The 91,522-nt window shown below is 45.4% G+C and carries 41 protein-coding genes and 17 pseudogenes (1 of these 58 running past the window's edge); 47 read left to right on the top strand and 11 right to left on the bottom strand.

Going from position 1 to position 91,522, the window contains the following annotated elements:
- Positions 1-28: 28 nt before the first annotated feature.
- The 6 genes and pseudogenes from JCM10512_RS08665 to JCM10512_RS08640 all read right to left on the bottom strand — a co-directional run.
- Positions 29-1,006, bottom strand: a pseudogene (locus tag JCM10512_RS08665) (RagB/SusD family nutrient uptake outer membrane protein); the annotation flags it as partial.
- Between the two features lie 22 nt (positions 1,007-1,028).
- Positions 1,029-4,225 (bottom strand): annotated as a pseudogene (locus tag JCM10512_RS08660) (SusC/RagA family TonB-linked outer membrane protein).
- A gap of 543 nt (positions 4,226-4,768) precedes the next feature.
- Positions 4,769-5,224, bottom strand: a complete 456-nt coding sequence (locus JCM10512_RS08655; RefSeq protein WP_081741262.1) for a cupin domain-containing protein — start codon at positions 5,222-5,224, stop codon at positions 4,769-4,771.
- Between the two features lie 30 nt (positions 5,225-5,254).
- Entirely contained in the window at positions 5,255-6,376 is a 1,122-nt protein-coding gene (locus tag JCM10512_RS08650) for an aldose epimerase family protein (protein WP_044162238.1), read from the bottom strand.
- A gap of 12 nt (positions 6,377-6,388) precedes the next feature.
- Positions 6,389-10,424 (bottom strand): annotated as a pseudogene (locus tag JCM10512_RS08645) (two-component regulator propeller domain-containing protein).
- Between the two features lie 37 nt (positions 10,425-10,461).
- Positions 10,462-12,358 (bottom strand): annotated as a pseudogene (locus tag JCM10512_RS08640) (ulvan lysase-like protein).
- 240 nt (positions 12,359-12,598) lie between these two features.
- Here JCM10512_RS08640 and JCM10512_RS08635 point away from each other — a divergent pair.
- The 13 genes and pseudogenes from JCM10512_RS08635 to JCM10512_RS08575 all read left to right on the top strand — a co-directional run bounded on the left by JCM10512_RS08635 (position 12,599) and on the right by JCM10512_RS08575 (position 37,037).
- Entirely contained in the window at positions 12,599-14,560 is a 1,962-nt protein-coding gene (locus JCM10512_RS08635) for a sulfatase family protein (protein ID WP_044162235.1), read from the top strand.
- A gap of 60 nt (positions 14,561-14,620) precedes the next feature.
- A pseudogene (locus JCM10512_RS08630) lies at positions 14,621-16,023 on the top strand (sulfatase family protein).
- Positions 16,024-16,216: 193 nt separating this feature from the next.
- Entirely contained in the window at positions 16,217-18,283 is a 2,067-nt protein-coding gene (locus JCM10512_RS08625) for an acetate--CoA ligase family protein (RefSeq protein ID WP_044162233.1), read from the top strand.
- Positions 18,284-18,589: 306 nt separating this feature from the next.
- Entirely contained in the window at positions 18,590-20,626 is a 2,037-nt protein-coding gene (locus JCM10512_RS08620) for a hypothetical protein (RefSeq protein WP_044162231.1), read from the top strand.
- A gap of 94 nt (positions 20,627-20,720) precedes the next feature.
- Positions 20,721-21,613, top strand: a pseudogene (locus JCM10512_RS08615) (glycoside hydrolase family 43 protein).
- 255 nt (positions 21,614-21,868) lie between these two features.
- Positions 21,869-25,901, top strand: a pseudogene (locus tag JCM10512_RS08610) (two-component regulator propeller domain-containing protein).
- A gap of 325 nt (positions 25,902-26,226) precedes the next feature.
- Positions 26,227-26,412 carry a hypothetical protein gene (locus tag JCM10512_RS08605; protein WP_148298328.1) on the top strand — a complete coding sequence of 62 codons (186 nt, stop codon included), beginning with the start codon at positions 26,227-26,229 and terminating at the stop codon, positions 26,410-26,412.
- Between the two features lie 108 nt (positions 26,413-26,520).
- Positions 26,521-29,624 (top strand): annotated as a pseudogene (locus JCM10512_RS08600) (SusC/RagA family TonB-linked outer membrane protein).
- A gap of 17 nt (positions 29,625-29,641) precedes the next feature.
- On the top strand, positions 29,642-31,534 hold the full coding sequence (locus JCM10512_RS08595; RefSeq protein WP_044162228.1) for a RagB/SusD family nutrient uptake outer membrane protein: 1,893 nt from the start codon (positions 29,642-29,644) through the stop codon (positions 31,532-31,534).
- 15 nt (positions 31,535-31,549) lie between these two features.
- The gene (locus JCM10512_RS08590) at positions 31,550-32,689 is read left to right on the top strand and encodes a SusE domain-containing protein (RefSeq protein WP_044162224.1); all 1,140 of its coding nucleotides are present in this window, start codon (positions 31,550-31,552) and stop codon (positions 32,687-32,689) included.
- Positions 32,690-32,722: 33 nt separating this feature from the next.
- On the top strand, positions 32,723-33,220 hold the full coding sequence (locus JCM10512_RS08585; protein WP_044162223.1) for a hypothetical protein: 498 nt from the start codon (positions 32,723-32,725) through the stop codon (positions 33,218-33,220).
- 17 nt (positions 33,221-33,237) lie between these two features.
- Positions 33,238-34,301 (top strand): annotated as a pseudogene (locus JCM10512_RS08580) (family 43 glycosylhydrolase).
- Between the two features lie 139 nt (positions 34,302-34,440).
- Positions 34,441-37,037, top strand: a pseudogene (locus JCM10512_RS08575) (glycoside hydrolase family 31 protein).
- Between the two features lie 593 nt (positions 37,038-37,630).
- Here the strand turns inward: JCM10512_RS08575 and JCM10512_RS08570 are convergent.
- A complete protein-coding gene (locus tag JCM10512_RS08570) occupies positions 37,631-37,816 on the bottom strand; it encodes a hypothetical protein (protein ID WP_044162222.1) in 186 nt (61 codons plus the stop codon).
- Between the two features lie 187 nt (positions 37,817-38,003).
- On the opposite strand from JCM10512_RS08570, the gene JCM10512_RS08565 reads away from it, so the two are divergent.
- The 10 genes and pseudogenes from JCM10512_RS08565 to JCM10512_RS23645 all read left to right on the top strand — a co-directional run bounded on the left by JCM10512_RS08565 (position 38,004) and on the right by JCM10512_RS23645 (position 54,187).
- Positions 38,004-38,813, top strand: a complete 810-nt coding sequence (locus JCM10512_RS08565) for an SGNH/GDSL hydrolase family protein (protein ID WP_081741261.1) — start codon at positions 38,004-38,006, stop codon at positions 38,811-38,813.
- A gap of 102 nt (positions 38,814-38,915) precedes the next feature.
- Positions 38,916-42,888, top strand: a pseudogene (locus JCM10512_RS08560) (hybrid sensor histidine kinase/response regulator transcription factor).
- Between the two features lie 167 nt (positions 42,889-43,055).
- Positions 43,056-44,875: pseudogene (locus JCM10512_RS08555) on the top strand (glycoside hydrolase family 2 protein).
- A gap of 82 nt (positions 44,876-44,957) precedes the next feature.
- The gene (locus tag JCM10512_RS23655) at positions 44,958-45,350 is read left to right on the top strand and encodes an IPT/TIG domain-containing protein (protein WP_244437041.1); all 393 of its coding nucleotides are present in this window, start codon (positions 44,958-44,960) and stop codon (positions 45,348-45,350) included.
- Complete coding sequence (locus JCM10512_RS08550) at positions 45,326-46,315, top strand: NHL repeat-containing protein (RefSeq protein WP_244437039.1); 990 nt, start codon at positions 45,326-45,328, stop codon at positions 46,313-46,315. The genes JCM10512_RS23655 and JCM10512_RS08550 overlap by 25 nt, the downstream gene beginning before the upstream one ends.
- Positions 46,316-46,351: 36 nt before the next feature.
- Positions 46,352-47,338, top strand: a complete 987-nt coding sequence (locus JCM10512_RS08545) for a glycoside hydrolase family 43 protein (RefSeq protein WP_044162220.1) — start codon at positions 46,352-46,354, stop codon at positions 47,336-47,338.
- 68 nt (positions 47,339-47,406) lie between these two features.
- The gene (locus JCM10512_RS08540; RefSeq protein WP_148298327.1) at positions 47,407-50,463 is read left to right on the top strand and encodes a SusC/RagA family TonB-linked outer membrane protein; all 3,057 of its coding nucleotides are present in this window, start codon (positions 47,407-47,409) and stop codon (positions 50,461-50,463) included.
- Positions 50,464-50,471: 8 nt separating this feature from the next.
- Positions 50,472-52,346: a RagB/SusD family nutrient uptake outer membrane protein gene (locus JCM10512_RS08535; RefSeq protein WP_044162250.1), complete on the top strand. Its 1,875-nt coding sequence runs from the start codon at positions 50,472-50,474 to the stop codon at positions 52,344-52,346.
- Positions 52,347-52,466: 120 nt separating this feature from the next.
- A complete protein-coding gene (locus JCM10512_RS23650) occupies positions 52,467-53,195 on the top strand; it encodes a sialidase family protein (RefSeq protein ID WP_244437037.1) in 729 nt (242 codons plus the stop codon).
- Positions 53,186-54,187, top strand: coding sequence for a DOMON domain-containing protein (locus tag JCM10512_RS23645; protein ID WP_244437035.1), 1,002 nt, complete (start codon positions 53,186-53,188; stop codon positions 54,185-54,187). Before JCM10512_RS23650 ends, JCM10512_RS23645 begins: the two co-directional genes overlap by 10 nt.
- A gap of 418 nt (positions 54,188-54,605) precedes the next feature.
- Here the strand turns inward: JCM10512_RS23645 and JCM10512_RS08525 are convergent.
- The 4 genes and pseudogenes from JCM10512_RS08525 to xerD form a co-directional block, all read right to left on the bottom strand.
- Positions 54,606-56,142, bottom strand: a pseudogene (locus JCM10512_RS08525) (YifB family Mg chelatase-like AAA ATPase).
- Positions 56,143-56,154: 12 nt separating this feature from the next.
- Complete coding sequence (locus tag JCM10512_RS08520) at positions 56,155-57,219, bottom strand: TlpA disulfide reductase family protein (protein WP_044162208.1); 1,065 nt, start codon at positions 57,217-57,219, stop codon at positions 56,155-56,157.
- A gap of 110 nt (positions 57,220-57,329) precedes the next feature.
- Positions 57,330-59,024: a tetratricopeptide repeat protein gene (locus JCM10512_RS08515; protein WP_044162206.1), complete on the bottom strand. Its 1,695-nt coding sequence runs from the start codon at positions 59,022-59,024 to the stop codon at positions 57,330-57,332.
- 136 nt (positions 59,025-59,160) lie between these two features.
- Entirely contained in the window at positions 59,161-60,120 is a 960-nt protein-coding gene (xerD, locus tag JCM10512_RS08510) for a site-specific tyrosine recombinase XerD (RefSeq protein WP_044162194.1), read from the bottom strand.
- 73 nt (positions 60,121-60,193) lie between these two features.
- Here xerD and aroQ point away from each other — a divergent pair, with 73 nt between their 5' ends.
- The 24 genes and pseudogenes from aroQ to JCM10512_RS08405 form a co-directional block, all read left to right on the top strand.
- Positions 60,194-60,625, top strand: coding sequence for a type II 3-dehydroquinate dehydratase (gene aroQ, locus JCM10512_RS08505; protein WP_044162193.1), 432 nt, complete (start codon positions 60,194-60,196; stop codon positions 60,623-60,625).
- A gap of 111 nt (positions 60,626-60,736) precedes the next feature.
- On the top strand, positions 60,737-62,191 hold the full coding sequence (pyk, locus tag JCM10512_RS08500; RefSeq protein WP_044162191.1) for a pyruvate kinase: 1,455 nt from the start codon (positions 60,737-60,739) through the stop codon (positions 62,189-62,191).
- A 12-nt stretch (positions 62,192-62,203) separates the two neighbouring features.
- Positions 62,204-62,840: pseudogene (locus JCM10512_RS08495) on the top strand (O-methyltransferase).
- Between the two features lie 21 nt (positions 62,841-62,861).
- Positions 62,862-63,194: a 30S ribosome-binding factor RbfA gene (gene rbfA, locus JCM10512_RS08490; RefSeq protein WP_044162189.1), complete on the top strand. Its 333-nt coding sequence runs from the start codon at positions 62,862-62,864 to the stop codon at positions 63,192-63,194.
- The gene (locus JCM10512_RS08485) at positions 63,191-64,417 is read left to right on the top strand and encodes an FtsX-like permease family protein (RefSeq protein ID WP_044162185.1); all 1,227 of its coding nucleotides are present in this window, start codon (positions 63,191-63,193) and stop codon (positions 64,415-64,417) included. Before rbfA ends, JCM10512_RS08485 begins: the two co-directional genes overlap by 4 nt.
- A gap of 585 nt (positions 64,418-65,002) precedes the next feature.
- Positions 65,003-65,545 (top strand): RNA polymerase sigma factor, encoded by a 543-nt coding sequence (locus tag JCM10512_RS08480; protein WP_044162183.1) that lies wholly within the window; start codon positions 65,003-65,005, stop codon positions 65,543-65,545.
- A 129-nt stretch (positions 65,546-65,674) separates the two neighbouring features.
- Positions 65,675-66,178, top strand: coding sequence for a FecR family protein (locus JCM10512_RS23640; protein WP_244437033.1), 504 nt, complete (start codon positions 65,675-65,677; stop codon positions 66,176-66,178).
- Positions 66,175-66,600, top strand: a complete 426-nt coding sequence (locus JCM10512_RS23635; protein ID WP_244437031.1) for a FecR family protein — start codon at positions 66,175-66,177, stop codon at positions 66,598-66,600. The genes JCM10512_RS23640 and JCM10512_RS23635 overlap by 4 nt, the downstream gene beginning before the upstream one ends.
- Positions 66,601-66,745: 145 nt before the next feature.
- Positions 66,746-68,302, top strand: coding sequence for a DUF4832 domain-containing protein (locus JCM10512_RS08470; protein WP_044162181.1), 1,557 nt, complete (start codon positions 66,746-66,748; stop codon positions 68,300-68,302).
- A gap of 57 nt (positions 68,303-68,359) precedes the next feature.
- Complete coding sequence (locus tag JCM10512_RS08465; protein WP_044162179.1) at positions 68,360-71,749, top strand: SusC/RagA family TonB-linked outer membrane protein; 3,390 nt, start codon at positions 68,360-68,362, stop codon at positions 71,747-71,749.
- Between the two features lie 17 nt (positions 71,750-71,766).
- On the top strand, positions 71,767-72,390 hold the full coding sequence (locus tag JCM10512_RS23630) for a RagB/SusD family nutrient uptake outer membrane protein (RefSeq protein ID WP_244437030.1): 624 nt from the start codon (positions 71,767-71,769) through the stop codon (positions 72,388-72,390).
- A 2-nt stretch (positions 72,391-72,392) separates the two neighbouring features.
- On the top strand, positions 72,393-73,487 hold the full coding sequence (locus JCM10512_RS23625; protein ID WP_244437028.1) for a RagB/SusD family nutrient uptake outer membrane protein: 1,095 nt from the start codon (positions 72,393-72,395) through the stop codon (positions 73,485-73,487).
- 20 nt (positions 73,488-73,507) lie between these two features.
- Positions 73,508-75,150: pseudogene (locus JCM10512_RS08455) on the top strand (SusE domain-containing protein).
- A gap of 89 nt (positions 75,151-75,239) precedes the next feature.
- The gene (locus JCM10512_RS08450; protein ID WP_044162178.1) at positions 75,240-76,841 is read left to right on the top strand and encodes a DUF4832 domain-containing protein; all 1,602 of its coding nucleotides are present in this window, start codon (positions 75,240-75,242) and stop codon (positions 76,839-76,841) included.
- 21 nt (positions 76,842-76,862) lie between these two features.
- A pseudogene (locus JCM10512_RS08445) lies at positions 76,863-78,727 on the top strand (FAD-dependent oxidoreductase).
- 7 nt (positions 78,728-78,734) lie between these two features.
- Positions 78,735-80,807: an alpha-galactosidase gene (locus JCM10512_RS08440; RefSeq protein WP_044162176.1), complete on the top strand. Its 2,073-nt coding sequence runs from the start codon at positions 78,735-78,737 to the stop codon at positions 80,805-80,807.
- A 224-nt stretch (positions 80,808-81,031) separates the two neighbouring features.
- Positions 81,032-82,365: pseudogene (locus JCM10512_RS08435) on the top strand (acetylxylan esterase).
- Between the two features lie 180 nt (positions 82,366-82,545).
- On the top strand, positions 82,546-83,088 hold the full coding sequence (locus JCM10512_RS08430; RefSeq protein ID WP_044162173.1) for an RNA polymerase sigma factor: 543 nt from the start codon (positions 82,546-82,548) through the stop codon (positions 83,086-83,088).
- A gap of 128 nt (positions 83,089-83,216) precedes the next feature.
- Positions 83,217-83,492, top strand: a complete 276-nt coding sequence (locus tag JCM10512_RS23620; RefSeq protein ID WP_244437025.1) for a hypothetical protein — start codon at positions 83,217-83,219, stop codon at positions 83,490-83,492.
- 50 nt (positions 83,493-83,542) lie between these two features.
- Complete coding sequence (locus JCM10512_RS08425) at positions 83,543-84,334, top strand: FecR family protein (protein WP_244437023.1); 792 nt, start codon at positions 83,543-83,545, stop codon at positions 84,332-84,334.
- Positions 84,335-84,486: 152 nt separating this feature from the next.
- On the top strand, positions 84,487-87,873 hold the full coding sequence (locus JCM10512_RS08420) for a TonB-dependent receptor (RefSeq protein WP_044162171.1): 3,387 nt from the start codon (positions 84,487-84,489) through the stop codon (positions 87,871-87,873).
- A 12-nt stretch (positions 87,874-87,885) separates the two neighbouring features.
- A complete protein-coding gene (locus JCM10512_RS08415) occupies positions 87,886-89,820 on the top strand; it encodes a RagB/SusD family nutrient uptake outer membrane protein (RefSeq protein ID WP_044162168.1) in 1,935 nt (644 codons plus the stop codon).
- A gap of 24 nt (positions 89,821-89,844) precedes the next feature.
- Positions 89,845-91,065, top strand: a complete 1,221-nt coding sequence (locus JCM10512_RS08410; protein WP_044162167.1) for a SusE domain-containing protein — start codon at positions 89,845-89,847, stop codon at positions 91,063-91,065.
- 117 nt (positions 91,066-91,182) lie between these two features.
- Positions 91,183-91,522 carry the 5' end (the start) of a hypothetical protein gene (locus JCM10512_RS08405; RefSeq protein WP_044162248.1) on the top strand. Its footprint extends 1,253 nt past the window's final position, so only the first 340 of its 1,593 coding nucleotides appear in the window; the start codon lies at positions 91,183-91,185; its stop codon lies off the right edge, out of view.

Below are 91,522 nucleotides of genomic sequence, written 5' to 3'. Positions count from 1 at the left end.
ATGCTTATGCGTCATTATACATAAGCACCATTGCGTCTGCACCCGCATTTTTACCCGGCGCTTCTACTGCCGGTCCGTTATAAGTGGCCCAGGTTCCGGAATTATCCTTGTAGCCGGCTCCTGTCGGATTGAAAGCTATTTCCCAGAGACTCTCTTTCGAATTCAGAGTCCCGGCCGAATAACCCATAAATAATTGTTTGAAACTACCTTCATAGAAATCATGATAGCCTTTGTTCCGGAAAGCAGTCCATTCGGTAATCACCGCATTAAAGTACTCCTTTCTTTTAGCATCATCCGGACGAGTCAAGTTACCGTCTTGTTGCAAACTGTAACCGGCACGTTGCAGATAAACACGCATAAGTAAAGCATGAGCAGCGCTCTGTGAAGGCACTTCCGGTGAAAGTGAGGCATTCCCTTTCTGCAGATTTTCTTTGGCAAAGTTCAAGTCAGCAATAATATACTCATAGATCTCCTCCCGGTTTACACGACCGGTGAACGATTCTTCATATCCTGCGGTATACGTTGTCTTGAACGGTGCGTCTCCCCAATATTTAATCAAGTCCAAAGCGAGGAAAGCACGCAGGAAACGTGCCTGAGCCACCAACTCTTTTAAAGAAGTATTCTCTTCGAAACCATCCATCTGCTCAATACCGTCAATGGCAAAATTGGCGCGGTCAATGCCCAGATACTTGTATTCCCATGCAGACGCAATCCAGGTGTTGGTGGGTCGTACCATATAGTGAGCGATGTCACGACGTGTATTATCTGTGCCTGTACCCTGTATATAATAGGTATCATCCGAAGCAGGCATAGCCATTTCGAACTGTCCATAGTGTTTGTCTATTGCCAGACAGTCATAAATGCCTATTACAGACATTTTAGCCTGGTCGAGAGTTTGAAAATAGGTATCCTTCTCGTAGTAAGAAGTTGGCTTCTCAGTTAGTTCGCAAGAGGTGACTCCTGCTGTAATCAGTGCGCTTAGCGCAATCACTTTATATTTTTTCATTATATTTTCCTTTTAAGGTTCATTAGAAAGCTAGATTAATACCGAAAACAAACGAGCGGCTTCTAGGATAGGCACCAAAGTCGACACCCGGTGTTAAGCCATTACCCATTGTGGAAACTTCGGGGTCGAAGCCGGAATACTTGGTCCAAGTCAGCAAGTTAGAACCTGTAGCGTAGAGGCGTAATTTACTCAATCCCACTTTGCTAATGATCTTGTGAGGGAACGTATAGCCTAAGGTAATATTGCTCAGTTTCAAGTAAGAACCGTCTTCTACAGCCCAAGAGTGAATGTAAGTATCACCTACTTCGTTGTCATAAATAGCAGCTACACGCTTGCCCTTGTTGATATCGATCATCTCCTGAGGGTCTGTAATCAACTCGCCCGACTTATTAACCAATACCCAACGATTCTTAGAATTAGCCACCGCCAATACATTCTTGTTCTGCAAGGCTGTTTTTGTATTAGTCAGCTTGGTCGCATTGAATACGTCATTACCAATGCTGTAAGTGAGGAAGATGCTTAAATCTAAATCTTTGTACGTAAAGGTATTGTTGATACCTCCATAGATCTTCGGATAGGCATTACCGATGACCGTTTTGTCAGCCTCTGTTATCTTGTTGTCTTCACTGCCATCTATATTCTTAAACTTCCACATACCCGGTTTGACATTATTCTTATTGTCCGCATACGGAACACCGTCTTTCAGCGTGTAAGTCTGAGTTGCTGCATCATAATCGAAGTCGGATACCTGATACAAACCATCTGTTACATAACCGTACATTTGCCCCAGGGGTTGATTCACACCGATGATGTGCGTGTTCTGGTTATAGCCAAAGCTTGCTTCCCACAACTGTACATCTTCTCCGGTCAGCTTCTTGACCGAGTTTTTGTTATGAGACAAGGTCACGGCTGTATTCCACGTAAAACTTTTAGTTAGGATATTGGTCGAGTTGATCGTCAGGTCAATTCCTTTGTTCTCAGTCTCACCGGCGTTGATAACCATACTGTTATAGCCCGATGAACTAGGTAGCTTGGCATTCAGCAATAAGTTACTGCTACGGTTTATGTAGAATTCAGGAGAAATAGTCAAACGTTGATTGAAGAAGCCGAAGTCGAGGCCAAAGTTAAATGTCTTATTAGCTTCCCATTTCAGGTCGGGGTTCGGAATCTGTTTGGAGACATATCCCGACTGAGTAGAATCTCCATTCGGATAAGTTACCGAGTTCAATACTGCCAAGCTGAGGTAACTATCGATGCGGTTGTTACCAGCCATACCATAACCCAAACGGATTTTCAAGTCGGAGAAGATATTCAGGTTTTTAATAAAGTCTTCTTCTGCCAATCGCCAAGCCGCCGAGAATGCGGGGAAGTACCCCCATTTGTTGTTCTTACCGAACTTCGAAGAACCGTCGGCACGAACCGAAGCCGTGAATAAGTATTTATCTTTGAAACCGTAGTTGAAACGGCTAAAGAACGAGAGTAGTTTATCATCGTAATTCTCAGCCGATGAAACAGCCGTCGGAAGACCCAATGAAAGATCACCCAGCCGATATCGTCATTGGGGAAGTTAGCGGCCGCCGCTTTGAAATTACGGCTCCAGCGATTTACATACTCCTGACCTATCATGGCAGTCACATCGTGCCCTTTCTTTGCCCAGTTGTAGTTCAATACGTTTGAAGTCTGAAAGCTCCCATTCTCTAAGTTCTGGATGCTACCGTTTATGCTGGATCGTTTGGCCGTTATTGACTTATCACCGTAGAAAACATCATTACGACGTGTCTGATAGCGCATCCCTGTTGTGTTGCGGAATGAGAAGCCTTTCAATAGTTTCAGCGTAAAGCCGCCGTTAGCCTGAAACGTGCGATATTCGCGGTCGTTAATCTCTTCGGCAGCAGATAGCAAAGGGTTTTGCATAACGTTACCCGAATCATCCAAGAAGATAGGGTCTTCGTCTCCCAACAACAAATCATCAGTTCCGTTGATGCCTATGGTCGGGCGGTACTGTAAAATGTGCTGCATCTTATTGAAGCGGTCACCTCCATCCGAAGTACCCATACCCAGAATCTTGATCTGGTCGTAGCTGATGCGGGCGTTAATGCTCAAACGATCACTCAATTTATGATTCATGTTGAAGGCGATATTGTGCTTTTTATTGCCGCTATATACCATAGCACCATCCTCATCATAATACGAATAGGCCAGGTTGTAGTTCAATTTGTCCGTACCGCCGGAAACACCCACGCGATAGTTTTGTGTCAATGCCGTACGTCCCAACGTCTCATCTTGCCAGTTCAGGCCTTTGCGATTGGCATAGTTCGCTTCAAGATCGCTGTACTTTCCATAAAGCTTCTCGAAGTTCTCGACATCTTTGTTCCAGTCTTCCGGAGTAGTGGCATCATACACGCGACGTTCGTAGTCCAACATCGCAAACTCGTAGGTAGAGAGTACATCTAACTTCTTGGCAATTTTCTTGAAACCGACATAGCTATCGAAAGTAACAATCGTTTTACCGGCTTTACCGCCTCGCTTTGTCGTAATAACCACAACCCCATTGGCTCCACGGGCGCCATAAATAGCGGTAGCAGAGGCATCCTTCAAGATGTCGATCGTTTCTATTTCGGCGGGATCGAGGGTCGACATGCCGTCTTCACTTGGAAAGCCGTCGATGATGTACAACGGCTCGTTGCTTTGCGTAATCGAGATGCCACCCCGAACACGAATCGAGATAGAAGCACCCGGTGCGCCTTCACTCTGCATAACCTGCACGCCAGCCATGCGGCCAGCCAATGCTTGCGTAATATCACTTGTTGGTACTTTGGAAAGTTCCTTGCTGTTCACAGAGGCTACCGAACCGGTTAAGTCTTTACGTTTCACAGTTGCGTAACCGATGGCAACCACCTCGTCCAACATCACCGAATTGGCTTGAAGTGTTACATTAATAACACTTTTCTTGTTGACTTTCACTTCTTGTGAGTTCATTCCCACGTAGGAAAAGACCAATACATCTTTAGATGCATCTCTCACCTTTAAGGTATAGTTACCATGGATATCCGTAACGGTTCCAACGCCGGCAATGCCTTTGATAGTCACGCTACCTCCAATAACTTCATATCCTTCACTATCGATCACCGTACCGGTAACTGTCTGGCTTTGTGCGTATGCCGACATACTAACAAAAGTGAGGACAAACATTAAAATCACTTCTTTTAATTTGTTCATAATAAATAAATCTAAGGTTTAACTTTCGGATCTTCTAAAGGCAAACATACGACAAGCGCTAAAAAAAACGTAAGAGTATTGTTTCTGATCCTTACACTTTTACACTTTTTCTAGGCTAATATTGTCCACTGCACAATGATTTTGTGCAAAATATACCTTGTGGCTACTTTACGAGAGGTATTTGGAATATAATCGCCGGTCTATGTACCTAGTGGATTCTTCTTCCATTTCATTGGTGAGGAACTACCGGTTTCAGGACGATACTAGCTCTTGTGAAGCCGATGTACCTTGCTTTCCAATTGTTCAACGGTGTTGTTTCAACAGTGTCTCCTATTATTTCAACAGTTCCATGCCTTTGTCACGACTGTGCCACCGCACTGTCACAGTTGTGTCACCGTGCTGTCACAGTTGTGCCACCGTACTGTCACAGTTGTGCCACTGCGGTGGCACAGCCTGGCACTTTACTTGCGTTCCGGAAAGGATGCCGTGTAACTGTCAGAAATATTACTTCAATTGGCTTTCAACCAAGTGGCAAAGAGTCGCCTACTTTAGGAAATCGGCACGCATCGGTGCAAAGCAGTCAATCAAGATACCGGGTTCCAAGCAAACACAGCCGTGGAGAATGTCCGGTTCCATATAGATACCGTCTCCGGCCTCCACGATTTTCTTCTCATCTCCCACCGTAAATTCAAACTTGCCACTTACCACGTAAGTCGTTTGGGTGTGGTAGTGGGTGTGGGGAGTTCCTATAGCCCCTTTCTTAAACTTAATCTTAACCATCATCACCTGTCCGTCGTAACCCATGATTTGCCGGACTACACCTTCGCCCGCAGGTTCCCACACTTTCTCCTTTTCATAAATGAAAGTGGCACTTCTTGTCTTCTTAACGGGGCTATCCGGAGCTTCGGCTCTCTCTATTTGTGTGGCATTCAAACCTGCAATCGCAAAAAGAGAGACTCCCATCACACACACACATTTCTTCCATGCATTCATCTTCATAATCAATAAGTTTTAGTGGATATAAATATATTATTCTGATATAGTTTCAAATTGATAGATCGTCACCTGTCGATAAGTTTCTCCCGGCAACAAAGTCGTAGTAGGAAAATGCGGTTTATTCGGCGAATCGGGGAAATGTTGCATTTCGAGACAGAACCCGTAATACGGTCCATAGGTGCTCGCGTTATGCCCCACAAGATAATCCATCTTTGAGTTCGGGATATAAAACTGCATACCCGGTTCGGTCGTATAGGCTCTTAATACCCTACCGGATAGAGGCTCAACTACAACGGCCGCTAATTCGCAAGAGTCCAACTGTTTGTTCAGTTTGTAATTGATGTCATATCCCTTCCCCATTTTCTGTATCCGATCCTCTGCCGGTCGCGGAGAAGTATAGTCATATTCGGTTCCTGTTACCGACATCAGCTCTCCGGTGGGGATGCCTGTAGAATCTACCGGAGTTATGGAATCTGCCTTAATCATATACATATGGTTCAACACCGGCCCTTTGCATCCGGTCAGGTTGAAATAGCTATGATTGGTCAGGTTTATCACAGTCGGCCGATCCGTTGTAGCTGTGTATTCCAGTATAATCTCATTGCGATTCGTTAGTTTGTAGGCTATTGAAAGATCCAGATTTCCGGGAAACCCTCCTTCCAAATGCCGGCTTCTATACTTGAAAACGACCACAGTCGTATCCTTCACCGTATAGAATGTATCGGTCTCAAAGATCTGCCGGTTGAATCCTTTGATCCCTCCGTGAATGGAATGCCCTTTGTTATTCTTCTCCAACTGATAGGTCTGGCCGTTCAGGCTGAATTCGGCATTTTTAATTCTATTGGCATATCGTCCGACTGTGGCACCTAGCTTGGGGTGTTTCCCTAAATAGGCCTCCAGACTATCAAAACCTAAGACAACGTGTTCAAAGTTCCCCTGTTTGTCGGGAACGAATACATCTGTTAGCGAGGCGGCATAATTCGTCACTTGGATAGACATGCCATGCTCATTGACCAATTCAAAAAGTTCCAGCGACTTGCCTTCATGCAGGATGCTACTGTCTCTGGATGCGGCAAGTTGACGCAAAGTGTTTTGCTCACACGCAACCGATATACATAAGATCACAAGCAGAAATATAGTAATAGGTGTTCTCATAAATAACAAATATCATTTCTTTCCATACTCTGTCGGCAGGCAACCGATATACTTTTTAAAACGTGCCGCGAAATAAGAAGGCGTATTATACCCTACCATGAAGCAGATTTCAGAAACGGTATGTTTTCCTTCTTTCAATAATTGGCAAGCACGGTTGAACCGTATCTTATGGATAAAATCAATTGCCGACTTTCCCGTGATCGCCTTTAGTTTCAGGTGGAGATTCGAACGGCTCATATTCATCTCGCGCGCAAACTGTTCTGTGGAGAACTCTACATTGTCCATGTTCTTTTCAACCACCGAGATCGCTTTTCGCAGCAGTTCTTCATCCAGGGTATTATTTGTGATCTTCTCCGGTTCTACCTCCATCATGTGGGAGTAGCGCTCAAATATACGGTAACGTGTACGTAGCATATTCAATATTTTGGCTTTCAGCACTTCCATCGAGAATGGCTTGGCTATGTAGTCGTCGGCACCTACCTGCAACCCTTCCAGCTGATACTTAACATCCGCTTTAGCAGACAGCATAAAGACCAGGATATGACAGGTTCGCAAATTTTGCTTTACCAGCTTACACAGTTTCACACCATCGATAACAGGCATCATCACATCGGTAATTATCAAATCCACTTCCTGCTCTTTTAAGATGTTCAAGGCCTTTTGCCCGTTTTCCGCCTCCAGTAGATTGAATAGATTAGATAAACCATTAACCAAGTATCGCCTCAGTTCCTTATTGTCTTCTACGATCAGGATGGTACCACGTTTACCGCTCTTATCATCTATCGGTTCTTCTTCCTCCATCTGCTCGTCATCACCGATATACGTATCATGGGCATTGGTGGAATAAACACGTTGTCCTCCCGCATCTCCGCTTTCGCCAAGAAGCTCTTCCTGTGTGTATAAGGATTCATCTTGCGGTAGGTAAATAGAGAAAGTAGACCCTTTATTCACTTCACTTTGCAGGACAATCCGTCCATGATGTAACTCGACCAATCGCTGAACCAAAGAGAGGCCTATGCCGCTTCCTTCGCGACCATTTTCGACTTGGTAGAAACGTTCGAAGATCTTCTTCTGCTTCTCCGGGGGAATACCAATGCCGGTATCTGCGACCTGTAGTACAAGGTTATTGTCTTCTTTATATAGTTTCACGGTAATGCTTTCACCCACCTCGGTGTACTTGAAGGTATTTGAGAGCAAGTTGTTCACAATCAAATCCAAGTAGTTTTCATCGAAAAGCACCGTTTGGTCTTGTAGCTCGGTGTAGAAATCGTAGTCTATATCTTTTCTTTTAGCCAGATTCTCATAATTCATGAAGCAATTCAACACTCGTTTATAGGCATTGGAATAGACTGCTCTGAGTTCGAAGATGCCTAATTCGGCACGCCTGAAATCCATCAGTTGGTTAACCAGATGCAGCAAACGGCTGGTATTTCGCTGGATATACAGCAATTGTTCGTGCTCCCAATGTCCGCTAATACGGTTGAGCAGTTCCTGCAAAGGTGCGATGATTAAAGTCAGCGGGGTACGCAGCTCATGTGAGATATTGACATAAAAACGAATTCTCATTTGGTTGATCTCTTCATGCTTCTCTTTATCCAGTCGCTCCATACGTATTTCGGCTTGCATACTTTTGCGTAGCCAGAAGAATCGTACAATGCCGAATACCACGGAGGCAAATGAGAAGATGAATAAGGAGAGTGCCCACCAGGTACGGTACCAAACAGGCAAAATGCGAATATGGAGCATCGTGGGTTCTTCATTCCACTTGCCGTCATTGTTCGCTGCTTTTATGCAGAAGGTATAGTCTCCTGCGGGCAGATTGGAATACGTCACCGGACTGATGTCGTTTTGCTTATACCACACATCATTATATCCTTCTAATTTATACGCAAAAGTATTGTGCTTGCCTGCGATGTAATTGGATACGACGAAAGAGAGGGCAAAAGAGTTTTGGGATGAAGACAGCGTTATATGATCTACATAGGCAATACTTTCTTTCAAGATACCGGTTTCATCTTCGGGCAATACTTCTTTATTATAAACAAACAGTTTGTTGATCACGACTTGGGGAGTATAGGGATTGTCGATCAAGGTCTCAGGGCGGAAGGTCGTGATACCGTTGACTCCTCCGAACAGCATATAGCCATTATCTTTCTGGCAATATGAACCGGCATTAAACTGATTGCTTTGTAGTCCGTCCATAATCGTAAAGTTGCGGAACTTCCCACTTCCCGGATTCAGACAACTCAGTCCCTGATTGGTACTTATCCACAAACGCCCGTATACATCTTCCAGAATTCCATAAATAACATTGCTCGGTAGGTCGTTTGCGGTCGTATATTGCAGCACTTTCGGGTCACCTTCTTTTAAGGCAAAAAGTCCGTTACGTGTTCCAATCCACATATAGCCGGAAGTAGATTCATAGAAGCAGTTCACAAATGCCTGTTTCAGCATCGGCACTATATGGAAGTCCGTATTGGTGAGCAAAGAAGTTCCAACCTGGCTGAAGACTGAGATTCCCATTTCTCCCCCGGCCCATATGCGTTTCTTGGAATCACGAAACAATAAACGATTGTGTTGTTGTACCTTATGGCCATCCTTGTCTTTGTCGATAATCCTGAAAACTCGTTTGTCTGTATCGAAATGCAATAAATACTCCAATGATGTCACCCAGAGTCCTCCGTGCTCATCCGAAATAATGGAATATATATTGTTGCTCGGCAGGTTGCTGTTCTTGCGATTATAGTACTCTACATAACCGGACTTCCGATGTAAAACCATCATCCTTCGGCGTGTGATCCCACGTATACTTTGTTGTGGGCTTCATCTACATATACGGTTTTAATATCTGTAACGGGTACATCCAGGTTGCCCGAATTGAATAGGTAATTTTGGTATGACTGTGATTCGTTATCGTAGTAATTCAGTCCCCCGCCACTGGTACCAATCCATAAATTATGTTTCTTATCCTCTACGATACAGCTGACAACGTTATAACTCAGCGAATTCAAAAAGGGAACATGCTTGATGCGTTGGAACCGGTTGCACAGCGGATGATAATAATTCAAACCTCCCCAATAGGTTCCCAACCACATCCCGCCTTGCGAATCCTTGAAAATGCTTCGGACTGAATTCTGTGAGAGACTTCCTTCCTGTATCTCCGAACTTTTTATCGACGAAAAGCTATCTGTCTCTTCCTGATAAACATTCAATCCTCCATAGGTCCCCACCCACAAACGGTTCTCGGTATCCAACGCCAAAGAACGTACATAGTTTGAGTTTAGCCCCGATTGGCCATTCGCATACCGATAGTTCTTCAACTCTTTAGATTTCGAATGATATAAATACAACCCCTCGCCCTCAGTTGCCAACCATATTTTATTAGACATCTGCACAGAATGGCATGTATTCTCACACCGGCAGGCATATGTACCAGTTTCTTTAAAGTACGGCTTGATAGCGTGTAAATATACAATCCGTCATCAACCCCGATATACACAGAATCACCTTGGCGTATCAAAGTGGTAGGCTGCAAGATGTGCAGAGAAGATGGTAATGTATCATTTAGAAAACGTTCCTCCTTGGCGTCAAAGAGCAAAATCCCTTTTGCGGTACCTAGCATCAACCAGTCTTTCTTAATTGAGACAATACTGGTTACCGCTGCATTCACCCCGTTCTTTTTATAATAATAATTGGAGAAAGCATCTTTGCGACGGTTGTAAAGAGACAAGCCCTCGCGGCTGCCTACCCATATCCGGTCGTCATCATCCACGGTAATACAACGGGAAATATCACTGCCAATGCTACTGGAGTTCGTATACTGATGGCGATATACGGTGAAGTTATAACCATCATACTTGTTCACACCGTCATACGTTGCAAACCATAAATTACCCTCTTTATCTTGGTTAATCGCAAAAATCGTACTGTGTGACAATCCTTCTTCCAAGCCGATATGGGAGAAATGAATATCTTCAATAATACTCGCATTCAGCGCACTGGGAAATAATCCTCCTAAAAGAACTAACAAAAGAAATCGTGTTTTCATAGTCGTAATCTATTATGAGGCAAATAAAGAAAGTATGTTATCGAAAGAAAAGATTGACTTTAATGTTCTTATCTGCATCGTTGGGAATAATCCGTAAAGGTACAAAGGAAAAACCGGGAACAGGATTAAAGATTCGTCCGTCGGCATCCGTGGGGGCAACTTCTATGCGTCCGGATTCACATTGGAGACCCAGTACTCCTCTCTCCTTTTTTATAAAGACTGCTTGCGGCGTGATTTGTACCTCCTCTTCGGGTGACGCAATAATTGGTAGCATGAGGTATGCCGAATCGTGGCAATCGTTTACGCTTATGTCAATTCCTTGCCCCGAAAATGTATAATAAATCGTTATCGGCACCTCTCCCTGAGGCGGAGTTTTTTGGTTGATATCGACTAAGTGGGTGTTGACAGTAAAGCTATGGGACTCATTTCCCGCATGGTATTTGATATCTGCATCCAAATCATCCAGATTACTATAGGCTACTCCATTTGCAACCATTTCAATCCGTGGAGTACCTCCCATCAGGTATTTGCGGGTATTACTTTGCATATTAGGAGCTTCTATCAACTGATATCGATTCATTGTTGCAGCGAAAATCGCACCTGCCTGCGAATGCCATAGCATGGAAAGTGCTCCTCCCATCGGTGCGTACCTTTTACTTTATATTCCGCATCGTATCCAGTGAATGTAGCTCGCCAAGGTCCCTGAGACAGAAGCCATGTGTGTATGTCTGGGAAGTATTTGGTGCCATACGCCGCATCACGTGGTAGTTTTCGGGAAGGTTCAATTCCCAAAGGCGGTAATTCCAAGAAAGCAGTCAGTGCTTTAGCATGCCCGAACGTATGGTGAATGCAAGGAGGAATGCCGGAAGCTCGATAATGCATACCGCCGTAGAGAAGCCCTTCGTGAGTTGCCTCTTTCAGCAACTTTATATTGCGACGGATTGCCTCAGCATATGCCGGATGGCGGGAAGCCAACAGATAATAGCCTCCCATGAATCCATCACTGGTACGGCCTCCCCAATAGGTCCACTTGAAACTGCGTGTTCCCCAGCTATTATCCCAGGCACCATCAGGCAGCATAAATTCCAGGTGAGTATCCATGGAGTGTTCTACGAGCGACAACAGTTCCGTATCGTCTGCCATCACTGCATAATAGGCCATATTAGGCAAAGATTCTTCCACATTATAGAGTAAATCTATCGGGCGACAGCATTTGGGGTCTTAGACCAGATATTCGGTCCCTCTCCATATAGAAAATAATCGTTCTCAGTGAAGTAGTGTTTCAATCCGTCAGCTATCTCTTGGGCTTCTTTCTTAAATTCCGGGCGATTGCAAAACTCGCCAATGGCGTATAGCGCATAAGTTGCCGAAGCTGAGTAGTTTACATTCATGTTGCGCATACCTTCCCGGTTACGACTGTAGATAAAGGGATTGTTCATCATAAAATCGCCGGCTTCTACTAATTGTTGTTTCCAGTGGTTGCGGGTCGAGTCATCCAATAAGTGCCCATGATGGTGTAACGCTTCGTAGAGCGCAATGGAGGCAAATACGGTTGTACCGTTCCAATCCGAAACGTGCACATCGTTCATCCAGGAACCGTCCGGGCGATGTATATTCTCCATCCAAGCCATCAGGCGTTTGGCTCCAAGCAGGTATTTATTATCTCCGGTTTTGTCTGCCAGATACATTAAAGGAAGTACGGCATCACCGATACGCCCGTGGATGCGAGCACATGCCGGACACAAGATGCCTCCGTCGAGTGCGGGATGTGAGTTTGTACACTGATAGGACAAGAACGCATCCATCCATTCGGTCAATAGCGTGCTTGCTTCATGGCGTAAAGAGCTATCAAATGAGCTTTCGTTTCCGTTCGCTACTTGTCCTGACAAGAATGATGCACAAAACAGCCATAGTAGAAAGATTCTATTTCTCATGTTTCTCGTATTAGGTTTCAATATTCAAAAATAGTCTTTAACTACTAAACGCTTATTCTCTTTTATTCAATATATAGCCTACATATGTTCAGGTATTCCCACAATTTTGTTGAACCGATGCTAATTTTGTCGAAAAGCTGCCTCATGAAACAATATTGGTACACTTTTAAACATAAGACGGTCTCTGTTACGTACGAACACCCTACATTAGCAGACGTAAACAAATATCCCTAATGCTTTATGAAACACTTACCCTTATTGATGTGTACGGCTTTCTACGGATTGTATTCCATGCAAGCAAAGGCGGCTGACAAAAAGGACGAAAGGCCTAATATTCTTTGGCTCACTTTCGAAGATACCAGTGCATATGAGTTCGGTTGCTATGGCAATAATGAGGTGCATACTCCCAATACAGACAGTCTTGCTGCCTGCGGCATACAGTTCATGAATGCCTGGTCGGTAGCTCCGCAAAGTTCGGCGGCTCGTTCCTCGCTTATCACCGGATGTTATGCCACCACCTACGGAATGGATGTTCATCCGGTAGCCTATGATACACCCGCTGATATTTTCTTTCCGCAGAAGTTGCGTGAGGCTGGCTATTATTGTACAAACAACAACAAGACCCATTATAACTCTACCACCGATAATAAGATCTGTTGGGACGAATGCGATAACCGTGCTTCTTACAACAGCATCAAACGGCAGAAAGATCAGCCTTTCTTCGCCGTATTCAACACGGTAACCTCGCATATGGGGCGTATCCGTACCTTTCATACGGACGGACGAAGAGATTATACGCAGGAAGGAATTTATCCGGAATTATTGTCATTGCCCTCTTATGTTCCCGATCTTCCGGAAATGCGTTCTGATTATGCCGGTCATCTGGAAGCGGTACAGGATGTGGATACGTGGTTGGGATTCTATCTGAAAGATTTGAAAGAGAAAGGGTTGGATGAAAATACAATCATATTCTTTTTCAGTGACCACGGCGGCTGCCTCCCACGTGGCAAAGGATATTTATATGAAAGTGGGCTGAAAGTGCCTTTGATCGCATACTTCCCGCCTAAATGGCAACATCTGGCAAACAATATGGTGGGAAAAGAGACTGATCTAGTCAACTTCACGGATTTGGGGCCTACCGTACTTAGTCTTGCAGGCGTGAAACCTCCCAAGCATATGCATGGTAAAGCACTGTATGGCAAGTTTGCCGACAAGAATAAACGGGATGTGCAATTTGCGTTGGCGGCTAACCAACTGCATCACTTCATGCCTGTACGCGCCGCTACTGATGGGCGTTTCAAGTATATCCGGAGTTATATTCCTTACCGTCAGTTTGCTTTGCGTAATTATTATCAGTGGGGTATGCCATCCAATAAAGCGTGGGACAAACTGGTGTTGGGAGGACAGAATACCAATCCGGATTGGAAACAGACTTTTGAAGCCCATTCGGCAGAAATGCTCTTTGACCTCGAAAAAGATCCAGATGAACTGCATGATCTATCCGGCATCCCTGAATACGCAGATGTCCTTGCTAAAATGCGCCGGGCGCTATCCGGCCATATTCGCACAACTAACGACTTGGGATTCTTTCTGCCGGACTCACGCACCGGACATATACTTTATGAGAAAGTGCGACAAGAGAAATATCCGTTAGATGATCTGTATCTGCTTGTTGAAACAGCCGGGACAGCGACTCCGGCCTCACTTCCTTTATTGGAAAAAGCGATTGTCAGCCCTCTGCCGGAAATGCGATTCTGGGGAGTAGTGGGATACGCAAAACTTGCCAGAGAAAAACAAATTAAAACTTGTCCCCAGGCTCTGCTGGCATTGCTTCAGGACACCAATGCTTATATAGCTTCCGAGGCCGCTTATGCCGTTTCCTATTTGGGTAAAGCTGACGAAGGTGTTGCTCGCCTGGTTACTCCCCTGCTTGATAAAGATAGAAAGATTGGTTATTCATCGTTGGAATGCCTATCTTTAGATTCTGAAATGCGTGACTACATCCGCCCGTTCGTGCCGGAACTAAAAAAAGCAGCGGAAACCCTGCCGCGTCTTGAAAACGAGGCTGCCGGACTCATGGCACGTGGAATTCTGGTAAATCTAGGCGAACTGAAAATAGAAGAGCTGCATGGTCTCGAAGTTTATCAGAAAGGTTTAAAATTAAACCATGGACGCAGAGCAATGCTGCCTTTGCCCTATTAAACAAAGATGAGCAACCAGAAAAACAGTCTTTCAACTAAGGTCTAATTAAAAACAAATAAGATGATAAAACCTACTTCAATGAAGCATTTAGCATACCTTTCTTTGCTATGCTCTCCGATAGCCTCCGCGATTGAGCGACCTAACATCATTTATATCTTTACCGATCAGCAAACGGCCAATGCATGAGTTGCGCTGGGAATCCGGATCTTCATACTCCGAATATTGATCGCTTAGCGGCTGCCGGTATAAGGTTTGAAAACGCCTATTGTACCTCACCGCTCAGCGGTCCATCACGTGGCGCCATGTTCACAGGGCACTACCCGGATGCTGTAGGATTATCCGTTAATGGTTCCCCGATACCCGATTCGCTCAAGACGCAAACATTAGGTACACTCATAAAGAATGCCGGGTATGATTGTGCCTATGGTGGGAAATGGCATTTACCCTTGCTTGATATCCCTGACAAAGAATTCGGTTTCGAAAATCTATATAAACATAGTGATGACGGTCTGGCGGAAGCTTGTGTCGATTACCTCTCACGGGAACATAAAAAGCCTTTTTTCCTAGTCGCTTCCTATGATAATCCGCATAATATATGCGAATACGCCCGACATCAGAACTTACCTTATGGCAACATTGATACACCCGATCTGCGAGATTGCCCTGGATTGCCTGCAAACTTTGCTAAGAACCCTTATGATGCCGATGTCATTGAGAACGAAAGAACCGCCAACTACAATGTTTATCCAACGGCTGACTTTACTCCTGAAGATTGGCGCATGTACCGCTATACCTATTATCGTCTGGTCGAGAAGGTAGATAAAGAAATAGGGAAAATTGTGGATGCGATCGATAAGAACAACCTCTGGAAGAATACGGTCGTTATTTTCTCAAGTGATCATGGAGACGGCATCGGTGCGCATCGTTGGAACCAGAAATCGGCTTTATACGAAGAAGTAATTAACATTCCTTTCATCGTGACGCTACCTGGTAAAAAGAATGCCGGCAAAGTCTTACCGCAACTTATCGGCAACGGCGTCGATTTCTTTGCTTCCGTATGTGATTGGGCAGGTGCCAAAATGCCGAAAGGAGCAGCAGGCGTGTCTTTTCGTAAAGTTGCCGAACAAGGAACTTCGCAAACTCCACACCAGAAGTATGTTATCACTGAAACCCGGTTCGACGGCAGTAGGACAAGAGGCTGGGTCGTACGCAGCGAGCACTATAAATATGTACTTTACGATAAAGGAAGGTATCGGGAACAACTCTTTGATATGCACAATGATAGGGGAGAAATGAGGAATCTTGCCATGGAGAATGCATGCAGCGAAGAATTACAAGAACATCGGAATATCCTTGAACAGTGGATGAACACCTATAATATACGTCCGAGTCGTCCAAAACTGCACGATGTTCCCGGGAAAAGGCTAGAAAGTAAAGCCCAATACCAAAACGCGTATAAATAAATATCTGTATGCAAATAGATAAAACGACTGGTTTTGGTAAATAATTGAACAAAAAGTCAGAGTTTACCTCAATAATGGCTGTCTGCTATTTCATTTAGTCAGGGCTTTATGCATAATTATTCCTTTCTTCTTTCCTTTTTCCCGTAGGAAAGGATATATTTGCATTCAAGTTCAACGAAAAACTATATATGGTATGATAACGACTCAATTGCTTCGCCCTGAGAGTATTGTTGTAGTAGGTGCTTCAAATAATGTACATAAGCCAGGAGGCGCTATATTGAAGAACCTGATAAGTGGAGGATACAAAGGAGGACTGCGTGCAGTAAATCCAAAAGAAAAGGATGTACAAGGGGTGCCTGCTTTCGCTGATGTGAAAGATCTGCCGGATACGGACTTGGCAGTGTTGGCTATCCCTGCTGCTATGTGTCCGGATGTGGTAGAAGCTTTGGCAAGTAAAAAGCAGACGCGAGCGTTTATCATACTTTCCGCGGGGTTTGGCGAGGAAACACACGAAGGTGCCTTGCTTGAACAACGTATTTTGGATACGGTCAATAAGTACGGGGCTTCGCTGATCGGTCCCAACTGCATCGGACTCATGAACACTTGGCATCACAGTGTGTTTAGCCAACCGATTCCAAACTTGAATTCGAAAGGCGTCGATCTGATTTCCAGTTCCGGAGCTACTGCCGTATTCATTCTCGAGAGTGCCGTAACAAAAGGGTTGCAGTTTAATTCAGTCTGGTCGGTGGGAAATGCTAAGCAGATTGGTGTGGAAGACGTATTGCAATTTATGGATGAAAACTTTGACCCGGAGAAAGACTCCCATCTCAAGTTATTATACATCGAAAGTATCCAGAATCCTGACCGACTCTTATTCCATGCCTCTTCGTTAATCCGAAAAGGGTGTAAGATTGCGGCGATCAAAGCTGGTAGTTCCGAGAGTGGAAGCCGGGCGGCCTCTTCGCATACAGGAGCCATCGCTAGTTCCGATTCGGCTGTAGAAGCCTTGTTCCGTAAGGCAGGAATCGTACGCTGTTTCTCTCGTGAAGAATTGACTACCGTTGGCTGTGTTTTTACTTTGCCCGAATTGAAGGGAAAGAATTTCGCCATTATCACTCATGCCGGAGGACCGGGAGTGATGTTGACCGATGCGTTGAGTAAAGGCGGACTAAGTGTTCCGAAGCTTGAAGGCGAATTGGCGGAAGAATTGAAAGCGCAGCTCTTCCCCGGCGCAGCTGTTGGTAACCCCATTGATATTCTGGCAACCGGAACTCCGGAACATCTGAGTACCTGTATCGAATATTGTGAAGAGAAGTTTGATAACATTGATGCGATGATGGCTATCTTCGGAACGCCCGGTTTGGTAACGATGTTCGATATGTATGATGTTCTTCATGAAAAGATGCAAGTATGTCGCAAACCGATTTTCCCAATCCTCCCTTCCGTGAATACGGCAGGAGCAGAAGTCTCTGCTTTCCTTGCTAAAGGACATGTGAACTTCTCCGATGAGGTAACGTTGGGAACTGCTTTGTCTCGTATCATGAATGTACCTAAACCGGCTTCTTCCGAAATCGAACTGTTCGGAGTAGATGTTCCCCGCATCCGTCGTATCATCGATTCTATACCGGAAGATGGCTATATAGAACCTCACTTTGTACAAGCTTTACTTCACGCAGCAGGAATACCACTTGTAGATGAGTTTGTCTCTAACGATAAACCAGAGATAATCGCATTTGCTCGCCGGTGCAAATTCCCGGTGGTGGCCAAAGTGGTTGGCCCTGTGCATAAGTCTGATGTTGGCGGAGTTGTTTTGAATATCAAGAGTGAGCAGCATCTGGCGCTCGAGTGCGATCGTATGATGCAGATTCCCGATGCGAAGGCTATCATGGTGCAACCCATGTTGAAAGGAACAGAACTCTTTGTCGGAGCTAAATATGAAGAGAAGTTCGGTCACGTTGTTCTTTGCGGACTCGGAGGGATCTTTGTAGAAGTATTGAAAGATGTTTCTTCCGGTCTGGCTCCGCTCTCCTATGAAGAAACCTACTCGATGATTCATTCGTTGCGCGCTTACAAAATTATTCAAGGCACTCGTGGACAGAAAGGAGTGAATGAAGCCAAGTTTGCCGAAATCATTGTTCGTCTTTCTACATTGCTTCGTTTTGCCACGGAAATCAAAGAGATGGATATTAACCCCCTTTTGGCCACGGATAAAGACGTTATCGCCGTGGATGCACGTATTCGGATCGAGAAAGCCAAGTAAGAGAAGACATTCTAAAATATAAATATAACCACTAGCAACAGCTCTTCTAATCCATGGCGGATGAGGGGAGCTGTCGTTGGTTGATACTCACCATCTATTGCTTTCTGATAACCGTATTATTCTATTTCAAAGGAAAGTACTCTCTTTTCTTCGCTCTTTTGAACAGATTCTTTCCTTTATCGGTCAATTTGTAATATTCCGGACAGTTGATCTTTGCTAACTTTGTTGCCGGTAATCTTAAAGAAGAGACACTCTAGTATTAACAGAATCAGGAAACTCGCTGCTGATTCGCATTAATTAATTTATATGAACTTGAAAAGCTTGCTTTGCGGAATCGTTATCGGAGCAGTAAGTATCGGAACGGTAGAGGCCTTTGAGTATCTGCCCGAACGCGCTTCTGCCTCAATATCTTTGAAAGTGCTCGGGAATAAGGCAAAACACTATCCTTTGATCTTACATCCATCTGCCAACGACCGTTCGTTTTACCAGTTGGAAGCAACGGAAAAACTTCCTTTAGTTGCCTTTCAAAAACTGAAAGAGCATGACGGACGCTTACAGATTGAGGTCGGTATTACCGCCTTGGAAGATATCTACTTTAATTATAGTCAGCAATTGTCGACGGGTTTCCGACACGATGACTGCCAGTTCTATATGCCGGGTTTTTGGTATCGCCGTAACCTGCGCTCACCCAAAGAAGCTCCGTCATTCCATACTTCAGATAGCTGGCTGGTCCGAGAAGATCGCTTGAGCACTCCTTTAACCGGTATTTATAGTGAGAAAGAGAAGCGATCCATGACTATAACTCGCCTGGACTCGTTTACCGATGATGCTTTGACTACCCATCGCGAGGGAGAAGTCATTCTCTCCGGTAAGACCTCATTGGGGTTCACCGGCTTCGAAAACCGGAATGGTACGGCAATGCTTTCTTTTGGTTTTCCGTACCGGGAGGCTCCTAAAAGCTATATTCGCAAGCTGACATTAGCTCCTGAGGTAGAAGCGTATCAGTTGTTGAAGAAAGGTGAGACTGTGTTGTTAACCTGGGAACTGACCGATAGCAAAGCGGAAGACTTTTCTGAATTCATTCGTACCACTTGGGAATATTGCTACGATACGTACGCTCCCAAGCCGGTGAATACACCTTATTCTATAGACGACATGAAACAGACGCTTAGTCAGTTTTTTGTGACTAGTTTTGTGGACAACCAACCGTTGGCCTATAATTCGGGGATTCACCTCCGGATCGACGAAGATAAGCGCAACGGACAGGCTGAAGTTGGCTTTATCGGACGCGTTCTTCTGAATGCTTTCAATGCTTGGGAATACGGTTGGCAGAACGGTCGCGAAGACCTGAAAGTAAACAGCACGAAGGTATTCGACAGTTATTTGAAGAATGGCTTTACAGAAGCGGGCTTTTTCAAGGAATCGATCAACTTCGATAAAAAAACCGAGGACCCCGTACGTAGCATTCGTCGTCAGTCGGAAGGAATCTATGCCATGTTCCACTTCTTGGCATACGAGAAAGAGCATGGCCGTCGTCATCCGGGATGGGAACAACGAATTAAAAAGATGCTGGATATGTTCCTGCAATTGCAAAATACCGATGGTAGCTTCCCACGTAAATTCCATGACGACCTCAGTATCGTAGACCAGAGCGGTGGCAGTACTCCTTCGGCTACGCTGCCGTTAGTGATGGCCTATAAATACTTCAAGGACAAACGTTACCTGGTTAGTGCCAAGCGGACAGCCGAGTATTTAGAAAACGAACTGATATCGAAAGCCGATTACTTTTCGTCTACACTTGATGCCAATTGCGAAGACAAAGAAGCATCTCTTTATGCAGCTACTGCCACCTATTATCTTTCTCTGATAACCAAGGGGGAAGAGCATAAACATTATGCCGACCTGACGAAGAAAGCAGCCTATTTTGCTTTGTCCTGGTACTATTTGTGGGACGTACCTTTTGCTCCGGGGCAGATGTTGGGAGATATTGGCCTCAAAACACGTGGCTGGGGGAACGTATCGGTCGAGAACAACCACATCGATGTCTTTGTGTTTGAGTTTGCTTCCGTACTTCGTTGGTTGTCGAAGGAATACAATGAACCCCGTTTTACAAACTTCGCGGAGGTCATCTCAACCTCTATGCGACAACTACTTCCCCACGATGGCCATATGTGCGGCATTGCAGGAGTCGGTTATTATCCGGAGGTGGTTCAACATACCAACTGGGATTACGGTAAGAATGGTAAGGGTTATTATAATGATATTTTCGCACCGGGATGGACAGTAGCTTCTTTATGGGAACTATTGACCCCGGGACGGGCAGAGGACTTTTTGGTGAAATGATTTTATGTTAAGGAAAAAGATTGGAATGTTATTGCTCTTCTGCCTTCTGTTCGTATGTAGCGGAAGCGTTATCCTACCCGAAGGTGGAGAGGCAATGGCAAGCAGGAATGAACAGGGTGCAACGGATTATTTACCGATTGCCGATCCGTACGTGATGCTTTATAATAAGAAGTATTATGCGTATGGAACAGGGGGAACGACGGCAGGCGAAGGATTCGCCTGCTTTTCTTCTGTGGACTTGAAGACTTGGAAACGGGAGGGACAAGCGTTGTTTGCTGCCGATTCGTATGGTACCTGGGGCTTCTGGGCGCCGGAAGTTTACTATGTGAAGTCGAAAAAGAAATTCTATATGTTCTACTCAGCAGAAGAACATATCTGCGTGGCAACCGCCGACACTCCGGTAGGACCGTTTCGACAGGAAGTAAAGCAACCTATCTGGGATGAAAAAAGCATAGATACCTCCCTCTTTATAGATGATGATGGGACTCCATACCTTTACTTCGTGCGTTTTACCGGTGGGAATGTCATCTGGGTTGCCCAAATGACGCCTGACTTGATGAGCATTAAAACAGAAACCCTGACCGAATGCATTAAAGCGGAAGAACCTTGGGAACTCTTACAGGCAAAGGTAGCCGAAGGCCCGTCGGTATTAAAAGAGAAAGGGGTATACTACCTGATTTATTCCGCCAACCATTACCAGAATAAGGGATATGGTGTTGGGTATGCTACGTCACACTCGCCAATGGGGCCTTGGACAAAGTACAGCGGGAATCCAATCTTGCAGGGTGATGTTGCCACCGGGTTGGTTGGTACCGGGCATGGTGCTCCTTTTCAATGTAAAGATGGTAGCTGGCGTTATATTTTTCATGCGCATTGGAGCAAAGAGAAAATACATCCTCGCACTTCTTATCTAAAGAAGTTTGCCATATCGGATCAAGCGTAGTCTCTATCTATGGAGCTACTGTCAAACCTACGGTTAGTAAGTAGGATGAGTATAAATATATACAACTAAATGTTCTAAACCTTAGGTGTTCTTCTTCCTAATCTATATGAAGAAGCCGATTGCCGTATCGTATCAATAGGCTGCAAAACGATGAGTTTTGTAGCCTATTCTGTTATATTTCCCTAATATTAGACCGGAAAATAGGACTGCCCTTTCATTAATTGGGACAGAACTTCTAGTCGTCCGTCTTTACTTGGCTTACATTTGAGCAATCAGAAAAAGACAAGAAAACGGATGCTATGAGGAATATATTCATTCTTTTAATTTGCTTTATTTGCTATCAGGCAGTCAGTTATGGACAGATGGCGGACGAACACTATTATTTCAAAAACCTGAGTGTGAAGAACGGACTATCGCAAAACACGGTTCACGCCATACTTCAGGATAAACAGGGCTTCCTTTGGTTTGGAACCAAAGATGGTTTGAATAGATACGACGGCTTGTCCTTTCGGAAATTTAAACATGATGACCGTGCCCGGCAGAGCATTGGTAACAATTTTATCACGGCACTTTATGAAGATGCGAAGGGAAATATCTGGGTGGGCACGGATGTGGGACTTTATATTTATGATCCGCAAAAAGACTCTTTCCGGCACTTCGCAGAGTTGAGTGTGGAAAAGACCAAGATCGAGCATACCATAACCGTTATTTCCGGAGACAGTCAAGGTTGTGTCTGGATTGCGGCCGACTCTCAGGGGTTGTTTTGTTATAATCCGGAGAGCGGCAAGCTTCATAATTACACATTGAAGAACTTTCCTTTCATTTCTACCAATGTGCAAACGCTCGTATTCGACAACAGCGGGACGTTGTGGATTGGCTGCTACGGTGACGGACTTTTCTATTCAAAGGACCGTTTGCAAACTCTCCATCCGTACCTTTCTCCGGTAGATCGTCAAGCGACTTATGCGAATGACGTGGTGATGCGCATTGTGAAAGGAGCATACAACTGTCTCTATATAGGCTCTCTGAGAGGAGGTGCGAAAGAGTTGAACCTGACTTCAAACAAACTGCATGATCTGCTTTCGGTCGATGAGCGGGGAGAGTCTGTTTATTGCCGTGAACTGTTGGTTGCTTCTGACAATGAACTGTGGATCGGGGCAGAGTCGGGGCTTTATATTTATAGCCTCCGAATGGGCAAGTATGTTCATTTGCGCAGCTCAATCACTGATCCTACTCCTTGTCCGATAATGCGATCTATTCGTTGTGTAAGGATCGGGAAGGAGGCATTTGGATCGGCTCCTATTTTGGTGGTGTGAATTACTACCCCCATTTTTACACCTATTTCGAAAAATACTACCCCAAAGGTGCGGATACCGGGCTGCACGGTAGGCGGGTACGTGAGTTTTGCCAAGATCATCAGGGGATTTTGTGGATTGGTACAGAAGATGGAGCTTGAACCGCTTCAATCCGAAGACAAAGACTTTCTCCTTTTTTGTACCCAGTAGCGCCTTTACCAATGTACACGGATTGTGTTTGGTTGACGACAAGCTTTGGGTAGGGACTTTCTCCAAAGGGGTGAAAGTGATCGATACGCATACAGGCGCTGTTGTGAAGAGTTATCAAAAGACCGACTCCCCCCGCTCCTTGCTAGGCGATGGCGTTTATTCTATTTGCCAAACAACGACCGGAGATATCTATCTGGGGACTTTATTCGGTCTGCTGCGCTATAATAAACAATCGGACGACTTTGATCGAATCCCCGAGTTAAGCGGTCGGTTTGTCTACGATATCAAGGAGGATTCCGGGGGCAACCTGTGGTTGGCGACCTATGCCAATGGTGCTTATTGCTATGATGTGAACGAGAAGAAGTGGAAGAACTATTTACGCGATGCGAACAACCCGAATAGTCTCCCCTACGATAAGGTATTAAGTATATTCGAAGATTCGCATCGGCAGATCTGGTTGACGACTCAGGGAGGTGGCTTCTGTCGTTTCCATTCGGATACCGAAACGTTTACCAACTATAGCTTGGCTGATGGCTTACCGAATGATGTCGTCTATCAGATTGTAGAAGACGCAGACGGGGCTTTGTGGTTGACAACAAACAACGGGCTAGTGTGCTTCCAACCCACTACCGGAGCGATGAAAGTCTATACCAACTCCAACGGTCTGCTGAGTGACCAGTTTAATTATCGTTCGAGCTTCAGAGCAGAAGATGGAACCATCTATCTGGGTAGTATCGACGGCTTTATCGCTTTTAATCCCGCAACGTTTACGGAAAACAAGTATCTTCCGTCTGTAGCAATTACTGATTTCCTATTGTTTGGCAAAGAGGTGCATGCCGGCGAGCCGGGTTCACCGTTGGAGAAGAGCATTACCTTTTCCGATCAACTTGTCCTCACGTCCAAACAGAATTCTTTCTCTTTCCGTGTGGCGGCACTGGACTTTCAAACACCGAAAACGAGCCGGATTATGTATAAGCTCGATGGCTTTGATACGAACTGGCTGACAATAGGTGAGAGTCCTGTTGTTACTTACTCCAACCTGCGGTACGGTGATTACACCTTTCGAGTGAAAGTATCCAACAGCGACGGCGTGTGGAGTGAAGACGAAGTGGCGTTGAAGGTACATATCCTGCCTCCTTTCTATCTGACGGTTTGGGCATATTGTGTATACGCTTTGCTGATTGTGAGTTGCTCCTTATATATAGGTATATACTTTAAGAAGCGCAGTAACAGGAAGCACCACAGGCAAATGGAGAAATTCGAGCAGGAGAAGGAGCGCGAGGTGTATCATGCGAAAATAGACTTCTTTACCAATGTAGCCCATGAGATACGTACGCCGCTGACACTGATCAAGGGCCCGTTGGAAAATATCATATTAAAGAAGCAGGTAGATGCGGAAACACATGAAGACCTGAATGTGATGAAGCAAAATACGGAACGGTTGTTGAACCTGACCAATCAGTTGCTTGACTTCCGTAAGACGGAAAGTCAGGGATATCGGCTGAACTTTGCCAAATGTAATATAACGGAGATATTGAAAGAAACTCACCTGCGTTTCACTTCGCTTGCCAAACAAAGAGGACTGGATTTCACCCTACAACTACCCGAGCAGGATTTCTATGCGCACGTTAACCGGGAAACGCTCACCAAGATCATCAGTAACTTATTGAATAATGCAGTGAAGTACTCCGATTCTTACGTGCATGTCTCTTTAGAAGTCGATGATAGCGAAGTGCTTCAAACCTTCCACCTGCGTACGGTGAATGACGGGGTGGTTATACCGGATGATATGAAAGAAGAGATATTCAAACCATTCGTCCGCTTCAATGAGAAAGAGGATGCGCGGTTAACTACCGGTACAGGCATTGGTTTGGCTCTTTCCCGTTCGTTGGCCGAACTGCATTAGGGAAGTTTAGTCATGCTGGAGGGCGAAGTGGAGAACTGTTTCTATTTGACGCTGCCCGTTATTCAGGATACTACGATTAAGCTTATTTCTGAAGAGGTGATAGGTGTGGATAGAGAACAAGGTGCGGAAGTCGGCGCCGAACAACAAGCCGGAAAGCCGGATGAAGCGGGTGACCGGCCGTTGGTTTTAGTCGTGGAAGATAATCTGGAGATGTTGTCGTTTGTTGCTCGTCAGTTGGCGGAGAGTTATGCCGTACTAACCGCCGGCAATGGCCGCGAAGCACTCGAATTGTTGGACGGCAACTATGTCAGCTTGGTCGTCAGTGATGTAGTTATGCCGGTGATGGACGGCTTTGAACTGTGTAAGACCATCAAGTCGGATCTGAATTACAGCCATATTCCGGTCATTCTGTTAACGGCCCGAACGAATATCCAGTCCAAAATAGAAGGGTTGGAGTTGGGAGCGGATGCTTATATCGAGAAGCCTTTCTCGGTGGAGTACCTTCATGCCTGTGTCTCAAACCTTATCCAGAATCGGGAGAAGCTACGCCAGGCTTTTGCGCAGTCACCTTTTGTAGCCGCCAATACGATCGCACTAACCAAAGCCGATGAGGAGTTTATCAAAAAGCTGAATGAGGTGATTCAGGTAAATCTTGAGAACCCGGAGTTCAGCATGGATGATATGGTGGACGGTCTGAATATGAGCCGTTCGAACTTCTACCGGAAGATTAAAGGGGTACTTGACTTGAGCCCGAATGAGTATCTGCGTTTGGAACGTTTGAAAAGGGCGGCTCAACTGTTGCAAGAGGGAGACAATCGGGTCACGGAAGTTTGCTATATGGTCGGATTCAATTCTCCGTCTTACTTTTCCAAATGCTTCCAAAAACAATTCGGCGTATTGCCTAAAGACTTTGTTGGCTGAGGGGAGACGATTCTTATGCAAATCTGTGACAAGACTGACCAAAGTAGCGGTTTTTTTACTGTCTGGGACTCTTCTTCTATTTATTGGGGCATTTGTTATAGCCTCAGACTATTCCTCGTGTACTTTTGTCCTATTAACTGTGATAATTCACTATTCAAACTTGATGAACCATATTATGAAAAAAAGAAAAACCATTATTCTCCCTTTATGTTCTGAACCGGGTTCTCATGAACTTAGGACGCAGGCTGTTTCTATTTCTAGTGTCTAACCATCATCGGTGTTTTCTGTGAAAGAGGAAGTACTGATGAACCTTAAATCATATGTTATGAAAATGAAAGATTTTTTATGTTCGCAGGCTTTAATGTCGGCAATCTGTTCAAAGAACCTTATGCGTTGGTTGTATTGTCGTACCGTGTTTACCGACGGTAACAACCGCCTTTCGTTCGTCCCCAATCGGGAGTTCTGGGCGTTTGAGACTGACTATACAGATCAACGAGTGTCCCTTGTATAGACTCGGATTATCGGTCTATACCCTTTTATTCTCCAAAGAATAGCTTAGAACTTCTCCTTCTCAACCGGGAGAGATACAAATCATTTGAGACTTTAAAACTTTAATATTATGGGTTTGAAAAAAATACTATTTGTCGGGTGCTTATTGTGCTGTGGGTTAGAAGTATATTCGATACTACCTGCTAATGCAATGAATGGAACAGCACCTATGCCCGAGCAAGTAAAAGAAATCCGTATCAGTGGTACGGTGATTGACAAGAACAGGAATCCACTTCCTGGTGTAAATGTTCGCGTAGCGGGTGAAAGAACTTCCAGCGGAGTTATTACCGATTTAGATGGGCACTTCTATTTGAATGTGCCGGACAAGAACTCGGTAATCGATGTCTCCTACATCGGATTTAAAACCCAGCAGCTGAAAGTGGGTAGCAAGATCAATTTTGATATTATTCTTGAAGAAGATGTAGAAGCCCTCGACGAAGTTGTGGTAACGGGTTACGGTAGTCAAAAGAAGCTTTCGGTAATTGGCTCCATTGAAACCTTGCAGCCTAAAAAGCTACAAGTCGGCTCCACACGTTCGTTATCCAACAACCTGGCCGGACAGATTGCCGGAGTTATAGCGGTGCAGCGTTCCGGAGAACCGGGATACGATTCTTCCAATTTCTGGATTCGGGGCATTGCTTCTTTCTCAGGCGGGCAGACTCCACTTGTGTTGGTCGATGGTATCGAACGCGATTTAAATCACATCGACCCGGCGGAAATCGAATCGTTCTCTGTCTTGAAAGATGCTTCAGCAAGTGCCATGTATGGGGTACGAGGTGCTAACGGCGTCATTATTATCAACACAAAACGCGGTAAAATAGGAGCTCCCTCTGTGAATATCCGGGTGGAACACTCCATCGCAGAACCGACGAAGCTTCCCGAATTCATTGGCGCAGCCGACCACATGACATTGATAAATGAGATAACAAAAGATAGAACACGTTTGCCTTATAGTCAGGAGCAGATCGACAGAACTCGTAACGGCTATGATCCGGATTTATATCCCAGTGTCAACTGGCTCGATGATATAACGAAAGACTATGCATACTCAACCCGTGCCAACCTGACGGTATCGGGAGGTTCCGATTTCCTTCGCTACTCATTGGTCGGTTCCTATTTTGGTGAGAAAGGAATCATGGAAACGGACAAGACCTTGCCTTACGATACAGGAACCAAGCTGACTCGTTATAATATGCGTGCCAACGTCGATTTGGATGTGACCAAAACGACCGTACTGCGTTTAAATGTCGGAGGATTCCTGCAAACACACCGTAAGCAGTCGTTTAGTACCGATGACGCTTTTAACAGGGCCTTTATGACTTCTCCTTTTGTACACCCTGCTCGCTACTCCGACGGAACGATCCCGATCATGTATCTTACTGGTGTTAACCCCTGGGCCGCTGTGACGCAACGTGGATATGACATGGTTACAGCTTCACAGATCCAGTCTCTATTCGCTATTGAGCAGAATCTGAAAATGATAACTCCGGGATTGAAAGCCAAGGTGACCTTCTCTTTCGACCGTTGGAATCAAAGCTCGATCACCAGAGCCAAAGAGGCAACTTACCATAGCATCGCTACCGGTCGTGATATCGAAGGTAATCTGATTCATTCGGTACTGAAATATGGAGATGAATCTTTGGGGCATGGCAATAAAGGTGAGTATGGTAATTCGAGGGTTTACTTTGAAGGAACTTTGACCTATGCGCGCACGTTCGGTAAGCATGATCTGGACGCGTTGTTCTTATACAACCAGCAAAGTTTTGATAACGGTAGCGTGCAGCCTTATCGGAAACAAGGTATTGCCGGTCGGCTCTCTTATACATTCGACAGCCGGTATGTAGCGGAAGTCAATTTTGGTTATAACGGATCGGAGAACTTTGCCAAAGGAAAGCGTTTTGGTTTCTTCCCGTCGGTTGCTGTGGGGTGGTTGCTCTCTGAGGAGCCGTTTATGGAGTCAACCCGAAACACGTTAAGCAAACTGAAGTTGAGAGGTTCCGTAGGGAAAGTAGGAAATGATGATATTGGCGGTCGGCGTTTTGCTTATATGACAACGTTGAATACGAATGCCGGCAAATACAACTGGGGTGATACCGGACAGATCGGACGCACAGGTATTTCTGAAGGAGAAGTCGGGATCGATAACCTGACTTGGGAAACTGCGCTGAAAATGAATATCGGATTCGAATTGGGGTTGTGGAATGAGCTGGAGTTGCAGGTAGACCTTTTTAGAGAAAAGCGGACCGACATCTTTATGCAGCGTAAAATCATTCCTTCGCAAACCGGATTCCTGACTAATCCTTGGGCAAACTTTGGGGCAGTGACCAACCGGGGGACGGAAGTCTCTTTGAACTACAACAAACAAATAAATAAGGATTGGTTTGTTGGTTTCCGTTCGACCTTTACCTATGCGATCAACCGAGTGGACGAGTATGACGAGCCCGAAACAGTGAAAGGTACTTACAAGGGGTTGACGGGACGCTCATTGAACACCCTCTATGGGTTGCAAGCGGAGAGACTGTTCACCGAAGATGATTTCGATGCAAGCGGCAATTTGAAGTTCGGCATACCGACGCAAGACGTCGGAGCTCGACAGTGCGTCCGGGAGATATCAAGTATGTCGACATGAATGGCGACGGTGTTATCTCGGATGCAGACGAGGGCTTTATTGGCGGAACGGTAGACCCGCGCATTGTGTATGGTTTTGGAGGTAATGTGAGTTATAAAAACTGGGACTTGAACTTCTTCTTTCAGGGAACCGGAGACACCCATCGGTTAATCGGTAACACGACCTATTTTATTCCGGGTAGCGGACAGACTTTGCAAGGCAACGTCTATGCCAACTACAACGATCGGTGGACGGAGCAGAATCCGTCTCAGAATGTATTCTGGCCTAGATTATCCGAGGAACCCAATCGCCAGAACTACCGCAACTCCACCTGGTGGAAAAAGGATATGCGCTTTATGCGTTTGAAAACCTTGGAACTGGGATATACTTTGCCGAAAGCAGTTACCGAGAAGATACATTCGAAATCAATCCGGTTCTATGTGAGTGGCAATAATTTGTTCTGCATCTCTCCATTTAAGTTGTGGGACCCGGAATTGAACACCAATACCGGTCTGCGCTATCCTGCCATGCGTACAGTCATGTTTGGAGTTGACCTGAATTTTTAACTTAATAAATGACGATAATGAAATTAAGAAAATATATAGTAGCCAGTTTAATCGGGCTGGCACCGTTAGGGTCTTGTACCTATCTTGACAAAGAACCGGATACGGAGATTGATATAAACATGGTTTTTGAGAATAAGGAGAAAGTAGAGTCTTGGCTGGCCAATGTGTACAGCCGCATACCGAATCCGGGTAACGACTGGTTGAATAAGTATGGTTGGGAAGTCTTCGCGGACGATTTGACCCCTTCCAAGCGTTGGCAGCAGTGGGACTGGCCCAATATTACTAAAATTACCGGCGAATGGACGCCCAATACGCAATGGGCGGGAAGCTTCTGGGATGACCTGCCGCGCAAAATACGTCAGGCTTACATCTTCATCGAACGTGTGCATGCATTGCCCGACGCCGACCTTCCTCAGAAGGAAGTGGACTATATGAAAGCTGAAGCACGTTTCCTTGCCGCATACTATTGGTGGCAATTGGTGGAAACATACGGCCCTATTCCGTTCAGACCGAACTACATTGCCCCGACAGACTTTACGCTCTCGGACTTAATGGTCGGACAAAGACCCTTTGATGAAATAATCAGCCACTTGGATAACGAGATGTTGGAGGCTTCCAAGCAGTTGGCCCCTGTATGGCAGAGTGTAGAGAAGTACGGTCGCATAACTTCCGTCATGTGTCTCACCGTCCGTGCCAAGATGTTATTGTTTGCCGCCAGTCCGTTGGTCAATGGAAATGATTGGTACATCGGGCATAAGAATAAGGAAGGCGAAGAGCTGTTTAATTCCACCTATAGCCAGCTGAAATGGGTGAAAGCTGCTGAGGCTTGCAAATTACTGCTTGATGAGGCTGAACGGGCCGGCTATCGTCTGTATGTAGAGTACAATGACGAAGGAGAGATCGATCCGTTCACCTCGCTGGAGAATCTCTGGTTCACCAAGTTTCAGGACGGCAATAAAGAGATTCTGTTTCCCTTTACAAAGGAAGACGCTTATTCTAGCTATCAGTTTTATACCAATAAGGTAGTAACCAAAGAGTACGGCGGCGGAAATGGTTTGGGTGTATATCAAGGGTTGGTGGATGCTTTCTTCATGAAGAACGGGCTTCCGATACAGGATGATAATTCGGGCTATGTAGAAGAAGGTTTCTCAACGCAGAAAGAGACCCGGGTAACAGCGTGGGTTGGCGGAACAGGACAGAAAGGCGAAGTCACCGCTGCCAGCACGTATAATATGTATTGCAATCGCGAACCTCGTTTTTATACCGCGGTTAGTTATAACGGTTCCTGGTATGCGTTGGCCGGTCGTAAATTCGCGTTCTTTAAGAACCAGAAAGACAATGACTATACGCATGACGCACCTCAAAATGGCTATTTGGTTCGTAAGAAGATCTATCCACAGGATAATCCGAAGAATAAGAGTTATAAATGGCGTCAGGTGTTCCTGTATCGTTTGTCTGCCTCGTACTTAGACTATGCGGAGGCGATCAACGAAGCCCATGACGACAATGCATCTCGCGAAGAGGCATTGAAATACATCAATAAAGTACGTGAGCGTGCGGGAGTTCGACAATATACATTGAGTGCGGTACCGGCAAATGATGCCAAATACATTCATGTGAACGATGATCAGGCGTCAGTGCGTGCGGCAGTTCGTATGGAGCGTCGTGTTGAACTCTGTTGCGAAGGAACGCGATGGTCGGATATCCGCCGTTGGAAAATTGCGGAAAGTCTTCCCGAAATGACCGGTGATGATTATGGCATGAACTTCGGTGGAACGAACAACGCGGAGTTTTATAAACGGACGGTGTTCCAGACACGCGTATGGAAGAAAGCGATGTATTGGTTCCCGATCTATATCGATGAGATTAACAAAAATCCGAATTTGGTTCAGGCGCCTTTCTGGAATTAATTAAAAAGCATAATTATGAATAAGATAATGAGACTAGTATGCTTGCTCTTTCTGATGTCGATCGTAGCGAGCTGCAACAAAGATCCGGAGTACTATACATTGGAAAATCCGGTAGATCAGATGCACTTGAAGGCCTCTGTTGCTGAAACGACTTTGGAGAAAGAGAAGGAGCACGAGGCTGCCGTTACATTTACATGGGATGCTGCTGCCCAACGTGGCGGTGCGGATGCCCGTACGACGTATTATTTCAGAATGTATATGTCGGATCTGCGTACGAATGTGACCGAATTGTATCAGATTGAAACAGGCGAGTTCTCCATCAGCTTTACGCATAGTGAACTGAATGACATCCTGGCTTCTTGGAACATCTTGCCCGGTAGTAAAACGACCATCGAAGCAGAGGTTATTGCCCAAGTCAACTCCTCCGTTCAATATCTCAAGCCGGAGTTGTCGAAAACACAAATCAATGTAACCGGATACGATAAGAATGCCACTGCGATTTACATGGTGATGGTGGCTGATGACGGTGTGAAAACCGTTCGTCGAATGACTGAGAAGGTTGTCGGAACCGGTGTCTATCAGTCGTCAATCACATTGGAACCCTGCAAGTACTACTTTGCACTCAGTGCCAGCGAAGATTATCCGGGTTATGTGAAAGGTGAAAATGGAGATAACTCCTTGAAGTATGTAGGGGCAGGGGGAGACCATGAGATGTTAGTAAATACCAAGTCGGGTACCTATACCGTTGTTGCCGACCTGAATATGTTGGACGTCAACATCGTGCGTATCTATCCTTTGCCAATGGGCGGCGTATGGATTGTGGGTAACTCTTGCGATGTCGGGTGGAACCTCGACAAGGAGAAAGGGGCCTTACTAAGTAAAGACCCGCGTCACCCGGAACGCCTGACTTATACCGGCAATTTCTACTTCAGGGGTGGAGACAATGAGTTTAAACTCTCGTTGGAATTAAACTGGAGCGGTAAATTCTTCTTCGCTCCTCATGCAGGGGCCAATCCTGCTACCGAGCATGAACTTGGAGAGGGAAGGTATCAAAATGATGGAGGTGATTTGAAATGGTCGGTTGCTTCGGACGGGAAATATACCCTGACCGTCGACCTGGATCAAATGAAGATCTACCTCGATCCCGTGCAATAATCTTCGTAGTAAGCTAATTAAAACAAGGAAATCATGAAAAAACAAGTTATTATATGCTGTTTGCTTGCCAGTCTGTTTGTATTGGGAGCTTGCAGTGACGTCGAGGGAGTGGGCGATCCGCAGCCACGCTTGCCGAGGGTGGAAGTGGAGTCTGCCGAGTATTATATCCAGATAACGCAGGAGAATCTGGGGGGAGTCGCTTTTGTATATCGATGGCTGAACCTGGAAAATGCTTCCAAGTACGTCATTACACTGGGTGCGGAAGAGCAGGAAGATACGATCGATGTTGTGAATAAGAGTACCCTGACCTATAACGGCGTTCGGGAGCAACAGTTTACCAACCAGGACATCCTGGGTTATCTGCATGCTTTTGGACTCTTAGCTACTGATTCGAGGGAGGCCTTGATGACAATCACGCTGGAGGCTTTGAATGCGGACGGGGCACCGATAAATGCGGAGGCCGCTAAAGCCTCCAAGACATCCAACATCCATGTGGTAATCGCTCCTGATGTTGACCTGACTACTAACTAATTAAATCCAATATGAGTATGCTTTATATAAAATATGCAATTACAATCGGGCTTCTCTCTGTTTTCTCCTGGGGATGTTCCAGCAGTAATGAACCGAGTGGGGAGGATGTGCAACCGCCTCTGAAAGATAAAGTTTGGTACACCAATCCGGTGATCGACCACGATGCTCCCGACCCTACCATAGAGCGGGCAGCCGATGGAACATTCTATCTCTATGCTACCGGTGGTAACACATCGGTGTATAAGTCCCCCGATCTGGTTCGGTGGGATTACGTAGGCAATGCTTACGAGGAGAAGAGCAAGCCGGCTTGGGAGCCTGAAGCCGGGATATGGGCACCGGATATCAACTATATCGATGGGAAATACGTGATGTATTACTCCATGTCCAAGTGGGGCGGCGGGCAACCTGCGGCATTGGTGTCTCCGTTTCGGACACGCCCGAAGGTCCGTTCACAGATCTGGGCAAACTGTTCAGAAGTAATGAAATTGATGTGCACAACAGCATCGACCCTTTCTATATCGAAGACAACGGTCAGAAGTATCTCTTCTGGGGAAGTTGGTATGGCATCTGGGGAATTGAACTCAGTGAAGACGGACTTTCACTGAAAGGTGGAATTGCACAGGCCAAAGCGACCAAACGGAAAGTAGCCGCCGCCACCAATAACACCCGTGGCTACGAAGCGGCCTACATCCTGAAAAGAGGAGTTTACTACTATCTGTTTTGTTCGACAGGTACCTGCTGTGAGGGTGCCAAGAGTACGTATCAAACCGTACTGGGACGCTCCACCGATCTTTTTGGTCCCTATCTCAACAAAGCCGGTGAGGATATGAACGACAACAAGCATGAAGTTTTGATATCCAAGAATGACGCATTCTTAGGTACTGGGCACAATGCTGAAATCATACAAGACGATGAAGGTAAAGATTGGATACTCTATCACGCTTATCGGACTTCGAACACGGATCTCGGTCGTGTCGTTCTACTTGATAGGGTTTATTGGGATGACAATGACTGGCCGTATGTGCTGGGCGGCGGCTCGCAGGTAAAAGCGGAAGCCCCGGTTTTCAAGAAGAGTAAGTAAATAATGCAGGGTGGCTGTAGATGCAGCCACCCTGCATTTCTAAAAAAAGGAAGACTTTCATTCCTACTTTCAGTATAGGATATTATTTTTGTGTCTAATAAAAGATTGAACCGTAAACTTATTGGTTTTTAATGTAATTATGAAAAAGAAATTACTGTTTTTACTCTGCATCCTACAAGGTGTGCTGTCCGTTTCGCAAGCTCAAAACACGCAGCGGAACATTGCGTATACAGATGCCAATGTACGATTCTCAGTTATCTCCGACGGAGTGCTCCGCTTGGAATACGCTCCCGATGGCGTGTTTGTAGATGACGCATCGCATCTGGCTGTCAATCGGTTATATCCTCAAGCAACTTATCAGCTAAAGACAAGCGGCGGATGGATTGAAATAGCGACTCCGAAAATGAAGATGCGCTATAAGAAGAATAGCGGTCAGTTTACAGACCGGAACCTCGTTATAACCGCTGCAAAGGGGGCTTCTCCTTTTACATGGAAGCCGGGTATACAACAAAAAGGGAACCTGAAAGGGACCTATCGTACCTTGGACGGGATGGATGGAGATACTCAATCGCAAACCTGGGTGGCTGACACAAAGCAAGGCGAAAAGCTGAAACTAGAAGATGGGCTGCTGGCTACCGACGGCTGGACCTTTATCGATGACTCGAAGGGGCTTTTGTTTGATAACGACCCTGATTGGAACTGGGTCAAAGAACGTCCCGCGAATGGAGGTCAGGACTGGTATTTCATGACTTATGGCCGTGACTACAAGGCTGCTTTGAAGGACTACACCCTCTTTTCCGGCAAGGTTCCGTTGCCACCCCGATATGCATTTGGCTATTGGTGGTCTCGCTATTGGCTGTATTCGGATAAGGAGTTCCGGAATCTGATCGACAATTTCCATACGTATCAGATACCCTTGGATGTTTTGGTTGTGGATATGGACTGGCATTATACGGAAAAAGGAAAAGGCGGTTGGACGGGCTGGACCTGGAACAGAGATCTTTTTCCGAATCCGAAACAGTTTCTGGGATACCTCAAAGATAACAAGGTAAAGGTAACGCTTAACCTGCATCCGGCAGACGGTGTGGCTTCCTACGAAGAGAATTACTCGGGCCTGGCGGCAGACATGGGAATCGACCCTCAGAGCAAACAAACCATTCCGTGGATCAATTCGGATAAAAAGTTTATGCAAAAGATGTTTAAGCATATACTGACACTGATGGAAAAGGACGGAGTGACTTTTGGTGGTTGGATTGGCAACAAGGAATCTATGACCCGAAAGTTAAGAACCTGAGTAATACTTGGTGGATCAACTACTCTTTCTTTACGCAGATGGAGCAACATCGGGAAACGCGTCCGATGCTGTATCACCGTTGGGGAGGCTTGGGCAACCACCGTTATCAGGTTGGATTTTCGGGCGATGCGGTTGTCTCCTGGAAAAGTCTGGACTTTCAGCCCTACTTCAACGCCACCGCTTCCAACGTGTTGTATGGCTATTGGAGTCATGACCTGGGCGGACATATCGGTAGCAAAATCGATCCGGAGATGTACACGCGTTGGTTGCAATTTGGGGCCTTGACTCCGATTATGCGCACACACTCTCAGAAGAGTGCCGGGTTGAACAAAGAGCCTTGGGTGTTTAACAAAGAATACGGTGACATTCTCCGCAAGACAATTCGCCAGCGTTATGAAATGGCACCGTATATCTATACCATGGCGCGTAAGGGGTATGATGAAGGACTCTCGCTCTGCCGTCCGATGTATTATGATTATCCGGATAGTAGGGAGGCGTACGATTTTCGTAGTGAATATATGTTCGGAGACGATATGTTGATTGCACCTGCCACTGCTCCGGTAAAAGACGGCTATCTTCAGATGCATGTATGGCTACCTGAGGGCGAATGGTATGAATGGCATACAGGTACCTTGTTGACAGGCGGACAAGTGGTAGAACGTCCGTTCGCTATCGATGAGTATCCGATTTACGTGAAAGCGGGAGCCGTATTGCCGCTTTACACGGAGAAAGTGATGAATCTGAGTGGTAACGATGAAGATGTGGTGGTCACCGTATTCCCGGGTGGCAAGGACAGTTCCTCTTTCACTCTTTATGAAGACAATGGAAATGATAAAAAATATGCGTCGGAATATGCTTTGACTAAGTTGACGAGCTCCCGTCAGGGGCAAGAACAAACGGTTGTCATTGGCAGGCGTGAAGGGCAGTACGCTGATATGCCCTCTTCCCGGTCGTTTAAAGTAAAACTCTTGTCCTCTCTTGTTCCTCAGTCGGTTACCGTCAATGGACATCCTGCAAAGTATGTTTATTCGGGTGAAGAATTTGCGCTTGTGATCGATTTACCTGCCATGCCATGCAATCAGGAAAAAGTCGTAAAGGTGGTTTATCCTACTGAAACGGTACAGCTGAATGGAGTGTTGGGCGTGTCCAACCGGATTGCCAAATCGATGGAGTTGCTTAAATACCGTGATTCGTATATCTGCTTCAAAGAGGAGTTCGGCAAAATGGGAAGCCTACACGAAGCGGTGAGCTATGCGCCTGCTGAGTTACCTACGCTCTTAGCAGAGTTCTGGAAAAGCTATAACGATCTTCCCGAAGTACTGAAACGCCAGGGATTGAACGAAGCTAATGCAAAATGGTTTTTACAGTCTGTGGCTGGACCGCCAAATAAGGACGTAGAACACGTCTCTGTCTGGCTAGGCAGAAAGAATGCGAACAGATAAATAAGGGGCTGCAAAACGAAGAGTTTTGCGGCCTCTTTGGCTTTGCACCGATACTTCCGTCCGAGGAAATGTATGCGTGCAAGGTCTGTTCTGCGCATTTGTGCCGAGCGATGCTGCAAACCTAACGCAGTAACTTATGATTTACACCGGACTTGCGCAGCAGCCGGCACGGGTCGACCGATCAGCCAACGTTAGCCGTCTGATCGGACAACCAAGGTCGCTACTCAGCCAACCCATGTTGGCCAGGCTATTTGATGCTGCATTGCATACCAGTGATGGCTTATGCTTTGCATAGGCATCCCCACTGTTACGGTCGGTTCAGTTCGATGTAACAGCGAAATGCTGAAGGCTGAAACCCGATTTAGGCTTCAGCTTTCAGCCTGAACTTATTATCATACAGCTCGTTATCCCGGAGGCTGAAGGCTGAAAGACAAAAACGAAACATCTTTTTATAGACATTTTTTACCCCAAATACATAGGTGATTCATTCAAACAGGGAAAGAAACACCCCTGGATTCGGGTGGTTCTTTTCAACACTTCCGTTTCTTTGTTCCTTTCGATCCCACTTCGGGCAATTCTCTCTCCCGGCTGACTTATCCCATCGGTGATGAGCCGTGTCGGTTTGTAAAATAACGATCGGTTGCAACCGGGTCGATACACTTCCTAAATATTGTCGTTTTCGATGCGCTTTCGCTCTGTTGATCGGCGAAGAGGTTGGCTTGGCAAATCTCTTCAAGTGTTCGGGCATTACCGATAAAACGCTCTATTACCTGCCCCAAACCATCCGTTTTTCCCGTTTTAGCGGTGTTTGGAACAAAATCTTTTAATCATAGCCCAAATTTTGATATAGGGAGCAGTTGTGGTTTGCTAGTTTTGCTATTACTTTCCAGTGTTGAAAGGGGCCAAGTAGCTTACTCCCAACCGCGGCTGGTTTGTCTGGTTAACAACTAAATCAAAAAGAAGAACATGTGCCATAAATTATTGTCTTTTATTTGTCTATCCCTTGCTTTCATCTCTTGCCGGGCTGATGAGGGTACTTCAACGGATCAAACTCCGCAATCACCGGTGTACAACAAAGTAGTGGCTTGGTATGGAACCTCCATTCCGGCAGGCTTTCCCCATTACGATCAACCCGGTAAGTGGTCGTACGCCAATAAAGCAGTCGTCAAGCTGGGAGGAATCATTCAAAACCGATGTGTGAGTGGCTCTACCTTAATGTTTAAGCCCGGAGTTGAACATTTCGACAACTTGGCCTTTAGCAACGAGAACTTTGAAAAGGGGTACAAAAAACAGCTGCTCGACCTGCTTGGAACCGACCGCGAACCGGATCTATTTGTCTTCGATTTCGGAGCTAACGACGGACAGTTTGATAAGGAGTACTTCCTGAATCTGGATTTGACTCATTTGGATTGGACAGACCAACGTACATCTACTTTTCTGGGTGCCTACAATCGCATCATAACCTCTCTCCTTGCAAAGAAGCCGGGTGCCAACATCGTACTCTTTACCCATTATGCAGATGATGCCGATGAGCCGAACTTCTTCCTGAACGCACGCAATGGGTATCGGAAGATGAACGATCTCATTGTAGCTATCGGGCAGCATTACGGTATTCCCGTTTGCGATGTGCGGAGTCAGACCGGTTGGACGCTTACTAACCTGCGCACCACCTGGTGTAAAGATGGCATTCACCCCGCAGCCGAGGATAATATGGCGGCTGTCGAAGTACTGACTGCAATCGCCTATCGTTTTATCTCCGGGCTGTCTCTCCATTAAGCCAATCCGAACAGGTGGGCAACGATCTGTTCAGGCGGGCTAAATAAAGAGAGAGAATGGTTGTTTTATGAACCTGCGTTCTTCGCTCTAAAGCATCAAATTATGAAAACACTACGTTACCTCTGGCTGCTTTTGGCCTGTTTTTCTTACCTCCTTGCTTGTCTGCCTCTCCGAGTGACAGGCACTACACCTTTCGCTCGCTGAGTATTAACAACGGATTGTCGCAAAACACGGTCCATGCCATACTTCAGGATAGGCAAGGCTTCATGTGGTTTGGTACCAAAGACGGATTAGATCGATACGACGGAATCTCTTTCCACGCCTATATGAAGGAAGCGGGAACTCTCGGCAATAACTTTGTGACAGCCTTGTACGAAGATATTCAGGGACAGATTTGGATCGGAACCGATGTCGGCATTTACATTTACTCTCCACAAACCGAGGCGGTAAAGCGTTTTGAAATAAAGAGTAACAAGCATACCCTTATTGACCATACCATCAACTCCATAACCGGCGATCAGGACGGGGGCATTTGGATTACCTCGCAGGGGCAAGGGCTCTTTTACTATAATCAGTCAAGTAAGCGGATGATAAACTACCTCTCCGATGCTTCCGGCAAGCTGGATTTCACGAACCTAGGCAGGCTTTGCTTCGATTCGGACAATACCTGCTGGATTGATGTGCACGATGGGAATCTATACTATTCGAATGATAAACTTCGGACTTTGCACCCGCTTTTCCCCAAGAACGGGAAAGAGCCTTTTCGGAACGATTACATCTGTAAACTCCTGCCGGGCCCTTACAATTGTCTGTATGCAGGCACCATGAAGGGGTTGAAAGAGATCAACCTGACCAATAAAACCGTGCGAGAGCTTCTCTCCAAAGACGAATCGGGAGATGATATTTATGTCAGAGAGATTGCCTTTTACTCCGATGACGAGTTGTGGGCGGGGACCGAGTCGGGGTTGTATATCTATAACTTGCGTAGCGGGAAGGATATTCATCTGCAGAATGTAACCGGCGACCCGTATTCAATCTCCGACAATGCCATTTACTCGATCTGTAAAGACCGGGAAGGAGGCATGTGGATTGGTTCCTATTTCGGAGGAGTCAATTACTATCCGATGCAATACACCTATTTTGATAAGTACTACCCCCGTACCGAATCCGATGAGATGGGCAAACGAGTACGTGAGTTCTGCGCCGATCGGGACGGTACGATTTGGTTCGGAACAGAAGATAAGGGTTTGTTTCGTTACAATCCGACAACGGATGAGGTTACGGCATTCCATCACCCGGAGATTCACCGCAATGTACACGGACTCTGTTTGGATGGAGATTATCTGTGGGTGGGCACTTTCTCCAAAGGATTAAATCGAATAGATTTGAAAACGCACGCAGTCAAGCACTATAGTAACTTATCCAATGACATCTTCTCAATCTGTCGGACCACTTCCGGTAAGGTCTGGATCGGAACAACCATCGGTTTGGCACGTTACCACCCGGAGACTGACACTTTCGAAAAGATCCCGGAACTGGAAGGCGTGTTTATTTACCACATCAAAGAGGATAAACAAGGGAATCTGTGGTTGGCTACCTATGTCAATGGGGTTTATAAGTGTAACATACGTACCGGCGAGTGGGAGCATTTCGTCCACAGCGATGCCGATCCGCATAGTCTTCCTTCCAATAAGGTGCTGAATGTCTTCGAGGATAGTCAGAATCAACTTTGGTTTACGACGCAAGGAGGAGGGTTCTGCCGCTATGAGCCGATGGAGAAGAAGTTTATTTCTTACGACTCCCATACCGGGTTGCCGAGCAACGTTATCTATCGGATCGAAGAAGACGAGAAAGGATTGTTCTGGATTACAACGAATAAAGGCCTGTTGCATTTCGACCCGAAAACCGCTAAGTTTAAAGTATATACGTTGGCAAACGGGTTGTTGAGCAATCAATTCAATTACCAATCCAGCTATAAAGATAAGAACGGGCGGATTTATTTAGGCAGTATCAATGGTTTTATTTCCTTCGATCCATCGACCTTTGTAGGCAATGACTTCATTGCTCCGGTGGTTATTACCGATTTTATCCTGTTCAATAAGAATGTTCCCGTGGGGACTAAAGGCTCTCCGCTGCAACAAAGTATAACTCTATGCGATTACCTGGAGCTGAAGTCGAGTCAGAATTCATTCTCTTTCGGTGTGGCCGTCCTTAGTTTTCAGGCTCCCGACATGAATACCTTGATGTACAAACTGGACGGCTTTGATACCGAGTGGTTTCCGGTGGGGAAGGGGCTTATCACCTATTCCAATTTACCTTCCGGTACGTATACCTTAATGGTGAAAGGCGCCAATAGCGATGGAATATGGAACCCCGACGTTCGGGCGCTGAAGATACGTATTCTACCGCCGTTCTACTTGTCGGTATGGGCCTATGCCTTCTACTTTCTACTCATCGTAGGGAGCGCTTTTGCTGTTCTTCTTTATTTGAAACGGCGTTCGGCTAATAAACATCAACGGGCTATGGAGAAGTTTGAGCAGGAGAAAGAACGGGAACTCTATATGTCAAAGATCGACTTTTTCACCAATGTGGCACACGAAATCCGTACCCCGCTGACACTCATCAAGAGCCCGTTGGAAAGTGTGTTGCACGAAAAAGAACTCGCGAAGGATGTCCGGATGGAACTCGAGATCATGGATCAGAATGCCGAAAGACTGCTGAACCTGACCAACCAATTGCTCGATTTTCGTAAAACGGAAAATAAAGGATTTCGACTCAATGCCGTGGAGTGTAACCTGCTCGATCTGGTGCAATCTGTCTATAATCGTTTTACGACCTTGGCCAAACAGCGGGCGTTGGACTTTACAATCGATCTTCCGGATGGCGAACTATCAGTTTCTGTGGATAAAGAAGCCCTGACAAAAATACTCAGCAACCTACTGACCAATGCGTTGAAGTATGCCGAAACCTACGCTCACCTCAGTTTGTCTGTTGATGTGCAGCGAGAAACCTTCTCTATTCGGATGACTAACGACGGCGAAATTGTACCGCCGGATATGCGTGATGAAATATTCCGCCCCTTTGTACAGTACCGGGATAGTAAGAGTTCCATCCCCGGTACCGGGATCGGACTTGCACTGGCTCGTTCTTTGGCCGAGTTGCACGATGGAGTTTTAGTGATGGATCAAGCTACAGACTGCAACCGTTTTATTCTCACCATTCCGATTGTACACCGGTCGGAAGAGGAAATAACCCGGCTACCGGATCCACTCATTCCCGGCGAAGCGGTCGAGGCGGAAAGAGCTTTCATGGAGAAAGACAGGCATAAGAAGGCCACCATTTTAGTCGTAGAAGACAATAAAGATATGTTAGGATTCGTATCGAGCAACTGGCCGCCCTGTACAATGTGTTTACGGCTGCGAATGGAGTCGAAGCATTACGTATCCTCTCCCGGGAGGATGTCAACCTGGTTGTCAGTGATGTGATGATGCCCGAGATGGATGGATTGGAGCTTTGCACCCACCTAAAGACCAACCTCGAATATAGCCATATCCCAGTGATCTTGTTGACAGCCAAAACGCATATGGAATCGAAGATAGAGGGACTTGAACAAGGAGCCGACGCATATATCGAAAAACCTTTTTCGGTGGAATACCTACGAGTGAGCGTAGCCAATCTGCTAGCCAATCGGGAGAGACTGCGGCGCAAGTTTATCGACTCTCCCTTCGTGAAAGCCGATACGATGGCGTCGACGAAAACGGATGAACTCTTTATGCAGAAGCTAAACGAATACGTGCTGCAGCATTTGGACAATACCGAACTATTGATCGACGATATGGCCGATTCGATGAATATGGGGCGTTCCAACTTCTATCGCAAGTTGAAAGGCATACTCGATATGAGCCCCAATGAATACCTGCGACTGGAAAGATTGAAAAAGGCTGCTCAGCTTTTGTCCGAAGGAGAATATGGAGTTGTGGAAGTTGCCTATATGGTTGGCTTCGGTTCGCCATCCTACTTTTCGAACTGCTTCAAAAAGCAATTCGGAGTCCTGCCCAAGGATTTTGCGCCGTGAACGGATTTTAATAAAATGACCAAAAAACAGCAATAATCGGTATGTCCCTGTTTTTGGATAAATTCTTGTAATATGAGGCCAATTCCTTGCAATCATTCTGGTTCACCGCAGGTAACTTTGCCTCTATCACAGCAAGTAATATTTATCTTTAGTATCCGATTTATACCATGAAAAAACAACTATTGAACTTCCTTTTAGTAAGTGTAGCGATTAGTACTTCCGCTTTTGCACAATGGCATCCGGTGGGTGATAAGATCAAGACCGCCTGGGCTGAGAAGATCGATCCGCAGCACGTATTACCCGAATACCCTCGCCCGCTGATGGAGCGGAGTGAGTGGGAAAACCTCAACGGACTTTGGAATTATGCCATTCAGAAACGAGGCGAATCCTTGCCGGCAACTTACAACGGGCAGATTCTGGTCCCCTTTGCCGTAGAGTCATCCTTGTCGGGTGTGGGCAAGCGCCTGAATGAGGATCAGGAACTGTGGTATAATCGCAGCTTCAATCTCCCTGCCGCGTGGAAGGGCAAACGTGTCTTGCTGCATTTTGGGGCGGTCGATTGGCAGACCGATGTATGGGTGAACGGAGTGAATGTAGGTAGACATACCGGAGGATTTACTCCATTCTCTTTCGATGTAACGGCAGCTCTTACGAAAGGAGCCAACCAATTACTGGTGCGTGTATGGGACCCGACCGATAAGGGAGTGCAACCTCGGGGTAAGCAAGTTGCCAAGCCGGAAGGTATTTGGTATACCCCCGTATCCGGAATCTGGCAGACTGTCTGGTTGGAACCTGTGCCCGAAACCTATATCACAGCTTTGAAAACTACTCCTGATATCGATCAACGACAGTTGCAAATAGAGGTACAAACCAATGCTGCGACTCAGCTTGGCTATATCCGCGCCGAAGCATCGGTCTACGATGGACAACGACTGGTCTCTTCCGGTGCGTCTGTAAACGGAGAACCCGTACGCATTGCCATGCCTGCTGATATGAAGCTATGGTCGCCCGACTCTCCTTTCTTATATACGGTGAAACTGCGGTTATGCTGCAATGGCAAAGAGGTTGACCGGGTGGATAGCTATGCTGCTATGCGGAAGTACTCGACCAAGCGCGACGAAAAGGGGATTGTCCGTTTGCAATTGAATAATCAGGATCTTTTCCAATATGGCCCGCTGGATCAGGGTTGGTGGCCCGATGGCTTGTACACGGCTCCATGCGATGAAGCCTTGGCTTACGATGTCAAAAAGACCAAAGACTTCGGCTTTAACATGATCCGGAAGCATATCAAGGTGGAACTCGCTCGGTGGTATACGCATTGTGATCGGTTGGGAGTCATTGTTTGGCAGGATATGCCCAGCGGCGATCGCAACCCGGAGTGCAGAACCGCAGCTATTTCAACGGAACCGAGTTTAAGCGTTCTGCTGAGTCCGAAGCGATCTATCGCAAAGAGTGGAAAGAAATTATGGATTGTCTCTACTCCTATCCTTGCATCGGTGTATGGGTGCCCTTTAATGAAGCCTGGGGACAATTCAAAACGCAGGAAATAGCGGAGTGGACTAAGCAATACGATCCTTCCCGGCTGGTCAATCCGGCGAGTGGAGGTAATCATTACGCTTGTGGCGATATGCTCGACCTGCATAACTATCCCGGACCGGAGATGTATCTGTATGATGCGCAACGTGCGACCGTGCTCGGTGAGTATGGAGGAATCGGTTTGGTGCTGAAAGAACATATCTGGGAACCGAATCAGAACTGGGGATACATTCAGTTCAACTCTTCACAGGAGGCTACGGATGAATACCTGAAGTATGCCAAGATGTTGGAAACGATGATTACGCATGGCTTCTCAGCAGCCGTCTACACCCAAACAACCGATGTGGAAGTGGAGGTGAACGGGCTGATGACGTACGACCGCAAGGTGATTAAACTCGATGAGCAGGCTGTGAGGAGTGTGAATACTCGTATTTGCCATTCATTGAGATAGTCACTAACCATAAAACGTCTGACGTGAATCCTTATTTAAGGGGATCTATATATACTAATGTTTAACCAATAGAATTAAGAACATGAAAAACAAGTTATTGTATGTCGGCACCTTTCTGCTGATTGCTGGTCTCTCGGCTAGCTGCACAGAGGAGAAGGATTGGTCCGGCGGGTTAAAGAATTCTGATCTGGTCTTCCAGACTTATCTACCTACAGAGGGTGCCAGAGGAACGGTACTTTCGATCCGCGGTAATAATTTTGGGGAGGATGTGGACCAAGTGCAGGTATGGGTAAACGGAAAAGAGGCCGAGGTACTGTCAGTCGCTCCTACCCGGATAAGCGCCAAAGTTGCCGAAGAGAGTGGCAGCGGTGTAGTTAAAGTCAGGTTGGTGAGCGTGAGTATAGTTATCCTACGCTATTCTCCTATGGATATATCCGTTCCGTATATACAGTGGCCGGTAACGGACAAAACGTGACTACCGACGGAGTTTCGTTACAGTCTTCCGTGCAATGGCCGATCATACTCGCTTATGATAAGACGGACGATGCGCTGTTTATCCTTCAGGATGAGGGCGAACACCGCATCCGGCGAATCAAGAATGGCAAAATAGAGACCTTATGCTCTACGACCTCGCTGATGAATAATGTACGGAGTATTTGCTTCTCACTGACCGGAGATACCTTGTTTATGGGAAGTGATAACGCGAATGATTTGATAAAGAATCCTGTAGCCGTAGGTATGGTAACACGTAAAGGTGGCTTCAAGGATCTTCAGGCGTATATTGCCTCTACCAAATTCCCGAATCCGCACATCAACGGTATCGCTGTCAATCCGAAAGACGGTTCGTTGTTCACGTACCATTGGGGGCGCCATGTCTATCGGTATAATAAAGCAACCGAGACATGTGAGTATGTAATCACCAAGCCGGAGATTGACCAATTGGTGAAGGGACTCTTCCCCGATGCTGCCGGGAACTTGCAGAACATAGGCGGAGACGGTGGATATGGATGCCTTGCTTTTTCTCCCGATGGAAAGACGCTTTACTGGGGAGGACGTGATCCTTATCAAGGTGTGCTGAAAGCTGACTATGACCTGGTTACCAAGAAATGTAGCAACCTGACCCGTTTTGCCGGTAATGGCGTATGGGGCGTTGTCGACGGACAAGGAACGAACGCGCGTATGGACCAACCTGCGCAAATAGCTGTTGACGGCGAAGGCAATTTGTTTGTGACGACTCGCTACGGGCGTACTGTTCGCAAGGTTACGCCTGCCGGAAATGTAAGCACGTATGCAGGTATCGGATGGACTACCGGGTACGTGGATGGATTGGCGCTCTCATCCAAATTTAACGAGCCTTACGGCATAGCGGTCGGTAGTGGGAAGAGCCTCTATGTATCCGATTGCCAGAATTGGCGTATTCGTCAGATCAAAGAAGAGTAATGAATCCGGACTATGTAAAATTAAGAACGAACGTTTATGTTGAAAAAGAAAATAAATTCACTGTTGCTCCTGCCTGCTTGTCTCCTCGTGTTTTGTTGCGGAAGCAGCGATCCCACCGATGAAGACGATAAAGGCGGAGGCGGAACAGTCACTGTCGAGACTAATTATTTGCCGATTGCCGATCCGTACGTTTTGGTTCATGAGGGTAAATATTATGCCTATGGTACGGGAGCAACATCCAACGAAGGCTTTCCCTGCTTCTCTTCTACTGATTTGAAGTACTGGAAACGGGAAGAGCAGGCACTTTCGGCCGCCGATTCGTATGGAACATGGGGTTTCTGGGCACCGGAAGTCTATTACATCGCTTCCCAAAAGAAATTCTATATGTTCTACTCCGTCGAAGAGCATATTTGTGTGGCTACTTCTTCCACTCCTACGGGCCCGTTCCGTCAAGAGGTGAAACAGCCGATCTGGGCGGAGAAGAGTATCGACACTTCCCTCTTTATCGATGACGACGGCACGCCGTATCTCTACTTTGTACGCTTCACCGATGGGAATGTGATTTGGGTAGCTCAGATGAATGCCGATTTGAAGAGCATTAAAACGGAGACCCTGACTCAATGTGTGAAGGCCGAAGAAGCGTGGGAAATCTTACAGGGAAAAGTGGCCGAAGGTCCTTCGGTACTTAAAAAGAACAACACCTATTACCTGATCTACTCTGCCAACCATTATGAGAACAAAGGCTATGGTGTAGGGTATGCCACCGCGACATCGCCCAAAGGGCCTTGGACTAAGTCGAAGACTAATCCGATCCTGCAAGGAGATACTTCTACCGGGTTGGTAGGCACGGGGCACGGAGCACCGTTTCAGTGTCCGGATGGCAGTTGGAAATATATCTTTCATGCTCATTGGAGTGCGAAGGAAATACATCCGCGTACCTCTTACCTCAAAGACTTTGCCATATCCGATCAAGGCGTCGCTTCTATCAGCGGAACCGTTATCAAACCCAAAGTCCTGAAATAGTACCTAAGAAAACGTGAGTAAGTAACTTTCTATTTAAAACTAATACTATAATGAATAAAAATGAGCGAATGATTAAAAGACTTGCGACTTGGGTCGTTGTCTTTTTGATGTGCCTGGTGGAGAGCGGGACTTCTTTTGCACAAAGCACGCAGTTGCAAGTCAAAGGAAATGTAACCGATGCTTCCAGAGAACCGGTTGTAGGAGCTACCGTTAAGATAAAGGGAACTTCGCAAGGTGTCATTACAAATATGGATGGCGAGTACACGATTGATACACGCAGCAACGCCATTCTGGAGTTTAGCTATATCGGTTTTGTTACGCAGGAGATACCGATCAGCGGCAGTAGAATCATCAATGTGGTGCTGCAAGAGGAGGTAAGCAAGCTGAATGAAGTAGTCGTAGTAGGCTACGGCACACAGAAGAAAATCAGTGTTACCGGTTCGGTGTCTAACATATCGACCGGAGAAATAGCTAAGATCGCTACCCCGTCTTTGAGTAACACGCTGGGCGGACAGATTCCGGGTATCGTGACCCGACAGGCAACCGGCGAACCGGGCTATGATCAGGCAAGTGTGTATATCCGTGGCTTCGGCACATGGACAAACCGCAGTCCGTTGATTCTTGTCGACGGTATCGAACGGGATATGAATACGATTAACACGGAAGAGGTGGAGAGCATCTCGGTGTTGAAAGATGCTTCCGCTACTGCGGTTTATGGGGTTCGGGGTGCCAACGGGGTTATTCTGATCACAACGAAACGCGGCCAGTTGGGCAAACCGAAAGTGACTTTGCGTTCGGAATATGCGGTACTTACCGGAATGCGTTATCCGGAATACATCAATGCGGCCGAGTACGCAGGTTTGATGAACGAAGCGCGTGAGAATGCCGGAGTTTCCAATATGGCGTACACGAATGAGGAGATAGATCTCTTTAAGAATGGCAGCAGTCCCTACCTCTATCCCAACGTAAACTGGGTAGACGAGGTACTTAAGAAGAGTACAACACAAAGTATTACGAATCTAAATATAACAGGGGGTACGGAAGTAGTCCGTTACTTCGTGAATGTGGGTTATACTACGCAAAGCGGACTTTATCGTGACAACGGTAACAATGCGTACAGTACAAACAGTCGCATCAACCGTTACAACTATCGGTCGCGTGTGGACGTGAGCCTGACGAAAGACTTGTCGGTCGAACTAGGTGTAGGCGGTATCATACAGAACCGTAACTTCCCGGGAAAGAGCCAGCCTGATATCTTTAACGCGATACGTATCACCCCTCCTTTGTCGTTCCCGGTTCAAAACCCTGACGGCAGTCCGGGGGCCTCGCCTACTTTCTTGGGGAATAACCCTTGGGGAATGACTACGCAAAGTGGCTATGAAACACAGAACTGGAATACCCTGCAAGGCACCTTCTCTGCACGTTGGGATCTCTCTTCTTTGCTCACCAAAGGGTTGGCGGTTAGCGGACGTTTTGCTTACGACCACTACTATGCCAACAATAAGCAGTACTATAAAGACTTTGAGGTAAAGCAATACATGGGTGAGGATGCTGACGGAAAGGCTATCTACAACATTTTGCGTAATGAGAATATAAAGAACGTATCGCTGTGGGAAGCGGCTAACCGGGCGGTCTACTATGAAGTGGCGGCCAACTACGACCGTACATTCGATGCGCATAGCGTAGCGGCGATGTTTCTGTTTAATCGTCGTGATTATGTGGACTTGCGTAATACCGATCGTACGGGATCGGTTCCTTATCGCCGCCAAGGTATCGCCGGAAGGTTGAGCTACAATTTCTTGCAGCGTTATTTTGCCGAGTTTAACTTTGGATACAACGGTTCGGAGCAGTTCCCGAAAGGCAAGCGTTATGGCTTCTTCCCCTCGGTATCAATGGGCTATGTGTTGACGAACGAGAACTTCTGGAATTCGGATTGGTGGGTTAGCAATTTGAAATTGCGCGGAAGTTACGGTAAGGTGGGAAATGATATTTCCTCCAGCACGCGCTTCCTCTATCTCACCACCATGAATATGAACGCTTCGGGCGGATATATGGGTAAAGAAGGCAATAACTATCTGGCAGGTATTATGGAAGGACAAACCGGTAACCAGAACGTGACGTGGGAAACAGCCAAGAAACTGAATATCGGCTTTGACCTGGGACTGTTCAATGACGTGGTCTCTTTGCAGGTGGATCTGTTTAAAGAAAAGCGTGATGGTATTCTGATCTCCCGCAAAACGGTACCTGTACTGGCCGGATTCTCCGGTAGCAGTATTCCGGTAGGTAACTTGGGTAAGGCAGAGAATAAGGGTATCGAAGCAGCACTTGAAGTCAAAAAACGGGTTCATAGCGACCTGTTCTACTCGCTACGTGGTAACTTCTCTTTTGCTCGCAATAAGATAATCGAGAACGACGAACCGATACCGAAGTACGAATATCAGGATGCTCGCGGCCGTCGCATCGACCAAACATTCGGGCTGGTTGCCTTGGGTTTCTTCAAAGATCAGGATGACATAAAGAATAGTCCCAAACAGACCTTTCAAAGCGTCGTACGCCCCGGTGACATCAAGTACCAGGATGTTAACAACGATGGCGTGATCGATGAGTATGATAAAGTGGCTATTGGCAATCCGCGTACGCCGGAAATCATGTTCGGATTCGGTGGAACGGTGGCTTACAAGAAATTTGATGTCAGCCTTTTCTTTACCGGTGCAGCCAAAACCAGCTTCTTCTTGCAGGGAGCAACGGCTTATCCGTTCCAGAGTGGTGAAGGAACATGGAATGTGTTGAGGGAGGTGTACGATCATCGGTGGACATCGGCAACGGCTGCTACGGCAGAATACCCGATTGTGATCAATGCCAACAGCCCCAACAACTACCAAACTTCGACGATGTACATGCGCAATGGAGCGTATATGCGTCTCAAGAGCGCGGAGATTGGGTATACGTTTAAAGGAAGACTTATCGATAAGATGTTTATGGACAACATCCGCCTCTTCTGCAACGGACAGAACCTGCTGACGCTGGATTACATTAAGATTGTAGACCCCGAATCGAATAACGGTGTGGGTAGCTATCCGATGCAGCGGAGTATTAACTTTGGTTTCCAGATTAACTTTAAATAGTAATGAATATGAAAAAGCCTAGAATGACTATAAAAGTAATGGCACTATGCCTGTTGGCGTGGGCGTCTGTTGCTACTTCATGCAATGATTATCTGGACAAGACTCCGGATGACGCTACTTCCATTACGTTGGAAGAGGTATTCGCCAATGAGCTGTATACGGAGCGCTTCCTACTGCGTGCCTATGACTATCTCCCTTGCGAAACGAACTACAATGACAACGATTATTGGGCGCTTGGTGCTTGGAGCGGTGCGTCCGACGAGATGAATATTACCTGGACGTACCCGATGGCGAAGGAGATGAATCGGGGAAGTTGGAATCCAAAAATGTTGGAAGGCAGTTCCAGTCAGGGTAAGTCTTATGCCATGTGGTGGCGTTATTATGAAGGGATACGTCAGTGCAATGTGTTTTTGGAGAATATAGCTTCATGTCCGGCTCCGCAAGCGACGAAAGACGTGTGGATCTGTGAGGCTCGTTTTATGAGAGCCATGTTGCACTTCTTTCTCTTGCGTAGCCACGGCCCGGTTCCCATCATGGATCGTGCCTTGAAAATGGATGATAACATGACTAATTTCCCCCGAAATACATTCGATCAATGCGTTGATTTCATTGTTGGGGATTGTCAGGCTGGTATTGACGGTGCTTTGCCAATGATCTATACCAACGCCAGTGGTACAGTAGCGGAATCTTTGTACGGCCGTGCTACCAAGGCGGCTGCTTATGCCTTGAAGGCGCGTGTACTGCTCTATGCCGCAAGTCCGCTATTCAACGGGAATCCGGATTATGCACAGTACGCCAATGCGGATGGTACGTTGCTCTTCGGTGCGAAGGATGATACGAAGTGGGAGAAGGCTGCCACTGCTGCCAAGGAAGCTATTGATAAGGTAGAGGGTTCGTCTTACTACGGATTGTATTATTCCGATGAGCCGACTAATGGCTATAAGAACTATTTGGAGCTGTTCTTACCGTCTAAGAAGTGGAATAAGGAGTATATCTTCGCACGTAACCAGGGTACGGGGTATAGCGATAATATCCATCAGGAAAAATGTATGACTGCCAATGGAATGGGTGGTTGGAGTGGTCTTTGTCCGACTCAGGAACTGGTGGATGCTTACGAAATGGCGGACGGAACAACGCCGATTACCGGATACAATGCGGATGGAACACCTATTATCAATGCATCTAGCGGCTATTCGGAAACCGGTTTTGCTACGGCAGCAGGCAGTCATTACCCGACCGGAGTATATAATATGTATGTAGGCCGCGAACCACGTTTCTATGTCTCGATCAACTTTAACGGGCAACAATGGCGCGGACGTCAGCTGGAGTTCTATCAGGGTGGTAAGGACGGTATCAACGTATCGAAAGTCGATTACTGCTGCACGGGATACTTGTTGCGTAAAACCTCCGATGAGGGTGTAGATGTAGTGAACGGTAAAGGTGGCACGAAAGAGGCTTCGATCATCTTCCGGGTAGGTAGTCTTTACCTCGACTATGCCGAAGCGTTGAATGAGGCTAAGGGTCCTGTGGCCGATGTTTATAAATATGTCGATGCGATTCGGAACCGTTCAGGTTTGCCGGGGTTGACCAAGGGACTGGATAAAGATCAGATGCGTGAGCGTATTCGTCACGAGCGTCGGGTTGAACTGGCTTTTGAATCGGGACATCGCTACTTCGACTGTCACCGTTGGAAGATTGCCGAGAAAACAGATAACGGCTACGTGCATGGCATGAACATCACGGCAACTAACAAGGTTGATTACAGCAAACGGGCTACCGTGGGCGACTCCCGGGTATTCGAAAAGAAACACTATCTGTTCCCGATCCCACAGAACGAAATCGATAAACGGATCGGACTGGTACAATCTCCTTTCTGGGAATGAGAAGCATACATATAGGTAGAAGGGGAAGGTAAATGATTGTGAGGTAATGATGAACGAGTACTCCTTTCTTTGGAAACTTGTTTTCCGGAGAAAGGAGTCTCTTTTTAATAAGGTTGAACAATGAAAATTAGAAGATTATCTTTAGCTGCATGGCTGGTCTGTCTGGGTATCTCTACGCTCTGGGCTTGCAGTAATGACGGCGTAGAGGAGGGTGTAGAAACGGGTTATCAGCCTTCGAAAGGCAAACCGGTGGATGGTATTCGGATTGGTTGGGATTACGGATCGATCCGGCAACTGACCGAACGGGGAGGTTATCCCCGTTCCATTCGTTTGCAAGACCAATCGGTGGTTGCGGTCTACGAGAACCATGTTACGGGTTTTGAGATGCGACGCAGTACGGACGACGGAGCTACGTGGGGCGAACCGACTCTCCTTTTCAGTATACATGAGCTCACGAACGGGCAGGGAACGACACGGGTGAATATCGCCAATTCGGAAATTATACAATTGGCTAATGGCGATTTGTTGGTGGGGTGCAATTATCGGCCTCAAACAGCCGAGATAACGCCTTTCTCCATTGCTATACGGCGTAGTACGGATCAAGGAGTCACGTGGAGTGCTCCACAGATTATCTATGAAGCACAACCGCGGTTTGCGGATGGCTGCTGGGAACCCTCGTTCCTGCAACTGCCCAATGGCGACGTGCAGGTTTATTTCGCCAACGAAGGACCCTATACACATTCGAATGAGCAGGAAATATCGATGTTAACTTCGAAAGATAACGGACAGACGTGGGGTGATTTTAAAACGGTCTGTTTCCGTGCCGGTAGTCGGGACGCATGCCGGTGAGCAAATTGGTTGGCGATGAGATTGTTTGCGTGATCGAAGATTGTGGCTTTGTTACTTTCAAACCCTATACCGTGCGTACCAAATTGGTCGATAATTGGAAGACTCCGGTTTTGGCCGATTCTCCTCAGCGTGGTAAAGCTCTAGGCGAACCGGTTGAAGATTGGGTTTATATGGGTGCTCCCTATTTGGCTGTACTCCCTACCGGTGAGACGCTGCTCTCTTATCAGGTTGATGATAAGATCCATGCCGACCAATTGGGCGATCGGTTGCCTTATTGCACCATGGAGGTTGCCATCGGCGATAAGGAGGCACGTGACTTTACCCGGCGTACCCGCCCGTTCCCCATTCCCGACGGGAAGCATGCGCTTTGGCCTTCTGTAGCCGTATGGGATGCTAATACCGTGGTTGCTTTGGCTGCTAGCAACTACCGGGATGGAGCCGATTCGCCTTGCTTTATCAAGGGACATGTGATGCGTGACTTGGAGGTCGGCCCTGTTGAGGCTGCCCAAGCGTCTCTTTTTATCGGACATACGGGACAGGCTAATCTGCGTGCCAAAGTTCGAAAAGATGCTGGCAATCTTTATGTAACCTGTCAGATTCAGGACACAGAACTCTATTCGGGAGGACAAGGGAGTGCCAAAGGTAGCGGCGTATATCTTTGTCTGGATACGAAGAACAGCTGTTTGACCGAACCTGCCGAAGGGGCTTATAAACTATGGTGTTCGTATCAGGGTGATGCTATGGTATGGGAAGGTAAAGAGGGAAAATGGATCAATGCCCAGCTGGACGGCCTGAAAGTATCTCATTCATTAACAGCCGGAGGTTATAGCCTTACATTCACGATTCCGCTGAAGAGTTCGTTTAATAAAGAGGAGATGCGTATCGGTGCGGCTCTATCTACCAAATACTATGTGGAGGAATTGGTGCATAGCAATTTGAATAAGCTATACTTGGGTAAAGATGAGTCTCAAAGGGAAGTAAAACTCGAATGAGTCCTGCGGGGCGGCTTGAGCTAAGTGGTGCCGCAGGTGTATAAGTCAGCCTAAAACACTCCGTATATAGGTGCTTGCTAGTCGCCTTATCAAGAGTTAATTCTTGATCTTTGGGGTGTTAATAGCTTAGTTGGCAGGTATTAATATCTGCTAACTCAACTGTTATTACCTGAGAAGGAGGGTGTTTATATAGAAATACCGGGCTATTAATCGATGAAGATTCGCTGCATGCTTGTTTCAACGTTCTTAATAAACTTACGACACGTTCTTAATAAACGTTCATGTTCTTTATTAAGAACGTTGAGTGAGTTTATGCATGGAGGAATTTTGTCCTTGGTATGAAGCCCAATGCTTCAATCCCGGTGTAGAAATTCGGATGGATAAAAGGGTTTGGCAATCTAAATAGAGCAGGCTCGTTTTACCCCGCCCAATTCTCTCTATCGAGATTACGGTAGCTGATCGCTTCCGCCAAATGATTGGGAAGTATCTGCTCGCTTCCTTCCAGATCGGCAATGGTGCGGGAGACTTTCAGAATACGGTCGTAGGCACGGGCGGATAGGTTGAGACGATTCATGGCGTTCTTTAGTAGTGATAGGCCTTGCTCGTCCGGTTGTGCGTATGCAGCTAGTAATTTACTTGTCATTTGCGCATTGCAGTAAATACCGGGATTGGCTTCATAACGCTTTTCCTGTATCCGGCGAGCTTGAATAACCCGTTCGCGAATAGAGGCGCTAGACTCTCCCAATCGCTGGTCGGATATTTTATCGAAGGGCACGGGAACGATCTCGATCTGTATGTCGATGCGGTCGAGCAACGGGCCGGAAATTTTATTCAGGTACTTCTGTACTTGACCGGGATTGCACACACAGGCTTTGGTAGGGTGGTTGTAGTAACCGCAGGGACAGGGATTCATCGAAGCCACCAACATGAAGCTAGCGGGGTATTCAATACTGCTTCTTACTCGGGAAATGCTGATGCGACGATCCTCCAGAGGTTGTCGGAGTACTTCCAATACGCTCCGGGTAAATTCAGGAAGTTCGTCTAAGAAAAGCACGCCGTTGTGCGCCAGACTTATCTCGCCGGGTTGGGGGAAACTTCCTCCTCCCACCATAGCAACTTGTGAAATGGTGTGGTGCGGATCGCGAAAGGGGCGTTGTGAGATAAGCGAAGAGTTACGACTTAACTTCCCGGCTACGGAATGAATCTTGGTTGTTTCCAAACTCTCACCCAACGAAAGAGGCGGCAGTATGGAGGGGAGTCTCTTTGCCATCATCGATTTACCACTGCCAGGAGCACCTACCATGATGAGGTTGTGTCCACCGGCTGCGGCAACTTCCAAGGCTCTCTTCACATTCTCTTGCCCTTTCACATCGGCAAAGTCCATATCGAAGTGTGATTGCTGGGCGTAAAACTCTTCTCGTGTATTTACGAATGTCGGTTCCAGTTCACGTTCGTTGTTGAAAAACTCGATGACCTCTTTGATGCTGCTCACTCCATACACTTGCAGTTGGTCGACAACAGCCGCTTCCCGTGCATTTTGTAGGGGTACAATTAATCCTCAAAACCGGCTTCACGGGCTTTGATCGCAATGGAAAGTGCGCCTTTGATGGGTTGTATGCTGCCATCCAGACTTAGTTCGCCCATAACGAGGTAGCGGGAGAACTTCTCCGAAGAGATGGTTTCGCTGGCACCCAATAACCCGATGGCTAGCGGCAGATCGTATGCCGAACCTTCCTTGCGGATATCCGCCGGTGCCATGTTGACAACGAGGTTAGTAGTCGGCATTTTATAGCCGTTGACTTGCAGGGCGGAGATTATCCGCTGGTGACTTTCTTTTACCGCCGAGTCCGGAAGACCGACGAGTAGAACATACAGCCGCGTGAGCTGTTTACTTCGATTGTTATGAGTGTTGCATCAATTCCTTGAACAGCTGCTCCAAATACTTTGATTAACACGTTGGTTTTTGGTTATTTTTTCTTGTCGTTCTTATCTTTCTCTGCTGCTTCGGCCACGACTTCTTCTATTTTCTTTTTTAACTCCGCGCCTTGCAGGTTTTTAGCCAGTATCTTACCATCAGGAGCAAGGAGAATGTTCGCGGGTAGTTGTTCGCCGCTATACGGTTTGGTTGCCTCCGAGTTGAGTCCGCCGAAATCGCAAACTTGTTCCCAATTCAAGGTGTCTTTCTTAATGGCATCTTTCCATTGCTGCTTGTTGATGTCGAAAGATACGCCAAGCATGGCAAAGTATTTGCTCTTTTTGTAGGAGTCGTATATCTTACGTAGTTCTCTGTTGGTCTGTTTATTGGCAATGCTATCTCCCCAGGAAGCCCAGAAGTTGATCAACAGATTCTTCTTTTTGAAGACTTCGGAGGAACGGCTGATCTTCTCGCCTTTAGCATTCGGCAGATTGAAAAATGGCGCGTATTTGCCTACGTCTGTTTTTTCGGCTTGAGCAATCTGCTCGTTCAGCTTCTCAATGTAGGTTTTGTCTTGCAGCACACCCGTCATAACATCGATTAAGGACTTAATCTTCTCGAAGTTCGGCTCGTCTTTTTGCACGAAGTATTTGTCTAGCAGGTAGAGGCTGACAAATGAGGAGTGATGTTCTTTGATAAATGCTTCGGCCTTCTCTTCAATTGCTTTCGAAGATGATAAACCCGCTTGCTCCAACTCATACTGAAAAGCGGTGAACTCCTCATTATATATATTACCTTCTACATGAAGGCGATTTAGGTTACTGGTATCTCCTTCAATCTTAATATGGTTGCCTTTATCCAGAAAGATTGGATATTCTGTTCGGTCATTAAATAATAACGCTACATACGTGGCTGTATCGATGTCCGTTTGAAATGAGAATTTATCGTCCTCGACATAAACGGTATCAATGCGATCGTACAACTCGTCTAACCCGTATAAGAGAAGGGTGTCGGTACCTAATCCCTTGATTTCTCCACTGATCGTTATCTGCTTCGATGCGTTTTTGCAGCCGAATAATGCGGTAATTATGATTAGAAAGAGACCTATATGCTTCATCTTTTGTATTCTTTTCTGCGAAAGTACGGTTTTTGAAGATAAAAAAAAAGAATTGCCCGTCATTTGTGTGACGGGCAATTCGTTATATTTTAAATAAGGGTTGTTTTCGCTTATTTAATGATGCTCATAAAGTCTGAACTAGTGAAGAATTTTGCGAATTCCAAATCAGTTACAGCTTTCTTAGCCAAAGATGGTTCTTTAGCAACAGCGCTCTTCAAGCTGCTTGTTACCATAGAAGAATTGTTAGTTCTTGCACCTAGTACAGCCATCAAATAGTCTGTGTATGCATCTGGTTTTTCTACGCTAGCCAATGTGTTTTTAGCTTTGTTGTAGTCTTTTGCCAGAATCTGAGCCAGAGCAGCACTGTTAGTTTTGGTATCACCAAATGAGTTAACAGCTCTTTCGTACTGACCTTGAGCTACGTATAGGTTACCCATTGATTCGCCCAATTCTTTCGTACCTGCTGCTTTACCGAAGTAAGCTTCTGCTGCAGATTTGTTGCCTTTCACCAAAGAAACCAAACCTAAGTTCATGTTTACTTCAGGAGCAGCGTTGATGCTAGCAGCTTTCTTCAAGTAAGATTCAGCTTTGTCAACGTTACCAGCTTGGTAAGCAAGCTTACCTAAGTTGTTGTATGCACGGTAATCGTTAGGGAACTGTTTGGTTGCTTGTGTATAGATAGCTTCTTGTGTAGCAGCATTCTTAGTCAGTGTAGCAGCGTAAAGCAGCTCTTCGATATTCAACTGAGAAGGATCAGAAGAAGCAAGCTTCGTAATTTCTTCGTCAGACTTACCAATGATTTCATAGTTCAAAGTCAAACGTGAACGACGCAACTGAGGCAGAATTTCGTCAGCTAAGTTTTTGTATACAGAAGAAATGTTTTTGATTTCTTGCTCTCTCTGAGCAGGATCTTGGTACATAGAAAGAACGCGAAGGATCAACTCTTTGTCCTGGATGCTGGATTTAGATACCAACTCCTGGAAACCTTGCCAGTCTTGTGCAGTATATTTTGCATCAATCGGAGCGTCAATCTTAGCTTTCTTCAAGTCTTTGCTCAACAGCTTAGTTGTGTTACCTTCACGATTTTCAGCTAAAGTAGTATTCAAGCTTACACCACCGTCTGGAGATGCGTATGCAGATACTTCGATGTTGCTGATCTTTTTGTTGGCAGCGTCGTTAATGTTAGCAACTTCTTTGTTGAAGTTTTGAGCTGTCTTCAATTCGCTGGAACGAATGTTAGCTTGTTGGATCAAGAACATGATGTTAGCGTCATGTTTTTCTTTGATGATACGTTGGAAAGCATCTTCACCTAAAGCAGGGTTAGCGCTTCCTAATGTATTGTTCAGTAATTCTGAAGTAGAGATTACACCATCAGCTACTTTCACCGCAGGAATAGTAACTGTCTTGTTGCCGATTGTAGCTTTGAATTCTAGATACAATTCAGATTTAGCCATTTCGGGAACATAGTCAAAAGATGTTTTCATCGTGTAGCTACCGCCTACCTTGTAAGAGATAGTTTGGTCGTTACCTTCTACTTTTTCACCTTGGAATGTGGCAGTCTGTCCTTTAGCTTCACCACCGTTCCATCTCAAAACCGGAGTTACTTCTACTACTGCTTTCTTGTTGAAATACTTTTCAGGAAATTTGCCGTTAATGGTTGCAGGAACTTTACCACCTACAGCTTCCAACACTTGTGGAGTCACAGTGAAGTAATCAGATGATAATTCACCCATTTTTTTGCTACATGAAGAGAATAATGCAACAAACATTGCCATGAGTAAAGGCAAGTACAACTTCTTAGTCATTTTAGGTATAAATTAAATGTTTGTAATTGAAATATCGCCTATTCACAAACTTTGGCTGCTAAACCGCAGAAAGAGTAACGCAAAGATATTAAATCTTAAAATATATATGTAAATTAAGGGCTGATTTTATCATAATTTAATGAAAATCATTCCCTTTCTCAGCCCTATACTTGATATTTCGAGGGTGGTGCTCTATTATTTCACTGCGGAGCATGTTCCGATCGATGTGTGTGTAGATCTCTGTGGTCGTAATTGACTCATGTCCCAGCATACTCTGAATGGCTCTTAAATTGGCTCCTCCTTCGAGTAAATGAGTGGCAAAAGAGTGCCGGAAGGTATGTGGGCTTATGTTTTTGGTAATTTGGGCTGTCACGGCCAACTCTTTGATGAGATGGAAAATCATGATGCGCGATAAAGGCTTTCCCCGGCGTTGACTGATAAATACAAAATCTTCATAATTTTTTTTAATTTCGATTTGATTCCGATCCATGAAATAAAGCTGTATTTCTCTGATGGCTCGTGGAGAAATTGGTACCAGTCGTTGCTTGTTTCCTTTGCCGTCGACTTTGATAAATCCTTCTTCAAAGTATAGATCGGACAACTTCAGATTGGTCAGTTCAGACACTCGGAGGCCGCAGCTATAAAGTGTTTCCAAAATGGCTCGGTTGCGTTGCCCTTCCACTTTGCTTAAGTCAACGCAGGAGATAATATTGTCTATTTCTTCAATGGTCAGTACTTCGGGTAGTTTGAAGCCGATACGGGGACTGTCGAGGAGTTCGCTAGGATCGGCCTTTATAAAATCTTCTAAAATAAGGAAGCGGAAGAATGATTTGATTCCGGAGAGGATGCGGGCTTGCGAACGGGGATGGATACCGATGTCGTGTAGCCCGGCGCTGAAACTCTGGAGATCTGCCAGGCAGACTTCCAGTACGTCAACACCTTCCAGTGTGAGGAAGCTCAAAAGCTTGTCAAGATCAGTAAGATAAGCGTCTAAAGTATGTGAAGATAGTGACTTTTCCAGCTTCAAGTATTGTTGATACTTTTTGATTATCTGTTCTTGTGCATCCTTCTTCTGTTTTTTTTCGTTGATTTCCATTCTTTTTTCTACCTTTGCATCTTGAAATATTGTTCTTTGGATGCAAAGGTATCATAAAAATAAAGATTGCGCGATGAGGATACAGATTATTAATGGTCCCAACATTAATCTATTGGGTAAGCGTGAACCTTCTATATATGGAAGTGTTACATTTGAAGATTATTTGAGTGAGCTTCGGGAAAGGTATACGGATGTTACCATCGATTACTTCCAGTCGAATGTGGAAGGGGAAATGATAGACTGTATTCAGCAGACCGGATTCGAAGTAGACGGTATCATATTGAATGCCGGAGCTTATACACATACTTCTATCGCATTGCAAGATGCCATTCGGTCGGTGACTTCACCGGTGATAGAGGTTCATATATCCAATGTGCATACGCGCGAGTCGTTCCGCCATGTTTCTATGATTGCTTGTGCGTGTAAGGGAGTTATCTGTGGCTTTGGATTAAACTCTTACCGATTGGCAGTGGAAGCTTTGTTGGATTCCTCATCGATTAAATAGCTTTGTAGCACTTTAGTTCTCTGACTTGACGCATTAGAAGATAGAGATTTTCCGGGTTTATCCTGCTTGTGAATTTAGAATAAGATAATACATAAATATATTAGAAAGACTATGTTACTGAAACAGACTAAAATTGTCGCTTCCATCTCTGATAGACGTTGCGATGTAGACTTTATACAAAATTTGTTCGATGCCGGTATGAATGTGGTTCGTATGAACACGGCACATGCTAGTCGTGACGGTTTTGAAGCTTTGATTGCCAATGTGCGGACTGTGTCCAATCGCATTGGCATTTTGATGGATACCAAGGGACCTGAGGTTCGGACTACTGCCAGTGCTGAACCAATTCTGTATTTGATCGGTGATAAAGTGAAAATAGTAGGCAATCCGGATTTGGAAACAACACGTGAGTGCATCGCTGTTTCTTATCCTGAATTTGTGCATGACCTTGCAATTGGAGGTACCGTACTTATTGATGACGGAGAGTTGGAACTGGAAGTTGTCGACAAAAACAGCAGCGAATTGATTTGTGAGGTTAAGAATGAGGCAACACTTGGTAGCCGTAAGAGCGTTAATGTACCCGGAGTTCGTATAAACTTGCCTTCGCTGACTGAAAAAGACAAGAACAATATTCTTTATGCAATTGAAAAAGATATTGATTTTATCGCTCACTCTTTTGTACGTAACAGACAAGATGTGCTTGATATTCGGGCTATTTTGGATGCTCATGACAGCGACATTAAAATTATCGCTAAGATTGAGAATCAAGAGGGTGTAGACAATATCGACGAAATATTGGAAGTAGCCGACGGCGTAATGGTCGCTCGTGGAGATTTGGGAATTGAAGTTCCGCAAGAACGTATTCCGGGCATCCAACGTGTGCTTATCCGCAAATGTATTTTGGCTAAAAAGCCGGTTATCGTGGCTACGCAAATGTTGCATACAATGATCAATAATCCACGTCCGACCCGTGCGGAAGTGACTGATATTGCCAATGCAATCTATTATCGCACAGATGCGTTGATGTTGAGCGGTGAAACAGCTTATGGAAAATATCCGCTAGAGGCTGTGAAGACAATGGCTAAGATTGCTGCCCAGGCAGAACAAGATAAATTGGAAGAGAATGATATTCGCATTCCGTTGGACGATAGCAATGATGTTACCGCATTTTTGGCTAAACAAGCTGTTAAGGCAACTGCCAAATTGAAGATACGTGCAATTATTACCGATAGCTATAGCGGACGCACCGCTCGTAACCTAGCTGCTTTCCGTGGAAAGTATCCGGTGTTGGCTATCTGTTACAAAGAAAAAACAATGCGTCATTTAGCGTTGTCTTATGGTGTAGAGGCTATCTATATGCCTGAACTGGCCAATGGACAAGATTATTATTTCGCTGCACTGCGTCGTCTGCTGAAAGAAGGACGTTTGCAACCGAGCGATATGGTAGGTTATTTGAGCAGTGGTAAGGCAGGAACACAGACTTCTTTCCTCGAGATTAACGATGTAGAAGATGCGTTGAAGTATTCGGAAGAAACTGTTTTACCTAATAAAAACCGTTATCTGTAAACACTGGCTGTAATGCAGAATACCGAATCACTTGATGCATACATTTTGCAGCATATTGACGCGGAAAGTGATTATCTGAAAGCGCTTTATCGTGATACGCATGTAAAACTACTCCGTCCCCGTATGGCTTCCGGGCATCTGCAGGGACGGATGTTGAAAATGTTTGTGGAGATGATTCGCCCTCGTCAAGTGTTGGAAATAGGAACGTATAGTGGCTATTCTGCACTTTGTCTGGCAGAAGGATTACCGGAAAACGGAATGTTGCATACGTTTGAAATCAATGATGAGCAAGAAGATTTTACGCGTCCTTGGCTGGAGAACTCAGCATATGCTGATAAAATAAAATTCTATATAGGACGCACTTGAGTTGGTTCCCCGTTTAAATATAACATTCGATTTGGCTTTTGTTGATGGTGATAAACGCAAATATGTCGATTATTACGAAATGGTTTTGACTAACCTGGCAAAAGGAGGATACATCATTGCCGATAACACCTTGTGGGATGGGCATGTGGTGGAACAGCCGCGTAACGCAGATGCGCAAACCATCGGAATAAAGATCTTTAATGATTTTATTGCAAAAGATGACCGGGTCGAGAAAGTCATTCTACCTCTACGTGATGGATTGACGATAATAAGAAAAAAGTAAAATAGGAATAGGAGATAAATTATGGAAACAACCAGACAAAGTAAAATAGCTCGTCTGTTGCAGAAGGAGTTGAGTGAGATTTTTCTGTTACAAACGAAGGCGATGCATGGTACCCTGGTATCAGTAAGTGCCGTACGTATTAGTCCGGATATGAGTATCGCTCGCGCTTATCTCAGCGTTTTTCCCTCTGAGAAGGCCGATGAACTGGTGAAGAATATTAACGAAAACATGAAGTCTATCCGTTATGAATTAGGAACTCGGGTGCGCCATCAACTGCGTATTATTCCCGAATTGAAATTCTTTGTGGATGACTCGCTGGATTATATCGAAAAGATTGACTCATTGCTCAAGTGAACTTCCCTTTCTATATAGCAAAGCGTTATCTTTTTTCCAAGAAGAAGCATAATGCGATCAATATAATATCCGGCATATCTGTGTGTGGAGTAGCGTTGGCAACCCTGGCGTTAGTCTGCACATTGTCTGTTTTTAACGGGTTTCAGGATATGGTTGCCAGCTTCTTTACCGCTTTCGATCCGCAGCTGAAGGTTACAGTTCGTGAAGGCAAGGTCTTTGATGGACAGGATGCGCGCATCCGTACCGTTTGTTCTCTTCCGGAAGTGGATGTATTTACGCAAACGCTTGAAGAGAATGCGATGGTGCAATATAAAGATCGTCAGGCTATGGTCGTTTTGAAAGGCGTTGAAGACAACTTCGAGCAGCTGACTGCTATTGACAGTATTCTGTACGGAACGGGGCACTTTCTTCTGCATGATTCCATCGTCGATTATGGAGTGATGGGGGTGGAGTTGGTAGCTACCTTGGGAACCGGACTTGAGTTTGTAGACCCCTTGCAGATATATCTGCCTAAGCGGAATGCCAAAGTGAATATGGCAAACCCCGGTGCATCTTTTAATCGTGATTACCTATATTCTCCCGGTGTGGTCTTTGTTGTGAATCAGCAGCAATACGACGGGAAATATATTCTGACCTCTCTTAAATTTTTACGACATCTGTTGGACTATTCCACCGAAGTATCCGCCATCGAATTGAAACTAAAGCCCAATGCAAATATCGCAGCGGTACAAGAACGCATCGAGAAGATATTGGGTGAGGGCTTTGTGGTGCAGGATCGTTATCAGCAACAGGCGGATGTTTTCCGCATTATGGAGATCGAAAAATTAATTTCTTATCTGTTCCTGACCTTTATTCTGATGATCGCCTGCTTTAATGTAATCGGCTCTCTTTCGATGCTGATTCTGGATAAGAAAGATGATGTTATAACTTTACGTAGCCTGGGTGCCAGTGATAAACTAATTTCCCGCATTTTCCTATTCGAAGGCCGGCTGATAACTCTTTTTGGCGCGATTATCGGTGTCGTTCTAGGATTACTCTTATGCTTCATCCAGCAGACATTCGGCGTAATCTCACTGGGTGGTGGAAGCGGTGCTTTTGTTGTAGACGCTTATCCGGTTAGTGTCCATGCCTGGGATGTCGTGCTCGTTTTTATTACGGTACTTGCTGTCGGATTCCTTTCAGTATGGTATCCGGTGCGCTATTTGAGTAAGCGGCTCCTGTAACTTTCTCTAATTTACTCTACACAAGAGTTATTTTTACTATATTTGCTGTCACTCGGTCACATCTGGCACTTACCTATTTGACTATAAGCTGGCTAGCGGTGACAGCAAGCGGTGACGGCAAATGTCGCACAAAAACTTCTATGAGAGAAAGAATAGATCGGGCTTTATTACTTGATCAATGACGCTTTGGCTGCTTGTCGTTTCCCCAGACTTTTCGAATCGTCTCTATCTCTAATCTTGTTGTGCCCTTCTCGATTTTATAAGATGGAGTATCTCTTTTGAAAAACTTAAGGAGTATAGAGTAACTCCTGTCCGTACGATTAGCAGCTTTTCTAAAAATGAGCTTGCTAAAAGCTGTTTATTACTTCTAATTGGGATGTTTTTTGTATATTTCTTACGCCTTTTGGATGGAAATTCCCCACCTTTGCCTTTCGATCTGTATCATCAACCTTGGTATTTGTTGAAGAATGATTCGATTAGAACGTGTCTTAATTGGTAAAAAAACTTAATATACCATAGGTAGACCTATATAATACATAAACTCTATGTGTCAATATATATAAGTAGCAATCTAATATATCTTAAATGGAAGACCTGACAAAAGAACTTTTGTTGATTTCAAAAGGGGATGAACTGGCCTTTAATAGTTTCATGAACCGATACTCGAAGAGGTTGTATTATCACGCTTTTGGCATCCTAAGCAAGAAGGAGATGGCCGAAGAGGTGCTGAGCGATGTTTTCCTTGAAGTATGGAGACTACGTAAAACACTTTTGGAAATTGTTAGCATGTCGAGCTGGTTAAATACGATTGTTTATCGAAAATCAATATCTTATTTACGTAAAGAGGCAAAGAGTAATCAAGAAATATCTTTTGAGGAACTTCAAGATTTTGCTTTCCCTGACATGCAAAGTCCAATTGACGATATGCTTTCGCGTGAAGAGATACAGGGTTTAAATGAAGCAATCAATAGTCTGCCTCCTAAGTGCAAACATGTATTCTTCCTGGCAAAACTAGAACAGATGCCTTATGCGGAAATTGCTCAGATGTTGCAAATCTCTCTTTCTACTGTGAATTACCATATAGGATATGCTATGAATACGTTAAAAAAGAGGCTCGTGGATGGATGATTTAGAAAAAAAAAGCAGCACTAAGAAAAAAAGTTGATTTTAAACCTATAGATAAATAGAACCTTTGCGTCTTTATAAATAGAAGCAACTTATAAGGTAAAGATATTGAAAGGATAAAAAGAGTTGAAAATGGGTAAAGATAGTAATGATTGTACACATGGAGATTTGCCGAGCGACCTCAAACTGAAGGCGTTTATAGAGCATGGAACTCCCGCCGAGATAGATATCTCGGTCATTAAGAAAAAAGCTTTCTTGAAAATACATCAACAAGAACGCAAAAGCAAACAGCGACGTGTTTTGATGTATGTTGCCTCAACGGCTGCAACGTTGCTACTTTTAATAGGTATTAGATATATAGTCACAGAGAATGTGATCAGTAGTTTACCTCACACGGAGGTTATGGAATTAGTCGCTAGTGTTTACGATGAGGAGGTGGAAGTGCCTATTGGCGATAGAATGACGTTGATGTTGGCTGATGGCACTAAGATCATAGCCAACTCGCGTACCATAATTCGCTACCCCAAGCGTTTTGAGGGCGATTACCGTGAGGTGTATGTGAAGGGTGAGGCTTACTTTGATGTGGCACACGATGCGAGCATCCGTTTTTGGTTTATTCTGATAACTTTAGTGTGAAGGTGCTTGGAACCAAATTTAATGTGAACAATTATGATGCTTCGGATTCGCAAGTGGTGCTGGTTCAAGGATCGGTAGAACTAAAAACGGCAAACAATGATCGGGTACGTATGAAGCCGAGTGAGTTGGTGAGTTTGCAAGAGGGTAGTTTTGCCGAGAAACGAGCTGTGGATACCGACGAATACATATGTTGGATGCAGGGTATGATTAACCTTGATGGTGAAAGTGTAGAGTCTGTAGCACAACGACTCAGCCATTATTATGGGGTGACTATTTTGTTTGACGATGAGATGGTGGCAGAACGATTTTACGGTAAGCTAATGCTTAGTGATCATGTAAATGAAACCTTGCGAGCCATTGAAACCATGACGCAGACTCGTATAAAAGTTCATGGGGATACAATTTACTTAGTGAAGAAGTAGCTGCTTTTGTTATCAGTTATTTCTGAATGAAATAATAGCATAAAACCTTATTATTAACCAATTTATAATGCCTTCATAGCAAGGTAGAGGAGATCTGCATTCTTTTCGAAAGGAGAGGTTGTACTCCATTAATACTATTAAAAAGATGAAAAGACACATTTTGTTATACACATTTATGCTGTTTATGGCAGCGCTTCCTCCCTACGGGTGGGCTTCCGAATATACGCAACTAACTATCGCTAACGAGGGAAAAGCACCTGATCAAACAGTCCGTTTTGAGCCGGACACCACTTCAGTACTCAAAAATCCCCTTACAGGTTGGGTGATGTATTTAGGTCGTACATGGGATGAGTCTTTTTGGCAAACTCACCGCTATGACGCTATGCCTGTGAATGGTGGAGACTCGACTGTTCGCGTTAGCGATTATGCCGGTACATGTTACATTCGCATTAATTGGAACATGCTCGAGAGTAAAGAGGGTAAGTATGTTTGGAAGGATCCCCACTCACGTATCTATAAATTGCTTGCTACCGTACGTGAACGTGGTATGCGCTTGGCTTTCCGCATCAATGTAGATAGTCGCGATCAGGGGCAGAACACACCGCTTTATGTCAAGGAGTCCGGTGCCAAAGGTTTCCAAGACCCCAACAATCCACAAGTCTGGTCGCCCTATCCCGATGATGCTGTATTCCAGCAGAAATACGAGAAATTCCTTCAAGCGTTTGCCCTTGCCTTTGATGATCCCGATAAAGTCGACTTTATAGATGCTTATGGATTGGGGAAGTGGGGTGAAGCACATGCTGTGAAATATAATAACTACTCAAATAAAGTAGAAGTATTCGAATGGATTACGGATGCTTATGCGAAAGCCTTTAAGCGTGTGCCGTTGGTGATAAACTACCATCGCTTGGTAGGAGATACTATCAGTTGGGCAGCACCGCATCCCGATAGTAAACGATTGCTTGAAAGAGCCATTGCCAAGGGCTATACTATTCGGCATGACGCTTTTGGTATGACTGGTTATTACGAAGAGTGGGAAAAGAACTTTGCTCGCACTTATCGCTATCGCTTACCGATTATTATGGAGGGAGGATGGATTACCGGAGGGCAGCACCGTTATTGGATTGATCCTTGTGGCAAGTATCGCCAAGGTCACTCGGAGGATGTACGCTTGGGTGAGTACGAAGAGAGTCGCAACGCTCACGTTAATATGATGGATCTTCGCATTGGTGATGAAGTCGCTTCGTGGTTCAACTCTTCTTTCGATTTAGTAAAGCGCTTCGAACGTGAGGGAGGATATCGACTCTATCCCACTGAGGTGCGTTTCGTGAATAAGGCTCGGCAAGGTGAACGAGTCAGTGTGCAGCACAATTGGCGCAATCTAGGTTGGGGATATTGTCCTACTAACATCCCCCAATGGAAAGGGAAATATAAAGTTTGCATTGCTTTGATGGATGATAAGCATCGCATTGTGAAAAAGCAGCTTGCAGATGAGGCAGATCTCTCGACTTGGGTGCAAGGGCATGATGGTCATTACACCACAACTGTTAGCTTGGATGCTCTTCCAAAGGGGAGTTACACCTGGCTTATAGGGTTAGTCGATACGACCAAAGCATATCAACCAGGCTTGGCGATGGCGGTCGACAAAAAACTTCTAGTCGAGGGATGGGCCAAGATTGGCAAACTCGAAATCAAAAAGTAACTAGTACATTAATAATAAATCGCCATGCGATAGAAATTACTTATCAATCTTAATATTATGAATCGAAAAACAATCGCAACTACAGCAGTAAGTTTTGTTAAAGCTTTCTGTCTGGCTGGGCTGCTTTCTCTGCCCACTTATTCTAGCGCGTCGACTGTTTCGATCGAACAGGTGAATGGGATGTACATCCTCAAAGCCGAAGATTCGACTGTGAAACAAGTGTTCGACTACATTGAGAAACATAGCAAATATGTTTTTGTCTATGATCAGCTAGTGAAAGATCGTCTTGACAACAAGGTGAATATCGAATTGCAAGGTAAGACGATCAATGTAATATTGGCGGAAGTATGTCGGCTAGCTGATTTGAAGTATCACATTCAGAATCGTCAGGTAACGATCACTGCTAATCCTTCTAAGAGTCGGGCTACGCAAGTGAAAAAAGCGAAGCGAATATCAGGCGAGGTAGTTGATGAAACAGAGCTTCCGATGATCGGTGCTACAGTTCGTGTGAAGGATAGTAATGCAGCTACCATTACCGATCTTGATGGCAAGTTTCAAATAGATGCTGCCGAAGGTAGCGAACTACTCATCAGCTATGTAGGCTATGTAGATAAAGTTGTGCGGATAGATAGCAAGAACAGGTATGTCATAGTCATGGAAGAGTCTAGCAAGGCACTCAACGAAGTAGTTGTTATCGGTTACGGTGTGGTAAAGAAGAAAGACCTCACCGGTGCGGTATCAGCCGTAAAGGGAGAAGAACTGGTAAACAAACGCACAGCGATGCTCTCCAATGCTTTGCAAGGAACGCTCTCGGGGGTGATGGTGACGCGTAACAACTCGGCTCCGGGTGCAGGTGCTGCCTCTATCCGTGTGCGTGGTATTACCACTATGGGCGAATCGAGTCCGCTGGTGATTGTAGACGGTGTGCAAAGTTCGCTCGACTATGTGAATTCTAATGATGTAGAGAGTATCTCCGTACTGAAAGATGCAGCGGCTGCTAGTATCTATGGGTCGAAAGCGGCGGCCGGTGTTATCCTGGTTACTACTAAGCGCGGCAACGATACTGGTAAAATTAACCTAAAGTATAATGCTGAATTTGGTTGGGAAATCCCGACTAAACAACCGAGTATGGTAGGTGTTACCCGCTACTTGGAAATGAGCAACGAGCTGAATTACAATGACAATCCTACCGGAGGTTTTTTTCAAGAATATACAGCTGATAAAACCAAGAACTGGGTGAAATATAACGCTACCGATCCCAACAACTATCCCATAACCGATTGGACTGATTTGATTTTGAAATCGAGCGCTCCCCGTATGACTCACACCCTTTCTGTATCGGGTGGTAACGAGGCGGTCAAGTCGGTGGCTACCCTTTCGTATGACGAAGTAGATGGCCTTTACGATGGTCGAGGCTTCCAACGCTATATGTTTCGTTCGAACAACGACTTTAATATCAATGATAAACTCAGTGCTCAGATAGATGTGAATATCCGTCACGCGAAGAGTACCGCCACAAACTACGACCCATTCGATACCATGCGTAAGATGCCCGCCATTTATCCGGCTACTTGGAGCGATGGTCGCTTGGCTTCGGGTAAGAGTGGCGCAAACCCCTACGGATTGCTTGTAGCCGGTGGTAGTTCGGTAGCTCATAGTACGCAGGTGGCAGGTAAAGGTTCGCTAACCTTCAAGCCTATCAAAGGATTAAGCATCTCGGGTATTGTATCCCCCTTCATCAATTATCAAAAGAAGAAAGCATTTAGGAATTCATGCGGATACACCCTAGCCGATGACCCCGAAACCTTTGGCGGTTATTTTGACTCCGGAAGCACTTGGACCACCAATTCGCTGACTGAAACTCGCAACGACGATTACAACGTCACTAGCCAGGCTATTGCCAACTACATGGGGACCTTTGGTAAACACAACCTCACCGTGATGGCTGGTTTCGAAAACTACTACATGAAGAGCGAAAGCCTCGGTGCTGCCCGCGATAAATACGAACTTACCGCTTATCCTTACCTCAATATCGGTTCGGAAGATTTCCAAACCAATAGCGGTACAGGTTCCGAGTATACTTCAAACTCGGTTTTTGGTCGTGTCATCTACTCGTATGCCGATCGCTACCTGTTCCAAGCCAATGTGCGTCACGATGGTAGTTCACGTTTTGCCAAAGGGTATCGTTGGGGTACCTTCCCTTCATTCTCGGCTGGTTGGGTGGTGAGTGAAGAGAAGTTCATGAAGAGCCTCAAACTGGATTGGCTCTCATTCCTGAAGTTGCGTGGTTCATGGGGTATGCTGGGTAACGAACGTATCGGCAGTAACTACTTCCCCTACATTGCTTTGATGAGCTTTGGTAATTCGCTTTTCTACATGGCTGATGGCAGTGTTATTTCTGACAAAACAGCTCGCCCTGCAGTGTTGGCTGTAGAAGATATTACGTGGGAAACGACTACGAGTACCGACTTAGGTCTGGATGCGAACTTCTTTAACAACCGTTTGCAGTTCCACTTCGATTACTATTGGAAAGAGACTAAAGACATGTTGCTGAATATTGAGATTCCCTACTTCATGGGTTATAACAGCCCTAGTACGAATGCCGGTAAGATGTCTACTCATGGTTATGATATCGAATTAGCATGGAACGACCAGATAGGTGATTTTAAGTATGGCATCAATGTGAATTACTCAGACTTCCTCTCAAAGATTGACTATATGAATGATGGTGAGCAAATCAGCGGTGGGAAGATAAAACGTGCCGGTGTGCTCTTCAATGAATTCTATGGGTATGTGTGCGAAGGCATTTATCAAACACAAGAAGAAGTGAATAACTCGGCTCGCACGAGTACTACCGTTACGGTGGGTGACTTGAAGTATCGTGACATCAGCGGTCCCAATGGAGTACCCGATGGCATAATCAGTCCCGAATACGACCGTGTACCCTTGGGCAACTCACTGCCTCGCTTCCAGTATGGTGGAACATTCAATGCTTCGTACAAAGGTGTTGATTTAAGTCTGGCTTTCCAAGGTATTGGCAAGCAGAATGCTTATCTCTCTACTTCTATGGTGCAACCTCTGCGTGATAACTACGGTAACGTACCGGCCATTCTCGAGAATAAGTATTGGAGTCCCTTCAATACCGATGAGGAGAATTTGTTAGCCAAGTACCCCCGTCTTTCGAACGTATCGAAGAGCAACAACTACACGACTTCTAACTACTGGATGTTCAATGGTTCATACTTCCGTTTGAAGAACGTCACACTAGGTTATACCCTTCCTAAGAGTTGGATACAAAAAGTGGGTATAAACCGCGCCCGCTTCTATGTGAGCGCTAGTGACCTCTTCTGCTTGAGCAATTTCCCCGATGGTTGGGACCCTGAAATGGGTACCTCGGCTTATCCTATTACCACCTCTTTGGTAATGGGTGTACAAGTTAACTTTTAAATAAACTGGAATAGAATATGAAAACAAAAATATTATTAGCCGGAATGTGCCTGAGTCTTGCTGCTTGCGAGAGCATGGACTTGGTACCCAAATCGCAAGGTAATACCGAGTCGTGGTACACATCCGAAACAGAATTGCGTATGGCTGCCAATGATTTCTATATTTTGGGTTATTGGCAAGAACCCCTTAGTTCGTCCGAACAATGGTCGGACAACACAACCTATCGGCAAACCAATCGTAACCCCGGAAGTGGTGGAACCGTGCTTGATGGAACCATGAACGGTCAGCAGTACGAAGTATATGCTTTGTGGCAACAATCATTTAAACTCATTGCCCGTGCCAACACCATGCTTGAAAATATTCACAAAGCAAAAGGTGTTGTGACGGAGGAGGTTTACAATCGTTATGCCGGGGAGGCTTACTTCTGCCGTGCCTGTAAGTATGCCGAACTGGTATTCTTCTATGGCGATGTACCCTATCAGGATGAAACCATTACCATTTCCGAAGCTTTACAACGCGGTCGCAAGCCTAAAGCAGAAGTACTTCCTTTGGTGTATGCTGATTTTGATAAAGCCATTGCCGGTTTGCCCGAAAGTTATGGAAAGGAAGAAAATATCCACCCCACCAAAGGTGCGCCCTAGCGATGAAAGCTCGCTTTGCCCTCTATATGGAAGACTATGAGGTCGCTGCTAAAGCCGCTAAGGCTTGCATGGATCTTAAACTCTATTCTTTGGAGCCCGACTATGCTAAACTTTTCAAACAGAGTACGAAGCTGAATGATGAGAAGGTCTTCGTATTGCCTCGCTCTATTGAAAGCGAAGTGATGCTCGACGCTTGGATTGTGAAGAATGGTCTTCCTCGTAATGCCGGAGGATATGGCTCGTACAATCCCTCATGGGATCTCTTGGCTTCGTACCTTTGTACCGACGGACTGCCTATCGACGAGTCTCAGTTATTTGATCCTCGCAACCCTTTCAAGAACCGTGACCCGCGTTGTACAATGACCATCGTTGAGTTCAACACCGAGCACTGTGGCTTCGAATACGATCCCAGTCCCGCTGCTAAAACCGTGATGAACTACACGACAGGTAAGGCACAAAGCAACCAGGATACTCGCATCGTGAATCAATATAGTTCATATACCGGGTTGTTGTGGAAGAAAGGCATTGATGCTACTTGGGCAGTAGACCAAAAGGTAGAGCAAGATTACATCATAATGCGCTATGCCGACGTACTGCTGATTTATGCCGAAGCTATGATAGAGCAGAATCTGATTGACGACAGTGTGCTGAAGGCTGTTAATATGGTACGTGCCCGTGCTTATGGTGTGGATGTAACAGCTACTGATAGCTATCCTGCGGTGACTGCTACCGGTCAAGCGGAATTACGCCGTGCCGTGCGTATAGAGCGTCGCATGGAGTTTGCCATGGAGAACCAACGTCTGCAAGACTTGATGCGTTGGAAGTTGGCAGGGAAAGCGCTGAATGGTTATAATTACATCATGCTTATCAACCCTACCGAATTGCTGAACAATGTGGTGAATAAGAACCTCTGGTTCTGGGGAATGACTCCACAGATCGATGACGATGGTTTGGCGGACTTTGCCGCTCTCTTTAATGCCGGTTATTGTTCGCAGGGAGCGAAGCGTATCTTCCCCGAACGCGAATACTTGTGGCCGCTGCCTACACACGATGTAGAGTTATGTCCCAATTTATTGCCTAACAATCCGGGTTATTAATCTTATAAACTATTACGAACATGAAAACAGCGCATTTATATAGAAACCTTGGTTTGGTGGCTGTGGGAATAATGAGTATGCTGGTTACCTCGTGCGAAGAGGATATAGACAATACCGCCTCACGCAACCATTCGGAGATTGAGTTGACTCCTTCGGGTGAATATATTAAGCTCGATGAGAGCAAACCCAATGAAACAGCTTTTACGCTGAAGTGGAGCACCGCTCACGATTTTGGTGAAGATTACATCACGACTTATAAATACGAGATACAGCTTATCGGTAGCGATGCCGAGAACATCAAGGAGTTTGATGACGATGGCGAATTCCTGCGCTCGTACACGAACCGCGAGATGCAGGAAATGCTGGTCGACCACTTCGGCCTCACCACCAGTACCATTGGCGAAGTACTATTCACTGTCACAGCCAACTTTGAAGGTCCCCGCCTTACGGTGCCCGATATTGCTACTGCTACTTTGAAGTTCAAAACTTATGGCCCTAAACAGTATAAAGCCGATATTCTCTATGTGGGAGGAACCGCTGTAGGCGACGATAATGTTAAGATGACGCTGAAAGACGAGACAAATCGAATTTATAGCTACGAAGGAGCTTTGGCTGCCGGTAAGATTAACTTCCCTGTTGACTATGCCGACGAGTTGAATGCCATTGGACCGGAGACTGCTGATGCTTCCATTACCACCAGTGAGATGGCGAGCGTCATAGCCGACCGCACCGAAGCTAATTCGTGGGTGATTCCATCTGCAGCGACCTATCGCATTACCGTCAACATGAGCAAACAGACCGTGAAGATAGTTGAAGCGGGTGCGGTAGTTGAAGCCGACCAACTATTCCTGGCTGGTAGCGCTGTGGGTGGGGAACAGATTGAGATGGTTCAAACCTTCGAAAACGATCAACTTTATGCTTGGCGTGGTGAACTGAAAGCTGGTAGTCTCTACATCCCGCTGACCTTCGAAGGAGAGCAAGCGATGGCTATTGTACCGGAAATAGTCGATAACCACGACATCGAGGATGGGCAGCTGGCAACGTTCGGGCAAGTACTCATCAGCAAAGTAGATAAACAGTATTGGACCATTCCGTCCGATGGTACTTACCGCATCGTATTGAATAAGGAAGAGAAATCCATTACCATCTATTCGGCTGCTACCGATCTGAAACCGCTCACCGTATCATTCAACAATACCGAACTGGGGAAAAACCCATGGAGTCAAGAACTCAATGTACTGCATATGTATGGTGGTTTCAATAGCTTTGCTTACGATTCGGGTACTGACGAAGAAACTGGGAAAAGCCTCAAGTACTGCCAAGTGAAGTATAACCTCATTCAGAGTACTGCCAATCCGAAAGTCTTTGTTTATAAAGGTGAAGTATTGCCTCGCAATGAATACAAGGATAACTATGGAAAGACAAATTCCGGTTGGGTGAACTTCAGTACGTTGCGATATGCCAACAACGGATGGTTCGTAGGTTCTACAGCTGACGCTATTCGCAATAGTTACAACGGATATACGGAGGTAGTGGCAGGCAAAGTAGAGAGTGCTGTAACAGGTCAAAGCAATAACCGCTATGCTTATTTCCTTATACCCGAAGGTGTAACTACGTGGTGGTGAACTTGGAGAACAACACGGTACTTTTCGATACGAACTAAATTTAATGTGAACAGCGTAAGAAGTGGAATCTCAATCACTTCACTTCTTACGCTATCTTTAAATAATAACAATAAACGACATATATTCCATGAACAAAATAATCAAAAACAGCATCAAAGCCTTGTCGCTGTGTCTGTTGGCTACTACGCCTTTCATTAGCACTGCTTGTTCGGATGATGATGCCCTTGTCACCGACCATAGTTGGAACATCGAAGGCAACACCATTGTCAACATCAAGCCCGAACGCTACAAACTGCTGCGTAACCCGATGAATGGTTGGGTTATCTACTCGGGTATTGGAGATGGCATGATGATGAACTTCTGGGATCTTTACGATAACTTTGAATCATCCGAAGGTACTGTAAAGGTATCTGACTATGGAAGTACCCTTTACGTACGTGGTCTCTGGAGTAATTTCAACCCTGAAAGGGGGAAATATGTATGGGATGAGACGCTACAGACCGGACCGGCCAAGCGGTTCCGTATGCTGGTGGAAGGAGCTAAGGAACGCAATTTGAAACTCGCTTTCACCTTTGTATGCGATAGCCGGGATAAGCACGATGACGCCTGCCCCGCTTATGTAAAAGAGGCTGGTGCTGAAGGGTTCACCACCACCACGGGGAGTGTGAACGTATGGACACCCTATCCCGACGATCCCATCTTTCAGAAGGAGTATGAGGAGTTCCTCACTGCCTTTGCAGCCAAGTACAACGATCCGGATGTCACGCAATTCGTGAGTGGTTTCGGCTTGGGACAATGGGGCGAAACTCACACCCTGAAATACTCCACAGGCGATGAAACTCCCAAACAAGCTGTATTCGAGTGGATTACCGACGTCATGTCGCGGCTCTTCACCAAAGTGCCCATTATGATCAACTATCACCGCTGCTTACTGGGTAACAAAGGATTTAGTGATGCCGATACCGGTGTAGCCGCCGATATGGTGAAACGCGCCGTAGCTAAGGGTTTCTGCTTGCGTCATGATGCCTTCGGTATGAAGCAATATTATAAAGATTGGGAGCGTGGCATTACTACAACATACCACGGTGTCGTTCCCATTATTATGGAAGGTGGCTGGGTCGAATCATCGCACGGTGGTTCTATTGCCGGTGACGGTTATAAGAATTTCGCCGAGGTGCGGCAGGGGGAATATGATGAAGCGAAGGGTGGTTATGTCAACATGATGGATCTCCGTTTCGATACCAATGTAAACACAGGTGAAACTCACTCTTGGTTCAACACCGCTTTTCACTTGGTAGAGGAGTTTATAGCCGAAGGTGGTTATCGCCTTTATCCCGATCGTCTGTCTATTCCTACTACGGCCCGTAGTGGCGGTAGCGTATCACTTACTCATCGTTGGTCGAACTTGGGTTGGGGTTACTGTCCCACCAATCTGCGGCAATACGGTGACAAGTACAAGTTAGCTATTGCATTACTCGACAAGAGTACAGAGGAACCCGTTCGCATCTATATAGAAGAAAAAGCCGATATTTCGACTTGGATGAAAGGAAAGCCCAAAACCTACACGAGCAACATCAAACTCACGGATGTAGCCGCAGGTACCTACACGTGGGCAGTAGGGCTGGTTGATACTACCAAAGAGAATGCCATCGGTATTTTAATCTCAGCCCGCGATGAGAATCAGACTCTCAAAGGTTGGGTTAAAGTAGGTGATATAACTATTCAATAATATTAAAAACGTTGTGCTATGATGAAAAGAATCTTACTAACATGCATAGCCGTAGCCTGTACCTTTGCTGCTGTAGCCCAAGAACTGCTTGTCGAGGCAGAAAGCTTCAGTCGGCGAGGTGGCTGGGTGCTCGACCAGCAGTTCATGGACCAAATGGGTTCGCCCTATCTCATGGCACATGGCATGGGTATCCCTGTGGACGATGCTACGGCAGAAATCAATATCCCCAAAGCGGCACTTACTACGTATATGCCCGTACCTATAACTGGACTTCGCCTTGGACCGATGCCGAAGGTCCTGGGAAATTCCGACTGGCCTTAGGTGGTAAGTTGTTGAAAACGACGCTGGGACATATTGGTAACTCTTGGCAATGGCAGTCTGCCGGAAAGGTTGTTCTAAAAGCCGGAATTACAACTCTTGCGCTGAAAGACCTCACAGGCTTCAATGGCCGTTGCGATGCCATCTACCTCACGACCGATGCGAATGCGCAACCCGCTACATGGGGTGGAGCAGAGACAGCAGCACTTCGCGCTCGCTTGCAACAACACACACGAGCCACCCATACGTACGACTTCGTGGTAGTAGGAGGTGGTATAGCCGGCATGTGTGCCGCCACGTCGGCTGCCCGGTTAGGCTGCAAGGTGGCGTTGGTAAACGACCGTCCCATACTAGGTGGAAACAATTCGTCGGAAGTACGTGTACATCTGGGCGGCATCATTGAAAAGGGGCCTAACGAGGGGTTGGGACGTATGATACGTGAGTTCGGTCACAAACGTGGCGGCAATGCCCAGCCGGGAGACTACTATGAAGATCAGAAGAAAGAAGACTTTATAGCAGCTGAAAACAACATAACCCTCTATGCTTCACAGCGAGCTGTGTCCGTTACGATGCAGGGTGATTGTGTTGCTTCGGTTACTATTCAGCACATCGAGACGGGAGAACAAACAGAACTGGCGGCTCCTCTTTTTAGTGACTGCACGGGCGATGCTACCATAGGTTATTTAGCTGGTGCCGATTGGGCCATGGGGCGTGAAGGCCGGGATGAGTATGGAGAGAGTCTTGCCCCCACACAACCCGACTCGATGGTGATGGGAGCTTCGATACAGTGGTATAGCAAGGAGATGAAGAAGAAAACTTCTTTTCCCCGTTTTGAATATGGCATTCGCTTTGGTGCCGATAATTGTGAGTCGGTAACGATGGGCGAATGGAAGTGGGAAACGGGTATGAACCGCAACCAAATCATCGAGGCTGAACGCATACGCGACTATGGATTGTTGGTAATTTACTCCAATTGGAGCTATCTGAAGAATCACCATGAAGACCATAAGACGTATGTCGAGCGTTCGCTCGACTGGGTAGCCTACGTTCTCGGTAAGCGTGAATCACGCCGTCTTCTAGGCGACTATGTTTTGGCGCAGGACGATATCGATAAGAATGTGGCGCACGAGGACGCATCGTTTACCACTACTTGGAGTATCGACCTTCATTTCCCCGATAGCTTGAACAGCGTGCGCTTTCCCGGCAATGAATTCAAATCGGCTACAGTGCATCGTTGGATTCACCCTTATGCTGTCCCCTACCGCTGTCTCTATTCGCGCAATGTGGATAACCTCTTTATGGCAGGTCGCAACATGAGTTGTACCCACGTGGCCTTGGGTACGGTACGTGTGATGCGTACTACGGGTATGATGGGTGAAGTAGTAGGTATGGCAGCCGGACTTTGCCACAAACATGGTGTAGAACCACGTGCCATTTATCATCATCATTTGCCCGAGTTAAAGCAGCTTATGCGTGCAGGCTTAGGCAAGCAAAATGTGCCCGATAACCAACGTTTTAACGAACCCAACAAGCTGTTGGAGGTTCCGGGAGCTTACACTAAACCGTAAACAAGTTATGAGTAGAAAAAGTATTATCACGCTATTTATTTCAACCCTATTGGGGTTGCCGATTTGGGGAGCACAGCCCTATTATGCTTTCTTGAAAGGCGACACACTACGCATGGGCAATGATTGGATGGAGCGCACCATGCTGTGGAATAATGGTGCGCCTATCACCATTAGCCTCACTGATAAGCAACGTGGGGAAATCATTCGAGCGGATGGCAAACAGCCCGATTTCTCTCTTGTGAAAGGTGCTTCTAAAGACGCTACACTTACCGTAAGCGAGATATCAACGAATGGTATACATGCTAATTATCTGCAGGTTACCGTGGCTTCTACCATCGGTTCGCTGTGCATAGAGCGTCGCTATCGTATTTATGCGGATTGCCCGGCCATTGCCTGTGATACCTATCTGAAGGGGCAGGTAGAACTTTATCAGCATAAAGATGATAATCGTTCGAATGCCGATCGTAAAAACATAGAGCATACAGACGATATGGCTACGGGGGTAAAAACTCCTACGCTCGACAGATTACAACTCATAGGTAACCATTGGCGTGCCCGGACGGTAGAATTCTTCGATTATACCGATTGGAACGATAATCTGATGACCGAACGAACCTGGTTGCCCTATCGTCGCAATACCTATCGTGGCAATCTGCTTTTCGCTCATGATGTGGATACGCAGCAAGGCTTTTTCTTCTTGAAAGAGGCTCCTAGCAGTAGTACCCAATTAAATTATGGCGGTTCCGATTTTGTAGCTGACTTTAGCGATTTTATGGTAGTGGGTTTGGGGATTGCAACGAATGATGTTAAGCCGGATAACTGGACCCGTGTGTATGGATGCGTTACCGGTATTTATACCGGCGGCGAACAAGAAGCTCTTACTGCACTGCGTAACTATCAAAAACAATTGCGTCACTATACCACTGTGCAGGATGAGATGATCATGCTCAATACGTGGGGCGACCGCAGTCAAGATGCCAAGATCGATGAGGCTTTCTGTCTGGCTGAGTTAGACCGTGCCGCACGTATGGGAGTCACCCTGTTTCAGCTGGACGATGGATGGCAGAGTGGGAAAAGCCCTAACTCAAAGACGACCGGAGGTAGCTTTAAAGATATTTGGAAAAACAACGAGTACTGGACGCCTAACCCCACAAAGTTCCCTCATGGGCTGAAACCCATCGTAGAGAAAGGGAAGAGGTTGGGTATTCGGGTCGGATTATGGTTCAATCCTAGTGTGCAGGATGATTTTGCCGATTGGCAAAAAGATGCAGAAGTCATTATCGGGCTTTATAAGAAGTACGGTATCTGCTGTTTCAAGATAGATGGTTTACAAATACCGACGAAAGCAGCCGAGCAGAACTTGCGTCAACTGTTTGATACTGTCTTATCGCAAACCAACCATGAAGTGATTTTCAACCTCGACGCCACCGCCGGTCGTCGCGGTGGTTATCACTATATGAACGAGTACGGCAATATCTTTCTGGAAAACCGGTATACCGACTGGGGCAATTACTATCCCTACCGTACCCTGCGCAACCTTTGGATGCTGTCTCGCTATGTACCTGCCGAAAAGATGCAGATCGAGTTTCTTAATAAATGGCGCAATACCGATAAGTATCCTGCTACTGCCCCCTTTGCTCCTGCTCGCTACAGTTTCGAATACTTGTTTGCTACCACCATGGCGGGACAGCCGTTAGCCTGGATGGAAGCTTCCAATCTACCGGCTGAGGCTTTTGCGATAAAGAGTCTAGTTGAGCAATACAAGAAGGTGCAATATGATTTTCATAAAGGAACCATTCTTCCGGTTGGCGATGAACCTTCCGGGCGTTCGTGGACGGGATTCCAGTCCATTAACCGGGAAAAGGGCGTTGAAAGCGGCTATCTGCTTATCTATCGGGAAGATAATACAGAATCGGAAGCCTGGGTAGAGACTTGGTTGCCCGAGGGAGCGGTAGTAACCTGTACACGCGTGCTTGGCAATGGTGAATCAGCAACACTTACCGTTGGCCGAAGAGGAGCAGTGAAGGTCTCTCTTCCCCACAGCAATGATTTTGTGATGTATCAATATCAAATAAAGTAACTCATGCCTGCGCAGGCGATTCGGTTGAATAGCAAGAGTCGACTGATAAACTCTTAACATACGGTTTGCAGAGAGTTAATGTCTGATCTCTCAGGTGTTAATATCCGATTTGTAGGAGATTAATACCTGAGACGATAGCTGTTAACAGTCAATCCGATACGTATTGGTGACTGAAAAACAGTCTGTTAATGCAGAGATGACAGGCCATATAAAATAGCGGAATTATGATGAAAAGTTTGTGTTTTCTTCTTCTCATGTTAATCGCCTCCATGCAGGTAGCTCTTTTCGGGCAACCGCAGGAGAGACTGATTAAGGTTCAGGTAACTCCCTCCTCCACCAACTGGCTGTATACCCCCGGTGAGAAAATTCAGTTTAAAGTAGTCGTGTTGAAGTGTGATATACCGCAAGACGGCATGGAGGTGCATTATGAGATTTCGGAAGATATGATGAAGCCCCACCAAACGGTAGGCAGACTTTGAAAAATGGGAAACTGGAGATTCATGCAAGGACGATGAAGAAAGAAGGTTTCCTGCGCTGCCGTGCTTTTGTCAGTTATCAGGGACATGACTATGAAGGAGTTGCTACCGTCGGTTTTAGTCCCGAGAAACTGCGCCCGACTACTTCGTTACCCGCCGACTTCCTGAGTTTCTGGGAGAGCAATAAAGACGCTGCCGAAAAGTGGGCGTTAGAACCGATGATGACCTTGCTGCCGGATAAATGCACAGCCGACGTGAATGTATATCATGTTTCGTTTCAGAATAATGACTATGCATCCCGTGTGTACGGTATTCTTTGTGTGCCGAAAGCTTCGGGAGAATATCCGGCTATTCTCAAAGTGCCCGGTGCAGGTATTCGCGCCTACAATGGCGAAGCTGACCGTGCGGGGAAAGGCTTTATAATTCTGGAAATAGGTATCCACGGCATTCCGGTCAACTTGCCGGGAGAGGTCTACCATCATCTATATAACGGTGCTTTGAAGAACTACCACTCTTTCAATATGGAGAATCGCGATACATACTATTATAAGCGTGTCTACACAGGCTGCGTGAGGGCGATTGATTTCATTCATACACTGCCCGCATTTAATGGTAAACTGGCTACTTTCGGAGGAAGTCAGGGCGGAGCGCTTTCTATAATTACCGCAGGACTGGATAACCGTGTCAACGGGCTGGTCGCCATGTATCCGGCCTTATGCGACATGGGAGGCTATACGCATGGACGTGCCGGTGGTTGGCCGCATATGTTCAGAGACGAGAAGAATCGTATTCCTGAGAAGATCAAAACGGCTCAATATTACGATGTTGTAAACTTCGCGCGGCAAGTCAGTGTACCGGGGTTCTATACCTTCGGCTACAATGACATGGTTTGTCCGCCCACAACGATGTATTCGGCGTATAATGTAATCGATGCACCCAAAGAACTCTACGTAGCTGAAAACACCGCTCACTATGCTTATGCAGAGCAGTCGAGCGCTGCATGGGACTGGATTATGAATTTCCTGCGAAATGCATCTCCCGCAAAAGGAGATACGAAAGCGGAAGAAATGAACTTACATTAAAACACAACAGAGATCAAGATAGGAAAGAAACTGATAACATCTTGTAGCCTGCTACTTCATTTAAGACCGATCTCTTTTCTGTGATTGATAACTTTTATTTCCTTTTTGTTTTTGTAATTACTAATATACTAGTATATTTGGCCAATTTTGTTAACCAGCGTCAATCTATACAGTACTTCCGTGAGTTTAAAAAGCGATGATATTATTAAGGTCGTAAATGGTGATGAGAGGGCATTTGATCGTTTCATGGGTCACTATTCGTCCCGTCTATATTACTATGCATACGGATTGCTTGGGCATAAAGAAGCCGCGGAGGAAGTGGTCAGTGATGTTTTCTTTGAAGTTTGGAAGAATAGAAAAACTCTGACGGATATAACAAGCATGAATGCTTGGCTGCAAACCATTACTTACAGAAAATCAATTTCCTATTTGAGAAAAGAAGCAGGACAGAATATTCTCTCTTTTGATGATATATCCGAGTTCTTTCTCGCTCCTATTCAGACACCGGATGAAGCAATGATTAGCAGAGAGGAGATGAATAAGATAAATGAGGCTATTCAGCGACTCCCTCCCAAATGTAAGCATGTTTTCTTTTTGGCTAAAATGGAAGGGCTACCTTATAAAGATATCGCAACTTTACTAAACATCTCTGTGAAGACAATCAATAATCATATCGCATCTGCATTGACAATTATAGCCCGCAATCTGAATATCAAAAAGTGATTGTTTACTTATAGGTTATAAGGCAGTTTCTACTCTTTTCAGGAGAAAAACAAAAAAAGTTCATGTTCGACTAGGAGATTTCTAAAAAGGTTGCGTCTTTATATATAGAACAACACCTTAAAAAGAATATGAGCTTAAAAGGATACCATCGTCTTGTCGAATTATTGGATAGGTTGAATTCCCTGAAAGAAAATGGGGATGATTTCTCCAGAATACCTGAAGGCGAACAGCTGAAATTCTTTTGGGAGAGATGCGAGCCTAAAGTGCAAGATGCATCTTCTATTATCGAAAAGACCCGTCGAAAGATTGAAAGAGACAAAGCACGGCGTCGGAAAAAATACTTCTTAATGGCGTCCGCTTCTGTTGCAGCACCGTTCTCATTTTTGTTTCCTCTATTTATTTAATGAATCAGCGTGACCATTCATTTGTTAACTTTCAGGCTATAGCCGAAAAAATGGATGCTCAATCGGTAGGTGAAGTTACGCTTATTACGTCAGAGAAGCAGCTTAACCTGGAAGAGGATGTCTTGATTACCTATTCAAAAGAAGGAAAAGTAGCTGTAAATTCGGAAGTGATCAAGGAAGAAGAAAACAAGAGCGATAATGCTCAAGAGTACAATCAACTGTTAGTCCCTGCTGGGAAAAGAGCACGGATAGAGTTGTCAGACGGAACGCGCCTTACGATTAACTCGCAATCGAAAGTTATTTATCCACGGCGCTTCAAGGGCGATACCCGTAAGATATATGCTCAGGGTGAAGTCTTTTTGGATGTAGCTCATGATAAGAAGCATCCTTTCATTGTAGAAACGGATGAATTCAATCTGCGAGTCTTGGGAACTAAATTCAATATATCTAACTATAAAACTGGTGAATTTACTCACATTGTATTAGTAGAAGGTTCCGTAGAAGTAGTAGATAAGCATGAACGAAAAGCTACGTTAGTACCTAACGACCTGCTTTGTATTTCGAATGGGGCAATCGCTTCTCAGAAACAAGTAGATGTGAGCGAGTATATCAGTTGGGTGGATGGAGTCTTGCTTCTGAACGGGAATGAACTTTCTCGTATTATTCGGAAGCTAAGTATTTACTACGGAGTTTCCATTGAGTGCTCGCCTGCAGTTGGACACGAGAAGGTTTATGGTAAGTTAGACCTTAAAGATAACCTGGATGATATATTGGAATGTATTCAACAAACCTTACCAGTAAAGATAGAAAGGAGTGATACGCGTATATACTTAGATAAATAGCAACTTTAATAATCCTGTAAATCTAATAGCCTATGTAACACAACTAATACACCGTAAAACAAAAAAACGGGTAAATATTGGCCTATTTACCCGGTAATAATTTCTTCATTAAATCAATAAAATCCAAATTGTTAACCTAAAAAGAAATTTTTATGGTAAAGAAAACTATTTTATTACATCTACAAAAGAGACTTAAGCTTTTTTTTGCTATTAATGTCTTTTTTATGATTCCCACATCCTCTTTCGGTGAAACTGTAATCACTTGGGACTCAAAGAGTGATTTGTTTACAGTCCAGTCTGAGGATGCTACCGTGAAAGATGTATTAGACTACATCGAGAAGCATAGTAATTATCTTTTCATATATTCGGAGAGTGTACAAAAAACTCTATTGAATAAGGTCTCCATTTCAGTTTCCAATAGGAAAATTGACAACATTTTGAATGAGCTATTTGTCAAGACGGGCTTAGAGTATAAGATGTCCGGCCGGCAGATAACCATTTCTGTACCACAAATTCCAAAGGCTCAGCAAAATGTAAATAAAGGTGTTAAGGTAACAGGTAACGTTACTGACGAGGCCGGTGAACCGTTAATCGGCGTAACAGTCTTTTTAAAGAATGATTCAACCGTGCATGCCATTACGGATATAAACGGGACTTATCATATTGCAGTTCCTTCAAATCGTAAGTCGGTGCTTTCTTTCCGTTATATCGGCTTTGTTCCTAAGGACGAAGTTGTAGACAACCGAAAGATACTGAATATTGTGATGTTAGAGGATGTGGGTCAGTTGGATGAAGTGGTAGTAGTAGCATACGGCGCACAAAAGAAAGAATCAGTGGTCGGCTCTATTACTACAGTCGAACCGGCGAAACTTAAAGTGTCCACTACTCGTTCATTGAGTAACAATTTGGCAGGGGTTGTTACAGGAATAATCGGGGTTCAGCGTTCAGGAGAACCGGGCTATGACAACTCATCATTTTGGATCCGGGGAATCAGCACCTTTCAAACGGCTGGACAAACACCACTCGTGCTAGTTGATGGAATTGAACGTAGTTTAGATAATATCGATCCGGAAGAAATAGAGTCTTTCTCTGTATTGAAGGATGCTGCTGCCAGCGCCGTTTATGGGGTACGTGGAGCGAATGGCGTAATTTTGATCAACACTAAGCGAGGAGCAGTAGGTAAGCCAAGGGTGGTAGTTAAAAGTGAGTTTGCTTTCACACAACCGGTTAAACTACCGAAATATATTGGTGCTGCCGATTATATGCAATTGTTGGACGATGTGTTGGTGGATACCGGACAGTCTCCTATTTATACCGATAGAATAGCGAAAACGAGGGCCGGATATGACCCGGACTTGTATCCGGATGTAGACTGGATTGATGCTATTTCCAAAGACTATGCCTCTAACCAGCGAGTTACGTTGGATATTAGTGGAGGTACGGAAGTTTTACGTTATTCATTTGTTGCGGCTGTGTATAACGAGCATGGTATTTTGGAGCGCGACAAAAAGCAGGAATGGGATCCATCACTCAAACTACAACGTTATAATGTACGCTCTAATGTGGATTTGAAGCTATCTCCAACAACGCAGTTACGTTTTAACATCGGTGGATATTTACAAGATCGTAATTCTACGACAAAGAGTGTTAGCACAATTTTTAATAATGCGTTTCGTGCTGTTCCTTTTCAGTTTCCCATTCAATATTCTACGGGTGAGATTGCTGCAACAGAGGAATACAATGTTTGGTCATGGGCTACTCAGCATGGATATCAACGTACTAGTGCTAGTAAGATTGAAACATTATTCTCACTAGAACAGGATTTGAAGTTTGTTACATCGGGTTTGAAAGTGAAAGGAACTTTTTCTTTTGACAGATATTCTACCGGTACAGTAGTACGCTCCAAGAGTCCTGATTACTACAATGCAGCAAGTGGAAGAAACGAAGAGGGTGAGTTAATTCTCAGTATCAAAGAAAATGGGACGAATTTCTTGGGACACTCTCCATCAGGTAGTTATGGAAATAAGAGCCTGTATATGGAAGCAGCTATGTATTATGATCGTGTCTTTGCTCAAAAACATGCTGTATCCGGTATGCTCTTATACAATAGACGGCATTACGATGATGGCGATAAATTGCCTTATCGGACTCAGGGAGTTGCCGGTCGAGCCTCATATACATATGGTGGAAAATATGTGGCTGAGTTTAACTTTGGATACAATGGTTCGGAAAACTTCGCTAAAGGTAAGCGGTACGGCTTTTTCCCTTCAGGTGCCATTGGCTGGATTATCTCAGAAGAAGCATTTATGCAACCGATACGCAATACGATTTCGAAACTAAAGATACGTGCCTCTTACGGGCAAGTAGGTAACTCGAACCTAGGAGGACGCCGTTTCGCTTATCTCTCTACTATTCAGGATGACTGGAACACATTGGGACAATATAACTGGGGTGTTGAAGGGGGATATTCTCGCGTAGGCATGGCTGAAGGAGAATTTGCTGTGCCCGATTTAACTTGGGAAATTGTAAACAAGGCCAATATCGGTCTTGAGCTTGGACTATTTAAGGGAATGGTTGATTTACAACTGGAGTTATTCGATGAGCGTCGCCATAATATATTTATGGAGCGTTCTTCAATTCCTGCTACCGCCGGGTTTATCAAACAACCGTGGAGTAATTTCGGTAAAGTAACAAATCGAGGTGCAGAGGCTACACTGAACGTCAATAAGCAGATTAATAAAGATTGGTTTGTCAGTTTAATGGGGACTTTCACTTATGCACATAACAAAGTGACGGAATGGGATGAGCCGAAGGCGGTCATTGGAACCAACCGTGCTAAAACCGGGCACTCCTTCGATCAGCGTTTTGGTTATGTGGCCGATCGACTTTTTACGGAAGACGATTTCGACGATGTGGCTACCGGAAAACTTAAAGAGGGAATTGCGACTCAGAGTTTTGCGGCTACAGTGCGCCCGGGCGATGTCAAGTACGTTGATGTAAATAAAGACGGCGCTATTGATACATATGATAAAACAGCTATAGGCGGTCCTTTGACTCCGGAAATAGTTTATGGATTCGGTTTGAATATGCGTTGGAAAGACCTTGACTTTGGCGTTCTGTTCCAAGGACTCGGAAGAACCTGGAATACGCTTTCCGGAAACATTATACCAGCTTCTAACAAAGGAACTACCTACAACATATTTACTAACTATGAAGATCGTTGGACAGCAGAAAAACCAAGCCAGCATGTGTTTTATCCTCGTTTGGATTATGGAACGAATTCCAATAATAGCCAGGTCTCAACATGGTGGTTGCGTAATATGAGTTTTATGCGTCTGAAGAATATAGAACTGGGATACTCATTTCCCAAGAGATGGATGCAGGATATTCGCCTTTCCGGAGCACGGCTATTTGTTAGAGGAACAAATTTGTTAACCTTCTCTGATTTCAAGTTGTGGGATCCGGAACTGAGTTCGACTACCGGTGCCGCTTATCCGGCAATGAAATCATTATCAGCAGGTTTTGAAATAAGATTCTAAAGAAATAATAGTATGAAAAATAGAATAATAATCTTAATCGTATTAGGCATTATTGCCATGTTCCCTATCTCCTCTTGTTCAGACTATCTGGATAAGCAACCGGATGACCAGCTGGATTTGACCTCTGTCTTTGAGAACAAGAAAAACATGGAACGTTGGTTGGCTTACATTTACAGTGCTGTTCCTAAGTTCTACACGTATGATGGAGCCGAAGTGATTGGTGATGAAATGGCACCTTCCGTAGGATGGGAGTCCCAGGGATTTAAAGCCATATTCTACCAAAATGGTAACTGGACAGCCGAGAGTCCGGGAGTAATTGGCCATTGGACAACTTTTCCTCGCGCCATTCGGTCGGCATACACATTTATTAAGTATGCGCACCCTATATTGGAAGTTTCGGAGAAAGAAGTAAACTATATGAAAGCCGAATGTCGTTTCTTCATAGGCTACTTCCACTCCGTGTTAGCCATGACGTATGGTGCAGTACCTATTATACATGAAGCGGTAGAAGAAACGACCGGAGAAGCGTTGATGTTGAAGCAAGAACCTTTTGACACTGTAGTAGATTGGGCAGCCAATGAAATGCTGGAAGCATCCAAAAGTCTGCCTCCATATTATGATGATGACAATAAATACGGTCGTATTACGTCTTTAATTTGTCTAGCTATGCGTGCCCGCTTGTTGACTTTTGCAGCGAGCGATCTGGTGAATGGTAATCAGGATACGGATATGGTAAATATGAAGAACTGCGACGGCATAGAGATCTTTAATTCTACGCATAACCCTGAGCGCTGGAAACAAGCGGTTGATGCAAATAAACTATTGATTGATGAGGCAGAAAAAGCGGGGCACAAATTATATGTGGAATATTTGAGTAATGGTGAAGAGATCGACCCATTCCTTTCTTATCAGAATGCGTTAATGCTTCGTCGTAATCAAGGGAATTTAGAGATAATCTATCCCCGGACATACGATGATGCGGGGTGGTATGACCGCCAGTCCAATCCTCGTAGTATGGGTGGTGCAGGTGCTATTGGTGTGACACAGTTGTTGGTAGACGCCTTTTTTATGAAAAATGGATTGGCTCCTATCACCGGGTATACAAATGAAGGCGGAACACCTGTGATTAACGATGGATCAGGGTATAGTGAAGAAGGGTATTCAGCAGCAGATGAGCTGTATAATACCAAGTGGAGTTATGCTACAGCTAACGGGGATGCCTTCAAAGATCAGAATGTGATTGTACCCAAAGATACATATAAAATGTATTGTAGTCGCGAACCCCGTTTCTATATTTCCGTGCTGTATAACGAAGAGTATCATTGGGGTAAAAAGAAGTCGGTCAACTACTTTAATGGTGGTGAGGATGGAGGGCCATCGCATGACTCTCCGAGTTCCGGTTATCTGGTGCGTAAGCGTGTGGACCCCACAGCGATACCTTCTGCCAGTAGCGGTAATTATAAAACACGTCAGGGAGCTTTGTATCGATTGGCAGAGGGATACTTGAGCTATGCTGAGTCCTTGAACGAATATAGTATTGAAAAAGGTACATACGATGCAAATAAAGTCGAGATCTTGAAATACCTTAATAAGGTACGTGAAAGAGCTGGCATCCCCTTGTATAGTGTAGGAGCCGAACCGGGAAAAATCACTGCGCCTGCAGATCCGTTAGTAATGCGTGATTTGATCCGTCGCGAAAGAAGAGTTGAGATGAATTGTGAATGTGGTTTACGTTGGTATGATTTACGCCGTTGGAAAGAGGCCGAAACAGTACTGAGTGGAAAGTACTGGGGGATGAATATGTTGGCAAAGAAAGAAGATCGTGACAACTACTACAAGCGCACAGTTTATCAAACAAGAAAATTCATCAGCTATTGGTTCCCGATACCACAAGACGACATTGATAAGAATACTAATCTGAGACAATTGCCGGGATGGTGGAAATAATGTGTTACCTTAAAAATAAGAAGTATGAGACAAATAGGATCATTATATAAATGGTTGCCTGTAGTTGCCCTGATCATTCTGGGAGCATGCGACGATGACGATAATAGCACCTCTTCATGGAATAACCCTACTGAATGTCTGGAGCTGACTACGTCGGGCACTGACATTGAGTTGGATGAAGAGAAACTTAATGATGTAGTATTGACATTCGCATGGACTTCGGCCCGTGAAATGCCCGACGATTATATTATTTCGTATGTGACAAAAATGGATATCGAAGGAAGTAATTTCAACTCAAGTGTGCGTGTGGATGAAGAAGAAGGCGTGTTTACTAAGAGCTATACGACTGCTGAACTTCAGAATCTGTTGACCGAGAAATGGGGGCAGACAAGTAATAAAGCCGGTACTATTCAGTTCCGCGTAATAGCTAAGTGGGATGGTGGTTCTCGCTGGGCAAAGCCTGAAGTGCGAACGGTGACAGTCAATATACGTCCGTACAAGCCGATTGTTTTTGATGCAGATAAGGTATTTCTCGATGGAAGTGCTATGACAGGCTCGAGAGTGTCGGTGAGTAAGACGCTGGAGAATAGTTATCGGTACGCCTACCTGGGTAATCTGAAAAAGGGAGAATTACAAATCCCGGTAGATTTTGAAGGTGAGACCAATTATATTTGTCCGGAAGACGGCGAAGGTACACTATCGGATGGCAATCCGGAAGCAGTAACAATGAAAGCCGAACCTATCGGATGGAATATACCGAAAGACGGGGAATACCGTATCATCGTAGATATGGAGAAGAAAGAAGTAACTATTTATTCTCCTGATAAGAAGCTTGAGCCGGCTGTGGTCACATGGTACGATAAGAATAATGATGAGCAAACGACTGTGGTAACCGAACTGTGGATGTATGGTGGGGGAACCGGATGGGCTTGGTGGAAGGGCAACTGTACACAAAGCTTGGCTGATCCCCAGATATTGATCTATTCTGGTACGGCACTAAAAAGTGGAGAAGGATTGAAATTCACAGTAGACGGTGGGGATAGCAAAAACAACTCCTATGCGTATAGCTGTCCTCCTATCGATGAAAATACGTCACAGAACCTAACGTTAGCTCTCGGAGCTACGGGCGAACTCTCCGGTGGATGGAGTAGAGGCCAGAGAAACTCTTATTATAAGCTCCCTGGTGGGGCGAACTTCATCGTGTTGGATATTCGCAACATGAAGATCCGTGCAGAAAAACGTTGATCGATAGCTAGAGAACAAGAATCTCATTGCCGTGTCCGAATAGTGATTTTATAATGAAAGGAGGAACGACTAGGAAGGCACGGCAATCATTTCATGAATCAATATAAAACTGAATATATGAAGATAACAAAGAAATTAATGGCTGGAAGATTGTGGGGAATGATACTTTTACTCTTCAGCTCAACAACCCTTTGCGCTTGTTCAGGAAGCAGTGATGAAACCAAGGACAAAGGAGAAAACGAAGTTCCTGCAGAGAATGTTACAGTTAAAATAACCGCAGATAAAAACACGGTTCTTCGTAACCCTCTGAACGGATGGGTTATGTATATGGGACGTAGTTGGGATGAAAACTTTTGGACATCTGAGGGGTATGACGCTGTCTATGTTCCTGATATCGGAAAAACAGTGAAAGTCTCTGATTATGCGAGCACTTGTTATATCCGGACTAGCTGGAGCT

This window comes from Bacteroides reticulotermitis JCM 10512 (assembly GCF_000517545.1).
In the GTDB taxonomy this organism is placed as follows: Bacteria; Bacteroidota; Bacteroidia; order Bacteroidales; family Bacteroidaceae; genus Bacteroides; species Bacteroides reticulotermitis.
This window is presented reverse-complemented; position numbering and strand designations above follow the sequence as displayed.

What these genes read in the sequence shown, in the direction of transcription:
- JCM10512_RS08595 (WP_044162228.1), top strand. Translation starts at nt 29,642, where the DNA reads ATGAAATTAAGAAAATATATAGTAGCCAGTTTAATCGGGCTGGCACCG.
- JCM10512_RS08650 (WP_044162238.1), bottom strand. Translation starts at nt 6,376, where the DNA reads ATGAGAACACCTATTACTATATTTCTGCTTGTGATCTTATGTATATCG.
- JCM10512_RS08635 (WP_044162235.1), top strand. Translation starts at nt 12,599, where the DNA reads ATGAAACACTTACCCTTATTGATGTGTACGGCTTTCTACGGATTGTAT.
- JCM10512_RS08545 (WP_044162220.1), top strand. Translation starts at nt 46,352, where the DNA reads ATGTTGAAAAAGAAAATAAATTCACTGTTGCTCCTGCCTGCTTGTCTC.
- JCM10512_RS08440 (WP_044162176.1), top strand. Translation starts at nt 78,735, where the DNA reads ATGAGTAGAAAAAGTATTATCACGCTATTTATTTCAACCCTATTGGGG.
- aroQ (WP_044162193.1), top strand. Translation starts at nt 60,194, where the DNA reads ATGAGGATACAGATTATTAATGGTCCCAACATTAATCTATTGGGTAAG.
- JCM10512_RS08450 (WP_044162178.1), top strand. Translation starts at nt 75,240, where the DNA reads ATGAACAAAATAATCAAAAACAGCATCAAAGCCTTGTCGCTGTGTCTG.
- JCM10512_RS08565 (WP_081741261.1), top strand. Translation starts at nt 38,004, where the DNA reads ATGTGCCATAAATTATTGTCTTTTATTTGTCTATCCCTTGCTTTCATC.
- JCM10512_RS08590 (WP_044162224.1), top strand. Translation starts at nt 31,550, where the DNA reads ATGAATAAGATAATGAGACTAGTATGCTTGCTCTTTCTGATGTCGATC.
- JCM10512_RS08470 (WP_044162181.1), top strand. Translation starts at nt 66,746, where the DNA reads ATGAAAAGACACATTTTGTTATACACATTTATGCTGTTTATGGCAGCG.
- JCM10512_RS23640 (WP_244437033.1), top strand. Translation starts at nt 65,675, where the DNA reads ATGGGTAAAGATAGTAATGATTGTACACATGGAGATTTGCCGAGCGAC.
- pyk (WP_044162191.1), top strand. Translation starts at nt 60,737, where the DNA reads ATGTTACTGAAACAGACTAAAATTGTCGCTTCCATCTCTGATAGACGT.
- JCM10512_RS08625 (WP_044162233.1), top strand. Translation starts at nt 16,217, where the DNA reads ATGATAACGACTCAATTGCTTCGCCCTGAGAGTATTGTTGTAGTAGGT.
- JCM10512_RS23655 (WP_244437041.1), top strand. Translation starts at nt 44,958, where the DNA reads ATGAAAAACAAGTTATTGTATGTCGGCACCTTTCTGCTGATTGCTGGT.
- JCM10512_RS08465 (WP_044162179.1), top strand. Translation starts at nt 68,360, where the DNA reads ATGAATCGAAAAACAATCGCAACTACAGCAGTAAGTTTTGTTAAAGCT.
- JCM10512_RS08480 (WP_044162183.1), top strand. Translation starts at nt 65,003, where the DNA reads ATGGAAGACCTGACAAAAGAACTTTTGTTGATTTCAAAAGGGGATGAA.
- JCM10512_RS08415 (WP_044162168.1), top strand. Translation starts at nt 87,886, where the DNA reads ATGAAAAATAGAATAATAATCTTAATCGTATTAGGCATTATTGCCATG.
- JCM10512_RS08410 (WP_044162167.1), top strand. Translation starts at nt 89,845, where the DNA reads ATGAGACAAATAGGATCATTATATAAATGGTTGCCTGTAGTTGCCCTG.
- JCM10512_RS08620 (WP_044162231.1), top strand. Translation starts at nt 18,590, where the DNA reads ATGAACTTGAAAAGCTTGCTTTGCGGAATCGTTATCGGAGCAGTAAGT.
- JCM10512_RS08520 (WP_044162208.1), bottom strand. Translation starts at nt 57,219, where the DNA reads ATGAAGCATATAGGTCTCTTTCTAATCATAATTACCGCATTATTCGGC.
- JCM10512_RS08535 (WP_044162250.1), top strand. Translation starts at nt 50,472, where the DNA reads ATGAAAAAGCCTAGAATGACTATAAAAGTAATGGCACTATGCCTGTTG.
- JCM10512_RS08605 (WP_148298328.1), top strand. Translation starts at nt 26,227, where the DNA reads ATGAAAATGAAAGATTTTTTATGTTCGCAGGCTTTAATGTCGGCAATC.
- rbfA (WP_044162189.1), top strand. Translation starts at nt 62,862, where the DNA reads ATGGAAACAACCAGACAAAGTAAAATAGCTCGTCTGTTGCAGAAGGAG.
- JCM10512_RS23625 (WP_244437028.1), top strand. Translation starts at nt 72,393, where the DNA reads ATGAAAGCTCGCTTTGCCCTCTATATGGAAGACTATGAGGTCGCTGCT.
- JCM10512_RS08425 (WP_244437023.1), top strand. Translation starts at nt 83,543, where the DNA reads ATGGATGCTCAATCGGTAGGTGAAGTTACGCTTATTACGTCAGAGAAG.
- xerD (WP_044162194.1), bottom strand. Translation starts at nt 60,120, where the DNA reads ATGGAAATCAACGAAAAAAAACAGAAGAAGGATGCACAAGAACAGATA.
- JCM10512_RS23645 (WP_244437035.1), top strand. Translation starts at nt 53,186, where the DNA reads ATGCCGGTGAGCAAATTGGTTGGCGATGAGATTGTTTGCGTGATCGAA.
- JCM10512_RS08515 (WP_044162206.1), bottom strand. Translation starts at nt 59,024, where the DNA reads ATGACTAAGAAGTTGTACTTGCCTTTACTCATGGCAATGTTTGTTGCA.
- JCM10512_RS08585 (WP_044162223.1), top strand. Translation starts at nt 32,723, where the DNA reads ATGAAAAAACAAGTTATTATATGCTGTTTGCTTGCCAGTCTGTTTGTA.
- JCM10512_RS08655 (WP_081741262.1), bottom strand. Translation starts at nt 5,224, where the DNA reads ATGAAGATGAATGCATGGAAGAAATGTGTGTGTGTGATGGGAGTCTCT.
- JCM10512_RS08420 (WP_044162171.1), top strand. Translation starts at nt 84,487, where the DNA reads ATGGTAAAGAAAACTATTTTATTACATCTACAAAAGAGACTTAAGCTT.
- JCM10512_RS23620 (WP_244437025.1), top strand. Translation starts at nt 83,217, where the DNA reads ATGAGCTTAAAAGGATACCATCGTCTTGTCGAATTATTGGATAGGTTG.
- JCM10512_RS23630 (WP_244437030.1), top strand. Translation starts at nt 71,767, where the DNA reads ATGAAAACAAAAATATTATTAGCCGGAATGTGCCTGAGTCTTGCTGCT.
- JCM10512_RS23650 (WP_244437037.1), top strand. Translation starts at nt 52,467, where the DNA reads ATGAAAATTAGAAGATTATCTTTAGCTGCATGGCTGGTCTGTCTGGGT.
- JCM10512_RS08540 (WP_148298327.1), top strand. Translation starts at nt 47,407, where the DNA reads ATGATTAAAAGACTTGCGACTTGGGTCGTTGTCTTTTTGATGTGCCTG.